The sequence below is a fragment of the Mesorhizobium muleiense genome (assembly GCF_900099905.1).
Classification (GTDB): domain Bacteria; phylum Pseudomonadota; class Alphaproteobacteria; order Rhizobiales; family Rhizobiaceae; genus Mesorhizobium; species Mesorhizobium muleiense.
The window spans coordinates 112667-225852 of the sequence record NZ_FNEE01000002.1 but is presented as its reverse complement, the minus strand read 5'-3'; the positions used below and the strand labels follow the sequence as shown (position 1 = coordinate 225852).

Sequence of the window (113186 nt, the reverse complement as noted above, 5' to 3'; positions counted from 1 at the left end):
GTGCCGGGAACGCGCGGTGCGGCGGTTGGCACGGGTGAGGGGGTGCAGGTGCATGCGCTTCGCCTGCCTTCCTACATCCTGTCCTGCGAAGCGCTGTTCGGCCTGCCCGACGAGCGGCTGACCATCCGGCACGATGCCGGCTCGTCCGCTGCCCCTTATGTGGCCGGGACGCTGCTCGCCATCCGGCGGGTACAGGAGATCACAGGGCTGGTGCGCGGTCTCGACGCGCTGATGGACTGATCCAGATTGGCAGGAATCGGGTGGGAAGCGCTGGCGCAGCGACGTAATTTCCGGTCGACGACATCGGAGATTGCACCATGACCATCCAGTTCAAGGCCTTGCCCACGGAAGGCGTCAGAGCTTTGCAGCGCGGCGGGCCGGACGCCTATGGCCTGATCCCAGAGCGGAAAATATCCGACGGTGACGGCGTGCCTTGCCGCCACTGCCTGAAGAACGTCGCCGCTGGAGAAGCGTACCTTGTCCTGGCTTATCGGCCATTCCCGCAATTGCAGCCTTATGCCGAGACGGGTCCGATCTTCCTGCATGCCGAGCCTTGCGAGCGCGCTGCCGAGGCCGAGGCGCTTCCCGAAATTCTCGAAGGCAGCGACTACATCGTGCGCGGTTACGGCAGCGACGATCGCATCGTCTACGGCAGCGGCGGCGTCATCCCGACGGGCGCTATCGCGGCGCGGGCCGAGAGTTTGTTCGAGCGCGACGATATCGCCTATGTGCATGTTCGCTCGGCACGCAACAACTGCTATCAGTGCCGGATCGAGCGCGCGTGACCGGATCTGTCGCAGCTGTCGTGCGCCTGTCGCAATGTCGCGTTATGGAATGATTGTCGATCGATTTGCCGACCGCGGATGAACCGGCGGGAGATCTCGATATCAGAGGAAGCGGGGCTTTGGCTCCGCTTTTTTGCTGCCTGCATTGTCCCGCCCCCGTATTTCTTCACCCGAAGTATTTCGTCACCCGAAGAAAAAGCCCGCCGGAATGACCGACGGGCTTTGACTGTTGTCTGGACGGCTCGAAAATTAGTTGAACTTGTACTTCGCACCGATGCGAACGGTGTGGAACGAAGGCGTGGAGGTGAGAGTGTCGTCCGGCAGCCCAAGTTCCGAGGAAAAATCCTCCTCCGAGAACTGCGAGTAGCGGTATTCGAGGCCGACGGTCACGTTGCTGGACATGGCCGTTTCCAGACCACCACCCACCGAGAAGCCGCTGGAGTCCCAATCGAGGATGTCGCCGATGGGCGAAGACGCATTCAGATCGAAATGCTGCCAGCTGTAACCGCCGAGCACATAGGCAAGTGTCGATTCGTTGACTTTCATACCGACGCGGGCAAGCACATCGAAGCCGTAATCGGTATCCAGATTGATCGATCCGCCTGGAACTTCCAACTCGGAAGTCATGCCGGAGTAGCGGGCATCCACCATGACACCTGCGACCCAGCTGCCGAAATCATGGTCATAGCCGACGTTCAATTCGCCGAACACACCTTCGCCGCCGAGCCCGTTGAACTCGAGCCCGCCAAGCGGCGGAACCTCGATCTGATGCACCGACGCACCCGCGCCGGCGGCGCCGCCGACGTAGAAGCCGGTCCAGTTGTAGGCAGGCGCTTCAAAAGAGGCGACGCCGCCATTCTGGGCGCCAAAGCGATAGTTGGCCCCGACCTGGAACGTATGCCGCGACGTGTCGATATTGAGGGCGCCATCCGGCAAACCGAACTCGGAAAGCAGATCATCATTGGTACCGAAGCGGGTATAGCGATATTCTGTCTTGATGGTCCAGTTGCTGTTGATGGCCGTTTCAACGCCGGCTCCGACGAAGTAACCGCTCTGGTCCCAATCCAGGTCAAAACCAGCGTTGGTGTCGAGTTCGTATTTCTGCCAGGAATAGCCGCCGAGCACATAGCCCAAAGTGTTCGGCGTGAACAGGTAACCGGCTCGCAAACCAGCGTCGAAGCCGTAGGTCTCTTGGACCGAAGCCTCTAGTCCAGCTACATCTAGCGTGGTTTCAATGTTGCCGATATGGGCGTCCAGGAGTCCGCCGATCAGGAAGCGCGGCGACACCATATAGTCGTATCCAACGGTCAGTTCACCGTATACGCCTTCACCACCAATGCCGTTCAACGAGAAGCCCGGAAGGAAGTCGCTGCTGAGCTCGTGGACATTGGCGCCGGCGCCAACGCCAAAGCCGACATAGATGCCACTCCAGTTGAAGGCCGACGTTTCGACCACCGACACAAGCGCGTCGGCGGCATGAGAAGCCGATCCAAGCGCCAGAACGGAAACTGCGCCAAGAAGAAGAGATTTTGCGAATCGTTTGCTGGTCATTGCCCCTGCCTTTTGAAAAACCCGTCAGCCGTCTAGCACCTGCCCACGCCGGCGGATGTAACAAAAAAGCCACAGGAATGACACATTGCAAGCAAAACGGGTAAAGCCGGTCTGCTGAACGCAAACCGTGAAATTTTCTTGTGGAAAAAAAGAGCCGCCGGGGGCGTCGGCGGCTCTTTCGGGAGAGAATCAGCGGCGGGTTCAGGCGGCGAGAACGGCCTTCGGCTCGACCAACTCATAGCCGAGTGATTCGGCCACCGCGCGGTTGGTGATCTTGCCCTTGTGGACATTGAGGCCGTTGCGCAAATGATGATCGTCGACCAGCGCCTTCAGGCCTTTGTCGGCAAGCTGCAGGCCGTAATGCAGCGTCGCGTTGTTCAACGCCTGGGCCGAGGTGACCGGCACCGCGCCCGGCATGTTGGCGACGCAATAGTGAACGACGCCGTCGACCTCATAGGTCGGGTCGGCATGAGTTGTGGCGTGCGAGGTCTCGAAGCAGCCGCCCTGGTCGATGGCAACATCGACCAGCACCGAGCCCTTCTTCATTCCCGACAGCATTTCGCGCGAAACGAGTTTTGGCGCGGCGGCACCCGGGATCAGCACGGCGCCGACGACGATGTCGGCCGAAAAACATTCCTCTTCCAGCGCCTCGACCGTCGAGTAGCGGGTGTGGACGCGGCCGCCGAAGATATCGTCGAGCTGGCGCAGCCGCGGGATCGAGCGGTCGATGATGGTGACGTCGGCGCCAAGGCCGGCCGCCATCCGTGCGGCATGCAGGCCGACAACGCCGCCGCCGAGCACAGTGACCTTGCCGGGCAGCACGCCGGGCACGCCGCCGAGCAGAACGCCGCGGCCGCCATTGGCCTTCTGCAGCGCGGTGGCGCCCGCCTGGATCGATAGGCGGCCCGCGACTTCCGACATCGGCGCCAGCAGCGGCAGGCCGCCGCGGTCGTCGGTGACCGTCTCGTAGGCGATGGCCGTCACGCCCGAGGCCAGCAGGCCCTTGGTCTGCTCCGGATCCGGAGCGAGATGGAGATAGGTGTAGAGAATCTGGCCGTCACGGAGCTGGACCCATTCGTTGGGCTGCGGCTCCTTGACCTTGACGATCATGTCGGACTTGGCAAACACGTCGGCGGCCGTCTTGGCGATGGTGGCGCCGGCGGCGCGATAGGCGTTGTCGTCGGCGCCGATGCCGGCGCCGGCGCCGGTCTCGACCAGCACTTCGTGGCCATGCGCGACATATTCGCGGACCGATCCCGGCGTCAGGCCGACGCGGTATTCGTGGTTCTTGATTTCCCGGGGGCAGCCGACGCGCATCTTCTTCTCCTCCTGATCCAGCCTTTTGGGGCATGTTCGCTGTTGAGAGACAGTGAACCACGAATCGTCGCGTAGGTGTTTGCGAATACGCTTGCGCAAGGCGGTGCGGTTCGATAATCGTTGCGTAAAACAGCTGGATTGTCGCAGGAATCCCGAAAAATGCCGCTCGACAGGATTGATATCGCCATCCTCGAAACGTTGCAACGGGATGGGCGGATACCCAACGCGGCGCTTGCCGAGAAGGTCGGCCTGTCACAGTCGGCCTGCTCGCGGCGGCTGGACAATCTGGAGAAATCCGGAACCATCCGCGGCTACCACGCCCGGCTGTCCAATGCCGCTCTTGGCCACCAGATGACGGCGATTGTGCATATATCGCTGTCGGGGCAATTCGAAAAGACACTGTCGGATTTCGAGGCGGCGATAAAGCGCTGCCCGAACGTGTTGTCCTGCCACCTGATGTCGGGTGAATACGATTATATCCTGCGCATCGCGGCAAAGGACCTCGTCGACTATGAGCGCATCCACAAGGAATGGCTGTCGGCAATGCCGCATGTGACGAAGATCAACTCGTCGTTCGCCTTGCGCGAGATCGTCGACCGGACGGCGGTCGGGATGAAGCCGGAACTTGCCTAGGCTTTGAAAGCCTCCGTTACCACCCGGTCCATCGGGATGTCATGCGGCTGCGGGTAGATGGTGGCGATGCGCTGCAGTTCGTAGCCGACACCGATGACCAGCGGCTTGAACGGCATCGCCGCCAGCGTGCGGTCGAAGAAGCCGCCGCCATAGCCCAGCCGATACTGTCTCGGATCGATGCCGACGACAGGCGAGATGACGATGTCGGGCAGCACCGGATCGCCTCCAGCCGGGATCGGGATGTTCCAGACACCCTTCTCAAGCCGGTCGCCCGGTGCGTAGGCGCGAAAGATGAGCGGGCGGGCTTTTTCGACGACAACAGGCAGCGCGGTACGGCCGCCGCGCTCATTGACGGAAGCCATCCAGGCCCGCAAATCCGGCTCGCCGCGGAACGGCCAGTAGAGGCTGACCATGCGGCCGGCAATGTCGCCGATCACCGCGTCGAGGTTTTTGCCGATGCGCTGCGACATTGCCGTCCGCGCGTCAGCCGGGACAGCGAGGCGCGCCGCAATCAGCCGCTCGCGCTCGGCCTTGCGCCATCGTTTCACGTCGTTCCAGTCGGATAGGAGCGGCCGGAATTCCGGGTCGAGCTCGTGCATGAAGCAAGGCGGCGAGGAATATTGCTCCGGACCGTCGTCATGATCGCTATCCAAGTTCCTCTCTCCTTTCGTCTGCCTCGATGAAATTATACTCGGCGGCAGGATGGGGGCATGTACAACAGCGACATCTCAGGGCGGGCAGTCGGCAAAGTCGGATGTTGTTGCGGTGCACAAAAGTCGCTACATCAGCCTTGGCGAAATTGCTGTCCAGTCTGCGCTCCCGCCCCACCTGCTCTCCTGGCCCAACCTGCTCCCGGAGTGAATGAGATGAACGAAACCAGACATCATGTCGTCGTCGTCGGGGCGGGCTTTGGGGGTCTCGAATTCACCCGCGCGCTTGACGGTGCGCCGGTGCGCATCACCATGATCGACAAGCGCAACCATCATCTTTTCCAGCCGCTGCTCTATCAGGTGGCGACCACGGCGCTGGCGACCTCGGAAGTCGCCTGGCCGATCCGCCATCTCCTGCGCAAGCGCAAGGATGTGACGACACTGCTGGCCACCGTCAGCGGCGTCGACCGCGCCGGCGGAAACGTGCTGCTCGATGATGGCGGCGCGGTTGGATACGACACGCTGCTGCTGGCCACCGGCGCCCGCCACGCCTATTTCGGCCATGACGAGTGGGAGCCTTTCGCACCGGGGCTGAAGACGTTGGAGGACGCCACCACCATTCGACGGCGCATCCTGCTCGCCTTCGAGCAGGCCGAGCGGGAGACCGATCCCGCCAAGCGCCAGGCGCTGCTGACATTGGCGATCGTCGGTGGCGGACCGACCGGCGTGGAACTGGCCGGCACCATTGTCGAACTGGCGCACGAGATGCTGCGCGGCGAGTTCCGCAACATCGATACGCGGCAGACGCGCGTGGTGCTGATCGAGGCCGGTGACCGTATCCTTCCCAATTTCGCGCCGGAACTCTCCGACTATGCCAGCAAGGCGCTCGAGCGGCTTGGCGTGACGGTCGAACTCGGTCGGCCGGTGACACGTTGCGACGCGGAGGGTGTCGTCTTCGGTGAAACGCATCTGCCGGCCAGGACTATCCTGTGGGCAGCAGGCGTCGCCGCTTCGCCGGCAGCCGAATGGCTGGGGGCGGCAGCGGACCGCGCCGGCAGGGTGCTGGTCGAGCCCGATCTGACCGTGCCGGGCAGCCCGGAGATTTTCGTCGTCGGTGACGCTGCGCACGTCCTGCGGCCGGATGGCCGCATGGTACCCGGCGTAGCACCCGCCGCCAAGCAGCAGGGCCGGCATGTCGCCGCGACGATCAAGGCCCGGCTTGCCGGCGACATGAACCCGCGGCCTTTCCGCTACAGGCATGACGGCGATCTGGCGACGATCGGCAAGCGCGCCGCCGCGATCGACTTCGGCTGGATCAAGCTCACCGGCCGGCTGGCCTGGTGGCTATGGGGCCTGGCGCACATCTATTTCCTGATCGGCTTCCGTAACCGGCTTGCGGTTTCGCTGAGCTGGCTATGGATCTACCTGACAGGGCAGCGCAGCGCGCGGCTGATCACCCAAGGCGACGACGACAGGAACTGACGTCTCCGCCCGCGCACATGCATCCGCACGTCATCTGTTCCCTTATGGACTCGACCGGATTCAGGCGCGAAGCTGTGCTTCGGTCAGGACTTGGCACGCTGTTGAAGGCTGGCACGCCGTTGAACAGCAGCCGGCTCGAACCGCATCATCGACTTGATGTTCGACGGAGAACCAATTGATCCCATGCGGAAATTAGTCGTCGCCGGCCTAAGCCCTGTAAACCACCTGGCGGACATCGATGTAGCTGGCGCGGAAGCCGGCTTCGCAATAATGCAGGTAAAACTCCCAGAGCTTCTTGAAGCGGTCGTCGAAACCGAGCGGGACGATCTTTTCCCATGACCCACAAAAACGGTGGCGCCATTCGGCGAGCGTGCGGGCATAGTCGTCCGGGAAAATGCGCTCGCGCAGATGAGCAAGGCCATGGTCTTTGCCGAGCGTTTTCAGGATCGACGGCGTCGGCAGCATGCCGCCCGGGAAGACGTAACGCTGGATGAAATCCGGCCGGGCGCGATAGGTATCGTAGGCTTTCTCGTTGATGGTGATGATCTGCAGGCCGGCGGTGCCGCCAGGCCGCAGGCAATCCTTCATCTTGCCGAAAAACACGGGCCAGTACTTTTCGCCGACCGCCTCGAACATCTCGATCGAGGCGATGCGGTCGTAGGAACCGGTTTCGTCGCGGTAGTCCTGCAGCTTGATGTCGATCTTGTCGGCAAATCCAGCCTTCTGGACGCGTGCTCTGGCGAAATCATGCTGCTCGCGGCTGATTGTCAGCCCGGTGACGCGGCAGCCGATCTCGCGCGCCGCGAATTCGGCAAAGCCGCCCCAGCCGCAACCGATTTCAAGCACGTGGTCGTTCGCGCCGATGCCCGTGTCCTTGGCCAGCGCGCGATATTTGGCGGCTTGCGCGCTTTCCAGATCGTTGGCACCAGCCGCATAGAGCGCCGACGAATAGGTCATGCTCGGATCCAGCCATTCCTTGTAAAAGGCGTTGCCGAGATCGTAATGCGCCGAAATGTTGCGCTTCGAGCCGGTGCGGGTGTTTTGGTTGAACCAGTGGCGGACACGCTGGACGGCGTTGATCAACCAGCTGGCGCCGCCGGCGATGCGCTCTCCGATTTCTGAATTGACGACGAACAGTTCCAGGAAACTGGTCACATCGGGACTGTCCCAATCGCCGTCGATGTAGGATTCGGCGATGCCGATGGTGCCGCCGGTGAAGGCGCGGCCGGGCAGGCGCCAGTTCTTGAGCACCAGTTCGGCGTCCGGACCCGGGCCCTTGCCGCCGACGAGGACGGCGCGGCCGTCCGGCATCCTCACCTTGAGCGAGCCACGCGGCAGGTTCATCGCCGCCGACAGCACCATGCGCGCCTTGGCCGGCAGGCCTTTGACGGTCTCGGCGAAATTGAATTCGTCCAATCTGACCGCGTCGCCCGACGCAACGCTGGTGTCTTCCTTGTGAGCCATGTCACGCCCCCGGGACTTCTGCGGCGCCGGCGCAAAATCGCCGGTTTGCAACTCTCTCGCAGTTCATCGGCAGGGCGCGAACGCCGCTTCCCGATGAATCCCCGCAGCAATCTTTCACGTCATCAAGGGGAACTTCAAGAGCCAAGGCAAGCGAGCACGGATCATGGAAAGATTTTGGGGGAGGGCGCTGATCAACGCCGGAATCACTATGGTTGCAGCCACCCGGATGCAGTAGTTTTAGCCATGCGTTATGTCATCGTCATCTGCGCCGTCACGTTCTTCCTGATCTGGGACGGGCTCTACAATCAGGGCAGCTATCTCGACACCACGGTCAGGGAGATTAACCGCATCGTGCGCTACATCACCAGCATGATGTAGGTTTCCTCGCCTTCGCCCCAACGCGTTGTTGCCGCGACATCGTTGCCGGTTGACGCAATCGTGTTGCCCACACAAAACATGGCTGCACATCGATCGAGGAGGCTGGGGTTGATCCGGCATATCGTTTTCTTCAGCGCACGGCACAAAGAGGACGTCGAGGCCGTACGCACGGGCTTGCTGGCGCTGGGCAACATCCCCCATTCCTGTCTGTTCGAGGTGACGCTCAACAGCAAGGTCGACCCGCTTTCGGACGAGATCGACGTGGTCGTTTATGCCGAGTTCGAGGATGACGCCGCTCTGGCCGCCTACAAGGCGCATCCGCTCTATGCCGAGACGACCAGCCAGGTCAAACCGCTGCGCGAACTGCGCTATTCGGCGGACATCGTGGCTGCGACTTGAAGGGAAACTGACCGAAGCAGGAGCGCACCCGTCTGCGGCGGTTGGTTCGGTCGGATCAGCGCCCGGCCGCTTCGGCGCGTCCCAGGCCAGCATGGCCAAGAACAGCCATCGCGACGACCGCTGCCGCCATGAAATCCCTGCGCATCAGGCGAGGGCCCTTGAACCAACTTCCGGAATGATGCACACCGCGCCGGCATGACCGAAACGATGCCAGCACGCCCTCATTCGCCCGGCGCTTACCCGCCCGGCGCTTGTCCCCTTGACCATCTTGTGCTGCCGACCGCCAGCCTCGACGTGGCGCGGGCGCGGCTGGTTTCGCTTGGCTTTGTTGTGGCGCCGACCGGCATCCATCCTTTCGGCACGGAAAACTGCTGCGTCTTCCTTGAGGACGGCACCTATCTCGAGTTGCTGGCAGTGGGCAATGCGCAAGCGGCGGCGAAAGCGATCGCCGACGGCAACGCCTTCGTCGCGCGCGATCGCGCCTATCGCGACAGCTGCGGCGATGAGGGATTTTCCGCCCTTGTCCTGGGCACCCAAAGTGCGGATGCCGACCACGCACGCTATGTCGAAGCCGGCCTGTCGGCTGGAGACATGCTGAGCTTTTCGCGCGCCTTCACCGACTCGGCGGGAAACAGCGACACGGCATCGTTCAAACTGGCCTTCGCCTCCGGCACCGGGGCGACGGATGCATTCCTGTTTGCCTGCGAGCGGATCAATGCGCCGAAAGTGGACCGCAGCGCGCTGCAGGTCCACGCCAATGGCGCAACCGGCATCATCGAAGTCGTGGCGGTCAGCACCGAGCCAGCCGAACAGCACCGATTGATTTCGATCGCGACGCGCAGTCCGGCGACCGGGCAGGGGAGCAGCACCGCGCTTGACCTGCCGAACGCGACCTTGACCCTGCTTGACCCCGCCGCCTTCGAAACGCGCTTCGGCATACCTGCCGGCGCGCCATCGAACCTCCGCTTCGCGGCGATCGTCTTTTTAGTTGGTTCCGCCGCCATGGTCGCCAAGCTGCTTGCAGCAAGGTCCGTCGAACATGACATACGCGGCGATGATATTGTCGTGCGGCCGGCATCCGGGCAGGGTGCGGCCTTCGTTTTCCAGGAGAAAGCATGAGCAAGCCCAATTCGTCCGTAACCGTCGGCAATGTCGTCTTTGGCAACAGCGCGCCGCTGTCGCTGATTGCCGGCCCGTGCCAGCTTGAATCGCGCCAGCACGCCTTCGACATGGCTGGCGCGCTGAAGGAACTGACCGAGAAGCTCGGGCTAGGCCTCGTCTACAAGACCAGTTACGACAAGGCCAACCGCACCTCGCTTGGCGGCACGCGCGGCGCCGGGCTCGATGCGGCGCTGCCCGTCTTCGACGATTTGCGCAAGGCGTTTTCGCTGCCGATCCTGACCGACATCCACACCGAGGAACAGTGCGCGCTCGTGGCGCCGCATGTCGATATCCTGCAGATTCCGGCTTTCCTCAGTCGCCAGACCGATCTGCTGATCGCGGCGGCAAGAACCGGCAAGGTCGTCAATGTGAAGAAGGGCCAGTTCCTCGCGCCGTGGGACATGAAGAACGTCGTCGCCAAGGTCACCGGTTCCGGCAACGCCAATGTGCTGGTCACCGAGCGCGGCGCGTCCTTCGGCTACAACACGCTAGTGTCCGATATGCGCGCCCTGCCGATCATGGCCGAGATCGGCGCGCCCGTGATTTTCGACGCCACGCATTCGGTGCAGCAGCCGGGCGGGCAGGGCGGCTCGTCAGGCGGCGATCGGCGCTTCGTCGAGACGCTGGCGCGCGCCGCGGTTGCGGTCGGTGTCGCCGGCGTCTTCATCGAGACGCATCAGGATCCCGACAACGCCCCCTCCGACGGTCCCAACATGGTGCCGCTGAAGGACCTTCGGGCGCTGCTTGAAAGGCTGATGGCATTCGATCGCGTCGCCAAGGGCTGAGCAAGTTCAGCGGCCCAGCCCTAAGTCCGACCAGAACTTGTGATCAACAGGCGCCGGTTGTACGCTGCCCAGGCAACCGAGTGCCTTGGAGGAGGAAGCCATGTCCGTCGCCCGCGTCACCGAAATCACATCATCGTCGAATAAGAGCTTTCAGGACGCCATCGAACAGGGGATTGCCCGCGCAGCAAAGACATTGAAGAACGTCGAAGGCGCCTGGATCCAGGACCAGAAGGTCGTCGTCGAGAACGGCACGATCTCCGCCTACCGCGTCAACATGAAGGTCACCTTCATCCTCGCTGAGTGATCAGCCCTGCACGTATGACCGCGTCCATAAAAGTCTGGAACCTTCGCAGCCCTCTCCTCATTGTCGAAGCTGAAGTGAACGACAAGAGGAGCACATCATGACAACCCAGACAGGACATACTGAAGCCATCGCTGCCTCGCGGGTGATCGGCACTTCCGTCTACAACACGGAAGGCACGCACATCGGCGACATCGAGGATGTCATGCTCGACAAATTGTCGAATGGAATCATGTTTGCCGTGATCGGCTTTGGCGGATTTCTCGGCATCGGCGAGAAATACCACGCCATTCCGTGGGCGAGCCTCGACTATGACGAGAACAAGGGCGGCTATGTCGTGCCGTTCACCAAGGAGCAACTGAAGGCAGCTCCCGCCTATTCGATCAACGAATTGACGGGCGCCGACGGCGAGGCCGCGCGTGATGCTTCATACAGTTACTACAGGGTCGAGCCTTATTGGCATTGATCTTGCTCTGCCGGAATCAAAAGGCCCCCGGTTGAACCGGGGGCCTTTTCTCTGGGATATCTACTCCGCTGCAATGGTCGACAACTCTACCGCGCCCTGTTGAGGCTGCTGAGTGTCACACGACGTCAAAAACGCCGCCGCGATCAGGAACAAACTCACAATACCGCTCAACTGAGACATGGCGAAACTCCTCCTGTTTCGCCCCGCGCAGCTGTGAGCATAAACCAGAAAGCCGCATGCCGCCAAGGCCTATGACTGACATGACTTATGATGACAGCAATTTGTGCTTCGTGATTCGATGTGGCGGAAGTGGCGGCACTATTTGCGGACGCCCCGATTGCGTTTTGCGGCACTTTGGCTAAGAGTTTTGAGCGCCTTTTGAAGTAGCTTTTTGGTGCTTATTAGTAGTCATTTTACTAGCGTCATTACGGTTCGAAGTGGTTGCTATGGTTGCATTTTCTGAATTCTTGCAGCTAAATATCTGTGGGCAATAGTTGCTCAGGTTCTTGGCAGAGAGAACGACACGGTTTCTCTCCCCAGCGCCTCCCCAGAAACAAACCCACGGAGAACCATTATGCCTCTACTCAAACTCAGCGACGCCGCCGTCGCCTCCTTCCGTCCGACAAGCGATGACGTGTGGCTGTGGGACACCCAGCTCAGCGGTTTCGCCTGCCGCATCCGTGACCTCAAGAAAGGCACCAGCCGGGCGTGGTATATCGCTTGGCAATTCGGCGGTAAGGGCCAGAAGATGTGGCTTGGCGATATCCCCGGCATGCCCTGCAAGACGGCCCGCGAGGAAGCCGGCCGCCATTTGAGCCGCGCCCGGCTGGGCGACAACCCGCTCGCCGCGAAACGGGAAGAGGCGGCGCGCATCAAGGCACAGGTCCGGTTCGGCGAACCCATCGAGCCGTTCTTGACCTATCAGAAAAATGAGAAGGGCAACCGGCCGGGCAGTCTGGCCAATCAGCGCCGGCATCTGACAAAATACTGCCGGGAGTGGCACAAGGTGCCGCTGGATGAGATCGACGGCGCAAAGGTCAAGGCGTTGCGCGACCGCATCCGTCAGGAAGTCGGCTTGCCGACCGCCATCGTGCTTGTCTCAAGCATCAGCGCCTTTTTCACGTGGTGCATGGAGGAAGGTCTGGCGAAGGCGAACCCGGTGATCGGCATACGCAAGATGCCGCTGCCGGAGTCGCGTGACCGGGTGCTGGACGCCGACGAGATCGTGGAAGTGTGGGACGCCGCATCGGTGGACGACAGCATCGGCAACAAGATCATCAAGCTGCTGCTCTTGCTCGGTCTGCGGCGGAACGAAGTCGCCAACGCCGACTGGTCGGAGTTCGATCTGGACAAGGCGCTTTGGGTCATCCCGGCAGAGCGCATGAAGGCGAAGATGGAACATCGCGTTCCACTCAGTGCGCAGGCGTTGGCGTTGTTGCCGGAGCGGCCAGAAAAGGGCGGCCCGGTGTTCGGCCTGTTCAGCAGTTTCAGCTTCACCAAGGCGGAGCTAGACCGGCAGATCGCCAAGGCGCGCAAGGCGGCCGGCGTCACCAAGCCGATGACGCCCTGGCGCATTCACGATTTGCGCCGGTCGATGGCGACTCACATGGGTGAGACGCTCGGAATCCTGCCGCATGTCATCGAGGAATGCCTGTCGCACCGGTCCTACCGGTCAGGCGTCGCATCGGTCTACAACAGGTCAACCTATGAGCCGCAGAAACGTCAGGCGCTGACTAAGTGGGGCGACTATATCGAGGCGCTGGCGGACGGCACCGTCGTTGAGATGAAGCGGTCGGCCTGATCAGTCTATACTGGGCCGACAGAGGCCCGCTGCGCGCTTCCCCGCCCAGTGGGCCTTCTGCTCTATCCCGGGCGGCACCTTGGCTCCGCGTCATCCCCGACGCCCGCCCCAGCTCAGCGAATGTTTGTCACGTTTGACCAACATTTCCCACCTTTTCCGGCGCTTTCGCTACGTAGCGAAGTCGGCCAGCAGCGCTTGTGAGTAGAGCGGAAATTTCTCGCCTCAAGGCGAAAAATTTGTCGTTTCGGCGCTTGAACTTAGGTCCGGTTATAACCGCAGCGGTTACGTAAGCCATTCATATTGCTACGTTTTCTTGGCCGCAGCCTGTTGCTTTTTATTGGCGATAGGGCTTAGCCTTCTTTCTGGCGACGCATTTCCCCGGAGGCATCAATGTCCGAGACAACCGAATCACCTTTCCGCGTCCGCTCGGTGCGCGAGCGCTGGCAGGAAGACCTCGAAGGCCGCATCTCATGGCGGATGTTCAAGGAACTACTGAACGCCGATGACGGCCCGGTATTGACCCGGCTGAGCGAAAGGAAGGTCGGCATCAGGACCGATCACTGGAAGACGTGGTTGGACGCCCGCAACGAGAAGGCTTCGGAGAAGCGGAAATGAGCTGGCGCGATCACATCCGCGTCCACCCGGCCGCCGACCTGTTTCCAATGATGAGCGAGGCGGAGCTGCGCGAGTTGGCAGCGGACATCAAGGCCAATGACCTTCGGCTACCGGTGATAATCTGGCACGACGATGACGGGACTGAATGGCTGCTCGACGGCCGCAACCGCCTCGATGCCTTAGAGCTGATCGGTGAGAAGCTGATCACTCCAGACGGCAAGTTGAGCGTCTACGATTATCACACTGACAAAGCTGATCGTGGTGACCCTTACGCCTACGTCATTTCGCTCAACATCAAGCGCCGGCATCTGACCGCTGAACAGAAGCGCGACCTGATCGCCAAATTGCTGAAGGCCGGGCCGGAGCGGTCGAACCGGCAGATCGCCGGAGTGGTGAAGGCGAGTCACGTCACGGTCGGCAAGGTCCGTGAGGAGATGGAAGCAACTGGACAGGTTGACCAGTTGACCAAGACGGTCGGCGCTGACGGCAAGGCGCGGACCCGTGATCGTCACAAACCCGGTCACGCCAAGCGTAACGCCGCCTCTATCCTATCCGTTCAGGACGTGTTGGCGAAATCGCTATACGGCAAGGCCCAGCTGCCCAGCAGGCCCACCGTGCTCATCACCGCGCCGGATGAACCGCCGCCGGAGCCGGCCAATGTCGTCCGTCTGGTGGATACGCTTCCTGAGCAACCGAAGCGGCCGCCCGTCAACCTGTCGCAATACACCACCCTCGCTGATGCGATGGCGATCTGGAATCGGCTGTCGAAAGAGGACGCCCGGCAGTTCATCCAGAACATCAGGCTGCACCCCAAATTTCCGGGCGACCTGTTCACCTCGCGGCCGATGCCGCCCGGCGGGAGGCTGCAATGAACGATGAATCGAACCGGCTTCCCGTCCTAGCCGCTGAAATCCGCCGCGCACATGCAGACGTGCAGGAGGCGGCCAAGACGGCGGCTCAATGCGCCATAGATGCAGGGCACGCCCTCATCGAGGCCAAGGCGCTCGTGAAGCATGGCGAATGGTTGCCTTGGCTGCGCGAGCAGTGCGCCTTAGCCGAGCGCACCGCGCAGCTCTACATGAAGATCGCGAAGTCGGGTAACCCGCCAGAAATTGTTGCAGCTCTTGGATTGCAGGCCGCTTCCGCTGAATTCGAGAAGATTTTTGATCCCGGCTACAAGCCGTTTTGCCACTGCACCGAGCAGGGCAAGCGGGAGTGGTATCTCTTCATCTTGTTCCTCGCACAAGAGTGGCATTGGTATCCTGACGGGGCCGCCCAACACGTCGAGTATCTGTCACAGAAGCAATTTTTGAGCCCGTGCGACTGGCTGACAGGCGATGGGCCGAAGTGGCGCAAGCCATGGGGCATGAGAGAACCGTCTGCCGAGTTCATTGCTTCTTGGCGGTCGTTCTTGGCAACGAGCCAGCACCTAATGACAATCGAGGAAATCGATCGCGAGATCGAGGCGATCCATAACCGCGTCGGCCCGACGCCGCCCACACCACGCAAACGACGCAGGCGCAAATCCGCAACGGTTGCGGATTTGAACAACCGCTCCGTACACAATAGCGATTGAGCGGGCGAATCGGGCGGCACTGCGCGGTCTGGCGGCGGCCACGGGAAATAGGGTCGGGATGGGGATGGAGGGACCGCCTCCTGCGGTGGGAGTTCAAGCCCGGCAGGAGACGGCGGGGGGTGAAGTCTTCCACGGAGCAAACACCCGCATGTGTGGTATCATTTTACCGTCACAAGTTCAAGTCAAAACTGGTTGCTTTAGCCGGTGACGGTAGTAGTATGTAGTTGAACTTACCACGGAAATCGGATGGGCCAGCGTCACGGGGGTTTTTCGCCGCCGGGGCGCTGGGCCGTTCAAAGGTTTTCGTAAGGGAGTTCTTTTTTTGTTCCACGCATCCGTTTACGGCCGGATTGGCCAAGACCCAGTTCAGCGAACCTCAGCCGCCGGGAATACTTGGGCCACTGCTTCCATCGCCTGCGACATCGCCAGTGAGGGCGGCCCGCCGCTCTGGTTGAGCATCGTCGCCTTCGGCAAGATCGCCGAACTGCTGCTCCGCCACGACAAGGGCGATCTGCTTTCGATATCCGGCAAGCTTCAGGTCAATCGCTGGCGAGACCGCGACGGCAACCAGCGCGAACAGCTTCAGATCATCGCCGACACCGTCATTTCGGCCCGCACCGTCAGGCCAGCCGGCGGCAGGAAACGCCAACAGCCGAGGGAGGAGCAGCAGCTCAACCTCGCATGATGGCCCGCCCCGCACATGCAAAAAAAAGCCGCCCCGAACCGATGCCCGGAAGCGGCTTCAGTAACGTGCCCGCTATCGAGCGGGGCAACGCTGACCCAAGCCGTACATATGCCGTTTCACATCACCGCACAAGTTACTTCACCCCGCAGCCCGGCGTCAGCACGGAGGTTCCCGGCCGGGTTGCACAAGCATGCCCTCGACCAATCGGCCGTCTATTTTCGGTTCTGCCCGTGCCGATCACCCTTTCGGGTGCTGATGAGAACCCTCCGGCCCGCCCGGTGCCGCTGACCAAGCCGGGAATCCAAATAGCGGGCAACGCTGACCCCTTGCGACCCGCAGCCTTGATGGTCCGGGCATCCCCCGGAAACGGTAAGAGGCACTGCGCCGTAACGACCAACGGCGTGGTGGGACGGCTGCCGAAAAAAAGCCGTCTGAGCTGAGCCCGGCCACCTTCTGCTTGCTGGGAAAGGCACTGAGTACGCGTAGGCCGAGAGGCTTATCCCCATGGTCCGGGGCTTGAGGTGGCGAAGTCCATATCAAGGCGGAAAAGGGGTAGCTATGCAAAAAAAAGGAGGAGAGCAACGATGACGAAGATGAACTGGCGGAAGGCCGATCTGGTCGGCAAGCGAACGCTCAACGTCCGGGATGAAGACGAGTATCGCGGTCAGGACAGCCATTTGTCGCACAGAAAGAGAAGAGTTTGGTCATGGCGTCTCAAAACCCCGTTTAATCCATCCATAAAGCCACCAACCAACGACCCACAGTGCGGCTGCAATCGCTAAGAGCGACACAAACCACACGGAGGCTTCAACATAGTCGATGCGGCAGTCGAGAAAGCCGAAGGCTCTTAAGCGACGCTCACCTTCGACTACTGGTTTCGGTGGGACATCGCATATACGGAAGGGGGAACGAGACGCGTGGGTGTTGGTGACTAAAATCCAAAATCCCGCAGCGCCGATACAAACAGCGAAAATGTAGACCCGCTTCAAACCCTCTTTGATGTTCATGCCGGACCGATCTCCCCTGAACTGTTTCAGTTATCACAAGCCGCTGGCTGGACGCTAGAGAACAGGGTCAAGAGACGCCAACTGAGTCCGCCAGCCGGCCGGCTACATGCTTCTGCGGCACGGTGAACGTCTGGGCCTTTGCTGCTGACGGTCGATCAGGTCGGACCTATTGCCCGAAGTGCGATCAGGTGCCGGTTTTCGAGGCGCTGAAGTTCACGCCACCGGAGACCGATCAGAAGGAACTTTTCAAGTGATCAACGGCGAATCTGACGTTTCTGCCGCTCCCGCGCGAATCAGTGCTTGGTGTCCTGCTCTTCGACCTCAGCCGGCCGCGTCATCCGGCTAGCGATCTGAAAGAGGCGTTCGGCAAGCACTTGCCGCGCATCTGCCGCATTGACATCGACCTCGACCGGGCCGTTGTTCGGGCCGCTGACCTCTTGGCGGAAAACGTAACCGCGATCCTTGCACTTGTGGGAGAGGTAGTAGGTGACGGCGCGCATGTCGCCCCGGCGGATGCCGTTGATCAACTGGCTTTCGGCCAAATCGCCAATCTCGGCATCGACGGCGCGGCGCACTTCCGCCAACTCCGGGTGCGCGGCGCAGAACTCGTAGAGGGTCGAACGGGCACACCGCAGGCGCTTTGCGGTCACGGTCATCAGCCCGGCGCTGCGCTGAAGCGCTTCGGTCACGCGGCGGACGGTGAGCTTGAGCTTGCGTTTCTGAGGCATGAGGCAAGGATATGGCGATGGTGTCGATCAGGCAACTCGGGCGGGCGGACACTCACGCGCGCGCGAGGGCGATCAGGCGTCACGTTCGGGCTAAATCGTTCGGCCATCTCGCTGTGTAACCCGTTCCGGCGTATGTTGGTTGCTCTGCGGCGGGAACCGCCCCAAGCCCCCCATCCCGCCGCTGAAGGAAGCTGGTCGCGAATGGCCGGCTTCCTTCGTTCTGGGCCAGCAGCTACTCTGCGAAAAGCGGCAGCGACACTGACCTATCACCCTAAGTGTTTGTAACCGTTGCGGTAATATAGCCAGACCTTTTGACGTGGGTTAGAATGGGGTATGGCCAAGCAATCGAGATGGCGGGAAGAGTTTCGGTTTGTCTACGTAGGCAAACCAGAGTCCCGCATCCGTCTGGCCGCCCTCGTGCTGCAAGCTGCTTTTCCCGGCCGCTGCGGCGTCACAGAGACGCGAACGGCACCTTTCCGGTCTAGGATACCGGCCGACAGCATCGCGCGTCCTGAGCGCCCGAATTCGGCGGTATATACGGCACAGGACCACGGCCCATGCTGAAGATCGGCGATGTCGTCAGCGCCGACGCCGGCCGGTTCAAAGGCGTCATCGTCGCCTCTCAGGGTGCACCGGGCGGCGGCCAATCCTACCGCGTCGCCACTTTTGCCATCCTGCCGCAATCGCGCCTGTTCTCTGCCGCTGAGTTGACGCCGGAACCGGAACCGCCGCCGGTCGAGGTCGGCCAGTCCGCCAAGCTGTATGGTCAGGATGGCGTGGTCGATGGCGTGAACCCGGACGGCACTCTCAGCTTCATGGCGATGATCACCTTGCCCGGCTCCGGCAAGGTCGTGGCGACACATCGATATCCGGCCGTTCTGAGGTCGGACTTCATGCGCTGGAATTTGTGACAGGAAGGAACCTCACGATGACGACGACACCAACGACCAACGGCAGCGGTCAGCCCAACGGACATGCACAGCCAACCGGCGGCCCGATCATCAGTAAGCGAATGGGCCACAAGCCGACACCCATTCAGCCGCCGGCCGCGCTCGACGGTCGGAACATTTTGCATTTCGGTGACGCCGCCGCACCGGACGTGGCGTTGACGCTGATGGCCGGAACGCTGGACGCCGCCCGGTCGGCCGTCGAAAAGGCGGTGACGGCCAGAAGCGCGTTACTGCAAGACGTGAACCTGACTGAACAGGCCCGCCATCTGAAAATCAAGCAGGCGGTCATCCAGACCATTGGCCCGCAGGTCGGGGCAATCGATAAGAGGATCGAGGCTGTGCAGGGTGAGATCGCCAAGATCAAACTCGACATCAGCGCGCCGAAGTTCAGCCCACTCGTGCAGGACAATTTCGTTCAACAGGCGATCATCAACAGGCTCGCCTCGATGAAGCCGGCCGAGAGAAGCGCGGTGCTCAGCGAAGCGCTGAGCAGCGGCGACGACAGAACGTTGGGCATCGTCTTGAGCAGCCCGGCTTGGCTTTCCGGCCTTTCACAGAACGAACATGATCATCTGAAGGCGCGCTTCGGCCTGAAGCGGCACGGTGAACAGGTCCGGCGCGTCCAAAGGCTTGAGAAAGCGTTGGAAGCGATGGAGAGGGCGCGTGCATCGGTCGAATCGTTTGCCGCCGGCTTGTTCAACCAGCAGCTCGCCAATGAGGCGGAAGCGGCTGCTGAGCGCACCGCGCGAGCGCTGGCCAAAGAGTAATACCGAAGAGGTAATACATGACCATCTTCACGGTCGTTGAACGCTCCGGCGAAAAGGTCGTGATCGAGGCCGAGTCGTCCCATGCGGACGGGCATCTGCTTCGCCTTTACGATGGCACTGGCCGGGTTGTCGCCAGCTTCAGTAGTCCTCGCTCATGCGTGCCGGAGGAGCTGGCGAATGAAAACGAATCGCGCCTGCCCGTGAGCCCTTGCCTGTAAGCGGGATTTGGCGCGATGGGGCCGTCCGGTTTCCTTCCGCTTTCGCCGGGCGGCTCCAACAATTCGGGCAAGGCTGTGCGCAGGCCGGCTACCCGATAGGCCGCCGTGGTTTCCGACAGTTTCCCCGGCGGCCAATTGCCAGCCCGAAACGTGTCGAGAGCGGCTGAGGTGACGAAAAAGGCCGGAAATGTATGACGATTCGGGACACATCGCTGATCCGGGAGCCACAAGGGTCTGAAGATGGGCGTTGCACGAGAATTCCACCGGCCGGTCCCTCACGCGAAAAGACGCCCGGCCGGTGGGATAGGGGCCGCCCGTTTTGGCCTAGGCGTGCGGCCCCACTTTGCAGGAGAAAGGCCATGTTCATTGCAACCGCCGGCAGCAGCTTCATCAACAGCGATCACATCGAAAGAATCACCTTGAGCGGAAAGCGTGACAATCCGCAGCGGTGCGTGCTCCACCTGTACAGTGGCGAGCAATTGACCGCCGTCATCGACCGCGCAGAGCTGGCCAAGCTAACAGGCGAACGCGAAGCGCCCGCCGTCTCGCATCTGCGGAAGGCGTCGGCGGCCTGAACTGCTTGGCCCCCAAGCCCGAAAAGCTTCCTATTGTGGCGAAAAAAGCGCTAGGGTCTGCCCGCTGGAACCGGGGGATCGATCCATGTCGAAATCTATCGAAGCTACTCAGCGGGAACTAGAATTGATCTTCAACGAGTTGAGCGCCGACCAAGCGGTCAACCGCGTTATCATGCAGACCCTTCTTCTGAATATGGTGAGCGCGAGAGGCCAAGGTCTTCTAGATGGGATAAAATATCAGGTGCTAGAGGGGTTGCGGTTATCAACGCCAAATGAGGGCGACCTGCAGGGCGGAGAGCGCAAGACGCAGTTAACAATAATGCGCGCAGAACGTTTCTTTCAGGAACTGGAACAAGCGTTAGGGGCAGGCAGTAAACAGCCGAGCGAAGGGGCACATTAGCCACCCGGTTTCCCGGCTCATTGGCCGCCAACTTCTATCCCGGTTTGCGTTCGATCAGCCTAGTATTGACCATATACACTAGGAACTCGCGTCCCGTTTCGGTGATGTCCATCTGACCATCCTTGATCTCGACAAGTTCGGCCGACGTAAGAAAGCTGAGCCACTTATCGAAGTCGTAATCCTTATAGAAATCGGGCGAGAGAATGGCGGCCTCATCGTAGTATGGACGTACGAGTTCCATCGACTTGGGCCCGGTCAGGTTAAGGCTCTTCAATAGGTCGATCTGGCTTCCGAAAATCAAGCGATGTACGCGTTCGAAAAGGGTAATCAAACGCGAAATTGCTAGTTCTCGAAGCAGGATCGGCTGCCTCTTTGCTTCTGGCTTAGTCTCAATCTGTTTGCGGAGCCTTTCTTCCAGTATGGCAAGGGCAGCAGTGGGTACCGGCAAATCTGGATCGTCTGGTATCCCACTGCTTGGAGGCTCAATCCGCTGCTGTTGTTCGGGCGCGTCAAGTTCTACGCCAGATGGCCCTGCCTTGCGGAGACGTGGGAGTATCGCTCGAATATCAGAGCTGAATAGCTGCGCGACGATGAGAATAGCTGCTGGCCAAGCAATGCCTTTCAGCAGATCAACAATGATCTCTAGCCACTGCATGTACGGTTTTCCCCAGCCCCGAATCAGTGTCTCGAAGGGTGTCTCGCTCAGCCGAGGACCGCATCCAGAACCGACCCCTTGCGTCAACTTGTCCACAACCTTTTTCCGGGGCTGTTCCCCGGCCGCGCCCAAGGCCAGAAACTTGGGAAGGCAAAAACCCGCAAACCCTTACGCAGCAAGGCGTTGAGCGTTTCGCTTGCTTTCCCACCCATTCTTTGGCTAAGACGTGCGCGACGCTTCGTCAGATCAATCGGGGACATCGCAATGACTGCCATCATCGACATTGTCGGGCGCGAAATCCTGGACAGCCGCGGCAACCCGACCGTCGAGGTCGACGTCGTGCTCGAAGACGGCTCGATGGGCCGCGCTGCGGTGCCTTCCGGCGCCTCGACCGGCGCGCATGAGGCGGTCGAACTGCGCGACGGCGGCGCCCGCTACCTCGGCAAGGGCGTCCTGCGGGCGGTAGAGGCCGTCAATGGCGAGCTGTTCGAAGCTATCGGCGGGATGGAAGCCGAGAACCAGATCCACATCGACCAGACCATGATCGAGCTCGACGGCACACCCAACAAGAGCCGCCTCGGCGCCAATGCGATCCTTGGCGTGTCGCTGGCGGTGGCCAAGGCTGCGGCGGAAGCGGCTGGCCTGCCGCTCTACCGCTATGTCGGTGGCACCAAGGCGCATGTGCTTCCGGTGCCGATGATGAACATCATCAACGGTGGCGCCCATGCCGACAACCCGATCGATTTCCAGGAATTCATGATCCTGCCGATCGGTGCGCTGACACTGCGTGACGGCGTGCGCTGGGGTTCGGAGATCTTCCATACGCTGAGGAAGCGGCTGAAGGACGCCGGCCACAACACCAATGTCGGCGACGAGGGTGGCTTCGCTCCTAACTTGAAAAGCGCGCCCGCAGCGCTCGATTTCATCATGGAATCGATCGAGAAGGCCGGCTTCAAGCCGGGCGAAGAGGTTGCGCTCGGCCTCGACTGCGCCGCGACCGAATTCTTCAAGGACGGCAACTACGTCTATGAAGGCGAGAAAAAGACCCGCGATCCGAAAACCCAGGCCAAGTATCTGGCCAAGCTCGCCGCGGACTATCCGATCATCACCATCGAGGATGGGCTGGCCGAAGACGACTGGGACGGCTGGAAAACGCTGACCGACCTCATCGGCAACAAGACCCAGCTGGTCGGCGACGATCTGTTCGTCACCAATACGGCCCGGCTGCGCGACGGCATCCGCATGGGCGTCGCAAATTCTATCCTGGTCAAGGTCAACCAGATCGGCTCACTTACCGAAACGCTCGACGCCGTCGAGACTGCGCACAAGGCCGGCTACACCGCGGTCATGTCGCACCGCTCGGGCGAAACCGAAGATTCGACCATCGCCGATCTCGCCGTCGCCACCAATTGCGGGCAGATCAAGACGGGTTCGCTGTCGCGGTCGGATCGCATGGCCAAGTACAATCAGCTCATCCGCATCGAGGAAGAGCTCGGCAAGCAGGCGCTCTACGCCGGCAAGTCGATCGTGAAGGGCTGAGCCGCAGAAAATCCTAAAACCCAGAAAATCCGAAAACGAAAGGGCGGGGCATTCTCGCCTTTTTTGTTTCAACACCGCCAGATCCGGTCGTCCGTAACCGTCCATTAAGCACAATCGGGCGAGAAAGGGCTAGGTCGCAGAGTGGTTAGAGCGCCCTTTGCGCGTCCAGGCGCGCGCGGCGCTCTAAGGGATTTGGGTCATGTGGACACGTCAGCACAAGCAGAGAAATACCGGTCGGCTGATCATCCCCTCGCTCTGCGTGGCGTTCCTCGCCTATTTCGGCTTTCATGCCTACCACGGCGAATTCGGCATCTATTCCAAATACCGGTTGCAAGCCGAAGCCGTCGACCTGCAAGGTAAGCTCGATGCCGTCAAGGCGCGCCGGCTCGATCTGCAGCGGCGTGTTCAGCTCATGCATCAGGGCACGCTGGAGAAGGACATGCTCGACGAGCAGGCGCGCAAGGCGCTCAATGTGTCCCACGCCGACGAAATCACCATCATGCTACCGGCCACGGCGAGATAACCAAATTCAAGTTAATCGCCGATATTTTCAACGATTTTAATCGCTTAGACGCATGTCAGCCATGCATTTTTCGGCATGGCGAAACGCTTTCTCGCGTGTTAGCCTTTTGCCAAATCGGTGGGGAGAACTGATCTCCCTCAGTGTCCGCAAGAGACGCCAACAGGGAGTGATGCATGGCCACCGCCGCCAGAAAAGCGCCTGCCAAAACCAAACCCAAATCCGACGGCAAATCGGCAGGGCTTTCAGCCCCCAAACCTGTCGACTTCACCAAGGATGAGGAGCTTGACGCCTACCGGCGCATGCTGCTCATTCGCCGCTTCGAGGAAAAGGCCGGCCAGCTCTACGGCATGGGCTTCATCGGCGGCTTCTGCCACCTCTATATCGGCCAGGAAGCAGTTGTCACCGGCATGAAGATGGCGCTGATCGACGGCGACCAGATGATCACCGCCTACCGCGACCATGGTCACATGCTGGCGATGGAACTGTCGCCGCGCGGCGTCATGGCCGAATTGACCGGGCGCCGCGGCGGCCTGTCCAGGGGCAAGGGCGGCTCCATGCACATGTTCTCCAAGGAGAAGCATTTTTACGGCGGCCACGGCATTGTCGGCGCGCAGGTCTCGCTCGGCACCGGCCTCGCCTTCGCCAATCGCTATCGTGGCAACAACAATGTGACACTGACCTATTTCGGCGACGGCGCCGCCAATCAGGGCCAGGTCTATGAAAGCTTCAACATGGCCTCGCTGTGGAAGCTGCCGGTGATTTTCATCATCGAGAACAACCGCTATGCCATGGGCACCTCGGTAACGCGTTCGTCGGCCGAGACGGATTTTTCGCACCGCGGCGCCTCCTTCAAGATCCCCGGCATCCAGGTCGATGGCATGGACGTCCGTGCAGTCAAGGCAGCCGGCGATCTCGCCACCGAATGGTGCCGTGACGGCAAGGGGCCGCTGATTCTCGAAATGCAGACCTATCGCTACCGCGGCCACTCGATGTCCGATCCGGCAAAATACCGCTCCAAGGAAGAAGTGCAGAAGATGCGCTCCGAGCGCGGCCCGATCGAGCAGGTCAAGGCGCGCCTGCTCGACAAGAAGTGGGCTGATGAGGACGAGCTCAAAGCCGTCGACAAGGAGGTCCGCGACATTGTCGCCGACGCCGCCGAATTTGCCCAGAACGACGCAGAGCCGGATCCGTCCGAGCTCTGGACCGATATCGTACTGTAACGAGAGGGCAAGGCCATGCCGATCGAAATTCTCATGCCCGCTCTCTCGCCGACTATGGAAGAGGGCAATGTTTCCAAATGGTTGAAGAAAGAGGGCGATAAGGTTGTCGCCGGTGACGTCATCGCCGAGATCGAAACCGATAAGGCGACGATGGAAGTCGAGGCCGTCGACGAAGGCACGCTAGCCAAGATCGTGGTTCCTGCCGGCACCGAAGGTGTCAAGGTCAACACGCTGATCGCCGTGCTCGCCGTTGATGGTGAAGACATCGACAAGGCAGGCGAAGGCATCGGCGAGGAACCTGCCAAGGCGGAAACTGCAGCGCCAGCGCCTGCTGCGGCCAAAAGCGAGGGCGCAGCACCTGTCGCCGCGGCGCCGAGAACCGAAATCGCCGCCGATCCCGACATCCCGGCCGGCACGGAGATGGTCTCGACCACGGTGCGCGAAGCGCTGCGTGACGCGATGGCCGAGGAAATGCGCCGTGACGCAGACGTCTTCGTGATGGGCGAGGAGGTCGCCGAATACCAGGGCGCTTACAAGATCACGCAAGGGCTGCTGCAGGAATTCGGGGCGCGTCGCGTCGTCGACACACCGATCACCGAGCACGGTTTTGCCGGCGTCGGTGTTGGCGCGGCGATGGCCGGCCTGAGGCCGATCGTCGAGTTCATGACCTTCAACTTCGCCATGCAGGCGATCGATCATATCATCAACTCCGCCGCCAAGACGCTCTACATGTCCGGCGGCCAGATGGGCGCGCCCATCGTCTTCCGCGGGCCAAACGGCGCGGCCGCCCGCGTCGCCGCCCAGCACTCACAGTGCTATGCCGCCTGGTACAGCCACATTCCCGGCCTCAAAGTGGTGATGCCCTACACCGCCGCCGACGCCAAGGGATTGCTGAAGGCCGCGATCCGCGACCCGAACCCGGTCATCTTCCTCGAGAACGAAATCCTCTACGGCCAGTCCTTCGATGTGCCGAAGATCGACGATTTCGTGCTGCCGATCGGCAAGGCGCGCATCCACAAGTCGGGCAAGGATGTCACCATCGTCTCTTTCGGCATCGGCATGAGCTACACGGTGAAGGCAGAGGCCGAATTGCGTGGCATGGGCATCGATGCCGAGATCATCGACCTCAGGACCATCCGCCCTCTCGATTTCGACACCATCATCGCCTCGGTCAAGAAGACCAATCGTCTTGTGGTGGTGGAGGAAGGATTTCCGCAGAGCTCGGTCGGCGACCACATCGCCAGCCAGGTGTCGCAGCGCGCCTTCGATTTCCTCGACGCGCCGGTCATCACCATTGCCGGCAAGGACGTGCCGATGCCCTATGCGGCAAACCTCGAAAAGCTGGCGCTGCCCAATGTCGGCGAGGTCGTCGAGGCGGTCAAAGCCGTCACATATCGCTGATGAATGGGGAGGATCCGGTGGCGACTGCGAGAGAGACACGACGGATTGCTTGGGCGATTTTTTGGCGCGCGGGCCTTACAGGCATTGTCCTCGGCTTTGTCTCTGGCTTTATATTCGGATTTGTCATCAATTTTGTTGGAACGATCGCCGGCGTTGATCGGCAACTTCTTTACCAAATAAGTGCGTGGGGTGGCGGTATTCTCGGACTGGTCGCTTCTTTCCTGGCATTCAACTATTTCCTCGCTTGGTCGATCGGCAGACCGATCGGTGAAAAGACTCTTTCGCTATCTGTATAGCGCTGCTGACACGGTGAACGCATTTCGCTTGGGAGAAGAATACCTATGCCGATCAACATCACCATGCCGGCCCTGTCGCCCACGATGGAAGAGGGCAATCTTGCCAAGTGGCTGGTCAAGGAGGGCGACAAGGTTTCGCCGGGCGACGTGATCGCCGAGATCGAGACCGACAAGGCGACGATGGAAGTCGAAGCCGTCGATGAGGGCACGGTGGCCAAGCTGGTGGTTCCAGCCGGCACCGAAGGCGTCAAGGTCAACGCGCTGATCGCCGTGCTCGCCGCCGAAGGTGAAGATGCGGCGGCTGCCGCGAAAAGCGGCGACGGCGCTGCCGCTCCGGCAAAAGCCGAGGCACCAAAAACAGAAGCCCCCAAAACTGAAGCACCAAAGGCGGAAACCCCAAAGCCGGAAGCGCCGAAACCTGCGGCCGCACCGGCGCCCCAGGCGGCTCCGATTGCCAATGGCCATGCAAGCGGCGAACGTATCTTCGCCTCGCCGCTGGCCCGTCGCATCGCCCGGGAAGCCGGTGTCGATGTGTCCGCGGTGACAGGCTCCGGCCCGCATGGCCGCGTGGTCAAGGCCGATGTCGACGCAGCGATTTCCAGCGGCGGCGCCAAGGCGGCACCCGCCGCGAAAGCGGCACCTGCCGGCGCTCCGGCTCCGGCGGCCGCAGCCAAGCCAATGTCGGACGACCAGGTGCTGAAACTGTTTGCCGACGGCTCTTACGAGCTTGTCCCGCATGACAACATGCGCAAGACCATTGCGCGCCGGCTGGTCGAGGCCACGACCACCATCCCGCATTTCTACCTGACGCTCGACTGCGAGCTTGATGCGCTCCTGGCCCTGCGCACGCAGCTCAATGCGGCCGCCCCGGTGAAGAAGACCGACAAGGGTGAGGCGCCGGCCTACAAGCTGTCGGTCAACGACATGGTCATCAAAGCGATGGCAATGGCGCTGATGGCGGTGCCGGATGCCAATGCGTCATGGACCGAGAGCGCCATGGTCAAGCACAAGCATGCCGACGTCGGTGTCGCCGTGTCGATCCCCGGCGGGCTGATCACCCCGATCATCCGGCGTGCCGACGAAAAGACGCTGTCGGTCATCTCCAACGAGATGAAGGATCTTGCCAGCCGCGCGCGCAGCCGCAAGCTGAAGCCGGAAGAATACCAGGGCGGCACCACTGCGGTGTCCAATCTCGGCATGTTCGGCATCAAGGACTTTGCCGCCGTCATCAACCCGCCGCATGCGACGATCCTGGCGGTCGGCGCCGGCGAGGCGCGCGCGGTGGTCAAGAACGGTGAGATCAAGATCGCTACAATCATGTCAGTCACTCTGTCGACCGATCACCGCGCCGTCGACGGCGCGCTCGGCGCCGAACTGCTCGGCGCCTTCAAGCGCATGATCGAAAACCCGATGGGCATGCTGGTCTAGAAAGGAAGGAGGGGGTGCGGGAAGGAGGGGGTGCGGAAAAACTCTTCACCAGCCTTTTTGCCTTCAGCCTTTCCAGCGTTGTAACGATCGTCGTGCATTGGCTGTTCGTGGGTTGGCGGGTGAGGGGCGCGCAGGCAGATTTCGACTGGAGTGGGGCAAACGCATGAAAACAGTCCTTTGCTACGGCGATTCGCTGACCTGGGGCTATGATGCGGCAAGTCTGGATCGCCACCCGCTCAAGGACCGCTGGCCGAGTGTGCTGCAGGCGACGTTGGGAGCCAGCGTCGAGGTCATCGCCGAAGGCTTGAACGGCCGCACAACGGCTTTCGACGACCATTTGGCCGGCGCCGACCGTAACGGCGCAAGAGTGCTGCCGACGATCTTGATGACGCATGCGCCGATCGACCTGGTCATCATCATGCTCGGCGCCAACGACATGAAGCCGTGGATTCACGGCAATCCGGTCGCCGCCAAGCAAGGCATGCAGCGCCTGATCGACATCGTGCGCGGTCACGACTACCCGTTCGATTGGCCGTCGCCGCAAATCCTGATCGTCGCGCCGCCCGCCGTCAGCCGCACGGAAAACGCCGAATTCAAAGAAATGTTCGCCGGCGGCGATGAAGCGTCGAAGCGGCTGGCACCACAATATTCCGTCCTTGCCGACGAGGTCGGCTGCGGCTTCTTCGATGCCGGCTCGGTGGCCGAGACCACGCCACTCGACGGCGTCCATCTCGACGCAGAGAACACGCGCAAAATCGGGCAGGCATTGGCGCCAATCGTGCGCGTGATGCTGGAACTCTAGAGAATCATGGGAGAAATCCGTGGCTGAGAACTACGACGTCATCATCATCGGCTCCGGCCCCGGCGGCTATGTCACGGCGGTGCGTTCCGCCCAACTCGGGTTCAAGACAGCGATCGTCGAGCGCGAGCATCTCGGCGGCATCTGCCTCAACTGGGGTTGCATCCCGACCAAGGCGCTGCTGCGTTCGGCCGAGATCATGCACTATTCGGATCATTTGAAGGACTACGGCTTGAAGATCGACGGCAAGGTCAGCGTTGATACCGCTGCCGTGGTCGACCGCTCGCGAAAGGTCTCGCTGCGGCTGAACGGCGGCGTCGCCTTCCTGATGAAGAAGAACAAGGTCGATGTCATCTGGGGCGAAGCCAAGCTGTCCATGGCGGCTTCCGGCGACAGGCCGGGCGAGATCGTCGTGTCGAAATCGTCGAAGAAGCCGATGGAGCCACAGCCGCCGGCGCCCAAGGGCGTCAAGGGCGAGGGCACATACACTGCCAAGCACATCATCCTGGCGACCGGGGCCAGGCCGCGGGCGTTGCCCGGCATCGAGCCCGACGGCAAGCTGATCTGGACCTATTTCGAAGCGATGGTGCCGAAGGAGATGCCGAAATCGCTGCTGGTGATGGGTTCGGGCGCAATCGGCATCGAATTCGCCTCATTCTACCGCACCATGGGCGCGGAGGTGACGGTGGTCGAGCTATTGCCGGCGGTGATGCCGGTCGAGGACGCAGAGGTCTCGAAATTCGCGCAAAAGCAGTTCGAGAAGCAAGGCATGAAGATCGTCCTCGATGCCAAGGTCACCAAGGTCGAAAAAGCTGCGAACTCGGTAACCGCGCATGTCGAGATGAAGGACGGCAAGGTCGAGAAGATCACCGCCGACCGGATGATCTCGGCCGTCGGCGTGCAGGGCAATATCGAGAATCTCGGCCTCGAGGCGCTCGGCGTGAACACCGAGCGCGGCTGCGTCGTCGTCGACGGCTACGGCAGCACCAATGTGCCCGGCATCTATGCCATCGGCGACGTTGCCGGCCCGCCTATGCTCGCCCACAAGGCCGAGCATGAAGGCGTGGTCTGCGTGGAAAAGATCGCCAACGTCCCCGGCGTGCACGCCACTGACAAACTGAAAATTCCGGGCTGCACCTATTGCAACCCGCAGGTTGCCTCCGTCGGGTTGACTGAAGCGAAAGCCAAGGCCGAAGGCAAGGACATCCGCGTCGGCCGCTTTCAGTTCGCCGCCAACGGCAAGGCCATTGCGCTCGGCGAGGACCAGGGGTTCGTCAAGACCATCTTCGACAGGAAGACCGGGCAGTTGCTCGGCGCACATATGGTCGGCGCCGAAGTGACCGAGCTGATCCAGGGCTTTGTCGTGGCGATGAACCTGGAGACCACCGAGGAAGAGCTGATGCACACGATCTTCCCGCACCCGACGCTGTCGGAGATGATGAAGGAAAGCGTGCTCGACGCCTATGGCCGCGCGCTCAACGCGTGATAAATTGACCGCGTGAGACTCAAAAGGTGAGAGCCAAGGAACTCAACCGTAAGGTAATTCGTTTCCGGATGCATTTATCACCAGAGGAGAGGGCATATGGACGTGAATGGCGTGGGCTGGATCGCAGCCATCATCATTGGCGGGCTGGCGGGCTGGCTTGCCGAGATGTTCATGAAAAGCAACATGGGCATCTTGATGAACATCGTTCTGGGCATCGTCGGCGCGATCGTGCTGAATGCCATCCTGCAGGCGCTCAACATCGGCGCCTTCGGCACCGGCTGGATCGCCTATCTGATCACCGGTTTCGTTGGCGCCTGCCTGCTGATCTTGGCGGGGCGCATGGTGCGCCGTTAGTTGCTGAACTCTTGCCATGCGAAAACGGCTGTGGCGGCATGCGTCGCCGCGGCCTTTTTCTTTGCAGCGAAAAGTCCTAGATGGAAAGCGAACGCCGGAAGCGATCGCGAATGAACTGGATTTCTGATGGTCACCGTCCTCGACACGATCGCCAATGCGCCGCGCCTGCGGCATCCTGAAAAGGCGCACAAGCCTGACCAGGATGTGCTGCGCAAGCCCGACTGGATCCGCGTCAAGGCGCCGATGTCGAAAGGCTATGCCGAGACGCGCGACATCGTGAAGTCGCACAGGCTGGTGACGGTGTGCGAAGAGGCCGGGTGCCCCAATATCGGTGAGTGCTGGGAGAAGAAGCACGCCACCTTCATGATCATGGGCGAGATCTGCACGCGTGCCTGCGCCTTCTGCAACGTCGCTACCGGCATTCCAACCGCGCTCGATCCCGATGAACCGGCGCGCATCGCCGACGCCGTCAAGCAAATGGGTCTGACCCATGTCGTCATCACCTCAGTCGACCGCGACGATCTCGCCGATGGCGGCGCTCAGCACTTTGCCGAGGTCATCGGCGCCATCAGGGCGGCAACGCCTTCGACGACGATCGAAATCCTGACGCCCGACTTCCTGCGCAAGGACGGCGCGCTGGAGATCGTGGTGGCAGCCAAGCCTGATGTGTTCAACCACAATCTGGAGACCGTTCCGTCGAACTATCTGACGGTCCGGCCGGGCGCCCGCTATTTCCATTCGATCAGACTGCTGCAGCGGGTCAAGGAACTCGATCCCTCGATCTTCACCAAATCCGGCATCATGGTTGGCCTTGGCGAGGAGCGGAACGAGATCCTGCAGTTGATGGACGATCTGCGTTCGGCCAATGTCGACTTCATGACCATCGGTCAGTATCTGCAGCCATCGAAAAAGCACCATCCGGTGATCCGTTTCGTCACGCCGGAGGAATTCAAGTCCTTCGAGACGATCGGCAAGACCAAGGGCTTCCTGCTGGTGGCATCGAGCCCGCTGACGCGTTCGTCGCATCACGCCGGCGACGATTTCGCCAAGCTGCGCGCGGCACGGGAAGCGTTTCTCAAGAAGTCCGCCTAACACACTGGTTTCATGCCACAATTCGAAGCCCATCGCCGCGTTGCGCATACGCCGGAACAGATGTTCGCACTGGTCGCCGATGTCGAATCCTATCCGCAATTCCTGCCGCTTTGCGAGGCGCTGACGGTTCGCTCGCGCAAGGAACGCGACGGACGCACCCTCCTCGTCGCCGACATGAGCATTGGCTACAAGGCGATCCGCGAGACTTTCACCACGCAGGTGCTGCTAAAGCCTGACGAGAAGGCCATCGACGTCAAATATATCGACGGTCCGTTCAAATATCTGAGCAATGCCTGGCGTTTCGAGCCGGCCGACGGCGGCTGCAATGTCTGCTTCTTCATCGACTACGAATTCAAGAGTCGTATTCTGGGTGCGGTGATGGGAGCGATGTTCGATCGCGCCTTCCGCATGTTTTCCGAGGCGTTCGAGAAGCGCGCCGACGTCATCTATGGCGCAGCGCCGGCAGCCTGATCCGCAGCGAGCGCGCGCAAGCCCAGTTCAAGCGCGTGTCTGACGGTCTCCCGGCGGATGAACTTGCGGCCTTTGTCGGCAAACAACTGGCATTCGCTGACGACCGGCCGGCCGGTCAAGGCGATACCGAACCAGACCAGGCCGACGGGCTTTTCCGTCGAGCCGCCGTCCGGACCGGCAATGCCGGTGACGGCAAGAGTTAGCCCGGCGCGCGAATGGTCCAAGGCGCCGGCCGCCATCTCGACCGCCGTTTCCCGTGAGACCGCGCCGTGCGCCTCGAGCGTGGCGGCGGAAACGCCGAGCATCTCAGTCTTGGCCTCGTTGGAATAGGTGATGAAACCCCGGTCGACCACTGTCGAAGAGCCGGCGATGTCGGTCAAGGCGGCGATGATCATGCCGCCGGTGCAGCTCTCGGCCGTCGCCAGCATGATGCCGCGCTGTTGGCAGGCTTGAAGCAGGGCATCTGCGAGATCGCTGTTGCTCATTCGGGGACATCACCTGGAAACACGACGCTGGCGGTGGCGATGGCGGCTATGCCTTCCTCGCGTCCGACAAAGCCGAGCTTTTCGTTGGTTGTCGCCTTGATCGAGATGCGGTCCCGGGAAATCGCCAGCATTGCCGAAAGGATTTCGGTCATCGCTTCGCGATGCGGGCCGACGCGCGGCGCCTCGCAGATCAGCGTGATGTCGGCATTGGCGATGCGCCCGCCGCGCGCGCGTACCAGTTCTGCCGCATGTTCGACGAAGATCCGCGAGGCCACGCCTTTCCACTGCGGGTCCGATGGCGGGAAATGCGTGCCGATGTCGCCGGCGCCGCAAGTGGCGAGCAGCGCGTCGGTCAAGGCGTGCAGGCCGACATCGGCGTCCGAATGGCCGGACAGTTTCTTGTCGTGCGGGATGGAGACGCCGCACAGGACGACATGGTCGCCGGGCTCGAAGGCATGGACGTCGTAGCCATTGCCGGTGCGGATGTCCGGAAAACGCGGCCGTTCGCCGGAAAGCCGCTGATCCGCCATCGAGATATCCCTTGCCCAGGTGAGTTTGACATTGTCCGGCGAGCCCGGGACGATTTTCACTGGAATATGTGCCCATTCGGCAATCGCGGCATCGTCGGTGAAGTCCGCCTTGCCCAGATGATGGGCCTTTTCATGGGCGGCCAGGATCGGCCAGAACGGGAAGCCCTGCGGCGTCTGCGCGGCATGAAGCCCGTTCCTGGAAACCGTCTCGCCGATCATGCCGGCGGCCGACTCGCGTTTCAGCGTATCGGCGACGGGCAGGGCAGGCAGCGCTGCCTGGCGCTCGCCGATGGCGGCGATCGTGCGGTCTATCAATTCCGCGTCGACGAACGGGCGGACGGCGTCATGGACCAGAACCCGGCGCGGCGCATGGCCTCTCAGCGCAAGCAATCCGAGCCGGACGGAGTCCTGTCTGGACTCGCCACCGGTCACCGTGACCACCCGGTCGGCGTTGGCGCCAGCGGCGCTGCGAAAAAGCCCGCCGTCGTCGGCATGAATGGCGACGACGACAGGACCGATTTTCGTATGCGCCAAAAACACGTCCAATGTGCGCGCGATGACGGCACGGCCGCCGATCCTTTGGTATTGCTTCGGCCCGTCGGCCTGACCGGCGCGCGCGCCGCGGCCGGCGGCGACGATAACGACGGCAACCTTGTCGTCCGCAGCCAAAGCCTGCTTTTCGCTTGCGTCTGTCATGCCGAGACGCTTAGCGCATCATCCCGAAAAGTGGAATCGCTTTTCGGAACAGATCATGCGCAGATGCAAAGTGGCCCCTGAATATTAAGGGGCATGGATATACGGTAGAAAGATCAAAGGGTGAACAATGGCCCAAGGCGATCTGCTGCGGCCTCGCAGGGAAGGGTTCGCAGAACAGCGCAGCCACCATGCAATCCGTTCGATATCACCGCCTAATGATTATCGGAAAATCTCTCGGGACAGCGGGAATGGACCGCGGCCATCAATTGCTCTGTGTTTGCCAAGCCTCGAACAACCTCAGTCGTGAAACCCGCTTGGGGAGGTCTTTTCTGAAGCATGGGCCAACGGCACCGACGGTATAGGTCGATTTGTCAAAGACCGTACGAGCGGCATCCTTTACAGCCACAGCGACAAGGCCCCCCTCCTTGCATGCCTCAACGCACTTCAGCAGCTCTACCTCATTCTTTACGCTCACGGCGATCTTTGCCTGCGCATGACTCATATACATCGATACAAGGTCCGGATCGCGATCGTTAGACAACCACAGGCACGTGCCGTAACCGTGTCCCGCTTGTGCCGCAAGCTTTCCCGGAGGCATCGGCAAATCTTTGCGGATGAAAAGCCACATGCGCAGCTCCGCCTCCGCAGTGCCGGCTTTGTTGCGCTGCTCCTTAGCGACACCGTTCATCCGTTATCCTGCTTCGACTGGCGAGGTGCCGCGGAACATCTACCGCATGCGTTCGCGGGTTCAGAGCATTTTATGCACCCACCATTTCCGCCGGCACATTGACAACTGTTTCTAGCCGGCGGCGATGCGTCGCCGCATGACAAGCTCCTAGGGTCTCGTTGCGGTCTGATCCTTCGACGGTCTGCGCAAGATGTGTGCCTTCCTGGCGAAGCGGGCGAGTTCTCGGTTGAAGCGCTCGGGTTCCTCTAGAAATGGAGCGTGGCCGACACCGTCGTACCAAGACGTCTGGGCTGTCTTGCAGTGCTCCCTGATCAAGTCGGCCATGGCCGGCAGCACGAGGGTGTCGGAACGGCCATGGGTGACAAGCACGGGAACCTCGATGCTTTCCAGGATCGGGACGAAGTCGAGCTCGCGCTGTATCAGGAAGGCGCGTACCTGCGGATGCACGACCATGTTGAAGCCCAGCGCCACTTCGAAGTCGTCCGCCGACATCGGCTCGGCGACTAACGCGCGCAGGAACCTGCGTATCGCCGCGATGTTGGTCGGCAAATCCGCCTCGCAGGCAGCGGGTACGTTCTCCTGGAAACCCGGACCGACAAAAGGCGAGGCCTTCTCGCCCAGGACCACCGCTGCACCGACGAAGTTGATGCCGGCGATCTTGTTCTGGCCGTGCTTGCGGACATAGTCCGATATGACGAATCCGCCATAGGACCAGCCGACCAGGATCGGCTTGTCGAATGTGAGCTGGTTGATGATCGCAGCGACATCGTCGGCCCATTTGTCGCCATCGACGTACTGTTCGGCTTCTAGCGGCGCCTCAGACATGCCGTGACCGCGCAGGTCGACCGCGACAACGCGGAACTGGTCCTGCAGCTCGCCCTCATGCTGTTTCGTCCAGCAGAGCAGGCTCTGCGACCAGCCATGGATCAGCAGAAGTGGAATACCGCCAGGCTGGCCCCATTCGCGCACATGAAGCTTGACGCCGCCGGCGCCTTGCACGCTATGAATCTTCATCGGATTTCCTCCCCGATTATTGGCAGGCGAGTTGAGAGCGAGAAACGCCGGGCTTCCGTTCGGTGACCTTGGTTACTTGGTGCCAATCCCGATATTGATCGGGTTGGAAAGCAGTGCGGGACCATTTCCGCCGGCACGCTCGCGAACCAGCGTCTCCATGGTCTGTTGGATGACGATCCGCTCGCTGTCTGTCAGACCTAATTGCTCAAGCACCGTCTCGGCGATCGGATTGCTCCACACCACCCACTCCCAGAGATCCGCGCCGGTCAGGAATTCGGTGGTTTCGGTGATCGTCTCCACCTTGATGTCCTTCAGACCCGCTGCCGCGAGTTCCTTGTGCAGACGCTGCGGATCCCGGAGTTGAAAAGGCAGCGGTGGTGGGTCCATCGGAGGGCCGGTGAAATCCGGGCGAACAGATTGAATCGCGCCCACGAAGAAGCTGAAGAAATCGATCTTGTGCGGGTCGCCGTAGACGATCATCAGCACGTGGCCGCCGGGCTTGACCACGCGGGCCATCTCACTGATACCCTTCGGCATGTCAGGAAACAGCATGACGCCGAACTGCGATCCGGCCATGTCGAAGCTGCCGTCTTCGAGCTCAAGGGCATGACCATCCATCACGCGGGTTTCGATGCCCAGACCTTCCTGACGTGCTCGCTCACCGAGCAGCTTGAGCATAACTGGAGACTGATCCGTCGCCATAACTTGCGCGCCGATGCGCGCCGCCGGGATGCTGAGCGCCCCGCTGCCAGCTGCAACGTCCACGAATCGCATCCCGGACCGAAGTCCGGCTCGATTCAAGCCCTCGTTACCCAGCCACATCTGCGTCGGCGTGTTGGTTTTGTCGTAGCCCCGCGCGATCTTGTCCCACCGCGCCCGCGTGTCTTCTTGTTCGGCAAGGTTCATTGGCTTGCTCCCTTCTGTGCCGGCGAGCGGCCCAACGCTGCGTCGAGCGATTTCAAGAATGCTTCGGGCTGCTCTATCGGTGGATCGTCGGCGGCATCCTCGATCACATGCAGCGGCCAGCCAAATCGTTTGCTGGCAGCCTCGGCGACCGAGAGTGGCGTCGCAAGGTCGTGCCGACCCCAGATCAAGGTCGTTGGTACGGCGATGCGATCGAGCTCGGCGCGCGGAATTGCGGGCATCGCGAACTGCTCCATGAGGCTCTGCTGCGTGGCGTGAAGGGACGCAGTGCAGGCCCGATCGAGGTTGTAGGCCTTGATCCGGTCCCAGCCGTCTCCCATCCGCCCGCGTAGGCGGCCCAGATCGAAGGCACAGTACCGCCAGAGGCCGTCATGCGTGTTGGCATTCGGGTCAGCCAGAAACTCATTCAGTGCGCGCCCGAACTCTGGCGCCGGGTGGAAGGGCACCAGGCCAAACGTGTCGACGAGTACGAGCCGGCTGAGCCGCTCACTGTGGCCTGCGGCAAAACGGGCTGCGATGGCGCCGCCGAGAATCTGCGCGACCACCACCGGCAGGCTTGGGCACGTCGCGTCGAGCAGCCCGCCCAGCCAATCGAGCACGCGATCCCGTCCGACGGCGCCGCCGGGCACGACCGAGGCGCCATGACCGGGAAGGTCAGGAACGACGATCCGGTTGGATCGTACGAGCTGCGGCACGATCGGGAACCATTTCGCAGCATATTCGCCCGGCCCGTGCAGGAGTACGAGAGGTGGCCCATCACCGCCTTCAAGCACGGCGGTCGGGATACCGGCCAGATCAAGACGACGCTCAGTGACCGGCATCATCGACAGCAGCCACGCCCGCGCGTCGTTGCCCGTGATCGTGCGATCGGCTTTCGCGTCGATTTGCATTGTCCGCTTCAGCACTTCGGCCATCGTCTCCTCCTTCGTTTCGTCGGGTTCGTCCCGGGTTGAGAGAAGTCACCCGTGTCTTCGTCGTCGGATGCACTGTCCGTGCCAGTGCTTCGCACGGGCATGAGGCTGTGCCGGTAGCTATACGCACCGACGCGCCGCCCCTGCTCGGCGGGTTCGTCCAGATCGACGCTACGATGGCGGAAGGGTCGGCGCTTCGGCGAAACTACCCAAATTGCGCCGGTGGCAGAATGGGTAGTTTCCGCCACTACGAAGGCAGGTTGATTTCAGATGAGCCTGTGCTTGTGGGCGTATGATGCTGCGGCCGCGCGGGACGAGACGTCGAGCTTGCCGAACAGATTGCTGACGTGCCGATCGACCGTCCGCTGGCTCACGAACAGTTCGGAAGCTATGACTTTGTTTGTTCTGCCGGCAGCCACCAACCGGAGAATCTGCAGCTCGCGTTTCGTCAGACCATGGCTGTACGCGAACTCCGTCCCGTGCGAATGCGAGGCAATTCGGTCGAGATCCGGGGCGCCGCCTAGCTGTTGGAATGTGGTTTTCGCGGCCTCCAACTCCAACCCCGCCGCTTCCTCGTCGCCGAGCGCGTGGCAGGCCAGTCCCACAAGCTCGCGAGCGCGAGCAGCCTGATAAGGAGCCCCGGCCTTGTGCCAGAATTCGAAGGCCTGACGCAGGGACCAAAGTGCCGCCGCGGCATCGCCTTCTGCCAACTCGACGGATCCGCGGGCATGTGCCGCCATTCCGCCCAGCACCGCCACCCCGATATCCTGGGCAATCTCCTCCAGTTCCCGGCAGGCGTCGCGCGCTCCTGCGACATCGCCCGCTGCCAGCATGATCTCAACGCAGGCCGGAAGCAGTTTTGCACGCTGAAGTCGATCGGATGTGCCGTTCACGGTACGACGAATTGCGATGGTCGCCGCGTCAAGGCGCCCTTGCGCCATCCGCAACAAGGCGAGCCCAGGCTGCGGTTCGAGCCCACGGGCGCTGGCGTCCCGATAGGCCTCCTCGGCGGCCGTGAATTCGCCCCGAAGGCGATGCAATTCTCCTCGCCGATAGAACGCCGCGGCTGGAGGCTGCTGCCCGACTTCTTCGGGAAATCCGGAGCAAGCGCGATGCGCTTCTTCGACCGCATCCGGCCATGCACCTTGCAGCTGCATGATCTCCGCCCGATGCACGAGGCAGGCGCCTGTAAAGCTGACGAGCTGCGACTGTCCTTCGCACCATCTCGATAGCGCGAAAGTCCATTCCCGAGCGCGGTCGAACGCATAGAATTGCATGCAGCTATCTATGACGCTGCAATAGATCAGACCGGTCATGCGCGGGGACAGCTCTCCGGCGACCACCGAGACCATGGCCTCGTCAAGCAGCGCGAGGCCTTGTTCGACCTGCCACTGTTGCAGGAGGGCCTGACCCTGAAGGTGACGGGTACAGGCGATCAAATCCGGTTCCCTGAAACGCTCTCCGACTTCGACCCCCTTTGCTGCGGCGTCGTATGCCCCTTGCGAATCCGACTCAGCAAGACACCGCGCCGCGCGGGACAGCAACACATATCCCTCCTCAGCGCACTCGCCTCCTTCTCGGGCAATGATGCGCTCGGCGCGGCCGAACCATCCGGTCGCTGGACCGGTCTCGCCCCGAAAGAGAAGGCACAACCCGATCCAGAACGCGCAGCGGGCCGCGCGCGCACACTCATCGGCATCGAGGAAAGCTCGATGGGCTCGATCGAGCGCTTTGAGATAATCCTGTTCGCGACCGATCAGATACGCCGACATCGCGAGCCGTTCGAGGTCGTCGGTCCCCAGAGGGCAAGTGCTGTCCGCAAGTACAAGCGCTTCGTAGGCGTCGGCCCAGGCCCGTTGCTCATAATGCCTTCGGCCACGTTCGAGGTGATCGACGCTTTTCGCGTTGTCGGGCTGCTTTTCGCCTTGAGAGGGTTGGCTCATTCGTTCCTCCGGGAAAGCGGAAAGGGCTCGTTTGGTTGTCGTTCACGATCACATCTCCTCGACAGCCTCTCGCCGCTCGGATGGGAACACGTCAACCTCACCGGCGATTATCTTTGGGAGGAAAAGCCACTGCTCGATGTCAATGGCTTCCAACCAATCCCGTTCACCCTTTGAACTTTCTACCGTATATCTGTCCCCTTTAATGTTCAGGGTCAAAGTGCCAATAGCGTCCCCAACTACGCACCGCACTTTGGCTAGTGCCAGCATTTTCCCAAATGCGCCTTAATGCGACGTCATTGCGCGTTGCACATTGCCGCCATTCTGGCTAGTGAATGTGCAGCTATTAAAAATGCTTGGTTTTTGTGCATGCTTGACCTGACCAAATTGGCATCTCCGCTGGATATGGGTCGTGTGAGAATCCGCAATCGCGCTTTTCTCGCGCCCATGTCGGGCATAACAGATGAGCCGTTCCGGCAGCGTGCCTATGCGCATGGCGCCGGGTTGGTGGTGTCGGAGATGGTGGCGAGCGGCGAACTTGCCAGGGGCAGACCCGGTTGCGGCCTGCGCATCCGCCATTCCGGGCTGCCGGTGCACATGGTCCAGCTTGCCGGCCGTGAGGCGGTGCATATGGCAGAGGGCGCCCGTATAGCCGCGGGCGAGGGCGCCGACATCATCGACATCAACATGGGCTGCCCGGCCAAGAAGGTGACGGGCGGCTATGCCGGTTCGGCGCTGATGCGCGATCTCGATCACGCTTTGTCGCTGATCGAGGCGGTGGTCGGCGCCGTCGAGGTGCCGGTCACGGTCAAGATGCGGCTCGGCTGGGACGAAAGCGCGCTCAATGCGCCTGTTCTGGCGCGCCGCGCCGAGCAGGCGGGGGTTCAGATGGTGACGGTGCATGGCCGCACGCGCTGCCAGTTCTACCAGGGCAAGGCCGACTGGCGCGCCATCGCACGCATAAAGCAGGCTGTTTCGATCCCGGTCGTTGCCAATGGCGATGTCGGCTCGCCGGCGGAGGCAGCAATGATCCTCGACCAGTCGGGAGCCGACGCGGTGATGATCGGCCGCGCGCACTACGGCGTGCCATGGACGGCAGGCAGCATCGCGGCAGGCGCTGCAAAAGAGGCGACGCCCGGTGTGCCGGAAAGCCCGCAAGCGCTGGCCGACTACGTCGTTGCCCACTACCAGGACATGCTGTCGCTCTACGGCATCGAAAGCGGCGTACGCCAGGCGCGCAAGCATCTTGGCTGGTATCTCGACCGCCACGCCGCTGGCGTCGTCGATGAGCAGCGAAAGGCCATCCTTACCTGCTTCGAGCCCGTCCGCGTCATTGCCGCGTTGCGCGAGGTGTTTTCAAGCGCTGCCGAACCGATGAACCTGCGGAGCGCAGCATGAATGCCACCGTTGCACAAAACATGGACATGGCGGACGCCGCACACATCGTGCTCAACACCATCCGCCGCCCGGTGATCATGCTCGATGCGGAAGGGTTCATCACCTTCGCCAACGCCGATGCCGAGGATTTCTTCCGCTCGAGCGCGACCATGCTCGCCCGCAACACATTACCCAAGCTCATTCCATTCGGCAGTCCGTTGCTGACGCTTGTCGACCAGGTGCGCGAGCGCCGGGCACCCGTCAACGAATACCGGGTCGACGTATCGTCGCCGCGCCTCGGCATCGAGAAGGTCGTCGACCTCTATGTCGCGCCGGTGTCGGAATTCCCGGGCTCCGTCGTGGTGATGTTCCAGGAACGGTCGATGGCCGACAAGATCGATCGTCAGATGACGCACCGCGGTGCGGCACGCTCGGTGACCGGCCTTGCCGCGATGCTCGCCCACGAGATCAAGAACCCGCTATCCGGCATCCGGGGCGCCGCCCAACTGCTCGAATTGTCGGCTTCCGACGAGGATCGCGCGCTGACCCGGCTGATCACCGACGAGACCGACCGCATCGTCTCGCTCGTCGATCGCATGGAGGTGTTTTCCGACGAGCGGCCCATCGATCGCTATCCGGTCAACATCCATGTCGTGCTCGACCATGTGAAAGCGATTGCCAAGAACGGTTTTGCCAAGCGGATCAAGATATTGGAGGATTATGATCCATCATTGCCTCCGGTTTTCGCTAACCGCGACCAGCTCATCCAGGTGTTCCTCAACCTGGTCAAGAATGCGGCCGAGGCCATTGGCGGCGATCCGCAAGGCGAGATCACCCTGTCGACCGCGTTCCGGCCGGGCATTCGTGTTTCCGTTCCAGGATCGCAGGGCCGCGTGTCGCTGCCGCTGGAATTTTGCGTGCGCGACAACGGTTCTGGCGTCTCCGAAGATATCCTGCCGATCCTGTTCGACCCCTTCATCACCACCAAGCCGAATGGGTCGGGACTTGGTCTGGCGCTGGTCGCGAAAATCGTCGGCGAGCATGGCGGCATCATCGAATGCGATTCGACGCCGCGCGCAACCACCTTCCGCATCCTGATGCCAGCCTGGAAAGAAACGCCGCTCGGCACTGACGACGATGGCGAAGGAGACCGCAAATGACGGTTCGCGGCAATATTCTCGTCGCCGACGACGATGCGGCCATCCGCACCGTCCTCAATCAGGCGCTTTCGCGCGTCGGCCATGAGGTGCGCGTGACGTCCAACGCCTCGACGCTGTGGCGCTGGGTGGCGGCGGGCGAGGGCGATCTCGTCATCACCGACGTGGTCATGCCGGACGAAAACGCCTTCGACATGCTGCCGCGCATCAAGAAGGCGCGACCGGAACTGCCCGTCATCGTCATGAGCGCCCAGAACACGTTCATGACCGCGATTCGCGCCTCCGAAACCGGCGCCTACGAATATCTGCCGAAACCGTTCGACCTGACCGAGCTTCTCAACATCGTCAACCGGGCGCTTTCCGAGCCCCGACGGCCGAAAATCGATGCGCGGGCGGACGAGCCGCCGGAAACGATGCCGCTGGTTGGCCGCTCGGCCGCCATGCAGGATATCTACCGCATGCTGGCGCGCATGATGCAGACCGACCTGACGGTGATGATTTCAGGCGAATCGGGCACCGGCAAGGAACTGGTCGCGCGCGCACTGCACGAGTATGGCCGCCGCCGCGGCGGCCCCTTCGTCGCGATCAACATGGCTGCGATCCCGCGCGACCTGATCGAATCGGAACTGTTCGGGCACGAGAAGGGCGCCTTCACCGGCGCGCAGAACCGCTCCACCGGCCGTTTCGAGCAGGCCGAAGGCGGCACGCTCTTCCTTGACGAGATCGGCGACATGCCGATGGAGGCGCAGACCCGCCTGCTGCGTGTCCTGCAGCAGGGCGAATACACCACCGTCGGCGGCCGCACGCCGATCAAGACCGACGTGCGCATCGTCGCCGCCACCAACAAGGATCTGCGCACGCTGATCAATCAAGGGCTTTTCCGCGAGGATCTGTTCTATCGCCTGAATGTCGTGCCGCTAAGGCTGCCGGCGCTGCGCGAGCGGTCCGAGGACGTTCCGGATCTCGTCCGGCACTTCTTCAAGCTTGGCGCCAGCGAAGGCCTGCAGACCAAGCGCATTTCCACGGGCGGCATCGAGCTGATGAAGCGCTATCCGTGGCCGGGCAACGTGCGCGAGCTCGAAAATCTTGTCCGCAGACTTGCCGCGCTCTATTCGCAGGACGAGATTTCTGCCGAAGTCATCGAGGCGGAACTGAAGACCGGCGAGAGGCCGGTCGTTCCCGGCGGCGGCAACCTCATTCCCGACGACCTGTCCATCGGCCAGGCGGTGGAGCATTTTCTGCAGCGCTATTTTGCTTCGTTCGCCGGCGACTTGCCACCCGCCGGCCTCTATCAGCGTATCCTTTCCGAGGTCGAATATCCGCTGGTGCTTGCTTCGATGACGGCAACCCGCGGCAACCAGATCAAGGCTGCGGAGCTCCTCGGGCTCAATCGCAACACGCTGCGCAAGAAGATTCGCGAACTCGGCGTCAACGTCTACAAATCGACCAGGCAAGCCTAGAGCGCCGTTTTCTTTCAACAAATCGATCCCGAATTTCGGGCCGGTGTGACAGAGCGAGCCTTTTCCGGGGGATCGAGCGCCGAAACAGTTCCGTCCAGGCCACACTTGTTGCATAATCGCCACAATGCGTTGCATACATCCGACGCAATCACTGGCTCTAGACGGCGACATGGCTCCACGGGCATCGAGACTGAGCGAAACGCTTTTCAGCGAACCCCGCACAAGTGACGGGCGCCGGCTGCTTGCGCTGCCGGGCGTGGTGGCAATTGCCGGTGCGCTGGTTACGGCGGCGATCTCCTTCGCCATCCTCGTCGGCGCCACGCCGATCACGCCGGACGAGAGCACAACGCTGGCGCTAATCGCCGTCAATGCGGCGTTCATCCTGTTCCTGATCGCGCTGGTTGGCCGCGAAGTACATCGTATCGTGATGGCGCGCCGGCGCGGCAAGGCGGCGTCGCGGCTGCATGTGCGGATCGTCGCGATGTTCGCGCTGGTCGCCGCGATTCCCGCCATCATGGTGGCGATCATCGCCTCGATCACGCTCGATATCGGTCTTGATCGCTGGTTCGAAATCCGCACCAAGACGATCGTCAATTCGTCGCTGTCGATAGCCGATGCCTATGTGCAGGAGAACGCGCGCAACCTCCAGGGAACGACCCTGTCGATGGCTTACGATCTCGACGCCTCCCGCACGCTCTACGGCCTCGATCGAACCGGCTTCCTCGATCTGATGAACAAGGAAGCCGTTGGACGCTCGCTGGCCCATGCCGCACTGATCAGGTCCGACGGTTCGTTCGTCATGAGCGCCAAGACCGACGCCGATTTTGCCATGCCGGAGCCGCCGGAAGGCGCCATGAGCGGTGCCGCTGACGGCAGGCCGGTGCTGATCGAGCCGAAGACGCGCAACATCATGGGCGCCATCGTCAAACTGCGCGAGATCGAAGGGCTCTATCTCTACACCATCCGGCTCGTCGATCCCGAGGTGATCAAGGCGCGGCAGATTGTCAGGTCCAACACCGACGAATATCGCGGCCTCGAAGACAGTCGCCGCACCTCGCAGGTGGCCTTTGCACTTCCCTATTTGTCGCTGACGCTGATCATCATCCTGTCCGCCATCTGGACCGGCATCGCCGTGGCCGACCGCCTGGTGCGGCCGATCCGCCAGCTCATCGGCGCGGCCGACGAGGTCGCGACCGGCAATCTCGACGTTGCCGTGCCGGTTCGGCCCTCCGACGGCGACGTCGCCTCGCTCGGCGACACCTTCAACAAGATGCTGCTGGAACTGAAATCGCAGCGTAACGAGATTCTGTCCGCCAAGGATTTGATCGACGAGCGGCGGCGTTTTTCGGAAGCCGTGCTTGCCGGTGTCACCGCCGGCGTTATCGGCGTCGATCCGTATGGCATCGTCACCATCGTCAACCGGTCGGCCGAAACGATGCTGGCCATATCCGCCACCGCCGCACTCGGGCAAAACCTCTCCGCCGTGCTGCCGCATGTCGGCCGCGTCTTCGAGATCGGCCGCAAGTCGGGCAAGCCTGTCCATCGCGAGCAGGTGACCTTCTATCGCGCCGGCGCGGAGCGCACCTTCAACGTGCAGATCACGGTCGAGGCCGGCGACGACGGTTCGGAAGAAAAATCCTATGTCGTGACGGTGGACGACATCACCGATCTGGTCCAGGCGCAGCGTTCTTCGGCCTGGGCGGATGTGGCGCGGCGCATCGCCCACGAGATCAAGAACCCGCTGACGCCGATCCAGCTTTCGGCCGAGCGCATCAAGCGCCGCTACGGCAAGGTCATCACCGAAGACCGCGAGGTTTTCGATCAGTGCACCGATACGATCATCAGGCAAGTGGAGGACATCGGCCGCATGGTCGACGAGTTCTCCGCTTTCGCACGCATGCCCAAGCCCGAAATGAAGGCCCTCGATTTGCGCGAATCGTTGCGCGAAGCCTCGTTCCTCGTCGAGGTGAGCCGCTCCGATATCACCTTCGAGCGCGTATTCGGCAACGAACCGCTCAAAGGCACGTTCGACAGCCGCCTGATGGCGCAGGCCTTTGGCAACGTCATCAAGAACGCAGCCGAGGCGATTGACGGACTTGATCAAAAGGACCGCTCGCACGGCATAATCCGGATTCAAGCCGGGCGCCAGAATGATACGATTCGCATCGATGTCATCGACAACGGCAAGGGCTTGCCGCGCGAGAACCGCCAGCGATTGCTCGAGCCTTACATGACGACACGCGAGAAGGGCACCGGGCTCGGCCTCGCTATCGTCAAGAAGATAGTGGAGGACCATGGCGGCCGGCTCGAATTGCATGACGCGCCGGCGGATTTCCACGACGGGCGAGGCGCGATGATCAGCATCATCCTGCCACTCGCCGCCACTGTGCCGTCGCGCGGCGAAGGCAGGACAGAACCCGAAAGAGAAACTGAAAAGGTCGGTAATGGCGTCTGACATTCTCATCGTCGATGACGAGGAAGACATCCGCGAGCTTGTCGCCGGTATCCTGAGCGACGAAGGTCACGAAACCCGCACGGCATTCGACGCCGACAGCGCCCTGGCGGCGATCGCCGACCGGGCGCCGAGGCTGATTTTCCTCGACATCTGGCTGCAAGGCTCACGCCTGGACGGACTGGCGCTGCTGGACGAGATCAAGACGATGCATCCGAGCCTGCCGGTGGTGATGATCTCGGGCCACGGCAACATCGAGACGGCGGTCTCGGCCATCCGCCGCGGCGCCTATGACTTCATCGAAAAACCGTTCAAGGCCGACAGGCTGATCCTCATCGCCGAACGTGCCATTGAAACCTCGAAGCTGAGACGCGAGGTTTCGGATCTCAAGCTGCGCAGCGGCGAAACCTTCGACCTGATCGGCATGTCGTCGGCGATGAGCCAGTTGCGCCAGACCATCGAGCGCGTCGCGCCGACCAACAGCCGCGTCATGATCATCGGCCCCTCCGGCTCGGGTAAGGAACTCGCGGCACGCGCCATCCACACGCTGTCGGCGCGCAAGGGCGCCCCGTTTGTCACGCTGAGCGCCGCCAACATCACGCCCGAACGCATGGAGGTCGAGCTGTTCGGTACCGAATCAAACGGTGTCGAACGCAAGGTCGGCGCGCTTGAGGAAGCCCATCGCGGCATTCTCTACATCGACGAAGTGGCCGACATGCCGCGCGAAACGCAAAACAAGATCTTGCGCGTGCTGGTCGAGCAGCAGTTCGAGCGGGTAGGGGGCACCAAACGGGTCAAGGTCGATGTCCGCATCATTTCGTCGACGTCGCAGAACCTGGAGGCGATGATCGCCGACGGTCGTTTCCGCGAGGATCTCTATCACCGCCTGGCGGTGGTTCCGGTCATGGTGCCGGGATTGGCCGAGCGGCGTGAGGACATCCCCTATCTTGTCGACAATTTCATGAAGCAGATCGCCCGCCAGGCCGGAATCCGGCCGCGGCGCATCGGCGACGACGCGCTGGCGGTGCTGCAGGCGCACAACTGGCCAGGCAACGTTCGCCAGTTGCGCAACAACGTCGAGCGGCTGATGATCCTGGCGCGCGGCGACGATATCGACGCACCGATCACCGCCGATCTCTTGCCTGCCGAGATCGGCGATGTCATGCCGCGCACGCCGAACCAATCCGATCAGCACATCATGGCGCTGCCGTTGCGTGAAGCGCGCGAACAGTTCGAGAAGGACTATCTGATCGCCCAGATCAACCGTTTTGGCGGCAACATCTCGAAAACGGCCGAGTTCATCGGCATGGAGCGCTCGGCGCTTCACCGAAAGCTGAAATCGCTGGGCGTCTGATAGCCAATCCGGTCGTGGCCTACGCAATTATCGATTACGGCGGCGGCGGAATCGCATAAGAAACGCTGCCGCGCGTCTTTTGGGACGCGCAACGACGCTGTAGCATTTTGTTTTTTGCGCATGGTCTTCCCCGAAAAATGGATTCCGATTTTCGGGGGCCATGCGCTGACTTCTTCAGGGGTGACCCATGCCGCGCATTGCCTATGTGAACGGGCGCTATGTCGCTCACGCCGACGCTTTCGTGCATATCGAGGACCGTGGCTATCAGTTCGCCGACGGTGTCTACGAGGTCTGCGAGGTGGCGCGCGGCTTCATCGTCGACATGCCTCGCCATCTCGGACGGCTGAACCGCTCGCTGACCGAATTGTCGATCGACTGGCCGGTCACGCCGGGCGTGTTGCCGATTATCCTGCGCGAGGTGGTCCGCCGCAACCATGTCGCCGATGGCCTGGTCTATCTTCAGGTGACGCGCGGCGTCGCCAGCCGTGATTTTGTTTTCCCGGCGGGCACGAAGCCGTCGCTGGTGGTTACCGCCAGGAAAGCCGACCCCGCTGCTGCCGCCAGGAGGGCCGAAAGCGGAATCAAGGTCATCACCGTGCCGGAGAACCGTTGGGACCGGGTCGACATCAAGTCGGTCGGCCTGCTGCCAAACGTGCTCGCCAAGCAGAAGGCCAAGGAAGCCGGCGCCCAGGAAGCCTGGTTCATCGATGCCGACGGCACCGTCAAGGAAGGTGGGTCGTCGAACGCCTGGATCATCACCAGGGACGGCGTGCTGGTGACGCGTCCGGCCGAGCACGGCATCCTGCGCGGCATCACCCGCACCACGCTGTTCGAAGTGGCCGCCAAGCTCGGCCTGAAGATCGAGGAGCGGGGCTTTTCGGTCGCCGAAGCCAAGGCCGCGCGCGAGGTTTTCATCAGCTCCGCGACCACAATCGCCATGCCGATCGTGGCGATCGACGGTGCTCCGGTCGCCAACGGCCATCCGGGCTCGATAACACTTTCCTTGCGGCACGCCTTTTTTGACGTTGCGGAAAAAAGTCCAGCCTGATAACCGCACAGGTGGAATGAACATCAATATATCTCGTTCTGCTTGTCGTTATTGACGGCAAGACGATGTTTGCGCGCTTGACATGTGCCGGTTAATTTGGCGCATTGGCCTGCAAACCGAAGGGGATCGGCGAAAGACAAGAACAATGGCGGAACGATCGCAAAATCTTCAGGACCTGTTCCTGAATTCAGTTCGCAAAAGCAAAAACCCACTCACCATCTTCCTCATCAACGGCGTGAAGCTGACCGGTGTGGTCACTTCCTTCGACAATTTCTGTGTTCTGCTGCGTCGAGACGGCCACTCCCAGCTCGTCTACAAGCACGCCATTTCCACGATCATGCCGAGCCAGCCGGTTCAGATGTTCGATGGCGAGGAAAGCCAGGGCGCCTGATTGGCACGTAAGAAAGACGCGGATCGCAGCGTTCGCGAAAAACCAGCATATCAGCCGGGGGCGGAGGCCGAAGGCCCGACCCGGGCCGTGGTCATCGTGCCGGTGCTTACCCGCCAGCCGCGCGGCGATGAAGACACCAATCGCCCGCGCCTGACGCGTTCTGCCGAGGCCCGCCACGACGAGGCGGTCGGCCTTGCCCAAGCCATAAACCTCGACCCGATCCATACCGCGGTTGTGACCGTCAACGATCCCCGGCCTGCCACCTTGCTCGGCAGCGGCAAGGTCGCGGAGTTCGCCGAGATCGTCAAAGAGGGCCGTGCCGAACTGGTCATTGTCGATCATCCGCTGACGCCGGTGCAGCAGCGCAATCTGGAAAAGGAATTGAACGCCAAGGTGCTGGATCGCACCGGCCTGATCCTGGAAATTTTCGGCGAGCGCGCGCGGACCAAGGAAGGCACGCTGCAGGTCGATCTGGCGCACCTCAACTATCAGAAGGGCCGGCTGGTGCGAAGCTGGACTCACCTCGAGCGCCAACGCGGCGGTGCCGGTTTCCTCGGCGGCCCTGGCGAAACGCAGATCGAGTCGGACCGCCGTGTCCTGCAGGACAAGATCAACAAGCTCAAGCACGAGCTGGAAACAGTGCGACGCACCCGTGACCTGCACCGCGCCAAGCGCAAGAAGGTGCCGTTCCCGGTCGTGGCCATTGTCGGCTATACCAACGCCGGCAAGTCGACGCTGTTCAACAGGCTGACTGGAGCTGGGGTGCTGGCCGAGGACATGCTGTTCGCCACGCTCGACCCGACACTGCGTCGGGTGCGGCTGCCGCACGGCACGCCGGTCATCCTTTCGGACACCGTCGGTTTCATTTCGGACCTGCCGACGCATCTGATCGCGGCCTTCCGGGCAACGCTCGAAGAGGTGGTCGAGGCCGATCTCGTCATCCATTTGCGCGATATTTCGGATCCCGACACGGCCGCCCAGGCCGAGGATGTCGAGCGCATCCTCGCCGATCTCGGCGTCGATGCCGGCGACGGCAGGCGCGTCATCGAAGTGTGGAACAAGATCGACCGGCTCGATGAGGGCAACCGGGAGCGGTTGCTCGCCGACGGGATCGACGGCAGCAAGGCACCGCCGATTGCCATATCGGCCGCCACCGGCGAGGGCATCGATGTGCTGAAGGCGATCATCGAGACGCGAGTTTCAGGTGAACTGGAAACGCAGACCGTCACGCTCAAGCCTGACCAGCTTGGGCTCGTCGACTGGCTCTACCGCAATGGCGACGTCGTCTCGCGCACCGACAATGAAGATGGCGGTATAACCGTGTCGCTCAAAGCGACGCGAAGCGCACACGAAGAGATAGAAACCAGATTACACCGTAAAAACAACGGGTAATTTCTGTTACTTCGCGCTTTTAGCTTGCTGCCAAAGCGCCTCCATCTCGTCGAGCGTCGCCTTTTCCAGGGTGTTTCCGGACCTTTCCAGCGCGTGCTCGACATAGTGGAACCGCGACCGGAATTTCTCGTTGGTGCCGCTGAGCGCCGCTTCGGAATCAACCTTGAGATGACGCCCGAGATTGACGACGGCAAACAGCATGTCGCCGAACTCGTCCTTGATCGAAGCCGTATCGCCCTTGGCAAGGGCGTGGCGCAACTCGCCGATCTCTTCCTCGATCTTGTCGAGGATCGGCGTGGCCTCGCTCCAGTCGAAGCCGACGCGGGCCGCCTTTTCCTGCAGCTTGAGCGCCCGCGTCAAAGCGGGCAGAGCGACCGGTACGCTGTCCAGAAAACCCTTGCCATGGTCCTCCGGATCGTGCCCGCGGGCGAGGCGGGCATTTCGCTTTTCGGCTTTTTCCTCGGCCTTGATCTTCTCCCACATGCCCTTGGCCATGCCGGCGCTGCGCGCCTCATCGTCGCCGAAGACATGCGGATGGCGGCGGATCATTTTTGTGGTGATGGCCTGGACCACGTCGCCAAAGGCGAATTCACCGGCCTCCTCGGCCATCTGCGCATGGTAGACGACCTGCAGCAGCAGGTCGCCGAGCTCGTCGCGCAGATCGTCCAGGTCGCCACGCGCGATGGCGTCCGCCACCTCGTAGGCTTCCTCGATCGTGTAGGGCGCGATGCTCGAGAAATCCTGCTCGACGTCCCACGGGCAGCCGGTTTCCGGCGCCCGCAGCGCCGCCATGATCTCGATCAGCCGGGAAATATCTTTCGAGGGTTTCATCGGTTGAATGCTAGCCTGCGTCCGACGGTGCAGCCAACGCCGTCGCAAGGCGAGGGGCGATTGTCCACAGCGCTGCTGCTCAAAACCTCAGTCGAGCACGGAGACGATCGCCTTGGCGAGCGCGTCCATGCCGTCCTCCGGCAGGCCGGCGACGTTGATGCGGCTGTCGCCGACCATGTAGACGCCGTGCTCGGCGCGCAGCCGCTCGACCTGCGCTTCGGACAGGCCAAGCCGGGAAAACATGCCGCGATGGCTGGCGACGAAATCGAAGCGATCGGAATTGGACTGCCGCCGCAGCGCTTCGGCGAACTGCACCCGAAGCCGCAGCATGCGCAGGCGCATCTCCTCGAGCTCCGCTTCCCAGTCGGCGCGCAGCGTGGCGTCTTCAAGCACGATGCGCACCGCGGCCGCGCCGTGATCCGGCGGCATCGAGTACATGGCGCGCGCCGCCGACAGCATCTGGCTCATTGCGACATCCGCCTGCGCGCTGTCTTTTGCCAGGATCATCGCCGCGCCGACGCGGTCGCGATACACGGCAAAATTCTTCGAGCAGCTCGAGGCAACCACTATTTCCGGGACTTTCGCTGCCAGCAGGCGCAAGCCGGCGGCGTCAGCGTCAAGGCCCTCGCCAAACCCCTGATAGGCAATGTCGACAAAGGGCAGCAGGCCGCGCTCGACGACGAGGTCTGCTATTTCGGCCCACTGCGCGATGTCCAGATTGGCGCCTGTCGGATTGTGGCAGCAACCATGCAGCAGCACCACGTCGCCGCTCCTGGCGGTCGCCAGCGCGCTCATCATGTCCGCGAAGCGAACAGCACCTGAGGCTGCGTCGAAATAGGGATATTCGCGTATCTGCAGGCCGGCGGCGCGCATCACCGGCATGTGGTTCGGCCAGGTCGGATCCGACAACCAGATCGTTGCGTCGGATCGCGTCCTCTTGAGCAGCTCGGCCACCAGCCGCAGCGCGCCCGAGCCGCCGGGCGCCTGCGCCGCACGGATGCGCGAAAACTCGGCCGCAGGGCCAAAAACCAGCCTCGCCATCGCCGTGTTGAAGCCGGTATCGCCGGCAAGGCCGAGATAGGTCTTGGTATCCTGGCTCTGCAGCAATCGCTTTTCGGCTTCGCGCACGGCGCGCATCACCTGCGTCTTGCCATCGCGATCCTTGTAGACGCCAACGCCGAGGTCGACCTTGCCGGGGCGGGGATCGGCACGATAGAGGCCGATCAAGGCGAGGATCTTGTCGGCTGGGGCAGGCTGGAGGTTTTCGAACATCGGCGCGGTTTCCGTTGGCGGCGGAGTGATACGCAAATCGGCTGTGCTGCGCCAGCGGTTTTCAGTTGCGCCAGGCTGAAAACCGCCCACCGGGAGACTGGACACAGAAATCCATGGCGTCGCCTGGCGGCGAGGCTCGCACCTGGCGAAAGGCCTTTATCGCACGGCGCGTCGCGCCGTTCGATCATGCCGGCTTGAGAGCAGCAGACGGCAAGGCGGCTCCAGATTGCCGCTTCTTGCCACCCCAACCGATGCGCGGCAACCATTCGAGGTAGTAGGCGAAGCCGAACTGCAGCGCGATGCCTGTCGAGATCAGGATCGCGTCGTAGAGGAGGCCGCCCGGGCTGACGACCTTCATGACCTGCGCGATCATGGCGAGGATCGTTCCGGCGACGAAGACCGGCAGCGAATGCTTGCCGAGAACCGCGAGCGGGTGTCCGGGCCTCGTCCTCGCCAGGTTGGAAAGCGCCGGGATTGCCACGATCAGATAGGCGATCGCCAGAATGTGCATGAGGCGTGACAGCGACAGGAATGTCTTGTCGAAGCCGGTCAGCACGGTAGGCAGGCCGGAGGCCGTCTCGACGCCCCACAGCGGCAACCGCACCCAGATCAGCGCGCCGATCAGATACAGGACGGCCGCGCTCGCCATCATCCAGTTGAAGCGGATTTCGCCGCCACGCTTGATATGCAGCATGCCGGCGATGCCGATGACGAAAAGGAACTGCCAGGAGAGCGGGTTCAGGAACCAGAAGCCGTCGCCGGGAAAATTCGAAGGCGCGATCTGGAAAATGCCGGCGATGAGCCAGAGGAGAGCGGACGCCGCGAGCATCAGGCGCAGGCTGAAAGTGCCGATCCACAGGAAAAGCGGCATCATCAGAAGTACGACGGCATACATGGAAAGAATGTTGTTATAGCCGATCTGATGCCCGAGCGCCGCGATGCCGAGCAGCGCTTCCGGCGTGTCCTCGATGATCATCTGGATGTTGATCAGCTTCAAAAGATCGGGCCGCGAGAAATGCAATGCAGCCGCCGAGAAGATCGCCAGCGTCGCGACAGTGGTCATGACGTGGGTGACATAGAGGACACCGGCACGCCGCCAGGCCTTCAGGGTGATGAGCAACCGATTCCCCGGCTGGAACTTCAGTCCGTAGGCGAGCCCGACGGCAATCCCCGAAATCAGCACGAAGGCTTCGGCCGAGTCGGAAAAGCCGAAATTCTTGTGCGTGACATACTCGAAGATCGTCCCCGGCACGTGGTTGACGAAGATCGTCAGCAGCGCTAGCGCGCGGAAGACATCGATGCGGGTATCCCGCTGGGCTGGCACATTGCCTGTCATGTCGGGGCTTGTCATGTCGGGTCGATAATTCGTTGAACAAAAGCGGGCCCAGAGGGCCGTCGGCGAAGGGAAGATTCGGCGGTGAATGTTTCCTGCCTATAACTCGCAAGTGCCCCGAAAAAGATGACACTTTCGCGATTTTTCGCGTCACAAATTAATTCAGGGATAAACATGGAATCCCCGGTGCGCTAAAACCGCGCGCCTACGCGCGCTGGTTGCGTTGTACCGGTGATGGCCCCTGAACATTAAAGGGGCATGGATATACGGTAGAAAGATCAAGGTTGAACAATGGCCCCAAGGCGATCTGCTGCGGCCATAAAGCGAGTGGCGTAGGTCCGCACCCCTCCCATGAAATGCTGAACCCGACACCTTGACCCTGTCAGGCTAGGCGGGTTCTATGGGGAACGGGGAGGGAACCCCAAAACGGCCGCATTTTCGAGCCTGCACGGCGCCGTTCGACGGGTTGGGTTGGACGTTCCAAAAACCGGAGATGGCAGTTCACATGCAGACAGTTACCATTTGGCGCCATGCGCCGGTCGCCGCATTCGTCGCGGCAGTCGCACTCGCTACCATCAACCCGGCCCCCGGCTTCGCGCAAGCCCAGGCGCTCGTCACCGGCGAGGCCGCTGACGGCACCGCGGCCGCCAGCGTGGAAGTCACCGGCGCCAACCGCAACGATGGCATCCTGACGGTTACACTGCGGATCGTATCGCTGCCGGACTCCAAGGGCGATATACCCTTCTACCCCAACGCCGAAAAGGGCTATGAGGCCGTATACGTGGTGGCCGGCGACAAGAAGTATTTCGCGCTGAAGGATGCGGAGGGCAAGCCGCTCATTCCCGAACGGGCGTATTTCGCCGCGCATGGCGCCGGGAAGCGTTACCTGTGGGCAGGGAAGTTCACCGCGCCGCCGACCGACGTGAAGGCATTCTCGCTGGTGCTGCCGTTCAGTTCGCCGCTGGACGAAATCCCGATCACTGACCGCTGAACGAACATGCGTGCGCACATGATCGGCGTCTTGTGGATCGCCTCCCTGACGGCCGCCGTGCAAGCGCAGGACATCGATCCGGTAGCCGCGCTGGGCGAGCCCGACATGGGCTCGGCTCGCGCCCTTGCCATCGACGGCAAAGTCCTCGCCATCGCCGGCATTGGCTCGGCAACGACGGGCGCGGCGCAGACACTGAAAGACGCGGCGGACGCGCTTGCACGGCAGAACGCCGCTCTGACGGTGCGCGTGGACGGGCTCGACCTCAGGGTGGCGATGCCGGGCGATGTCCTCTTCGCGTTCGACCGATCCGATATTCGGCCCGAAGCGGAGCCGACCCTTACCGCGCTGGCGCAGATGATCGCCGCGTCCCAACCTGCGGCCATCGTGGTCGAGGGCCACACCGATGCGAAGGGGCGTGACGCATACAACCAGGCGCTCTCGGAGCAGCGCGCAGGGGCCGTCATCGACTGGCTGGTGACGGAAGCCGGGCAACCGCGCGCGCTTTTCACCGCGCGCGGGCTAGGCGAGAAGGAACCGGTCGCGCCCAACCTCAAGGCTGACGGCAGCGACGACCCGGACGGACGCCAGATGAACCGCCGCGTCGAGTTCGTCTTCACAAACGCCGGTCGCTCGGGCGGCGGGTGACACGGGCGGCGAGGCGTCAGGGCGAGTACTGCTGGCCTCCGAACCGGCATCAATCTCGTCGTCACTGCCATCATCCACTGGAACACACTCTATATGGGCCGCATCGTTGATGCCTTTCGCGCCGGCGGTGAAGCCGTTCCTGCCCATCTCCTCGACAGGCTCTCGCCGCTCGTATGGGAGCACGTCAACCTCACCGGCGATTATCTGTGGGAGGAAAAGCCACGGCTCGATGTCAATGGCTTCCGACCAATCCCGTTCACCCTTTGAACTTTCTACCGTATATCTGTGCCCCTTTAATGTTCAGGGCCGTGATGCCTGACATCCCGGATCGCAAAAAACTTAAAGAGCGGGATTAAAAACCTGCCATGCTCCGTAAACAGGACGTGAGAGGGTCGATGCCACGCTTCGATATCGTAGGACAGCTTGGTTCTTTGCGCCGCTACGCGCGTTCGCTGACGCGCGACAGCGCGGAAGCAGAGGATCTTGTGCATGACGCGCTGGTGCGTGCCTATGAGCGGCGCGGCACCTTTCGATCCGGCGGAAACCTGCGCGCATGGCTGCTGTCGATCGTCCACAACGCTTTCATTGACGGCCTGCGGTCCCGCAAATCCGAAGCGGTGCGCGTCGAGCAGGCCGGATATCTTGCCGACGCCAGTATGCAGGCACCCCAGGAGCATTCCGTCCGCCTGGCACAGGTACGCGAAGCTTTTTTCAAATTGCCCGATGAGCAGCGTTCGGCGCTGCATCTCGTCGCCATCGAGGGACTTACCTACAGCCAGGCGGCCGAGGCCAGCGGCGTGCCGCTGGGAACGCTGATGTCGCGCATCGGCAGGGCGCGCGCAGCGCTTCGCGAGATGGAGGACAAATTGCCGGCACATGCGAAAAGCCACCTCAAGATCGTGGGAGGCCCGTGATGTCCATGATGAGCGAACTGCGCGACCCGGTGACCGATGCCGACCTCGACGCCTATGTCGACGACCAGCTGGACGTTGCCCGCCGCATTGAGGTCGAGGCGTTTCTGTCCGCCCGCCCCGAGGCTGCCGCCCGCGTGATGTCCGACCTCAGGACACGCGACGAACTGCGCGTGGCGCTTGCCGGATGCAAGGGCATGGCGCGGCCGGCAACGGCTGATGCGGCACGGCGGCTGGAACGGGGACTGGCTCGAGGGCGCGCCTTGCGCACGTTGCAGCGGGTTGCGGCGGTCGCAGTCCTGGTGGCTGCGGGCTGGTTGGCCAACGGCATCGTCGGGCCGATATCGGTGACGAAAGTCGTCGCCTCGACCCAGCCGCCCGTCTATCTGGAGGAGGCGATCCGGGCACACAGGACGACGATCCTGCGCGAGGCGATGTCATCCCAGCCCGAAGCGCCGGATTACGATGCGGACGAAATCCGCGCCGCCACGGCGATCGTCATGCCGTCGCTGCCGAAGGACTGGAAGGTCCGTGACGTCCAGATCTATCCATCGCAGTTCGGCCCGAGCGTCGAGATGGCTGTCGAAACAACAGACCTGGGACTGGTCTCGCTGTTCGCGATCCGGCCCGGAACGTTCGACGTGGTCCAGCCGACCGTCGCCCCGTCGGGCGAGATTTCCTCGGCCTATTTCCAGATCGGCGAAGTTGCTTACGCAGTCGTCGCCCGAAGCGGTGTCCGCGATCTCGATCGCACCGCAGAAACGCTCGCCAACACGCTTTACTGACCTTCACAAAGGAGAACCCGCATGAACACCCCCAATCTAGGATACCGCACCGGCGTCGGAGCCCAGACCGGCGCCGTCTATGACGAAGGCCTGCGCCAGCACATGCTGCGCGTCTACAACTACATGGGCGTTGGCCTCGTCGTTACCGGCGTGATCGCCTTCGTGGTGGCTTCCACGCCAGCCCTCTACGTGCCGATCTTTTCCACTCCGTTGAAGTGGGTGGTGATGCTGGCACCGCTCGCCTTCGTGCTGCTGTTCTCGTTCCGGATGCAGACGATGTCCGCGGCCGGCGCTCAGGCGATGTTCTGGGCATTCTGTGCGGTCATGGGCCTGTCGCTGGCTTCCGTGTTCCTGGTGTTCACCGGGACCAGCATCGCGCGCACCTTCTTCATCGCCGCCACCATGTTCGGCGCGACCAGCCTTTACGGCTACACGACCAAACGCGACCTGACCCAGTTCTCGTCCTTCCTGATCATGGGTCTGATCGGCGTGGTGATCGCCAGCATCGTCAACATCTTCCTCGGCTCGACCGCGCTTCAGTTCGCCATCTCGGTGATCGGCATCGCCGTGTTCATCGGCCTCACCGCCTGGGATACCCAGACGATCAAGGAGCAGTTTGCGGAAAACTTCGGCGCGGAATCGCAGCAGAAGCTCGCCGTCTTCGGTGCATTCTCGCTCTATCTGAATTTTATCAACATCTTCCAGCTGCTGTTGAACTTCACCGGTGAGCGCGAATAGCCGCGTCAAATCCATGCATGTCGCAGCAGCATTTTTGGAGCAGCGACATGCATGAACAGAGACTTGAGGCGCGTCGCGAAAATCTCTCGGAACGCGGCGCGCCTGGATATCGGAGTTGCTTCCCATGGACAGGAACGACCAGCAGGCGATCGGCACTCTTTTCGAGAAACTTGCCAACGTCGAGCGGCAGACGCCGCCGCGCGATGCCGAAGCGGAACGCTTCATCAACGACCAGATTGCCCGGCAGCCCGGCGCGCCATACTACATGGCGCCGGGGAGGGTAGGAGGCACGGCAATCGAGGAAAAGGTCGGCCTGATACGGGCCTGTCGCTGAGTGGCTGCATCGGGCGAAGCTGGCTGGTAGGAGACCGGGCATCCATGGTGGCGATACGCCTGCGATCCAGCCGACGAAGCAAGCCGCTGTGACCACTGTGTCTTCGAGGTGCCCAAGGCGAACTCTGCCAACCTGAGGAGCTGCACATCAGAGGTGCCCGCCGGCGCGAAGATATGGTGCGCATCCCGCAGCAATCTTTCGATGGGCCGGTCGGCGAACAATCCACAGGCGGCATGCACCTCCATGGCATTGCGGGCCGAATCCAAGGCGTACTCGACGTTGATCAGCTTGGCATTTATCAGTTCAGGGTCACACGGCACGGCGCGGTCCAGCATATGCACTGCGTGATAGGCGGCGAGCCGGGCGGTCATCAGCCGCGACTGCATCTGGCCGAGTTTCTGCTTAATGGTCGGAAATTCGCAAAGAGGGCTGCCGTAACGGTGCTGCTGTGCGGCAAATGCCACGGTCTCGTCGACAAGCGCATGGTGGATTCCGAGCGCGACGGCGGTCAGGTTGGGCCTCCCGTAGAGGATGCTGGAAGAATAGGCCACAGCCAAGCCGTCGCCCTCCTTGCCGAGCAGGTTTTCAGCGGGGACCCGGCAGTTGTCGAAGACAAGTTGCCCAAAACCGAAGCCGTGCAAGCCCATCGCCGGCTTCAGTGCGGCGCGTGAGAGGCCGGGGCGATCCGCCTCTACGAGGAACGCGGACAGACCCTTCGAGCCGCCTCCGGTTCGGACGATCACCCCATGCAGATCGCCGACATGGCTATTGCCGACATACGTCTTGTGGCCGTTGAGGATATAGCCGTCGCCGTCGCGCTCTGCGTTGGACGCCATGCCGAGCACGTGGCTGCCGGACTGGCGTTCGGTTACCGCAATGGTCGGCAGACATTCCCCCTTGGCGATAGCCGGAAGCCATTTCCGCTTTTGGCTTTCGTTGCCGAAATGGAGAATTTTCGCGACGCCTAGCTGCGAGGCCTGCACCATCGCTCCCATGGCGCCGCTGACGCGCGAGATTTCCTCGATGACGATGGTCTTGGCCAGATGCCCGAGACCCAGGCCGCCAAATTCTTTGCCGATGGTGATGCCGATCCAGCCGTGGCGGGCGATCAGCCGAGATAGGTCATTGTCAACAGACCGCGAGGCTTCCATGGCAGATATACGGGGCCGGATCTCGGCCTCCGCAAAGGCCCGTGCCTGATCCCGAATCTGATTGTGGCCTCGGCAGCGAAACAATTGTCGACGTCGTAACTGTTCATCCGATCCTCCTGACTTCGGGAGCGCGATGATCGGAGCAGCGGACTACCGGACAATTTCACGAGAAGGGGAATTCGGTTACATCCGAAACATGGAAGCGACTGTCCCGTGACTCGAGGCACGACCGTCTGACGGCAGGTTTGCGGCGCCTTTTAGATGTTCATTAGATTGCGCCGAGAGCTTTAACGATCTCAGAAACAGTCACTATTTTGGCTATCTTGCCGTTCATGTAATCCAGGGAGACGCGCGCGTGCTCTGCGTCGTAGGAGCCGACGCATTCCTCGGCCAGGACCACCCGGAAATCTCGTTGATAGGCGTCTACCGCAGCCATTCGGATGCAGGCGTGCGTATTCACGCCGCATAAGACCAGCTCATCGATGCCCATTTCCGCCAGTTGCTCGTCAAGCCCGGTCTTGAAGAACGCGCTGTAACGCTTCTTGATGATCGTCGCATCGCTTGGCTGCCAATCGAGCCCCGCGTGAAGCTGGGCACCTCTCGCTGAGATCCGAACGGAACTCCTGCCGCACCCAGATCACCGGGAGCTGTAGACTTCTGAAAGCGCCCACCAACCGGTTGGTATTCTGAACCAGTCGATCGGCCCTATCTGTGTCCCACAGGTCGAGATACTCATTCAGCAGGTCGATGATGATGAGGCAGCGTTTGACCATCGTCGAGCTGTATGAAGCGCTCAATGCAGTTTTGTGACGAGGTCGTATCACTGGTCGGTTGTCAAAGCGATTTAGAGACACGACACCGTTTGCCGAGGCCTGCGATCAGGTCGATCACCTGCGCAAGGTGAGGCCGCCCGGCGCCACGCCGGCATGATGCCGGGATCCACCCATCCGAAAGTCGCATGAGATAGGCCTCGGCCAGGACCGCCCGGAGCCGACAGGCCAAGATCGCTGTCAAACAGACGTTCCCAGCTTGACAGATGGCGATCGCATCAGAAAGTCGCATAAGATAGATTATGGAACTGATGTGCGTTGTGATTGCGTTGCTTTTCGGCCCAACCGCAGTTCCTTGTTCCCTTTGGAACCAGCGGAACTGCGGTTGATAGCGTTGCGTCTCCTGCGACGCACACAAGTTCCTACGCCGCCTGTGGCACGCAGGCCTCGCAGATCGCCGCGACGTGCCGGTGGTCGGTGCCGCAGCAGCCGCCTAGGATGCGCATCGTTGGAAACGAGGCTGTCAGCCTGCTGTAGCGCCGCCCGAGATCGTCCGGGTCGCCCGCGTCGAGCGTTTCCGATTCATCCAGTTCGGCATGGCTTTTGGTTGAAGCGTTCGCCTTCACGCCATAGACGCGATCGAGCCAGCGCTCGCCCTTGTTCAGCGCCTGCATGAAATGCGTCGGATGGGCGCAGTTAATCATATAGTAGGCCGGCGCACCGTCTGTCGCGTCGTCGACCCTGTCGATCGCCTCGCCGAGCGCCATGCCGGTCACCAGCTTGCCGTCCGTCTCCACGGTGAACGAGATCACGCACGGCATGGCATGCGCCTTGGCAGCCCGCGCCACGCCGATTGCCTCGTGGAAATTGGTGAGCGTATAGGCCGCAACCATGTCGGCCTCGGTCCGCGCGAAACTCTCGATCTGCGCCGCGTGATAGGCTTCCGCCTCGCTGGCGTCCATCTTGCCGGCTTTGTAGCCGTCGCCGCGCGGCCCGATCGCGCCGCTGATGACGCACAGCGTTTCGGCGGTCTCGAACGCATTGCGCAGGTCGAGAAGAAGCTCGATCGAGGCCTCGTTGACGGCCCGCAACGCTTCCGGCCCGTAGCCGAGCAAGGCTCCCCAATCGGGGTTGGCTCGCCACGTCGGCGAGTCGAGGATGAAGCCGGTCCCGCTTCTGCGCGCAATGGTCAGATAACGGACGAAATATTCCCTCAGCTTCTGCCTGCCTTCAGGCGTTGCCATCAGCGTGAATGAAGCAAAGTGCGGAAGGTCGAGGCCTTCGTGAAAGATGAGGGTCGTTTCCATGCCGCCATCGCTCAGGAATGTTCTGTTGGCGAGTTGCGGCAGATTCTGGCGGTACTTGGCCATGTTTGTCTCCAGTGGTAAGATGACACCGTGCCGCCCTGATGGCGGCCGGCTCGCAATAGCCAGGTTTTAGCAGTACGTGCCGCCGGTGCGGTAGAAGGCTTGTGGTCCGGTACTCCACCGAAGCGGAAACCGCAGCAATTACAGACGGATAGCCGCGCTGGGGCCGGTCATATTGCTATCGGTGCCGATGGTGGCGGGTGTGAAAACCATACCGCCGGTACAGTAGATCTAAGGGCATTCGGTCATGCGCAAAGGTGCGGAAACGCGCGAACGCATTCTGGAGATCGCCGAGGCCTCAGTGCTCGCCAAGGGGTTCGGCGCGACTTCCATCGAGGAGGTGATCGCCGAAGCCGGCATCACCAAGAGCGGCTTCTTCTATCATTTCAAGGACAAGAACGAACTCGCCCGCGCCTTGATGCTGCGCTACGTCGAGGAGAACGACCGCATCTTCGATGATGTGTTTCACCGCGGCCGGCAATTGTCCGATGATCCGTTGCAGTCGTTCCTGATCACGCTCAAACTGCTTGCCGAACTGATGGGTGATCTGCCGAACGGCCACCCCGGCTGCCTGATCGCGACGTTCACCTATCAGGAGCGCCTCTTCGACCGCACCGTTCGCGACATCGCCGCCGCCGCCGTCCGCTCCTGGAACGGGCGGTTTCGCGACGCGCTGAACGAGATCGCGGCCGTTTATCCTGCCCGCAAGGGCATGGACCTCGACGACGTCGCCATCATGTTCTCCTGTGTGATCGATGGCGGCATCATCATGTCGCGGGGGCTCGGCGACCCGCGTGTCCTCGAACGCCAGATCCTCGCCTTCCGCAACGTCGTAAAGATGTTGTTCGCGCCGGCGGCGCCCGAAATCATGCAGCCGCCCACCGCCGTCGCCGCCGAATAGAGTGCGCCGGGCGCTCGCCGCAGCCTTGAGACTGCGATAATCAGGCGCGTTCGATTCAAACTGCCAGCTTCGCCACGACAGCCTGCGCTGCCCTGATCATTGCCTGTGGCTCGGCGGCGAACACCGCGTCGTGCGCGCCGGCCGCTGCCCAAACACGATCGAAACCGAGCAGCGTTTCGTCGGCGAACGCCGGGATTGCAATCAGATGGCCGATCGGCGCCACGCCGCCGATTGCAAATCCAGTCTCGTCGCGGATCTGCCGCGGGTCGGCGCGCTTCAGCAGCTCGCCGGCCAGTGCTGCAGCCTTGGCTAGATCGAGCTGGTTGGAGCCGGAAACCAGGAAGAGAAACAGCTTTCCGCTGGTTTCTCCCTCGAACACCAGGGATTTGACGATCTGGGCGACTGTGCAGCCGCATTGCGCGGCGGCTTCCTCGGCGGTGCGCGTCGAGGCGCCCATGCGCCTGATTTCGATGTCGAGGCCGGCATCGGCCGCTGCCCTGGTCACACGATCAATGCTTCCAGCCATGAAGAACCGAACCTATCATGCAGATTCATAAGGGATTTCGATCGTCATGCCGTCATAGGCCGGGTCGACGTCGGCCGGCGTCTCGGCCATCACCGCAGCGTAGTCGAGCGGCACATGCATATGCGTCAGTACGGCCTTTTTCGGCGCCAGTTTTTCGATCCAGCCGAGTGCCTGGCCGAGCGACAGATGGCTTGGATGCGGCCTGTATTGCAGCGCATCGATGACCAGCACGTCGAGATCGCGCAGCCGTTCGGCGGTGGCGTCGGGGAAATCACTGACATCGGGGCAATAGGCGAGGCCGCCGATGCGAAACCCAAGCGATATGATGTCGCCATGGATCTGCGGCAGCGGCTCGAGGGTCAGGGCACCCCCCTCGCCTTCGATCACCACCGGCCTGGCATGGTCGATGATATGGGGCTCGACAATGGGCGGATAGGAACTGCCTAACGGTGTTTCGAAACAATAGCCGAATGCTTCCCGTAACCGCAGCATGGTCGGCTGGTCGGCGTGGATATCGATCCGATGACGCTGCTCGAGCACGAAGCCGCGCAAATCGTCGATGCCGTGGATGTGGTCGGCATGCGGATGCGTATAGACGACCGCATCTATGCGCCTGACTGAAGCCAGCAGCATCTGCGCGCGGAAATCCGGCCCGGTGTCGATGACGACTGTGGTCCTGTCGCCGTTTGCCGCGATCCGCTCGATGAGCGCTGCGGTGCGCATGCGCCGGTTCCTCGGATTGGCCGGATCGCAATTGCCCCAGTCGCCGGTGATGCGCGGCGTGCCCGGCGATGAGCCGCAGCCGAGAATGGTGAGGCGCAGCCGGTCGCTCATGCGTCAAGCGCTCGGCGCGGTCGGGCGCGGCATCTTGCTGAACAGCCGGAAGAAATTGTCGGTGGTGACAGCGGCGATGTCAGCCTCGCTGACGCCGATCGTTTCGGCCAGCACCTTGGCCGTGTGCGCGACATAGGCAGGCTCGTTGCGCTTGCCGCGAAACGGTACCGGCGCAAGGTACGGCGCGTCGGTTTCGACCAGCAGGCGGTCATGTGGCACATCGGCGGCGATGGCGCGCAGCTCGGCTGAATTCTTGAACGTCACGATGCCGGAAAAGGAAACATAGCCGCCGAGCGCCACGCCGATTTCGGCCAGCCTGCGCCCTGACGAAAAACAGTGCAGGATGAACGGGAAGGCGCCCTTCCCTGTTTCCTCCTTGAGGATATTAGCCATGTCGCTGTCGGCATCACGCGCGTGGATGACCAGAGGCAGGCCCGTCTCGCGCGCTGCGGCGATCTGCGTGCGAAAGCCCTGCGCCTGCGCATCGCGCGGCGCATGATCGTAGAAATAGTCGAGCCCGGCCTCGCCGATCGCCACCACTTTGCGATGAGCGGACAGCCGGACAAGCGCCTCGACAGTCACGTCCAGCTCCTCGGCGGCGTTGTGAGGATGGGTGCCGACAGAGCAATAGACTTCGTCGAAAGATTCAGCGATCTCAAGCACTTGTTGGAACCGCTTCACACGCGTCGAGATCGTCACCATGCGACCGATTCCAGCGGCCAAGGCGCGGGCGACGATGGCCGTCCGCTCCTCTGCGAAATCCGGAAAGTCGAGATGGCAGTGACTGTCGACCAACATCAGATGTTCGCGTCCGGCTGCTCGACGTAACGCGGAAACACGCCCTCCGGCGCGGGCAGAGTAACCCCCGATACCAGCGCATGGTCCGCGTGGACATGCACGAAATCGCGGCTGTCCGCCGGTACGGCCAGCAGGTCGAGCAGCTTGGCGGCCGACCCCGGAATGAAGGGCTGGCACAGCAGCGCCACGCGTCGGACGACTTCCGCGGTCGTCCACAGCACCGTTTCCATGCGCGCCGGATCGGTCTTTCTGAGCGCCCACGGTTCCTGCGAGGCGAAGTAGCGATCGGCCTCCGCCACGACGCCAAAAATCGCCGCCAGCGCCAGATGGATGCCCTGCTCCGCCATCATCTTGCGAGCAGTAGCAAGCGCCTCCACCGTCTGGTCGAGGATCGCCCTGTCGGCCTCCGCCAACTCGCTGCGTTTCGGCACTACGCCACCGCAGTTCTTGGCGATCATCGACAGCGAGCGCTGCGCCAGATTGCCAAGGCCGTTGGCGAGGTCGGCATTAGTGCGGTTGACGATGGCGTCGTGGCTGTAGCTGCCGTCCTGGCCGAACGGCACTTCGCGCATGAAGAAATAGCGCACCTGGTCGAGACCGTAGTGCTCGATCATCGCGAACGGATCGACGACGTTGCCGACCGACTTCGACATTTTCTCGCCGCGGTTGAACAGAAAGCCATGCGCGAATACGCGCTTCGGCAGGTCGATCCCTGCCGACAGCAGGAAGGCCGGCCAGTAGACGGCATGGAAGCGGACGATGTCCTTGCCGATGACGTGGACGTTCGCCGGCCAGAAGGACCATCGGTCATCGGCCGCATCCGGATAACCGGCAGCCGTGATGTAGTTGGTCAGTGCATCGACCCAGACGTACATCACATGCTTGTCGTCGCCCGGCACCGGCACGCCCCATTTGAACGTGGTGCGCGAGATCGACAGGTCCTTCAGCCCGGATTTGACGAAGCTGACGATTTCGTTGCGCCGCTCCGCCGGCCCGACAAATTCGGGGCTGCTCTCATAGAGCGCGAGCAACCTGTCCTGATAGGCGGAAAGGCGGAAGAAATAGCTCTCTTCCTCGGTCCATTCGACGGGCGAGCCGAGCGGTTCGCGACGCACGCCGTCGTCACCGACCTTGGTTTCGGCCTCGTCGAAATAGGCTTCCTGCCGCACCGAATACCAGCCGCTATAGCGGTCGAGGTAAATGTCGCCATTTTCCGCCATGCGTGTCCAGATCGCCTGGCAGGCCTTGTAGTGGCGCTCCTCGGTGGTGCGGATGAACACATTATTCGAACAGCCGGTCGCTTCAAGCATCGTGCGGAAGATCGCCGAATTGCGATCGGCAAGCGCTTTCGGTGTCAGGCCTTCGGCGTCCGCCGTCTGCTGCATCTTCAAACCGTGCTCGTCGGTTCCCGAGACGAAGAAGACGTCCTTGCCGTCGAGCCGCTGAAAGCGGGCCAGCGTGTCGCTGGCGATGACATTGTAGGCATGACCGATATGCGGCTTGCCGTTCGGATAGAAAATCGGCGTCGTGAGGTAGTATTTTTCGCGTGCCATGTGGATGAGCCGTCATGAATGTCTGAATGAAAGATGTCGGTGGATATCGCATCGAAACGGCGATTGCCATCCCGATGGGCCGTCACATTCGCATTGCAGAATTCAGGCGGTCGATCATGGTCAAGGCATGCTGCTTCTTGTCGAGATTGTAGGTGTCGGTCTCAGATATAGCGTTCAAAGCCTCGTGCCAAGTATCGGACAGCGTTTTGGCCCGCGCCAGATCGCCCGCCAGCGCGGCCTGGCTTGCGCCGGTCGAGAGCAGGTCGAGCGCACGGCGATTGAAAATATCGAACTGGATCGCCCGGTCGCGCCCGGCGACCGCCTCCGCGAGGCGATAGGCGCCGGCAACATCGCTCTTTGCCGCTGTCGCCAGGGCGTCGAGCGTCTCGGCGATTTCCAGCCCGCCATACTGCGTCAACAGTATTGCGGTGCGCGCGCTGCCCCCTGCCCGCTTGGCCAGTGCCGCGCGCGCCGCGGGATCGTCCGGAGGCGTTGGTTCGACGCTTTCCAAAACCGTCATCAGGCTCTCGGCATCGAGCGGCGTCAGCCGCACCATCTGGCAGCGTGAGCGGATGGTCGGCAGCAGGCTGCCCGGCGCATGGACGATGAGGATGAACAAGGTGCGTGCAGGTGGTTCTTCAAGATTCTTCAGCAAGGCGTTGGCCGCATTGGTATTCATGTCGTCGGCCGGGTCGACGATCACCACCCGGTAGCTGCCGTCATGCGAGGTCAGCGACAGGAAACGGCTGACCTTGCGGATCTCGTCGACGGTGACGACCGTCTTGAAGCTTTTCGTCTTGTCGTTCGGTGGGCGGGTCAGATGCAGCACCGAAGGATGCGCGCCGGTGGCGATCTGGCGAAACAGCGATGACGCCGGATCGGGAACGGCAAGCACATCCGGCGCCTGTTCGAACGCCGGATGCTTCAACAGATGATGCGCCAGATGAAAGGCGAGCGTCGCCTTACCGATGCCGACCGGCCCGACAAAGATCAGCGCATGCGGCAGCTTCCCGGAGCGATAGGCTGATGCCAGCATGTTCGCTGCCTGGTCATGTCCGACCAGGCGCGGCGTCTCGGATGGCTCCGGTACGCCATCAAGCGTGTCGTGCTGTTCTGGTGCGATCCGTTCGAAAATCATCCCGGCGCCTGCTTCCTGTGTCTCGGCGTCATCGTCTCCAGCGCCGCGAACACGGCGCCGGCGACGACATTCTCCACCGTGTCGGGGTCGGCGGAGGCGTCGACGACGATGCAGCGCTCGGGTTCTGCCGCGGCGATCGCCAGAAACGCTTCGCGGCGGCGCTGATGGATATCAAGCGTTTCCTTTTCGAAACGGTCGGCGCCGGCATCGGTGCCCCGCCGTACCGTGGCGCGCCGCAGTCCTTCGGCCGGGTCGAGATCAAAGATCAGCGTCATGTCGGGCACCATGCCGTTGATGGCGACCGTTTCCAGCGCGTCCATGAAGGCTGGATCGAGGCCGCCGGTGACGCCCTGGTAGACGCGCGAGGAGTCCATGAAGCGATCACAAAGCACGATCGAGCCGCGCTCGACCGCCGGCCGGATGACCTGCTCGACATGGTCGGAACGCGCGGCGGCAAACAGCAGCGCCTCCATTTTGGGGCCGAATGGCTCGGCAGCGCCGGAAAGCAGGACATGCCGGACCGCCTCTGCGCCTGGCGAGCCACCCGGCTCGCGCGTGACAATGACATCGTATTGCTTGGCGCGCATCTTGCCGGCCAGCCGCTCGATCTGCGTCGACTTGCCTGCCCCTTCTCCGCCTTCGAAGGTGATGAAGAATCCGCTCACCAAAGCCTTTGTCCATGCTGCGGGACCGTAATAGTCCCGACTTGAGAAAAGGTCCACGCCGCGGCTGCTAACGCAGCCAGCCGACCGCCAGTTCCTTGGCGGCATCGAGTGCGCGTTGCGGCAGCGAGCCGACGCCAACCGTTTCGGCCGCGAAAAGCGGCGTTTCCTGGCTCAGCGTGTCACCGATCCAGACCCGCAGCGCGCCCACCGGTTGCCCCTCCTCCACGGGGGCTGCAACCGGTCCCTCATAGACGATCCTGGCAGTCAGCTTGTCGCGGTTGGCGATCGGCAGGAAGATGACCACGGGCGCTTTTGCCTTCAGCGCCACGCCGGATTTCGCACCGCCGAACACCTGGGCCTCGCCGACCACTTCGTCCTTGGCGAAAATCTCGGTTTTCTCAAAGGAACGAAGGCCCCAGTCGAGCAGCTTTCGCGCTTCCTCGGCGCGCTCGCGGTCGCTTGCCAGGCCGCTCATTGCCGCAATGACCCGCCTGCCGCCTTGGCTGACCGAGCCGACGATGCCGAAGCCGGATGCATCGCTCCTGCCGATCGCCAGGCCGTCGGCGCCGATATCCATCGCCAGCAGCGGGTTGCGGTTCCTCTGGGTGATCTTGTTCCAGGTGAAATCCTTCTGGCCGTAATAGCGATAGAGGTCTGGGTACTCGCGCCAGATATGCAGGGCCAGGAGCGCAAGCTCTCGAACCGTTGTCTGCTGGCCGTCGGCCGGCAGGCCGGTTGCATTGACGAATGTCGATTTTTTGAGGCCAATCTGCCTTGCGCGCTCGGTCATCCCAGTCGCGAAATTCGCCTCCGATCCGGCAAAACCTTCGGCGATGATGATGCAGCCGTCATTGGCGGCCTGGACCGTCACGCCCTGGATCAGGTCTTCAAGCCGGATCGTCGACTTGAGCTGGGCAAACATCGTCGATGTCCCGGATGGCGCGCCGCCGGTGCGCCATGCGTTCTCACTCACCACGTATGTATCGTTAAGCGTCACGCGCCTCGATTTGATGGCGTTGAACACCACCTCCATCGTCATCAGCTTGGCCAGTGACGCCGGCTGAATCGGCCTGTCGGCATCCTTGGAAAACAGCACCGTTCCGGTTTCGGCATCGATCATGAAGGCCTGTGCGGCCTTGGTTTCGAAAAGCTGCGCCGCGGCCGGAGCCAGCGAAAGCAGCAGGAGGCCAAAACCCAGAAGCCCGGCGAGAGGCGCGGCGAAGCGAAATTTCATGAGAAGTTCGACCTGTCAGCCGGCATTTTTGGGGCAAGCTCTAGGCTATCAGGCTTTGTCCCGGCCGAGCAACCGCGCGATGGACAACCGGCCAAAACTTCAAGTTTTGCCGGTCAATTCCGAACCACGAGCGCGTCCGGCGCGCCATGCGACCATGCCGCCTGCAGCATGTCGTCCAGGCTGCCATGGCCGTCCGGATAGAGATTGACCGAATACCAGTCCTTGCCCTCGAATTCCGAGCGCTGGATTTCGGTGTTGCCGAAGCCGGAAAGCTGGGTTGCCACCTGCTGCGCCTCGGCGGCATCCTCGAACGAGCCCGCCGCGATATAGTCGGTGGGCGAAGCGGCCGAAGGAACTTGCCGCTTCCACGATTGCAGGATTTCGGCGGGCCCGGCGCCATCCAGCGCGGCAAAGACAGTGGAGGCGCGCTGCACGCGTTCGCTCGCATAAGACAGCGTCGCTACCCTGAACGGCGATTGCGGCAGATTGATCTGCGGCCGTTCCGGCACGATCGGCCCGAAATCGGGCAGCGTCACGCTGCCGGCGGCCGGCGTCTGCGCCGCCACGACCGGCTGTGCCGATGCGGAATTCGTCAACTTACCGGGAAAGGCAGCGGCGGGGGCCAACGCCGTGCTCGGCGATGGTCCGTTCATGGCGATCATGACGCCGGTGGGCAGGCCGTCCGACGGATCCGGCGCCCTGTTGCCGGGATGGTAAGAGGCCATCAGATAGTGTTCGTCTTTGCCGTGAAGCGGCGCCCGTCCGACATATTCAACCTTCACCTTGGCCGTGCCGATATTGGCATAGTCGAGCATTTCGGCGGCGCGCTTCGACACATCGATGATGCGCCCCTCATGGTAAGGACCGCGATCGTTGACGCGCACGATGACCGAGCTGCCGGTCTTCAGATTGGTGACCCGCGCATAGCTCGGCAGCGGCATTGTCGGATGCGCGCCGGTCAGATGTGTCATGTCGTAGACTTCGCCGTTGGCGGTCAGCCTGCCGTGGAAGGCTTCGCCATACCAGGAGGCGAGACCCTTCTTGGCGTAGCGCTTGTCTTCCTTCGGATAATACCACTTGCCGCGCACTTGATAGGGCTTGCCGAGCTGATCGCGTCCGCCGCCACGCTGCAGGCCCGACATCTTGAAGCTAACGCGCGGGCTGGCTTTTACGCCATATTCGGATTCGGCAAAATATTCCTTGGAGCGAGGCTTCTTGTTGACCATTGCCTTTGGCTGTGGCGGCGCCGCGCAAGCCGCCAGCAAGGCAGCCGACAGGGCACACAACGCGAAAGCGGAAGCGCGACGAAGACGCGGGCGCGTCGTGCTTGGCATTTTTCGATTGTCCCCTCTCAACAAAGGCGCCGCAACTTGACCGTCGGCAGGGCCAAAACCTACTCGACAATGCCAGCGACACCTTGATTCGCAATCCCTTGTGCACAGGAATTGTTTATCACCGTATTAACCGATTATGGTCGGAACCGGGCGAGATTGTGGCACAAGCCGTCCCGGCGATCGCTGTGAGAAATCACGGCGTTTCGAGCTTCGGCGCAGCGCTGCTCGTCCTGCTCAAGCCCCGCCGTCAAGCACCCGTGCCCTGCCCCTGGCAGGAACCGGCAACAGCCGGTTGACAGGACTTCGTTGGGCGCACTAGAGCAATGAAGAGCGAACGATCTCCGAGGCGTGCCCACAGGGTACGCGTTGAGATCAGGACGAGCATCCAGGTGGTTGAAAAATCACGATGGAGGGATGGCCGAGCGGTTTAAGGCACCGGTCTTGAAAACCGGCGTGGGTGCAAGCCCACCGTGGGTTCGAATCCCACTCCCTCCGCCATCTGCCGTTGAATTATCTAAGTGGGGTAGCTTACGCGATCAGGCTTGACGCTCTGCCCTGCCGCGCGATGCTGAGTACGGCTTGGGGGGATCATTTGCTTACCCGCGGTGGGGGGAACATGACTCCTGAGTTCTTTGGGAGTTGGCTGCTCCAAGTAGCCGTGATGCTTTGCGTCGTTGCGGGATTGGCAATGACCATCGTTGCGGTTCGCACTGGATGGAGCTCCATTGGTTTCGTGATGATCGGCTTTGCCAAGGCGAGGCCGACACGAGTACATGCTGTCATCGATGGTCGAGAAGATCCTGACCACGTATCTGCGGGAAAAGGGCTACCTGCCGAAGGGCGCAGCAGAATAGCTATGCTCGTCACCGTCAGCCGGGAGGAGTGTAGAGCGGCTCTCTGCATCGATGAACCAAGCACTGGCCATCGAGCGTCGGCACAAACCCTACCGCTGGGATTTCCGACCAGTCGCACGCATTGCTGTACCGGCGGACGTAGAGGGCATAGGTGTTCGGGCCGGTGGTCAGCACCGCCGAGCCATGGCTCTGGATTAGCGCCTGCGTCTGTTGGCAGGTCATGGCGCGGGTGTCCGGCCTGGCCTGGGCGAGGGTTGTGAAGGCAAGCGTGACCGCTGCCGAGGTCAACGCAATCCGGCGAATGGACATGACGAGACTCCCATGATGAGCCATTTGGTTGACAAACTCGCATGTCGCAGGGCAGCTGTGCAATGGCGGCCTCCAAATCGGAATTTCCGGACTGGAGCAAACCGCCCGCCCCGTGCGAACCGACGGCGTGCCGCTGGAGCCCGCAACCGAGGACGCTCTCAACTCCATCGCGGCTGAAGTGAAAATTGGCCGGGCGGCCGCACACCGCCGGCATCGATGATGATCTGGGAGCGGTAGCCGTCGAATTTGGCTTCATGCATCCACTCATCGCCTTGGGGCGGCTTGGCGACCAAGGTAGGCATCATTGGCGGGAGAAACTTCAAATGCATGCATTGACTCGCAAAACCGCGATTTCAATTAGCATGCGCTTAATTAGTTCCAATTTTAACGAATCGTTGACCGCGCTGTCCCAGAATAGGACGGCGCGGTCAAACCCCAACCCGGGATTGCGCAGGCGGCTCCGCCGATCTAGCTCCCCCGCCTCACTGTCGGAGCCGCTTCCACACTCCTCTAGCATTACCAGCAAAGGTTGCATCTACTGTTACGTTATCGGAACTCCTTCGATTAGGCGGAGACGGCCACTCCCTCCGCCAAATGCACCCTGCCCCAACATTCTCCGGGTCGGTCTAAACGGCCCGCGAATCCCTTAGTTGGGAACTGCGGGCTTTCAAGGAAAGCTTGAAACCGCGGAGCCTAGCCCTTTGCCGTGGCGTCATTCGCAGCAGGATCTAAATTCGGCCGCTCCATCCCTTGCGTCTCAACATTGTAGACGCGAACGTGCCCTTCGAGGCCTTTGAACTGGCGAGTACCGAGGTCAACGATCGGCATGTTGCCAGGCAAATGGCGCGTCACGGAATAATCGACAAGGATTTGTCGATCTTCAGCGGACGAACACAGCCTCGATGCCAAGTTCACGACATTGCCAATTGCGGTGTAGTCAGCGCGGGCCTCATAGCCAATTCGACCCACCGTTGCCCACCCCATAGCGAGCCCCATGCCGAAGCCAATCTCATAACCACGCTGCCGCCACGCAGATTTGAGCTCTTGTGTGGAATCCTGCATGTCGACAGCCATTTTTACGGCATGAAGCGCCGGCTCTTCACATGGAACCGGGGCGTTGACGAGAATCATCAATCCATCCGCCGAAAAACTGGTCAGCGTCACCTCATACCGAGTGATGATCGCGCCGAGCGCCTCGTAGTACTCACGCAAGAGCTGCATGATGTCCTCAGGCTCAGCGTGCGCCGAAAATGCGGTGAAGCCACGCAAATCGCAAAAAACAGCGGCCACTTCCGCGCGCTGTCCGGCGAGCATTCTCTCGTCGCCAGCCTTTTCTACGAGCTCCGCCACCTGTGGTGCCAGGAAGCGCTTCAAACGCATCATTCGCTCATCGCGGTCCCGCGACATGGCGAGCTCCTCCGCCATTTGGTTGAACCGCGCAGCCAGCCGCTCAAGTTCGTCTCCAGTGACAATGTCGATCCGGTGATCGAACTGTCCGGCACTGATCTTGAGGGCGCCTTCTTTCAGCAATCGGATAGGCCCGCTCATCCGTCTGGCAAGCCAACAGGCGAGTACCGCCGCAAGGACTGTGGCGGCGAGGAACAACCCGCCGGTTCGCCACAATGAAGCGTACAGGGGTGCAAAAGCCTCTGCCTGCGACTGCTCGACAAATACCATCCAACCGGCCGCGGCAACGGGCGCGCCAGCGGTCACAACGCGTTCATTCTCGGCGTTGCGGCTTGCAATCGCAGTGCCGCCCGCGGCGGCGATCGCATCCCGCAATCCGCGCAGGGCCAAACCTGCTTTCTCGTCGGCGCCTTGCATCACTTTGCTGATCGCGGGGTGAGCGATGAGGTGGCCGGTCTCGTCGACGACAAGTGCCTGGCCGCTGCGGCCTACGCGGACTTCGGAAACGATGAGCCAGATAGCCTTCAGACTGATTTCGGCGATGATCGTGTTTTCTAGGACTGTATCGTCGTAATTCGCCATCGCGATGGTTGCCGACGGTTCGGAACCCTGGCGGTAGGCGACCGGGCCATACCAGACCTTCGCGGTCTTGGCGCCCACGACAGCGGGATCGCCCGAGCGGTCCGCCCCGCCTTCCGTCCTGTTTGAGCCAATGCGCGAGACGTGCAGCCGTTCTGCGCCGTCGCCGTCGACGAAACTGATGCTGAGAATTCCCGGGACCTGGTGCATCACACGCAGGAAAAGAAGCCGAAGCTGTTTCACGCTGGCATTGGCCGACACGTCCTCGGGGATCGTGGAGCCGAGCGGAATCTTGATGCCGTCAAGAAAGCTCTCAATTTGTCGGCCGCCGATGTTCCCTCGGACCGCAGCAGGGCACTGAGGATCGCACGCTGGTCGACATAGCTGAACCACCAGTTGCTGATGCCACCGGCAGCCATCGGAAAAATGGCCGCCGCGAACAAGACTAGAAAATACTTCTGAAATAGCGATCGACGCATGGAAGCGGCTTTGAGATTGGAGAAAGGTCTCCCACATGATGCGACCCGACCATAAGTCGCGACAGCTCAGTCCCAGAAAGGTAACCTAAATTCTTACGTCTTGGTATGGGCTGAGCCGTTCCCACTCATGGTCGAGTCTCGTGCCTTCCATGGGGCTTGGATGGACGTTTCCCTGATCGGGGAGAGTCGCGTATTCACCAGCCACGTGAGCACGCCCCCGAAGGCTCGCTAGGCCCAGCGACCTCCCCCCGCAACCAAAGCCGCTGGGCCGCCCCGCTCCGCTAGTCCAGTCTAGAGCTTCCCTTTGAACCGATCTCCATCCATGGGGCTGGGCAGCTACATCACAGGCGAACGAGTCCTATAAGCGTTAGATGATCGGAGGCGACCCCCGAAAGCGGCGTGTCATGGGCTTCGACGGATGAGATCATTCCGTGCCGATTTGCCATGATCCGGTCGAGCGACAGCAGCGGCAGACTCGATGGAAAGGTGGGGACCGCCGGTGGGGCGGGACCGAAAGTCGGCAGCAAGAGGCTGCACCCGATGACCTCACCGCAGCAGGCTTCGTCATGCTGCTTGTTGAAGTCAAGCGCTTGTCGAGCTTTCCGCTTCGCCGGCGTTTGATGTCTTTCGCGGGGTCATGCTTCTCTACGGGATCGGTTCTCGGGGACCTCGCCTTGATGGGAAATCAGAAGAATGAGGCGGAACAATCTATCGGGCGTCCTGATCGTCGCGATACGACCGGTACTGCGGATATTGCGAACTCACTGTACAAGCACGTTGACCGCTTTCGGTGGGCTGATCGAAACTTGCACGACATCGCCGGGATAGAGTTCAGTATCCTCGTCAGCGGAGAAACCGGCCTTTTCGCCCTTTCTGATGATCGTGATCTGAGGTGTCCGTTCGAGGTCCGCAGGCGTTCCAATCCCGTTCAGGACGTGCTGCCGTGCTCGCATCACGCCTTCGATCTTTGCCCAGAGCCCGGCGACCCTGCCCGTTGCCTCTCGAAGATCACGGAGGAGTTGCACCCTTTGCTCGCTGTCGAGCCGCTCCAGCTGAGACTGAAGATCGACCTGAGTCCTCCTGACCTGCGCCAGGCGAGACGTCGTTTCGAGCCGCCGGGAGGATGACAGAAGCAGCGCGCGGCGTGCATCCGTGACCCTCTGGCTGAGGATCTGGCCCTTATCGAACAGGGTTAACGCCCGTTCCAATTCGGCAGCATCGTCAGCCACGCTACGCTCCTCCACTTGCTGTAATTCGGAAAGCACGCGAATTTCCCCGTTGCATTCTTTCAGGGCTCGGGCGCGGGCGTCCTTCCGGCCTTGCTGGTCCGTTTCAATAGCTACGACGAGATCGGATTCCTGAGCGAGTATCTCCTTCGCATCATTCCGCGTTATGGGGCCGCCTGCCAGTATTGAAAAATCAAAGGGCGTACCATCGCGTAACAACTTGCGCGTCCCCCAAGCTTGCGCTTTAGCGCGCACAAACTCGGCCCATAGCGAGTTGAACTCGGCTTCCAGTCTCGTGGCTTCAACGAAGGGGTCAGCCGTGTTGCCGCGCACGGGAGAATAGCCGCCGGCAGCGATCACAGCTTGGCGAACAATCAAGGAGGGGCGATAGACATATTCGCCCGGCTTCATCACCTCGCCGTTGACGTAGACCGGCCGAAACTCGACCACGTCGGCGGTGACTTCGTCAACGCCGATGATGATGTCGACCTGCCCCCCGTCCGGCGTTTTCCGCTGGAAGATTTTTCCCGCCAGCGCAATCTGAATCCGATCGTGAAGCTCGGATGTCGACAATCGAACAACTTTCAGACTGCCCACCAGAGGAAATGAGATAGTTCCGTCCATTCGCACGACAACACGGCGCTGCAGTTCGGGCACGCCCGTCACAAAGATTTCGACCACGTCCCCAACATCAACCCGGTAGTCGGCCTGCGACGGCGTGCAGACGAAAACTAGGGCAGCGACCAGAAAGGCCTTCAACCACCATCTTCGCAAACCAAACGTGTTCATTGTTGCGGCCATTGCATCCGCCGACGAATTCGCTCGGCACACCACTTGCCTAGAGGAGGAGAACTCGTCTTGCCCATTGTCGACGCGCTGATGGTCTTTTGCCAACTGGCTTGGTGCTCCGAGATGTCACTCCCGATGTGCCGTGGCCCGACCTCAAAGGGTTTGCTCATCATTGGACTGAAATCAGATACGACTGGTGATTGAGCGCCCAGATCGCTGCCTGCGTGCGGTTGTGCACCTTCGTCTTCCTTAACAGCACCTTTATGTGGCATTTTACGGTGCCCTCGCTAACCGCGATTTTGCGCGCGATGTGTTTATTCGAGTCACCCTGGACAAGGCATTGAAGGATGAAACGCTGGCGAGGCGATAGCATTGGAAGAAAATCAGGCGATAAAGGCGGTTCATCCTCCTGTATGCAACTTACGCCATTTGTATAGTTTACATTCTCAACGCCTGTTGCAATGGCAATTCTGTCACCTTCGTGATCACCGATTTCGATGATACTAACGGATCGCGGATCAAGCCGGGGCGACCCTGCAACCTCGTCGTCATTTTCGTCAGCGATTGGCTCGCCTTCCAGTTTAAGCGCCCAGAGCACGGGCTGGACCACCGATTCTCCAAGCATCACCAACTCGAGAGCCTTGAGAAGGGTATCGCAGGTAGAGACGTGCGCAAAGCAAGCATTTACACCTGCTCTAAGCGCCGTCACTACATCAGTCCGCCGCATGTGCTCGCCGAAGATCGCAATTCGCGCGGTCGAATTCGCGAGTCTCAAAGCCTCTATCTGTTGAAGCTTCACTTGGAACTCTGAACCGACGTCAACCAGAAACAAAATGCCATTCGTCGACGTAAGCGTCTCACAATTCAGTTTATCCAAATCTGGAATGGCCACTATCGGAGAAAATTTAGCCCTTTTTAGAACACTAACCAAGCCTTCGAGAAATAAGACGTTAGAGGACACAGCAATTGCCTGGGCAGGGCTTGACATGACTGCCAACAATAAAATTAACAGCGAGTAGTGTCAATGCTCGCTGCGTACTCCCTTTGGATGAACCGTGCCACACAGGGGGAGAGCGAAGAGCTTGTGACCGAACCCATCGTCCGCAAAATCCGTCTGCCAGGGTCAGTTCAACTTACGTCGCGCACGCGCAGATTTGTCTGGAACGGACCCGATGCTCAGCATCAGCACGATATCGCGCACGGCCTCAGCTTCCAGCACGCCGTAGCATCTCTCTCAACTCTTCGGTACGAATTTGCGAATGCACAGTATGCCCGGCAGCAGGTTCAGGCGCCGCCATATCCAATAACCCATCGCAGCGTTCCACGCGAGCAGTATTCCTGCTGTGCCTACCGCCGCTCCCAATAGACCAAAACAATAGACCAAAACAATACTAGTAATCATATTCATCCCTGCAGCGCAAACCAATAGGGCGGCGGCGCTCGGCTCGTGCCCCGTCATAGTCATCAGGTACAACTGCGAACCTGCCCCCATGGCAATCACTTGGGCGATGAGCAGAACGCGCAGAGGCAAAACGCCGTCGCCGTATTCCGGCCCGAAAGAGGTCATGAGCGGAGTTGCGAGCGCAAACATTATGGCGGCGATGCAGCCCCCCCCGCAGAGCGTCCACGTCGCAGTACGTGCCACCAACGCTTGCATTGTTTGAAGGTCACCGACCGAATGGAGGCCGGAAACGGTCGGCGCAAAAAGCGCATTTGCAGCAATTCTTGGCAAGGTCACGATCAAAGCGATGTTGAACGCCAAACTATAGACACCGGCGGCCGTAGTGTCGCCCAACCATCCCAATATGATTACCCCGGTCCTGTTCAAAAGCACCTCTGCCACGCCGGCGATCATCAGTGGCAGTGTGGCACTGCGCCAGGCCGCAACATCGTACTCCGGCTCGATGTCATCGCGGGGCAAGAGGCGGTAGTTCCTCCCTGCATAATAAGCCAGCAAGAGGCCAACTAGGGCCCCGCTCAGAGCTGCCGCCAGCGCCCCGGCAGCCGTGATGTTGTAACCCAGAATCATGGTCCCGATCGCAACGAGGACGATCAGGCTGCCCTCCCGGACAATCCGATCAGGCACAAGCGACGCCACGACCGCGCCCTCGGCACGCAGGACCGCGCACTGCACCCGCAGCAAGGCAACAACGGGCACCGCGGCCAAGCCGATAAAGAATGCAAGGACCAGATTGTCAGCAGGCGCCCAATACAGCACGATGACCACAGCGCCAATCACAAGCACCGTCCCTACCACGGCGACGCGCCGGCGAGCATAGCCGATAACGCCCTGGAGCAGAGACCAAGCTCGCCTGGCCCGGTAGACCGGCACGAATCTTAACAGCGCCACATCGAACCCCAATGTCGACGCATAGATCAACACCATAGCCCACGCTGACACGTAGGCGAAAATTCCGTAGTCGCTGGCCCCAATAGTTCGGGCAACAAAAAGCTGCGACAAGTAGGTCACTGCATATCCGGTGCCATAAACAAAAAAAGCGATCAGACCGCCCCGTTTGACCCGGTTGAAAGCAGCAGACGCAGAGAGCAGGTGCGCATCGGGTTCTTTGCCATCGACAAGAGGCTCATCGTACTCAAGGACGGCGAGTATCGTTTCCCTATTTGGCTTCGTCATGCTGGGCGCCCCGTAACTGTCTGCGTCCATATTGACGCACAACCTCGCGCTCCATTTGGTCAAGACTCCTTTCAGTCGATTGATGATCCACCAGCGAAGCACATAGCACGACATGGCCCCGCTCAAGCAGGAGTCGATGGAGTTGACCGGTGGCGCCAATGAAATCCAGATTGGCTCCGCCCTCGAAATAGCGCTCGATGACGTGGAGGCTCGACAGCCGCTCCATGGAGCGCGCCTCCAGCAGGGCTGGCGATGCGTTCACAAGCACCAATAGATGCGCGGGCGGGATGATTTCGAGTGCGGTGATGAGCGTTGCCTCGTCGGCACTCCGGGATCGAAGCATGAGCGAACAGAGTTCCTGGACGAAGCCCTGATCGAATACAGTGATCCTATGCCGACGCGAGGCCACGTCCCACGCGCGCGCCATTCGACAGATGTATTGCGCCTCCCTAACCCGCGTAAACACGCCCCGCGGAGGAAGTATCCGGAGCAAATGGCTCGCGATGGCGATTTCCCCGGAATCCTTGCTCGGACGGCTCAATATTTTGAAGGCCTCGGCAAAGAAACGCCGCATTCGGTTGATCGGAGCCAGGTGCCGTGTGAGTCCGCCAGTTTTTCCGAGCGGGATCAGTTCAGTCGGTCTGAGGCTGTTCCAAAGGTCGGCGTCATAGCCGGACTTATCCAGTCTAGCAGTAAGCATGCGGGCCAGTGTCGTCTTGCCTGCGCAGGGCGGGCCGAAGAATTCGACGATCATCGCACCTGTCTTTCTAGAGGCACTGCCAGATTGCCCTTTTCACACTACGAATTACCTCGTCCAATGGCCGATCGACATCAATACACACCACCTCCGCATTGCCGAAGGCAAGGCCGGCCAGGGCGTCTAGCCGCCGACTTATCACTGTGATGTCCATTGCAGGCTCTCGCGCGGCCAAGGTTTCGGATGGCGCCATCAGCTTTAGAACGAGGTCGGGAGGAAGCCGGTGGGCGAGCTGATAGACTCCAAGTTCGCGGTGGCGAAGCCACTCGGGAACCGCGGGCACGCGCTCCAGCAATGGACCGTCGTTGAAATTCTTCGACTCATTTTGCGGATAGCGATCGGCGAGAACGACGAGTCCCCGATTGGCCGCACGCCAAGTAGCAGTCAGCTTGACGCGCTTGTCGGCGGCCACTGCGATCGCCCAGACCGCGAGTAGAATGCTGTAGGCGAGGCTCGGAGGACCGGCTGACGCTTTGCCATGAGAGGCAACTCTGGGCTTGCGGCCCAGCATCCACGTCGCGAGCGGCATCAGCCACTTGAGCGGCCTTAGGTAAAGAGAGGGCCGACCATCACCGGTGCCGAAGTAGATGGGCAGAACGTCTACCTTGATGCCGAGCCAGTCCTTCAGAGCGGCAATAAGCGTAGACTTGCCGCTGCCATCGACTCCCACAAATGCCACCACGATTCCACCGCCGGCCGGACGTCGATGCCACGGCCTGGGAGCGTGCACAATGGCTTTATTCAACCGCCCGGCGACCCAGACGATCGACCGCCCGACGCTGCGCAAGCGCGCCTCGGGTCCATTGTATGAACTGCCGCCAGTCGAGAGATGGCGTCGGATAGCCCGAGCCAGCGGCGCGCGCCAAGCCGCCGATTGGTCACTAAATAGGCTATCGACGACCATGTCTGCAACATCGTCCGACAGAAATCCTGCTGCCAGCCGACGCAGATCGCCGCATTCGACCCGAGACGCCAACTCCAGGCGCGCGTCATCAAACTCCTTTCTCTTTGCTGCGCCTCGGCGGATGGAAACAGGATCCCATCCGCCGAGTTCGAGACAATTGCGGGTCAGGAGAAGCAAGGCCTCACAGGCAGAGTCGACTTGTCTGACCGGCAGGTAGGCGTGCGGCGCAGCCCGCGAGAGGACTGTGTCCTCCCACGGCAAGTGCCAGTTCTTGGCAAGAGGTCCTCCGACCACCAGACGGAGATGCAGGTGGATATGCAGGAGTCTGCCGCTTGGCTCGTCGTAGCAGAGATACGTGAAGACCGCAGGCGCCTCGCGGTCACCAACTGACGGGAAGAACTTAAAATCTCTCGACAACAGTATCGCTTGAGCCCTGTTCTGGTCGGTGCGGGCAACCAGGATGTCGATATCACCATCGCCACAAAGGGCGCTCTCGAGCTTGGTCGCGCTCTTCCAGTAGCAATACGAAATCTTCTGCCGCCCGAACTCAGCCAAAGCCTCCACAACGCCGGCTGCCATTTGAATCTTGGCTCGAACCGACATCGGTCTGGCGAGGCAATCCGCCTTGGATAACTGGGTCATCAGCCGTTCGTGCCTTCCGAGATCGGCGGCTCTGGCACCGCATCCTGGCTTGCTCCGCGGTCGATCTGCTGCAAGCGGCGGAGGCGGCCGGTGTAGACACCGTTGAACTTGAATATAATCTCGCCGGTGTCGCCAAGCGCAAAGCGGGCGTGCTGCTTCAGTTGCACTTGGGTCAAGACGGCGCGGATCGGACCCGGGGCGAGATCATCCGGTGCCTGGGAACGGTGCAGGAAGCTCAGGGCGTGTTCCGCTACCTCCTGCCTCGTCGATGCCCAGCGCACGACGAAGAGCACCGAGTCTGCGATCGCCGGAAGCAGCCGTGCCTCCGAAGCGCCAAGCACCGGAGGTCCGCTCAGGATAATAACGTCGTAGGACTTGCGCAATATCTTGATAAGACTTGGCAGCCCACCCGGCTCGAAGAATAGCAGCGGGTCGATCCCTAACTGCGAGAGACCGAGATAATCGGCATCGATCTCCGGTAAGCGCTTGATCAATTCTCCCATCTGTCTTGCCGAGGGCGCCTGCCGGACGCACAGCAGGTCTCGAGCGCGGGAAGAGTGTTTCGCCGGAACGATGTCCAGATCGATCAACAACACCCGGCGATCCAGCGTGGCGAAGTATGCCGACAGTCCTTTCGCCAGTACCGACTTGCCCTCACCGGGCATGCTCGACGTAATCAGCGCAACGAGCCCGCCACGGCCCGTGTGATGGACCTGAAGTGCCGCTGCAATGTTGCGCATGGACTCGGTATAAAGGGAACTCGGCTGACGGAGGATAGCGGCCTTGGGTGACTTGATCGTCCTGCGTCTGACACGCGGAACCAGCCCAAGACATGAAAGTCCCAATTTACACTCAATCTCTTTCTCGCTACGCAGCCCCCTGTCGGCCCCCTCGAGCATCAATGCAAGCCAGGACGCAGCAATGACGGAGAGAAATGCGGTCGGGATGATAAAGAGCAGCGGATTGTGCGAACTCGGCCGCGTCGGGACGGAGGCGCTCGAACGGACGCTAATCCCCGGCCCGATCGCCATCTGTGCTTCCCGTAGCTTGGTCGATCGCCGCAGAAGATCATTATAATATTCTGCTGCATCCTGGCTGTCTTGGCGTAGCTCGCGGATATCCTGATCCATTTCGGTCAACTTGGCGGCGTCGGAGGGCGATAAACTGACTCGTTGCCGCATGGCGGATTGTAATGCCAATTGTGCCTTGGTCAGTTGATCCCCCGCAGAGGCCACCTGCCGACCGAGATCGAAGTGTTGCTTTGCGGCGTCGGCCTTCACTTGCTGAAAGAGGCCGGTGACGTAGAGGTCTGCGATCCGATTGGCGTAAGCGGCCGCCCTCGAGGGATCGGTCGAGGTGAACGACACCGAGATTAGGCGCGAGCGCCGTTCCTGAAGGACTTTTGTCTTGCTGAAGAGTTCCTCTGCGAGGCGATCGGCTTCGCTTCGGTTCGACAACCGAGGGATCCATATGGCAAGCCGCTCCAGCATCTGGTCGACCATCGAGCGAACGGCCGGAAAAGCAGGGGAATCATACCACCTTTTAGTGGCTCCTTTGGCGGCAGACAGACCAGGCTCGGGCTTTGGCGCAGCCTCCACAGGTAACAGGCTTGCAGCCACTCGGCTGGAATGGGCCTGGGAACTGATCAGCGCGAGATGTGTGTCGATAATCTCATCCAGAATGCCGGGAGGGGGCGGCACGCCTTCGCTGCTCGGCGGCCGGTGGACCGTGAGTTGGACCACGGCCGTGTACTGCGGAGGAACCAGCAGCGCGACAAACATCGCCAGCATCGTTCCCACGATCGCTATGGCGACAATAAGCCGGCGTCGACGGAGAAGGATCCGAATGAGGTGCAGGAACGGAGGAGGTGCCATCGGGCCCTGGAACGAAACTTGTCCCGTGTCCTGCACCACATTCTTGCCCCCGCGTGCGTCGGCCAACCGCAAGACTTTGTTCATTGCTGCCATGGCTTCCGGTCCTCAGTTCGGTGCGCCGCGGAGGTTTCCGCGCCTGACGAGTTGCTCGCCCACGTCAGCCGTCGCCACAATGCAAAAGACGAGGGCAAACCAGAGCACGGGCTGACGCAGAATGAAGTGGAACAGACCATATGCGCCAATGCCGCAGATCATCGCGATGATCGTGTCCTGCCTCGCGTTCCAAGCGGCCGAAATTGCCCCGGCGACAAACCAGATACATCCGACGAGGGCCAGGAGCCCACCTTGAAGGAAAAGGTCGAGCACGATGTTATGCGCTTCGAAATTGGGGGCGAGCTTCGCCTCCGGGTGCACGACCTCCTTCGGTCCGCCGTTTGGAAGGCGGCGCTCCTGAACAATCACGTCGGGAATTTCCAGGTGGGGGCCAGGACCAAGGCCCATCATCATGGCCCCGAGCCCTCGCTGAAGGGCGTCATGCCAGACAACCAAGCGCAAGCCCGCAGCCTCCTCCGCGGCCGCGCCCCCCCTTGTGGCTTCCACTGCGATCACCTGCGCATGCTTAGCCAGGGAGGCACCAAACGGAACTGCTGCCACGAGAACCAACGGCAAGATAAGTGCCAAGCTCCACGCAGCAGCAGAACGAAAACGGAGTGGATACTGCTCGGCCAGCATCCAGGTCCTGAATTTCAGGGCGACGTAGCAAAGTCCGGCGACGATGACGGCCAAGAGAAAGGCGTTGCTCTCTGTCAGTCCGCCGACCACGACGGCGACAACGAGACACAAGATCGCGCCTACTTTCGGCAGGAGCCGCACCGCCGTGTCCGCCAGATGAAGCGACAGGAGGCCGACAATCGCAGACGAAAATGCAAGCTGGTTGGAGTTCTGAGTCAGGCCACGCAGCCTATCCCACTCCCAGAGCTCAAAGCCGGCAATGCCGGGGTTGAGCCAACCCAAAGCCGCCTGAATGGCAAGCAGTGCGGTGCCTAGGGAGACAAACTGCCAGGCCAGGCGCTGCATCCCTCCGTCCCTCTGGAGACGGACAACACTGAAGCAGCTCACCAGACCGACCAGCATGTAGGCGCCAATGTCGTGGTTGAACCACTTCGGATCGTGCAGGTCGCCAAGGGCGTAGCCCATCATCGCTCCCAGACAGAGCGACACGGCGATAATCGACCAGAACGTCAACAATCGAACGAAAGCCGGTGTCAACGGCGGACCAAGGCGAGCCACCTCTCGCGTCATCATGATCATGAGCCAGAGGAACAAGAGCAGATCGCCAGGGCCGATAGGACCGTTCCACCTCAATTGGGTCATTGCCGACAGGAGAAGCCCGGATGTGAGCAAGAGATCAAGCAGCATATGTCAACCTGACGAAAACGATGTTGGATCCAGCCTGGTATTCCCGCCCGATCTCGGCCCAGGTGTCTGATGGGCAAGGCGCTCCCAACTTTCCGGCCGTCCGCGGGTTCGGGCAAGCACCTCCTGGTAAACCGCCGCATACCGATCGGCAGTGATGTCTAGGTTGAATTCCTTGCGCACATGGGCCGAAGCGCGAGCGCCGTATTGCAGCGCCGTATCGCGGTCTCGAAGTAACTGCAGGATTGCCTCGGCGAGTGTTCGGGGCGATCTGACGGGAATAACAAGCCCGCTCCAGCGATCGCGGACTACGTCGGTGCAACCCGGCATGTCGGTCGTGATCACCGGCCGCCCCGCCGCACATGCCTCCATCAGGGAACGCGGGACCCCTTCTCGCAACTCCGTGGCGAGTGCGAAAACATCGGCAATCTGCAGCAGCGCCGGTACGTCTGATCGTTCTCCAATTGCCCTGACGTACGGAGCGTGACGATCGATCTCGTCCTGCCTGATCGCCAGCGCACCTTCCCTTTCGCGCGGCCCAACCAGCAGAAAGCGAACCTCAGGCGCCTGACGATGAACGAGAGCCGCCGCCTCAAGCAGCGTCGGCACGCCCTTTTCCCGGGTTAGGCGGGTGACGGTCATCACGACCGGCGCATCTCCCAAAGAGAGTTCGTGGCGCAATTCGGCGGGAGATGGTCCCCTCCCCGCCAGACGGTCGAACCGATCGACGTCGATTCCTGATCCTGGAATAACCCGGTGATCGGCCTTGCCTATCAACCGCCGGTACGCGAAAAACGCCTGATCGGCGCAATTCTGGAACACGATGGCAGCCGTTAGGCGATCCGCTCTGCTCTGAACAAGCTCGAATACAGGCCGGAGGCCTACAGCTAGCGGGGAGCGTGACGAGTATAGCCAGCCCAGACCATTGATCGTGCTGACGACCGGCACCTTGCCCGCCCAGTACGCAGCAAACGGCACAAGAATATCCGGCTTGGTATCGAAGCACTGGATGAGAGTCGGTCGTATCTCTCCGATCAACCGCGAGAGCGACCGCAGCGACGCCCAATCGGCGCGCGGAGCAATGAAGCGGTTCATGTTGAAGAGGTAGAAGTCGTAACCAGCCTCAGCGAACGCCTCAGCACCTCCGGTGCCCGCCGCCGAAACTCGCATCCCCCTATCCCGGAGGGCCTGGAAAAAGGGGATTCGCAAAAAATGGTCATCGCCGCCGATGCAGAGGAGGTGGGGCTTCAATCCGCACATCTCGGCCTCCCTGAGGCCGCGACCGGTCGCGGTGGCCGAGCCGTAAGTCCGAGATCGATCTGCGGTCGCGCCATCGTGGCGAGGTCGTCAATGGCTTCCGTGATAGGGCACCAAGGAAACGCTCCCAATAGCGCGGCTAAACGCGCTTCGCATCGGGTTAGGTTGACCCGCTGCCTCAGGGCCCGAAGACCCTTGAGCCCTGGGACTTGCGGCGGATCCGGATCTATCTCCCAAGGGTGGATGTAGAAAACATAGGGCACGCCGGAGCGGAGAATCCGACGCACGCCCCCCAGCCACAGTCCGTATGGAAAGAGCCGGAAATATCCCCCGCCGCCCCACGGCACAGCAAAACGCGCCGTGTGCAGGCAGGAGATACAAACCTCGAAAAACCCGTCATGAACTTCGACGAGACCCGATCCGACATTGATCCCTTCCAGGCGGCCGTAACGGTCATGTGTTGTGGTCGGGAAGAACGAAGAATCGTAAGTGAATCCCAATTCTCGCAGGATCGGCAGTGCCCAATTGGTAATCGAGAAGCAGGGCGCGCGATAGCCTTCGATCGGCCGACCGACAATATCCTCCAGCACGTCTTTCGACCGCCGAACATCGGAGCGAAACTGATCAGGAGTGAGAGAATAGACCGGGTCGTGGCCGTAACCGTGCGACGCCACTTCGTGACCGGCATTGGCGATCCGACGGACTAGGCCCGAATAGTGCTCGGCCACCCAGCCCAGAATGAAAAACGTACCTCGAACGCCACTCCGGTCGAGTACTTCAAGAATCCTCAGCGTGTTTTGTTCCACATGACCTTCATAATCACGCCAGTGCTCCTTTGAAACCAGGTTCCCATAGTTATAGCTGTGAAACCAGTCCTCGACATCGATGGTCAGAAGACACCTCGGCGGCTTTTCATCCATCGTATTTATCTCGCAAACCTAGTCATTTTGGGCACACCGACAATCTGACCTTTTCACCGCACGGATCGACCATTACTCGTTGATTTCTGTCGACTGCGAGCCTGCCTTGAGGCACTACCATGTCAGGTTACCACACGAGCAACAGCCGCTATCGCCTCTGACGGGGTATATCCCTAAAGTGCGAGGTGCTGCGTCGACTCCGCCGAACCGGATCAACGTTGCGGCTTGCCCTCGCAGTCGGGCCACCATTGCACCCAACCATTACCGTAGATTTGTAGCCGGTCGGGAGCACGGAAGAGAAAGCGGTCCCACTATGTCCCATCTTGGATAGAAGACTGACATCCAGGATCGATATAGACTTGCGGATTGCAGCACGGGCTTTATCGGGAGAATGTTCCCAGTGGCATCCGTTGAGATTGTGGACACAGCGCGCGCTGGGCTCGACCATGAGTGGGATGCCTATGTCAACGCGTCGCCGAACCGGTCATGTTATCATTTCACGCTTTGGCGGGACATCCTGCAGCGGAGCTTCGGACATCGGCCCTACTATCTCATGGCTCGAAGCGGGGGCGCCACCTGTGGCGTTCTGCCGCTTTTCGAGATGAAGAGCCGGCTATTCGGACACTCCTTCGTGTCGCTTCCCTTTGTGAACTACGGCGGCATCCTGGCAGACGGTCTTGAAATCGAGGAAGCCCTCGCGAAGGCTGCCATCGGCTTGGCCCAAGGCCGGGGCGCTGGACACATCGAACTTCGGCAGACCTTCGCAACCAGTCAGAGCGTCGGAGCATCGTGGCAGGTCCGCCAGCACAAGGCGGCGTTGATCGTGTCGATCGAAGCCGATCCCCAAATTCACTGGTCCGGACTGAGTTCTCGCCTAAGGGGAAAAGTGCGCAAGGCGCAGAGAGCGGGTGTCGAATTCTCGCGCGCCGGACACGAGGCACTCGATGACTTCTATCGTGTATTCAGCAAAAATATGCGCGATCTCGGCACACCGGTGCATAGTCCAGTCTTCTTTAGAAGTATACTGGAAAGCACCGCGGATTCGCAGATCCTGCTCGTTCGGCTGGGAGGCAAGCCGGTGGCTGCAGCCCTGGCCATGCGCACCGGTGATGTGATCGAGTTGCCATGGGTCTGTTCCGACTACGACGCGGCGTTCAATCACGTGAATGAGTATCTCTACTGGAAGGCAATAGAATTGGCCTGCGAATCCGGGGCATCCGATCTGGATTTGGGGCGCTCGACAATTGGGGCCGGCACTTACACGTTCAAGATTCAATGGAAGCCCCAAGTGAAGCCCTTGTTCTGGTGTTACTGGCTCGCTGCGGGCAAGGCGTTTCCGGAGCTTGCGCCGAGCAATCCCAAGTATGCATTCGCCATAACGTGCTGGAAGAAATTGCCTATCTCCATCGCGAATGGGCTGGGGCCGCACATCGTGCGCAATATTCCGTGAAGATTAACCGGGGCGGCAACAGTGCTCGACCTCTCAAGGCCAGGTGATCGTAGCGACGTAGGCCGCGACCGGGCTGCCTGGGCGCCCCCAGTTGCTCGACCAGATCACCTGCGAACCGTCGGGTGATGGGGAGGCATGGCTTTCGCTGTAATAATCGGATCGGCTGTTGTACGTATGCACGATGCGCCGGACCTTTCCGCTTCCATCCGTCCTTAAGGCCACGATCTCCTGATAAAACGGGGCCCAGCCTGGGTTGTCCGCTACTTGCGCGAGGCTGCCCTCGTAACTGAGGAATACCCATCCGGGACGCGCCACATTGCGAACCGACGCATGGGTTGCATAGCCGGGCGGCGTCAAATCAGTGACCTTGCCATCGTCGAGGCGCCTCTTGATAACGTGCCATTTGTCCGGGTTCGCCTTGCTGATGCCGATGTATACATCGCGGCCGTCTTCATCGACGATCATGTCGCCGTGCCCGGGCCGGTGGTGCTCCTCCCAGACCTGGACCTCTCGGCCGCCTTCCGTGAAGACGTGTACCGTTTCAGTGCCGGTCGGAAGGGTCTGGAAACAGACAACGAAGCGGCCGGAGGCTGAAATGCCGCAATAGCCATTCTTGCCCGGTAGAGATCCAAGGAAAAGGTCAGGGAATTTGGAGCGCTTCTCGATGTCGTATGGGAAGGCGACAAGTTCGCCGGAGGCGTTGCGGGCGCGCAGAACTAGGCGCCGTCCATCGTTGGACAGGTTGCCTTTGTAGGGGCCGAATTGCAGGTCGGTGTAATTGGTCGGCCGGTATACGACGCTATGCACATCGTCCCTCGGTGACCACAGGGTCACCCGGTCAGCGTACACGCAAATCATGACTGCCGCGTTGGTCGGGTGCCATTTGCAATCTTCATCCATCGGTCGGTGGAACAGGGGCTGGTATGTGCGACCGTCGAGGAAACACATCCCCGAACACCCATTCGCAATCAGCAGAAAGCTCTGGTCTGCATTCCAAGCGTGGGTGCTGGAGTAGCGATGCCTGCAATACTCTTTCGAGCAGGCCATGCCCTCGCCCATGTCATAGCCAGGGTCCGTTACACGCGTAAAAGCAGTCCCGAATACAGGATCCGTCACAGTCTGGAGGTAACCCGGTTGCGCCATAGACGGCATCGGGACCACGGCCGCTTGCAAATCAAACACGGAGTGTTCAGCGAACCATCGCGCCTCGATTGGACGAACGGCGTCGCCGGCCAGCAGGAGAAGCATGGTCAAGCATAGGCGACCGGACGAATACATCGACCCGGGCCCTAGTCCAGGGCCCTTGCGACCTGCGGGTGACCGAGCGAGGTTACTCATGCCACTCAACTTTATCCAACCGCGACGCCATAGTGAAGCCGCTCACGAAGAACCGGATCAATCGCGAATGTGGGGTAGCTCGTTCGAGCTCGGCATGGGCATGCAGCGGTTCGGCATGGTCATGCAGCGGTTCGGCATGGTCATGCAGCGGTTGTGACCATCCGCCGAGTCTTACCTTTCGGGATAGGCCACGAAGTCTCCTTCGGGATAGCGCGCAACGGCTTCTAGCACTCTCTCCCATTGGAGTCCCTGCCCTTCTGCGCCCTGTACACCTACACAAAATCTATTTACTTATGTTCGCTCGCTCGGTGGAGAATGCAGTTGAAATGAGTTTTTGGGAGGATCAAATGAAAGTCGTTATCCAGTGTGGAGGCCAAGGAACGAGATTACGCCCCTATACCACCGTGCTTCCAAAGCCACTCATGCCGGTTAACTCCAAGCCCGTTCTTGAACTTCTTCTACGATGGCTGCGGCGTAACGACTTCTGTGATGTCTTCATCACAACTGGCTACCTGGCACATCTCATCAGTAGTTTCTGTGGCGACGGCCACCAGTGGGGTATGCGGATCAGTTATACGAGCGAAAGAGAACCCCTCGGCACGATCGGGCCGCTTACGCTGCTGCGCGAGAAACTGGACTCGACCTTCATAGTCATCAACGGTGATGTCCTGACCGACTTGAGCCTTGGCGCCTTTGTAGCGGCCCATCGCAAGAATGGTGGACTGGTCACCATCGCCGCCGCGTCGCGGAAGACCAAACTTGACTTCGGGGTGATCGAGCAGACAGACAACCGCGTTTACGGTTTCAAGGAGAAACCCCTCCTGGTCAACATGATGAGCATGGGCGTCTACTGCATGGAACCCAGTGTCCTGGACTACATCCCGGAAGGCGTGCCATTCGGATTCGACAATCTGATTCATAGCCTCTTGGGACGCGGACTACCAGCTTTCACCTTCCCGCATGACGGCCTTTGGCTCGACATCGGGCGGATCGAAGACTTCCAGGCAGCTCAGGAACTCGCCTGGGATGACGAACTGCCGGCTTTCCAAGTCGTTGCGGCCGCCTGAACCAGCCCGCGCGTGCTCAGCGCCGGCGATCTTGATGGATCGAGGGTCAATGATGCTGCTCGTATCGGAACCCGTCCTTGGTGCTGAGGAAAAGACAGCACTGTCCGAGGTGATCGACAGCGGCTGGATCACCATGGGGCCGCGTGTGCGCGCCTTTGAGGAGGCGTTCGCCGCGGCCCACGGCCTGCCCGACTGCGTGGCCGTGAATTCCTGTACTGCGGCGCTGCATCTGATCCTGATGGCAGCGGGCATCGGGGCGGGCGACGAGGTATTGGTGCCATCACTCACCTTCACGGCGACGGCAAACAGCGTGCTGTATGTAGGGGCCACTCCGGTATTCGTCGACATAGAGTCCCTGGAAGTCCCAGTGATCTGTGCCGCGCGCGCCGAAGAGCTGTGCACGCCGAGAACTAGAGCGGCCATCCTGGTTCACTACGCCGGTGCTCTCGTCGACCGCGCCGCTTGGCGCGAACTCGCCGAACGCCGGGGTTTGCTGCTCGTCGAGGATTCTGCTCACGCTGTGGGCGTGGAAGGTCCGGGATCCGTTGGCGACGCCGTAGCGTTCAGCTTTTACGGCAACAAGAACATGACCACGGCTGAAGGGGGAGTCGTGGCCGTGCGAGACCCTGTCTTGCTCGAGCGCGTCCGCTTGATGCGCGGCCACGGAATGACAAGCAGCACTTTCGCGCGCCTGAACAGCCGTACACCGCACTACGACGTGGTGCTGCTTGGCTTTAACTATCGCATGGACGAACTTCGAGCGGCTATCGGTCTCGTGCAACTCGGCCGGCTCCCGGCTTGGAATGCGACGCGGCGCGGACTGAGCCGGCACTACCGCGAGAGGCTCGCCCACTCATGCCCCGACGTGCTTGTACCATTTTCTGGCGAGCGGGCTTGTGCCCACCATATCATGCCGGCGGTTCTGCCGCGAAATGTCGATCGCGATGCCGTAATCGACCAACTCCGGAACGCCGGGATACAGACCACCATCCACTATCCGCCGGTGCACCGTCTCAGCCTATACCAAGAGCGGTGCGCCAGCGGTTTGCTTCCGATAACCGATGCGTTCGCCAGTCGCGAGCTCACCCTGCCGCTGCATCCCAAAATGACGACGGCCGATGTCGAGTATGTCGTCGAAATGCTCGCGGCCGCCATCGGGAATCAAACGGAAATGCGGAAGGGCACTGAGGCGCACAATGAGTTCAACCCAGAGCCGGTCTAACAATGAGAGACTGGCACGCCTATTCGATATCGGCTTTGCCGCACTCGGCCTGATTGTACTCAGCCCAGTGATCGCGATCGCCAGTATCGCCATTCTGGTCGAGACAGGCCGCCCGATTCTGTTCTCGCAATCTCGGCTCGGCCGAAATGGCCGGCCGTTCGCCATGCTCAAGCTCCGGAAGTTCCGCCCCGACGCAAGCGACTGCCATCTGCCACTTACGATGATGGCTGACGAGCGAATGTCGCGCTTCGGGCGTGTGCTCGCGATCACCAAGCTCGACGAGCTTCCGCAGTTAATCAACATCCTGCGGGGTGAAATGGCAGTGGTCGGGCCCCGGCCCGAAAGCCTCGAACTCGCCTATTGCTTCACGAACTCGAGTCTCCCTTTGCTCGCCTACAAGCCAGGGATCTTCGGTCCCAGTCAGTGGGTTTTCCGCAACGAAAGTGCTCTTTTCCCTCTGAATGTAGATCCGGTCGAATTCTACCGGCAAATTCTGTTTCCGCTGAAGGCGCGGATCGATCTTTCTTATTATGCCGAGCGAACGCTTACGACCGACATGAAGTGGGTTGTCCTGTGCAGCCTCGCCGTTGCGGGTTTGCGGATCGATACGAAACTTGCGGCAACACATCTATAGCGATTGGACAATGTTTTGCCTTCACTTCCGCTAACGCATGGGCCTTTAGAGAAACGAGATGGAACACGTTCTGGGCAGTCCGCAGCAGTCTAACGGATCCGGCTACAGCGGAACGAAGGTTTTGGTGACCGGAGCCGACGGCTTCATCGGTTCGCACCTCACCGAGCACCTTGTTGCACTGCGCGCCGACGTGACGGCGCTGGCGCAGTACAACTCTTTCGACGCTCATGGCTGGCTCGATGAACTTCCTATTGAGGTGACATCGAAGCTAAAGATCGTCCGCGGCGACGTGCGGGACGCCGCCTTTGTGAGCCGGCTGCTAGCGGAGCAGGATATCGTTTTCCATCTTGCCGCACTTATCTCAATTCCGCATTCCTACATAGCTGCGCAATCCTACGTGGACACGAACATCATTGGGTCGCTTAATGTCCTGGAGGCAGCCCGTGAGCACCAGGTCAGACGCGTGGTGCAGACGTCGACGAGCGAGGTGTACGGCACAGCCATGTCGGTACCCATCAGCGAGGCCCATCCCCTGCAGGGGCAGTCTCCGTATTCTGCCTCCAAGATCGGGGCGGATATGATGGCGGAAGCATACGCCAGGAGCTTCGATGTGCCCGTCGTCGTACTACGGCCCTTCAACACGTTCGGGCCGCGCCAGAGTGAGCGTGCGGTGATCCCGACCATCGTCCGTCAGGTTCTGGATCCAGATGTCAGCACTGTGCGGCTAGGCGATACTTCGACGAGCCGCGATTTCACTTACGTCGCGGATACTGTCGCGGCGTTCCTCGCCATCGGCGCATCACCTGCAATCGAGTTTGGACGTCCTTACAACGCAGGTAGCGGCAAGGCCATCACGATTGGCGAGTTGATCGAGCTTGTCATGACGCTCGCTGATCGCCGCAAACCCATTGAACAGGATGCTGGACGCCTGCGCCCTGCCAATTCCGAAGTTCGCGCTCTGCTGGCGGACAGTGCACGATTCATAAACGCCACCGGTTGGCGCCCCCACGTGGATTTGAGTGAAGGACTCGTTAGCACGATCGCTTACTGGCGCGAACGTTTTGCTGAAAAATCAGTTCGACGAGAGAATACCCATATCGCTTAGCACACAGGGGCCGGACGCGAGTCGCCAGGCGTTTCAATTTTCATCTGGCGAGCGGTGGTCATATTGTTCTGGATGAACGTGGCATCGAGCGTTCGAACCTAGAGCGCGGAATTCGCCGTCTTAAGGATGAAAATTTGTTAGCTTTTCCCCCGCTCCGTCCCATCCTCGTCCGATACAATCGACTGCATCATCGAGTATCAGCCCGAGAACCATATCGAGCGGTTGCGCGGTCAGGCGGTCATTGATCCCAGCGCAGCCGCTTTAGCCTTGACGCTTCCCTTTGATTCCGATGAGATAACCGACAACAACGTAACTCAGACCCGCTGGGCCGCCCCGCTCCGCCAGTCCGGCTAGAACTTCCCTTTGAACCGATCTCCATTCATGGGGCTGGGCAGCACCATCACAGGCGAACGAATCCTATAAGCGGTAGATGATCGGAGGCGACCCGCGAAAGCGGCGTGTCATGGGCTTCGACGGATGAGATCATTCCGTGTCGATTTGCCATGATCCGGTCGAGCGACAGCAGCGGCAGACTCGATGGAAAGGTGGGGACCGCCGGTGGCGCGGGACCGAAAGTCGTGTGCAGCGTATTCAGCGCGGAACGGTTTCCGAGTCGCCATTCGTTCAAATCGCCGAGCAGCAGTGTTGGCTTTTCGTCCGGTCTGTTCATGATTTCGAGCACGACACGGGCCTGTTCGGAGCGCGATCGGCGCAGCAAGCCGAGATGGGCTGCGATAATGCGCAGAGTTCGTTTCTCGTCCAGATCGATTTCGGCAACCAGGGCTCCGCGCGGCTCCAGCCCCGGGAGCTTTATCTGATGGACATTGCGAACGATGCCCCGTTTGAAAAGCAGAACGTTGCCGTGCCAGCCGTGTCCTTTGCCGTTTCCGGACACCGGCACGGGCACCAGGCCTGTTTCCAATTCGAGACGCAGCAGATCCAGAAGGCCGGCACGATCTCCAAAGCGATTGTCCGCTTCCTGCAACGCAATGACATCCGGGCCGATTTCCCGGATGACGCGACCGATTCGTTCGGGATCGAACTTTCTGTCGACGCCCACGCATTTGTGAACGTTGTAAGATGCGACCAGAGTCCCCGCGGGGCGTGCCCCTTCGGACGGCGCAGCCTTCGCCTTCTGCTTTTTTCTGTCGCGAATGGATTTGAGCACACTTGCAGGAAAGCTATGTCCAGTTCTTTGCATGAGTCTGCTGCTCGTCCTCACCACCTTCAAGACTTAGCTTTGTCTCACTCAAACAGGATGTGCAATCGCTGCTTCCTGCCCTGACGAGATGCGGCGCTCGAAAGGAGCGATGGCTGCGTCGCCCGAATTGCCGCGGGCAGAACGAGAAAGCCTCTAAAGGTAGGGCGATCCCAGCCACAACACTCGGTCGAACAGGCGGACGATGAATGGCCGGGCTCTCAAGGTTTCGATCGTTACAGACGTGGCGGAGGCGATTGCCGATCCGATCCGCGCTTCAATCTCCGCGGCAAAGCCTGCATCAAGAACCTCTACATCAATCTCAAAATTCAGCCGCAGGGACCGGGCGTCAAGATTGGAGGATCCTATAAAAGCCCAAACCCCATCGACCGACAGCAGCTTCGAATGATCGAACGAGCCCTGCGTGCGCCATACGCGGCAATAGTGCTTCAGGACCTGATCGAATTGCGCCGTCATCGCCCGGTCAATAAGGAAAAGATTGTTCGTCGCCGGTACCACGATGTCGATCTCGACGCCTCGCCTGGCTGCGGTCGTCAGCGCGCTGATCAGTTCCCGATCCGGCAGGAAATAGGGCGACATGATGCGGATCGATTTGCGGGCGACGGAAAATGCCCCGATCAGCAAGTTGTGGTTCGTTTCGATGCTGGCATCCGGCCCGGATGCAACCGCCCGCGCCAGCATTGGTTGACCGGGAGCCGCGGGAAGCGCGGCCACTTGCCAGGTGTCGCCTTTCAGGAGCTCGCCGCTCACGAAGCGCCAATCTTCGGCGGCAACCGAAAAAAGGTCGGCAACGACCGGCCCGGTGACCTGAAAATGCGTGTCCCTCGCGCTGGAGGAGCCGGCGAACTCGGCTGAGAATCCCTTTCGGATGTTCATCCCTCCGGTGAACGCAATCGTGCCGTCGACGACCAGGATCTTCCGGTGCGTTCTGAGGTTGGCGTAGGGAAGACGCAGGCCCATGACAATGTTGCCGTTGAAGAGGTCTGCTGTGATTCCTGCCTCTCGCAGGCGCCCAAGAATGCTGGGGACGGAGTAACGCGCCCCGACGGCATCGATCAGCACGCGAACGCTGACACCGCGCTGGACGGCTCCGGCGAGAGATTCCACGAAAAGCCGCCCGACATCGTCATTGTCGAAGATGTAGGTCTCGAGCAGGATAGCGCGTTGAGCGCCATCAATCGCTCGGCACATTGCGGCATAGGCCTCGTCACCTGTCTCCAATATCGCAATCGCGTTTCCCGAGGTCAGGGCACGCCGGGCCACCCTGTCGCCCAATGTCTTCAGGCCGGTGAAGCGTTGGCCGTACCGCTCGGCAATCAATTCCTCGGCGGCAAAGTTGCGCTCATGTTTTGCGGAAGCCGCCTCGCTGGAAGGGGGCCGCATGGCGCTGATCGTTGCACGACGAATGCGGTTTATGCCGGCAACGGCGTAGATGATCGCGCCGAGGAATGGCGACAGGAACATCACGCCGACCCAACCTGTGGCGGCGCGGACGTCTTCCTTCGTCATTATGGCGTGGACGATGCCGATGGCCGCCATCACCACCGAAATGATCGCGAGGACCTGGGGCCAATGAGTCATCAAGGTCTGCAACATCGCCAGGACTATCCAGCGAGCGGTTGCAGAACGCAATGCAACTCATCCCCGGGGTCAGACCACGGTAACAAACTGGACAGAGCCGCTGTCGGGTTCGATGGAACGGCCCCGTCGCCGGAGGCCAACAGCCACGAGCGGGCACTACAGGCCTAACTTCTCCCGGAGTGCATCGATGCGTTTAGAGGCTTCCGCCTTGCTGAGGCCGTCAGCATAGGCGTCAGGGTCGTCGGCCTGTTCGGCCAAAGTTTTCAAATAGGAGGCTTGTGCGGGGGTCATGGGATCATCTCCGCTGATCCAATCTTCCGGGTCCTTTTCGACATTTGCCGGTGCCTCGATTTTTGGGTTGTGCCGGTCACCCATGATCAATCTCCCTTGATGATCACCACAATGAGAATGATCATGATTTGTTCCGCCAGATTGGTATGCGCGTCGCGTCCGCCCGCGTAGGCCTCAAATCGGTGAGGACGCCCGTGAGCAGCGATCAGGGCATTGGAGCCGTGCCTGGCTCATAAACGACCCCCAACTCGGGAGTCGGCTTCTTCAAATTTTTTGGCCTTCAGCCATGTGCTCGACAGTCCGCTCCTGTAGCGGCTGTCGGCGCGCTTCGAGATGATTCCATAGAGCCCGATCTTCTCGACGGTGCGGACGAGCGCCAGCGCGCTGCCCTCGAAGTGCTCACTGTATTGGATCTTCCCGAGGCCAGGCTCAACCAGTTGCCATAGCGCCTGCTTGCGCTGCAGCAGCGGCAAGGAGTCTAGATCGCGGCCGTCGAGATGGAGGATATCGAACGCGACGAACACCAGCCGGCTTGGCTCGTTCCAGATCGCGGCTTCCAGCGCAGGGCAATCGGAAGCGCCCTGCTCGCCGGGAACAATGACTTCGCCGTCGAGAATGGCAGTCCGGCATGGCAGATCGACGGCTAATGCAATGGGCCAGTATTTCGGGGTCCAGTCACGGCCGTTCTTGCTGTAAAGACGCAGGCCGGCATTATCGATGATGATCTGGGTTCGATAGCCGTCGAGATTGGCCTCGTGGACCCAGCCCTCATCTTCAGGCGGCCGCTCGACCCGAGTCGGGATTTGCGGCGGAAGAAACTCCAGCCGGCCGCCATTGACCTTGGCACGCTTACTCAATGACGCCACCTTTGACCGCGCAGCGGCGGCTAATCGGCACAGGCAGCACGACATCACCCCAACATGATGCCTGCCACCTGTGCCGAGCCCCCGCCAAGCCGCCGAGCCCCCGCCAAGCATTGCAAGCATCTACGCACGAGGCCGATCTGTCGTTAGCTTTGCATCCTAATACTTATCCTGGCGTACATATCTTGCTCGGCGAGGCGCTCTTGCACCGTTCCCGACCGGCTAATTGCTGTCCGAGATCGTCGCCAGCCTACGCAGCCCTTTGCTGGTGAGATAATCCGGGATAGAGCGGTTCGTCATTTCAAGGAACCGCAGAACCGCTATATCTCTTTGTTTCTTGACTTGGCAAACATACGACTCGCGGTCTCAACAAGTGTCTTATGCTGCGTAGTTGCAATGTATGCTCCGCTGTGATGCGCGGCGACATCGATGAACAGTCGGTTGATAAATCGGGGATCGGCTATAACGAAAATATTCTGGTCCATGAGGCGGCGGTTCCCCGCCCTGTTTTAAGCTCGCCCCACTTCAACCATTCCCGATCCTGTACTCAGCTTCCGAGCGCTTTGAGCCAATGTTCAAAGGAAGAGGCCTCCTCGTGTCCGGCATGCGAAACAGAGTGGGCGGGGCGCGGTAACACCACGGAGCTTCGGACTTCGCGGGGGCTGTAGCCGAATTCCTTGCTAAAAGCTCGGCTGAAATTAGCCGCTGAACTAAACCCGACGGCTTCGGCAATATTAACAATGCGCCGGCTGTCCGCCGGATCGCTAAGCGCAACATGGGCTGCCAGAAGTCGGCGGCTTTGTATGTAGTGGAGAACACCACCGCTCGGTTCGAACAACTGATAAAGACGAGAGCGCGAGACGCCGAGCGCCCGGCACATTGAATCCGGCGTCAGATGAGCCGCATCCAGATTGTTGTGGACGTATCGACGGGCTCGCTCCATCAGCGCGACACTCACCAATTGTTCGGTGGCCGCGGCATGTTCCGCCGGGGGCGAGAGGCAGGCAATGATCATGCTGCGTGTTGCGTGCACGATGCGAGGCAGATCGTCAGCCGTGAGACTGCCCAGTCTTGCTTCGATGTTCTTGAGGTAGTCGAGCAAAAGGTTGGCAAAGTTGCCGGACAGAATTGAATTATTCTTTGCGTCCAGGGTTGCCGCCGCATCGGCGAACAAATCACGCGGCAAATAGAGAAAGAGACTTTGGGATTCCGTTGCCCTCCCCCGAAACGGGTAGCCAAGCGATCTAATCTCCAATTTGCCCGGCTGGTTTTCCGCTACGCGGCGATCGACCTCCGTCCACGACCGGCCAGTATGCGGCAAAGCGATATACCAGTGATCGATCGAGCTGGACCGAAGCTTCGCAGCAGAACGCATATAACTATGTGCCGGTGCGCGCTGTTGAACGATCAGCATGCCACCGAGGTTCCAAGCCGTGTGGTCGGCGGGAAAGCCATCGTCGAGCGATTTGTCATCCGGCAACTTGATCTCGACAAGCGGAGCCATATGCGCCTGCCAGGCGACGAATTGATCCTCTGGCGCCAGTTCGAGCGTCGAAAAGGGCAAAGGTTCGAGCGCCGGCGCAAGTGACGGGGCAGCCTCATTGTCAGGTTGAGCTTCGCGCGGCCAACGACGTCGATCGCGCTCAAGCGCCTGCCTCGCAAGCGCCTTGTCCTGCCTCTTAGCGTCCATCGCGTGGTGCCGTATCCGATTCCGCTATGCCCATCGCCACCGCAATCATGTGGTGTATCACAGCCATCTGGCAATAGCAGCGGAACGCGAGTCCACAGAGAGCCATCACGCTTGGTTACAGCAAGAAAATGCATTCCGAGATAAGTTTCTGGATGCGACGATAACGACACTCTTCAACGTGGTGCGTATAGAGTCTGGCACGGTGAAAGCGTAGTTGAGGAGGCAACGAAATGAACGCAAACCTCAAAACAGAAGCTCGTCGCAAGATAATTCTTGATGGATATTTTAATAACGAACCGTTGAAAGATATTGCAGCCAAGGTCGAATGCTCACTGGCGAGTTTGAAAGTCACCGCCAGTAAACTCGGTTGCACACGAACTCCGAAAGAGGCGGCGGAATTTCGGCGAGGATTTCATGTCCAAGAACAAAAACTGCGGGATTACCGCCAACTTATGATTGCTGGACAGTATAGAGCTCGCGAGTGCGCGCTGATTTTGGGACTATTGAAAGACCAATTATCGGTCAGCGAGTAAACTTACTCCAATCACGCCTCAGCGGTTCAACGGCAAAAAAGTCCGCCGCAAACACTGGCAACAGGCCCTGAAAGGTTCGCACAGATGCTGCGTCGGCGTTTCAATCGCACCTGCCTCAGCCCTCATGATCTGGCTATTTGCGAACGCGTGTTCGATCAGGTTTGCGCAGATGAACACATGGACTCTTCAAGCCGGGATGCCGAGGCCTTAGCGGTGGCGATTGTCGCAATCTTCCGAAACATTACGACCAAGGAGCGCGAACTGCTGGATGAATTGAGGTCTCTTCGTCTCTCAAAGGGCGCAGAGAAGGCGCACTAGCTTGGCGGCTTTCCCTGACGAGTTGTTCTAGTCCCGCGTTGGCACAGCCGGATTCGCATCTGCATTGCCCCATTGAGTCCCGCCAGAGTGTAGCCACAGCGCTTGCGAAGGAGATGGAAATGGGTTTAGCCCAAGACTTGTCTGATGTTGCGCTCACATTCGATTGTCCGAATTGCTCGCATCCGGCGGTAAGGAAGGGCTCTGCGCTAAGAACGATCGCGCACTTCAGATGCGACGGGTGCAACGCCAAGGTACGGATCACCTATCCGCAGAAGCTAGCGATCTTCGAAAAGTACAGGCTACTAGCCGCCCGAGGGACATTGCGATAAGGCGATCCGGAAACGCGTCGCCAATGGCGGTGACGCGGACCAGATGCAAAAGGTCGATGCCCTAGTGGGTCTCGCTAAAGAAATGGCCCACCGGCAACTGGCCGGGTTAGAAAGCCCGGCAGATAAAGCGTGGTCGTGGTTGTGGTCGTGGAGGTCTCGCCCGAAGTTCCGCTCGTCGTCTGGGCAAAGGAAAGGCCGGCGGAAAGCGCCAACACGGCCGAGGTCAAAACGATTCGTTTCGTATTCCTTTCTCCTGTCTTAAGCGCACGACGCGCTCACAAACCAGCATGCGGACAGAAGGAATGTTCCACTGATGGGGCTCACCCTCGGAATCGTTCCGCGTGCCAGTGGATCTTGCCGTCAGGCCGGCGTGATCGTGAGATCCTCGTTTACTCGAACATGATCCGAGAGGTTCCTCTTTCTGCGATCGACATTCTCCGAGCTTCTTGGATCCGCTCGGCCTGTTGTTTGGTATAGGGACCCATCGGCCGGGTCTTTTCATGGCCGCGGCGAACCCGACAGTACCAGTGGCCGCTGTCAGAGAAGATCTCAACCGAGGTCGGTGCATCGTTGGCCGCCGCCTTGGCGACCTCGCTGATGAATTTCACGACCTTTGAATGGTGCCGGGCGGGTGCAACCGTGCGCAAACCACTGGTGACGCTAAGTTCCTGCTGCACTGGGGACATGGTCGAACTCCTGTCGGTCATTTGCTTGCGCTCCCTCCCACCGGCGCTGCGCAGCATTCAGCGCAGAGCTGGGTGGATAATCTCGAAGCCTATTGCTCTGACTAGCTATCTAGCAAACGAAATTGATTGACATTTAAACGCAATTTTTATGCTATATGTTTTATGGACATTGAACTCGCCCGGACTTTCATCGAGATCGTTTCGACAGGGAGTTTCATTCGGGCATCGGAGCGCTTGAATGTCGCCCAGACGACCGTAAGCGCACGGATTCGCAACCTCGAGCAGCAATTGGGCCGCGCGCTTTTTGTTCGCCACAAAGGCGGAGCTTCTCTCACCCCGGCCGGTGAGCAATTTCTGCGCCACGCGCCGATGTTCGTCCAACTATGGCAACGCACCCTTCACCAGGTTGCCGTGCCCCCGGGACGTCGAGCTGTTCTGACGGTCGGCAGTGAAGTCAGCCTAGCGCAACCTCTTCTGCTCGATTGGGTCCGATGGATGCGCGGGTCGCTTCAGGATATTGCACTTCGAGTACACGTCGATGTGCCGAAGGATTTGATCAATCAGGTCGCGTCAGGAATGGTCGACTTGGCTATCATGTACGCGCCCCCCCACAGACCGGGTTTGAAGATCGATCTGCTTCTGGAGGAAAAACTCGTCCTCGTGACGACCAATTCCGACGCGCGCCTCCTGGACGAATCCGATTATGTTTATATGGATTGGGGGCCGGATTTTGAACTTCACCATGGGATGAATTTCCCGAGTGCTGCGCCGGATCTTTCTTTCGATCTCGGTCCGCTCGCACTGAGCTATGTTCTTGCGACTGGCGGCTCCGGATATTTCAGGATGAGTTCTGTGCGGCCTCACATGGAGGCCGGCCGGCTGCACCTTGTGCCTGAAATGCCGCAGTTCTCCTATCCGGTTTACGCGGTGCAATCCGCAAGTGCGGACGAGAGCGTGGTAGGTCCTGCCCTGGCAGGATTGCATTCCGTCGCGAGCGCCGACATCAAATTGTAGGAGTTGTTGGGCGTCTAAAGGTCCGCTTGGATTGACGGGAACAGAAGGTCGACCGTTGTTCCAATCCCTCGCTCACTCTTTATCCGGATCCGACCACCAACCATTTGCGCCAATGCCTGCACTTGCAACATCCCTATCCCGGTGCCCTTCTCACCCTTCGTCGTGAAGAAAGGATCAAATACCTTTCGCAAGACTTCCGGAGCCATGCCGCAACCATCGTCCTTGACGCGAACGCATGCGTAGGTTTCGGGCCCGGGCAGGTCAGGCGTCGGGGCCGTCTGCACCAATCGCTCAGTGGTGACGCGGATCTCCCCGCCACTTGGCATCGCATCTCGTGCGTTCATTACGAGATTAAGCACTGCAGAGTCGAACAGCGCCGGGTCGATCAAGCAGTTCGGGATATCGGAACCAAGCTCCAGCTTGACGCGGACATCGGGGCCTGCGCCATATCTCAGGAAAGGCTCAAAAGACCTGAGGAATTCATTCAAATTGCCAGCGTGGATTTCGAGTTCCTGATGTTTTGCGAAGGCCAGTACCAGTGACGTCAGTTCGATACCTCGATCGAGTCCCTGCCGCGCTGCAGCAATGTAGGTCCTCACGCTTTCGGGCTCCTCGGCTCTTATTTCGGCAAGCCTCAGGCCGGATCCGATGGCTGCCAGGAGGTTTCTGAAATCATGGGCAATACCGCCAGTCATCTCGCCTAAGACGGCAAGCCGATGTGTGGCACGCTCACGTTGTTGGGCTGCGGCCCGAGCACCGAGAGGCATATCTACCTGACGCTCGTTGCGCTTCGCTCGTGTTTCATTATCGTATGGAAACGCGCTGCCGGTCATGATGGTCGCCCCTATCAATCATTGACGACAAACGGGAAACTCGGGCTCCCATTCGCATCGTCGTTTGGGTTCTCCTGTTGCTGGTGTCATGCATCCTGCACGCATGCCTAGGCGCGCCGCACGATCCCTTTCGTCATGATGTCTTCGACCATCGGAAAGGCCTTGACGGCCTCTTCCGGTAGGTCTCCCTTCGCTCCGGTTAGCTCCGTCCAGTCATGCGCCTCGGGCTCGCCGACGACGATACGACCGACCATTCCAGCATGCTCATGCGGAATGCAGTAATAATCATAGACCCCTTGCTCGGTGAAAGTAACCGAAAAGCTTTCGTTGGGCAGTAGATAGTCAGAATCCCAAGATTTTGCCGCTTTGGGCATGCGGAGCGGCCGCTCGAAGTTTGTGGGATTGTATGCCGTCGTCGTGTGCGAATTGCCGGGATTGAGATTGGTCCAGCGGATCGTCTGTCCTGGTTTGATCAGAATGCCTATCGGGTCGAACCAGACGTGTGAACCGTCGTCGCGCCCTTGCATCTTGACTTCGATCATCTCGCCACCCAACACGGCCAGAGAAGAGAGGGAAAGGGCGGCGGCGAGCCCGCCGCCAGCGCCCAGTATCTCACGACGCGTCAGTGTCATTTGGCGACCTGTGCCTCGTCAGCCGCCGAAACATGCCACAGCACGACATGGACATGCGGCTCTTCTACCCCCGGATGGCCGGCATTGTAGTAGACGTCCACATGGTCGACATTGCCGCCGGGTGAAGCGAGGTCGTCAAAACGCTTGTCCGGATTGAGGTCTTTGATCGGCAGCATGTAAATCGTGCTGACAAGCTCGCCATCGTGGTCATAGGCAAGGAATGGTCCGGCAGGCAATGTCGTCGGATCGACGAAAAGTTGGCCCATGCCCGGCAGGAAGTCGGGCAGTTTCACAAGCTTGCTGACCTGTTCGTAAGGAGCGGCTGGCGGAGCTTTGGTGACCTCATTCGCCGCCATGGCGCAAAGCGAACTGCCCACTGTCAAGGCAACTGCGAGGACGAGTTTTTTCATCACGGCATCTCCTGGTTGAAATAAAAATTGCAACGGCTGAAGATCTGGAAGTCCGTCTAAAAATTCGATTTTCACTTTCTGACACGGCATGTTCGCGCCCAGCTAGCAAGCAGGAGACTGTTCTGTTCGTCAAACGAAAATAACTGGCATTTAAAAGCATTATTTCTGCTAGTCAGGCCCGTACCTGTTTTGCTTGATTTCAAAAAATCTTCCACTACCTCTGAATTGCTATGAATACTTTCAGCCTCAATTTCCGGCGGGAGCCTAAACGCCTCAAAACGGGCCATCAGCCCGGACGCGAGAGAGTTCGCGTCCGGGACAGCCAGCCTCATCTCCACTCCTCAGTCCACTGAGAATTCTGTCCTGCTTGACCAGTGCGGCTGAACGCTCATTTGCGATCGCGTCTGGATCGACACGGAGGTTGACCCTGATGATCTCCCCCATCCTGTCAGAAGAAGACATTTCGCTTGATCTTGTGACGAAGGGAAAGCAATCGGCCTTGTCAAAAATTGCGATCAGGATTGCTCGGAGAAATGGGCTTGACGAGCAGATGGTTATCCGTGGTCTTTTCGACCGTGAGTGTCTCGGCTCGACGGGCATGGGTCGTGGCGTCGCCATCCCCCACGCTCTGCTCGGTATGATCTCTTCGCCTGCCGCGTCTTTGACACGTTTGGCTCAGCCCATCGATTTCGACGGCCCGGACGACGATCCCGTCGACCTCATTTACACTATACTTTGGCCGGCCTCTGCCACGTCCGCCTTCCTCCCTGCCCTTTCCCAAATATGCCGGCTGCTTCGGGCATCTCAGGTTCGGGCGCGACTCCGACAGGCACGGACATCCGATGAGGCGTTGGCGATTCTCGAAGCTAAGCCGGTTCCGGCAATTTCCACCAATTTGCATACTTGCTGCTTCGAGCCTGGCGTTCTGGTGTCCAGGTACTTGAGCCATGCCTAGATCCCATTTGCCAGCGTGCGCGAACCAGTGCGAGTTGGAGAAGGTTGGATCTCAGTTGCTCTCCCTCCGCCACTGCACCCTGCCCCAACATTCTCTGCCTCGGTTCGATGGCGCACGAACCGCGCAGAACCGCGGGGCTTTCAATCTAAGCTGCCAACTGCGCTGCCGGCCTCCCGGGCTGAATGGGCGTGCTCTGGCTCAACATTCTCCGAAGCTCTCAACTTCGCGCTTTTGGTTCTTTCAATTCGAACAATTTCAATTTTTGCGGTGCGCCAGCAGCCTGATGGTTGGGTGAACTCCCGCTAGCGAATGCATCTGAAAAAAACTTCTTCGCGACCGCAGCTGAATGACCGTTTCGCCGCCCAAGAGCGGTCGTCGCCGAACCACTACTCAGACGTCGCGTTTGGGTTCACGACAGCGGACTGGCAGCTTCCAGCTGCCGATCTTCAAGAGCGGACATTCAGTCCGGTGTCAGCATTGTCGTGACCTGTGAAGGGTTGCGGACGCCGGCCATCCACGTGGTGCTTGGCTCCGGGGCCGGCGTCCGGAAGCCGGAATTGAGCGAAGGCGCTGTGCTCATTCAGACCGTCGTGACCGCCGAAGAACTGCAGGCGCCCAGCAGCATGGGCGTCGGCGAGCTTCGACAGGAAGAGCCGTCGGAACAACTTCGACAGCACGCGCACGGGCAGGAAGAAGCCCGGCCTGCAATGCACCCAGCGCTCGCCGTCGAGCGAGATACCGCCACCGGGCACGATCATGTGCACATGCGGGTGATGGGTCATCGCCGAGCCCCAGCTGTGGAGCACGGCGGTGATGCCGATGCGCGCGCCGAGGTGCTTTGGATCGGCCGCGATCGTGAGCAGCGCCTCGGAGGCGGCGCGGAACAAAGGTCGTAGATCACGGCCTTGTTGTAGTAGGCGATGTCGGCAATCTCGGCCGGCAGCGTGAACACGACGTGGAAGTAGCCGACCGGCAAGAGATCGGCCTGGCGCGCGGCGAGCCAGTCCCGTGCCGCCGCGCTCTGGCATTTGGGGCAGTGCCGGTTCCGGCAGCTGTTATAGGCGATGCGGCTGTGGCCGCAGTCCTCGCAAGCCTCGACATGGCCGCCGAGGGCAGCGGTACGGCAGCTCTCGATCGCCGACATCTGGCCGAGGCTGAGATGACCGGCATGCGCCGCGCGCCAGGCGGCGCCATTGGCGATGGAAGATGTCGGCGACCTCCAGTGACGGGCGGCTCACCGCCGCGGCGTCATCTGTCCGGTCGCGTCTCGTCCTCCGTCAGCAGCTTGATCCGGTCGAGTGGGCTCATCACGGTGCGGATCGTGTTGGTGGCGACGCGGGCATAGAGCGCCGTGGTGTCGAGCTTGGCGTGCCCGAGCAGGACCTGGATGATGCGGATATCGATGTCCTGCTCCAGGAGATGGGTGGCGAAGCTGTGGCGCAACGTGTGCGGCGCCACCCGTTTCCTGATCTCGGCCGCCTCCGCAGCGGCATGAACAGCGCGGTTCAGCTGGCGGCTGGAGAGCGGTATGACCGGATTGCGTCCTGGGAACAGCCAGCCCCGCGGCACATCACGCCGCGGCGCTTGCCCTCCCGCCACCAGGCGCGCAGCAGTTTGAGCAGATGCGGCGACAGCATGGCGTGGCGATCCTTGCGGCCCTTGCCTTGTTCGACGCGGATCAGCATGCGTGCCAAGTCGATGTCGGTCACCTTGAGCGCCGCCACCTCGGAAAACCCGCGGCCCGGCGCCATAGGCCGTGCCGAGCGCCGCATTGTATTTCGGCCCCGGCGCCGCTTCGAGCAGCCGCGCTACCTCCTCGGCGCTCAGCACCAGCGGCAGCTTGCGTGGCTGGTGGTCTATCGCGAGACGACGAGAGAGATCGGGTCGATCGAGCGTGACGGTGAAGAAGAAGCGCAGCGCCGAAACCGAGCTGTTGATGCCCGGCGGCCGCATGCCGCTCTCGGTCTGGTGCACTTGGAAACGGCGGAGATCCTCAGCCGTTGCCGCGTCGGGCGAGCGGCCGATGAACGCCGCAAATCTCTTCACGCAGCGGATGTAGTTACGGCGCGTGTCCTCGGTGAAGCCACGCACGTTCATGTCTTCGATCATGCGCTCGCGAAGCGCGCTGCCGGACGGATGCGAAGGGATGGTCATCGGATTCTCCTCTCAAGCTGAAGGTTGACCCTTCATGCTCGGAGGCCGATGCCTGTCCGTCACCCCTCGTCGATTACAACCTCACCGGCGCTGCCGATAAACCAGCAAGCCTCGAACCCGCGCCCTCCCGCGCGAGCGGGTTCGTTGTGTGACCCCTAATGGTCATTCCGGAGGCGAGATTGCAGGTCCGAATCGGATTGAGAAAACGGACGTTCGGCCACGCTATCTGCGCCGACCGTCGCGCCACCCCGCTGGCGAGGCGTCGTGAGCCTCTTGGAACCCCGACTGAAGGCCGCCTCCGCCGGCCTACAACGTAAGCATACGGTGAAGGCCGCCTTGTCGCCTTAGGAAGAACATTGCAAGTCCGGGGAATATCCTGGGAGGTGTCCTATGACGATTGCGCGTGGAAGTGATCACCTCGGGGCAGCGCCGGCGGCGCTCGTCGCGGGCGGAGAAGGAGCGGCTGGTTGGCGGCGACGTTCGAGCCCGACGTGACGGTATCGGAGGATTCGCAGTACCGTGTGCCGGCTACGTCAACCGATTTGCGACATCTCCAAGATTTCTCGTAAAGCGTTGGGGATAACCGCACTGACCCCATTTGCAGCGGAATCGGTGTCCATTATCCTTCCGTTAACAAATGGACGATTTGATCTTGGTGGGGGGTCAACCGCGAAAATGTTGCGAGAACGAGGAGCCCATCAATGGCTGCGATTGCTCTTCCTGGCGATTGGACCGAACAGTACAAGGGATCGAAGCTGAACCTCTCCGGGTTCAAGCTCTCCTTTTCTGACGAGTTCAACACGCTTGATGTCGTGCCGAACAACGGCACCGGCAAGTGGTTCGCGCCTGTGCATGCCCCCTATGGGGCCGCCACGTTCATGTCGCCGGTGGGGGCAACGAATCCGTTCTCCGTCTCTGACGGGAAGCTGACCATTACCATGAAGCAGGTGGACGGCGCCTGGCAGTCGGGAACGATGCAAACGGTTAACAGCGCCGGCCAGGGTTTCGCGCAAGAGTACGGGTACTTCGAGATGCGCGCAGCCTTTCACGGCGGGGCGGGAGCCTGGCCGGCTTTCTGGATGCTGTCGCCCGATCAGACTGTGCCACGCGTCGAGGTCGACATCGTTGAAGCGTATGGGGGCGATCCCGATGGTCATCACCAGGCGGTGCATTTGCGCAATAAGGAAAGCCACGCTTGGGAAAGCAACTATACGGGCCTCCCCGGTTCGATGTTCGACGGGGCGTTTCACACCTACGGCGCGAGGATCACGACGGACTGGATCACCGTGTACTATGACGGCAAGGAGCTGAGCCGCTTTCCAATGAGCGAGTCCTTCCGCACGCCGCTCTATATGCTGGCCTCGCTTGCCATGAATCCCCTTGAGGTCGAGCGGGCGTCCGGCACCTACAAGATGGTCATCGACTACGTGCGCGCCTATGCCGCGCCGGGCGTGATGGAGCAGCACCTGACCGGGACGGATGCGGCGGATATCCTGAACGGCGGCAGCTTTGATGACGTTCTGAACGGCGGAGCCGGTGCTGACAAAATGTCCGGCGGTTTCGGCAACGATACCTACCGCGTCGACAACGCATTCGACGTAGTCATCGAGGCTGACGGCGCCGGCATCGATGTGGTCATCACGTCGATGACGTATTCGCTGTCCGGCCAGCAAATAGAGCAGCTCACACTCACCGGCGTTGCCGACATCGACGCGATGGGTAACGAACTCGACAACACGCTGGTCGGCAACGCTGGCAGCAACCTGCTCGACGGCGGAGTCGGAATCGACAAGATGGAGGGCGGCGCAGGCAACGATACCTACTATGTCGACAATGCGCTCGACCGCGTGGTCGAGGGCGATGCGGCGGGCAAAGATTGGGTGTTCAGCTCGAGCACCTATTCACTACCATCCTATGTCGAAAATCTGACTCTCATCGGCCTTGCCGCTATCGATGGTCGCGGCAATTCTTCCGACAATGAGCTGACCGGGAACAATGGGAACAACACGCTGGTCGGCCTTGCCGGCAACGACACCATAAGGGGCGGGGCGGGTAGCGACCGGTTAGCGGGCTATGATGGCGCCGACCTTCTCGATGGCGGGACCGGGGCCGACCAGATGAATGGCGGAGCCGGCAACGATACCTATTATGTGGACAATGCACTGGACAACGTCATCGACGAAGCGGGCCTCGACCAGATTTTCAGCTTGGTCACGTACTCACTGGCGGTCGATCGCCGGCCGGTAGAAAATCTGCGTCTGACCGGAAACGCCAACGTCGGAGCCACGGGAAATTCCCTCGACAACGTCCTCGACGGCAACGACAGCGACAACAAACTGGACGGCGGCCGAGGCAATGATACCGTGCTTGGGCGGGGTGGCAACGATGCACTAATGGGCGGCCTGGGCATTGACCGGCTTACTGGTGGCGCCGGCAACGATTTCTTCGTTTTCAGCGCGCCGCTCTCAGTGGCCAACCGCGACATCATCACGGATTTCAACCATACGGCCGATGCATTCAGGCTCCAGAATTCGGTAATGCAGGGGCTTGGAGCCACCACGGGAGCCCTCGAGCCGAGCTACTTCTTCGCTGGGACTAGCGCGCACGACGCCGACGACCACATCATCTATGACAAGGTTACGGGTGCGTTGTTTTACGATTCCAACGGAAACGTCGCAGGCGGCGTGACACAGCTCGCGACGCTGACGAACAGGCCGACGCTGCTGGCCGACGATTTTTTCGTGATCTGATCCGACACCTACAGCGGTGCGCGTGAAAAAGCGATCAAGCGCACCGTTGTAACTTCTTGTTTGCGCATCGCTTTGTTCGAAAAACCGGTGACTTCTTTTTCGAGGGATGCTCTAAATTAGTTCTACTGCGTCATAAACTGTGTTGGGTGTCACCCCGGCATTCGTCACAGTCCGCAGTTGGCCGGGCGCCGAAGGATACGCTTCACGGGACACTTTCTTTTCCGACGCGCTCTCCGGCCGCAGAAGTCTCAACTTTGCCAATGGTGAACCTCTGACCCTGAGCGGTTATCGCGGAGCGCATTCCGGGCCACAACCGGGCCGGACGGATAGCGGCAAGCTTGAAGCTGGCGATGTTCTTTCGCCCCGCCCCAGCTATACGGTCGGCGGCGAATAGGCTGGCTTTGGCGAAACTCGGTGGTTATTATCCTTGCGCTTTGTGAGTTGTGGCCAAACTCCGTTTCTAACCTCCACAAACGATGAAGCTCGGCCATCGTGCCGCGCTGCTCAGTCTCCTTTGACACGCGCGGTGAACGGCGAGCGACCGCACCCCTAAAGTTTGGAAAGACTGCTCCAGAACAAAGACTGCTCCAGATTGGTATCGAGTTCGTGGCGTCGCCCGCGCAAGCGGGTTGCGCCGACGTATCTTGCACGGCAAGCTGCCTCGAAGCACTCCAGCGATCGCACGTGGCTGCTCCAATGAGGCTATTCTGGATCTTCAGGTTCTGGCGTTCCTTCTCAGCCGCTGGCCTGCTGATCGGAACACTCTTCTTTGCGGCCTCGCTCACCCCTACCCTGCTTCCACGCACGTTTGTGACGCAAGGCGTTCTATCCGGATGCTCTTTCGCGGCCGGATATGGGCTTGGCGTGTTCGGGCGCTGGCTGGCCGACTATCTGGAGTTGCCCAAGCCCACCGGCCGCATCTTGCAGGCCATCAAACTCGTCGCTGCGGCCACCTGCATTCTGGTTGCCGTCGCGTTTCTCTGCCAGGCTTCGGAATGGCAAAATTCGATCCGGCAGCTCATGAGGCTCGAGCCGGTAGACACTGCGCACCCCCTGAAGATCGGTCTGATCGCGTTGCTGACCTTCGTGCTCTTGATCCTCTTGGCGCGATTGTTTCAGGTCACGTTCCTGTTCACCTCGCGAATGCTTGGCCGGATCGTGCCGAAACGCGTGTCATACGTGATCGGCATTGCCGCTGCGGCTGCGTTATTCTGGACAGTGGTCAACGGCGTTTTCTTCAGGGTTGCGCTCCATGCCGCGGATTCGTCCTTCCAGGCATTCGATGAGCTGATCGAGCCCGAGACCCAACAGCCTGCCGACCCCAGCAAGACCGGAAGCGATACCTCGCTGATCGAGTGGGATGAGCTAGGAAGGGCGGGACGGGAGTTCATCGCGACCGGGCCGACGAGCAAGGATTTAAGCTCGTTCCTGGGCATGGATGCGCGTGAGCCGATCCGCGTCTATGTCGGATTGCGGTCTGCGGAGACGGCCGAGGAGCGCGCAAAGCTCGCCCTCGAGGAGCTCAAGCGCGTCGGCGGATTCGATCGCTCGGTGCTGATCGTGGTGATGCCGACAGGCACCGGTTGGATAGACCCTGCTGCAATGGACACCGTCGAATATCTCCACGGCGGCGACGTCGCGAGCGTCGCCATGCAGTATCCGTATCTCACAAGCTGGCTGTCTCTCCTGGTCGAGCCCGGCTATGGCGCCGAGGCCGCTCGTAACCTTTTTTGCGGAAATCTACAGCCATTGGGCCAAGCTCCCGAAGGAAAGTCGCCCCAGGCTCTATTTGCATGGGCTGAGCCTTGGCGCCTTGAGCTCCAAGCAATCCGCCGAGTTGTTCGAAGTGATCGGCGACCCGTATCAGGGGACTTTGGAGCGGCCCGCCATTTCCGAGCAGGATCTGGCGTTCCGTCACCGACGACCGCGAGCGAGGATCGCCAGCCTGGCTGCCACGCTTCAGGGACGGGTCGTATGTGCGGTTCACGAGCCAGGAGAACGGCCTGGCGATCCCGGACGCACATTGGGGACCGATGCGGATCGTCTATCTTCAATATGCGAGCGACCCGGTGACGTTCTTCGACTACCGGTCCCTGTACCGACAGCCGGAATGGATGGCGGGGCCGCGCGGTTCCGACGTGTCTCCCGAGCTCAAATGGTATCCGGTCGTGACGCTTCTCCAGCTCACCGTCGACATGGCGATGGCCACAACGGCCCCGATGGGCTACGGGCATGTCTATGCGCCGGAGCATTACATCGATGCCTGGATCGAAGTGACTGATGTTCGGGGATGGACCGCGGAGCAGATCAACCGGCTGAAGCTGGAATTTTCGCGACGGCGGTGAAGGGGCGCGGCTGGCGAAGGCCAAGTTCGCGGTGCGATCGGGCTGGTCTATCTCTTCTCCGGTATCAAGGTCGATTTCGACCTGACGGCGCGCGACATCCTGCTCGTCTACTTCTTCACCGTGATCGGCCTCAACGCCCACGTCGGCGATCTCGCAAGGGTCGGCAGGCCGCTGCCGACGTGGTTCTCAGTGCCCGGAGAGGACAAGCGTCTGTACCGGAAGGAGCAGCGCCTGAATTCGAAGGATGACGGCGTGCACGACCCCGACCGTGTCTATGACGTGGAAAAACAGCCATTTCGAGGTGCTCAGTCCTTCTTCGGACAGCCGGTCGTGATTGTTGGTATACGCATTGGCAATACAGCTGCTTCCCGGCGGAACGCCTTCGAACCCACCCTGGAAAAGCGGTTCCAGAAAGACGGTGATCGTCCCGGGCCTGATCACTTGCTGAGCGTCGATCAGTTGATCCGACGCGCGCACCTGGCCGGTTGCGATAAGATCCTGCACCTCGGTCACAACCATCGGGATGATGGTCATCGGCATGGAGATGCAGGTGGCCTCGGCAACCATGCCTACCTTCATGACCTGCGCCTCCAACTGGCCGAAGCCCGCCACAAGCGCCCGCCTGCCTGCCTCCGCGGGAACCAGCACTCCCGCGGGCCGCATGATAGGATTGACTATATCTCCCTTGCGCAGCGTGAACTGCTCGAGCGTTCCGTCCACTCCCGCATAGACGACCGTCTTGTCCAGTTCGACCTGCGCCTGGGCAAGTGCTGCCTCGGCGCTGGCTTTCTGCGCCGGCAGTACCGAAGCGATCTGGGCTTCGACGGACTGCTTGCTGGCCAGGACGGCAGACACCGCGGCCAGGCGACCATCGACGATATTCTGAAGTTTCTCGATCTCCCGTTGCGCAACCGTACCGGAGTTTCGCCTCTGAAGTTCGGTTCTGGTCGCGAGTTCGTCCACGGCCTGCTGATAGGCGCTCCGCGCTTCCTGGATCCGGGCATCGGCCGTCACCAACTCGGTCTTCGCCAACTCCAGCGCCGCATCTATCTCCGACACACGCAGCCGCGCAGTTTCAAGCGCGGCTTTCTGGGTCGAACTGTCGAGCTTGAAGAGCTGCTGTCCCGATTTCACCTTTTCCCCGAGACCCACATAGACCTCTTCAACGCGGCCGGAGCCTTCGGGAAGAATGGGCACCGTGCGAAAGAAAGAAACGGCGCTGGTTGTCGATGGATGGTAATAAAGGATCAGCGTCAGCAGCACGATGGTGAGTCCCAGGCAGGCGGTTATGCCATAACGGAGTTCATACCACACCGAATAGAGCGTGATCTCACGTCCGATCCTCTTTCCCTGGACAAAACGCCGGACGAGAAAATCGGGCAGGATCGTCACGACTGAGCATAGCAGTAACTCGATCATGGCCGGCGCTCCTCGTTTGCTGGAACACGGTGTTGGTCGTCGGGCGGCGTGGATGGAGCCTCGAGCTCCACAACCCGCACCTGGGAAAATGGCGCGTCGTTCACCGACAGCGGCGATCCCGCAGCAATTGCTTCCGGCGCAGATGCTGCAGGTGCGGGCGCCTGGCGCCTGTCGGCGGCCATCCTGGAAAGCGATTCAGCCATGGTGGACAACGGCGTCCAGAAGTCGGGAATGGGAACGATCGCAAGCAGCAATGCCGCAACCCAGAACACATTGATGTGAGTGAACAGCGCGAGCAACGCCAGAACCGCCACCAACTGAAACTGGACCTGGCTGGCCCCATGCGCGATGCGCTCAGGCAGCGAATGGAGCCAGAAATACAGGCTGCCAAGCATCATGAGCAGTGCGATGA

108 protein-coding genes, 1 tRNA gene and 7 pseudogenes (2 of these 116 running past the window's edge) are annotated in these 113186 nt (G+C 60.9%); 61 read left to right on the top strand and 55 right to left on the bottom strand.

The genetic code is table 11. The annotated features are described in order from the left end of the window. A protein-coding gene (gene dapB, locus BLT09_RS04980; protein ID WP_091591156.1) for a 4-hydroxy-tetrahydrodipicolinate reductase crosses the window boundary here: on the top strand, positions 1 to 240 show its end. 567 nt of this gene lie to the left of the window's left edge; only the last 240 of its 807 coding nucleotides appear in the window; its start codon lies beyond the left edge, outside the window; the stop codon is at positions 238 to 240. Positions 241 to 317: 77 nt separating this feature from the next. After that, positions 318 to 785: a DUF1203 domain-containing protein gene (locus BLT09_RS04975; RefSeq protein WP_091591155.1), complete on the top strand. Its 468-nt coding sequence runs from the start codon at positions 318 to 320 to the stop codon at positions 783 to 785. Between the two features lie 249 nt (positions 786 to 1034). Here the strand turns inward: BLT09_RS04975 and BLT09_RS04970 are convergent, their stop codons facing one another. Together BLT09_RS04970 and ald are read right to left on the bottom strand one after the other, a co-directional pair. Further along, positions 1035 to 2336 (bottom strand): outer membrane protein, encoded by a 1302-nt coding sequence (locus BLT09_RS04970; RefSeq protein WP_091591153.1) that lies wholly within the window; start codon positions 2334 to 2336, stop codon positions 1035 to 1037. Between the two features lie 201 nt (positions 2337 to 2537). Further along, positions 2538 to 3653, bottom strand: coding sequence for an alanine dehydrogenase (gene ald / locus BLT09_RS04965; protein WP_091591151.1), 1116 nt, complete (start codon positions 3651 to 3653; stop codon positions 2538 to 2540). A 159-nt stretch (positions 3654 to 3812) separates the two neighbouring features. Here ald and BLT09_RS04960 point away from each other — a divergent pair, with 159 nt between their 5' ends. Further along, positions 3813 to 4286 (top strand): Lrp/AsnC family transcriptional regulator, encoded by a 474-nt coding sequence (locus BLT09_RS04960; RefSeq protein ID WP_023799250.1) that lies wholly within the window; start codon positions 3813 to 3815, stop codon positions 4284 to 4286. On the opposite strand, the gene BLT09_RS04955 is transcribed toward BLT09_RS04960, so the two are convergent. Beyond that, positions 4283 to 4885, bottom strand: coding sequence for a 5-formyltetrahydrofolate cyclo-ligase (locus BLT09_RS04955; protein ID WP_167366358.1), 603 nt, complete (start codon positions 4883 to 4885; stop codon positions 4283 to 4285). The genes BLT09_RS04960 and BLT09_RS04955 overlap by 4 nt on opposite strands. A gap of 267 nt (positions 4886 to 5152) precedes the next feature. Between BLT09_RS04955 and BLT09_RS04950 the strand changes: the two genes are divergently transcribed. After that, the gene (locus tag BLT09_RS04950; protein ID WP_091591147.1) at positions 5153 to 6418 is read left to right on the top strand and encodes an NAD(P)/FAD-dependent oxidoreductase; all 1266 of its coding nucleotides are present in this window, start codon (positions 5153 to 5155) and stop codon (positions 6416 to 6418) included. Between the two features lie 207 nt (positions 6419 to 6625). On the opposite strand, the gene BLT09_RS04945 is transcribed toward BLT09_RS04950, so the two are convergent. Beyond that, positions 6626 to 7882 (bottom strand): SAM-dependent methyltransferase, encoded by a 1257-nt coding sequence (locus tag BLT09_RS04945; RefSeq protein WP_091591145.1) that lies wholly within the window; start codon positions 7880 to 7882, stop codon positions 6626 to 6628. Positions 7883 to 8125: 243 nt separating this feature from the next. Here BLT09_RS04945 and BLT09_RS35455 point away from each other — a divergent pair, with 243 nt between their 5' ends. The 11 genes from BLT09_RS35455 (at position 8126) to BLT09_RS04890 (ending at position 16049) form a co-directional block, all read left to right on the top strand. Next, entirely contained in the window at positions 8126 to 8260 is a 135-nt protein-coding gene (locus tag BLT09_RS35455; RefSeq protein ID WP_023799246.1) for a hypothetical protein, read from the top strand. Between the two features lie 108 nt (positions 8261 to 8368). Continuing rightward, on the top strand, positions 8369 to 8659 hold the full coding sequence (locus BLT09_RS04940) for a Dabb family protein (RefSeq protein WP_091591144.1): 291 nt from the start codon (positions 8369 to 8371) through the stop codon (positions 8657 to 8659). 207 nt (positions 8660 to 8866) lie between these two features. Further along, on the top strand, positions 8867 to 9778 hold the full coding sequence (locus tag BLT09_RS04935) for a VOC family protein (protein WP_236473403.1): 912 nt from the start codon (positions 8867 to 8869) through the stop codon (positions 9776 to 9778). Further along, complete coding sequence (kdsA, locus tag BLT09_RS04930) at positions 9775 to 10605, top strand: 3-deoxy-8-phosphooctulonate synthase (protein WP_023799243.1); 831 nt, start codon at positions 9775 to 9777, stop codon at positions 10603 to 10605. Before BLT09_RS04935 ends, kdsA begins: the two co-directional genes overlap by 4 nt. 100 nt (positions 10606 to 10705) lie before the next feature. Next, positions 10706 to 10909, top strand: a complete 204-nt coding sequence (locus tag BLT09_RS04925) for a dodecin family protein (protein ID WP_023799242.1) — start codon at positions 10706 to 10708, stop codon at positions 10907 to 10909. Between the two features lie 97 nt (positions 10910 to 11006). Continuing rightward, the gene (locus BLT09_RS04920; RefSeq protein ID WP_023799241.1) at positions 11007 to 11372 is read left to right on the top strand and encodes a PRC-barrel domain-containing protein; all 366 of its coding nucleotides are present in this window, start codon (positions 11007 to 11009) and stop codon (positions 11370 to 11372) included. Positions 11373 to 11946: 574 nt separating this feature from the next. After that, the gene (locus BLT09_RS04910; protein WP_091591139.1) at positions 11947 to 13173 is read left to right on the top strand and encodes a tyrosine-type recombinase/integrase; all 1227 of its coding nucleotides are present in this window, start codon (positions 11947 to 11949) and stop codon (positions 13171 to 13173) included. 390 nt (positions 13174 to 13563) lie between these two features. Further along, positions 13564 to 13788 (top strand): hypothetical protein, encoded by a 225-nt coding sequence (locus tag BLT09_RS04905; protein WP_091591137.1) that lies wholly within the window; start codon positions 13564 to 13566, stop codon positions 13786 to 13788. Next, complete coding sequence (locus BLT09_RS04900; protein WP_091591135.1) at positions 13785 to 14660, top strand: ParB/Srx family N-terminal domain-containing protein; 876 nt, start codon at positions 13785 to 13787, stop codon at positions 14658 to 14660. Before BLT09_RS04905 ends, BLT09_RS04900 begins: the two co-directional genes overlap by 4 nt. Beyond that, complete coding sequence (locus BLT09_RS04895) at positions 14657 to 15364, top strand: DUF3102 domain-containing protein (protein ID WP_091591134.1); 708 nt, start codon at positions 14657 to 14659, stop codon at positions 15362 to 15364. The genes BLT09_RS04900 and BLT09_RS04895 overlap by 4 nt, the downstream gene beginning before the upstream one ends. A gap of 322 nt (positions 15365 to 15686) precedes the next feature. Beyond that, positions 15687 to 16049 (top strand): single-stranded DNA-binding protein, encoded by a 363-nt coding sequence (locus BLT09_RS04890; protein WP_167366342.1) that lies wholly within the window; start codon positions 15687 to 15689, stop codon positions 16047 to 16049. A 704-nt stretch (positions 16050 to 16753) separates the two neighbouring features. On the opposite strand, the gene BLT09_RS33485 is transcribed toward BLT09_RS04890, so the two are convergent. Both BLT09_RS33485 and BLT09_RS04885 read right to left on the bottom strand, forming a co-directional pair. Further along, a complete protein-coding gene (locus BLT09_RS33485; protein ID WP_139172518.1) occupies positions 16754 to 17056 on the bottom strand; it encodes a hypothetical protein in 303 nt (100 codons plus the stop codon). 293 nt (positions 17057 to 17349) lie between these two features. Further along, positions 17350 to 17784 (bottom strand): hypothetical protein, encoded by a 435-nt coding sequence (locus BLT09_RS04885; protein ID WP_091591131.1) that lies wholly within the window; start codon positions 17782 to 17784, stop codon positions 17350 to 17352. Positions 17785 to 18341: 557 nt separating this feature from the next. Between BLT09_RS04885 and BLT09_RS04880 the strand changes: the two genes are divergently transcribed. The 5 genes from BLT09_RS04880 to BLT09_RS04860 all read left to right on the top strand — a co-directional run bounded on the left by BLT09_RS04880 (position 18342) and on the right by BLT09_RS04860 (position 20694). Then, positions 18342 to 18695, top strand: coding sequence for a hypothetical protein (locus BLT09_RS04880; RefSeq protein ID WP_091591129.1), 354 nt, complete (start codon positions 18342 to 18344; stop codon positions 18693 to 18695). A 17-nt stretch (positions 18696 to 18712) separates the two neighbouring features. Beyond that, positions 18713 to 19501: a hypothetical protein gene (locus tag BLT09_RS04875; protein WP_091591128.1), complete on the top strand. Its 789-nt coding sequence runs from the start codon at positions 18713 to 18715 to the stop codon at positions 19499 to 19501. Between the two features lie 17 nt (positions 19502 to 19518). Continuing rightward, positions 19519 to 19719, top strand: a complete 201-nt coding sequence (locus BLT09_RS04870) for a hypothetical protein (RefSeq protein ID WP_091591126.1) — start codon at positions 19519 to 19521, stop codon at positions 19717 to 19719. Positions 19720 to 20078: 359 nt separating this feature from the next. Next, positions 20079 to 20294 carry a hypothetical protein gene (locus BLT09_RS04865; protein ID WP_091591124.1) on the top strand — a complete coding sequence of 72 codons (216 nt, stop codon included), beginning with the start codon at positions 20079 to 20081 and terminating at the stop codon, positions 20292 to 20294. 85 nt (positions 20295 to 20379) lie between these two features. Continuing rightward, complete coding sequence (locus BLT09_RS04860; RefSeq protein ID WP_091591122.1) at positions 20380 to 20694, top strand: hypothetical protein; 315 nt, start codon at positions 20380 to 20382, stop codon at positions 20692 to 20694. A 34-nt stretch (positions 20695 to 20728) separates the two neighbouring features. Here the strand turns inward: BLT09_RS04860 and BLT09_RS04855 are convergent, their stop codons facing one another. Continuing rightward, positions 20729 to 21349: a hypothetical protein gene (locus BLT09_RS04855; protein WP_139172516.1), complete on the bottom strand. Its 621-nt coding sequence runs from the start codon at positions 21347 to 21349 to the stop codon at positions 20729 to 20731. 264 nt (positions 21350 to 21613) lie between these two features. Here BLT09_RS04855 and eno point away from each other — a divergent pair, with 264 nt between their 5' ends. The 11 genes from eno to BLT09_RS04800 all read left to right on the top strand — a co-directional run bounded on the left by eno (position 21614) and on the right by BLT09_RS04800 (position 31958). Then, positions 21614 to 22888, top strand: a complete 1275-nt coding sequence (eno, locus tag BLT09_RS04850) for a phosphopyruvate hydratase (protein WP_091591118.1) — start codon at positions 21614 to 21616, stop codon at positions 22886 to 22888. Between the two features lie 199 nt (positions 22889 to 23087). Then, entirely contained in the window at positions 23088 to 23411 is a 324-nt protein-coding gene (locus BLT09_RS04845; protein ID WP_023799238.1) for an FtsB family cell division protein, read from the top strand. Positions 23412 to 23584: 173 nt separating this feature from the next. Beyond that, positions 23585 to 24631: a pyruvate dehydrogenase (acetyl-transferring) E1 component subunit alpha gene (pdhA, locus tag BLT09_RS04840; protein ID WP_091591117.1), complete on the top strand. Its 1047-nt coding sequence runs from the start codon at positions 23585 to 23587 to the stop codon at positions 24629 to 24631. Positions 24632 to 24646: 15 nt separating this feature from the next. Then, entirely contained in the window at positions 24647 to 26032 is a 1386-nt protein-coding gene (locus BLT09_RS04835; protein WP_023799236.1) for a pyruvate dehydrogenase complex E1 component subunit beta, read from the top strand. Positions 26033 to 26049: 17 nt separating this feature from the next. Next, positions 26050 to 26328: a hypothetical protein gene (locus tag BLT09_RS04830; RefSeq protein ID WP_139172514.1), complete on the top strand. Its 279-nt coding sequence runs from the start codon at positions 26050 to 26052 to the stop codon at positions 26326 to 26328. A gap of 45 nt (positions 26329 to 26373) precedes the next feature. Then, a complete protein-coding gene (locus tag BLT09_RS04825; RefSeq protein ID WP_091591113.1) occupies positions 26374 to 27756 on the top strand; it encodes a pyruvate dehydrogenase complex dihydrolipoamide acetyltransferase in 1383 nt (460 codons plus the stop codon). Positions 27757 to 27919: 163 nt separating this feature from the next. After that, positions 27920 to 28558, top strand: coding sequence for an SGNH/GDSL hydrolase family protein (locus BLT09_RS04820; protein WP_091591112.1), 639 nt, complete (start codon positions 27920 to 27922; stop codon positions 28556 to 28558). 19 nt (positions 28559 to 28577) lie between these two features. Next, a complete protein-coding gene (gene lpdA, locus BLT09_RS04815; protein WP_091591109.1) occupies positions 28578 to 30041 on the top strand; it encodes a dihydrolipoyl dehydrogenase in 1464 nt (487 codons plus the stop codon). Between the two features lie 96 nt (positions 30042 to 30137). Further along, positions 30138 to 30395: a GlsB/YeaQ/YmgE family stress response membrane protein gene (locus BLT09_RS04810; protein WP_023799232.1), complete on the top strand. Its 258-nt coding sequence runs from the start codon at positions 30138 to 30140 to the stop codon at positions 30393 to 30395. A 126-nt stretch (positions 30396 to 30521) separates the two neighbouring features. Next, positions 30522 to 31487 (top strand): lipoyl synthase, encoded by a 966-nt coding sequence (gene lipA, locus BLT09_RS04805; protein WP_091591107.1) that lies wholly within the window; start codon positions 30522 to 30524, stop codon positions 31485 to 31487. 12 nt (positions 31488 to 31499) lie between these two features. Beyond that, positions 31500 to 31958, top strand: coding sequence for a type II toxin-antitoxin system RatA family toxin (locus tag BLT09_RS04800; RefSeq protein WP_023799229.1), 459 nt, complete (start codon positions 31500 to 31502; stop codon positions 31956 to 31958). On the opposite strand, the gene BLT09_RS04795 is transcribed toward BLT09_RS04800, so the two are convergent. The 7 genes from BLT09_RS04795 to BLT09_RS34825 form a co-directional block, all read right to left on the bottom strand. Then, entirely contained in the window at positions 31934 to 32443 is a 510-nt protein-coding gene (locus BLT09_RS04795) for a CinA family protein (RefSeq protein WP_091591105.1), read from the bottom strand. The two genes, BLT09_RS04800 and BLT09_RS04795, sit on opposite strands and share 25 nt — an antisense overlap. Continuing rightward, positions 32440 to 33669 carry a bifunctional 2-C-methyl-D-erythritol 4-phosphate cytidylyltransferase/2-C-methyl-D-erythritol 2,4-cyclodiphosphate synthase gene (locus BLT09_RS04790; protein ID WP_091591104.1) on the bottom strand — a complete coding sequence of 410 codons (1230 nt, stop codon included), beginning with the start codon at positions 33667 to 33669 and terminating at the stop codon, positions 32440 to 32442. The genes BLT09_RS04795 and BLT09_RS04790 overlap by 4 nt, the downstream gene beginning before the upstream one ends. Positions 33670 to 33931: 262 nt before the next feature. Next, complete coding sequence (locus BLT09_RS04785) at positions 33932 to 34357, bottom strand: aminoacyl-tRNA hydrolase (RefSeq protein ID WP_139172512.1); 426 nt, start codon at positions 34355 to 34357, stop codon at positions 33932 to 33934. A 147-nt stretch (positions 34358 to 34504) separates the two neighbouring features. Continuing rightward, positions 34505 to 35371 (bottom strand): alpha/beta fold hydrolase, encoded by an 867-nt coding sequence (locus BLT09_RS04780; RefSeq protein ID WP_091591102.1) that lies wholly within the window; start codon positions 35369 to 35371, stop codon positions 34505 to 34507. Positions 35372 to 35443: 72 nt separating this feature from the next. Next, positions 35444 to 36277 (bottom strand): class I SAM-dependent methyltransferase, encoded by an 834-nt coding sequence (locus BLT09_RS04775; RefSeq protein ID WP_091591100.1) that lies wholly within the window; start codon positions 36275 to 36277, stop codon positions 35444 to 35446. Continuing rightward, on the bottom strand, positions 36274 to 37209 hold the full coding sequence (locus tag BLT09_RS04770; RefSeq protein ID WP_208602478.1) for an alpha/beta fold hydrolase: 936 nt from the start codon (positions 37207 to 37209) through the stop codon (positions 36274 to 36276). Before BLT09_RS04770 ends, BLT09_RS04775 begins: the two co-directional genes overlap by 4 nt. A 263-nt stretch (positions 37210 to 37472) precedes the next feature. Beyond that, on the bottom strand, positions 37473 to 38522 hold the full coding sequence (locus tag BLT09_RS34825) for a LuxR family transcriptional regulator (protein WP_236473404.1): 1050 nt from the start codon (positions 38520 to 38522) through the stop codon (positions 37473 to 37475). A 60-nt stretch (positions 38523 to 38582) separates the two neighbouring features. On the opposite strand from BLT09_RS34825, the gene BLT09_RS34820 reads away from it, so the two are divergent. The 9 genes from BLT09_RS34820 to hflX all read left to right on the top strand — a co-directional run bounded on the left by BLT09_RS34820 (position 38583) and on the right by hflX (position 49777). Next, entirely contained in the window at positions 38583 to 39323 is a 741-nt protein-coding gene (locus tag BLT09_RS34820; RefSeq protein WP_236473405.1) for a hypothetical protein, read from the top strand. Positions 39324 to 39515: 192 nt separating this feature from the next. Continuing rightward, complete coding sequence (gene dusB, locus BLT09_RS04755; RefSeq protein WP_091591094.1) at positions 39516 to 40544, top strand: tRNA dihydrouridine synthase DusB; 1029 nt, start codon at positions 39516 to 39518, stop codon at positions 40542 to 40544. Further along, positions 40541 to 41683 carry a two-component system sensor histidine kinase NtrB gene (locus BLT09_RS04750; RefSeq protein ID WP_091591092.1) on the top strand — a complete coding sequence of 381 codons (1143 nt, stop codon included), beginning with the start codon at positions 40541 to 40543 and terminating at the stop codon, positions 41681 to 41683. Before dusB ends, BLT09_RS04750 begins: the two co-directional genes overlap by 4 nt. Continuing rightward, a complete protein-coding gene (ntrC, locus tag BLT09_RS04745) occupies positions 41680 to 43140 on the top strand; it encodes a nitrogen regulation protein NR(I) (protein WP_023799224.1) in 1461 nt (486 codons plus the stop codon). The genes BLT09_RS04750 and ntrC overlap by 4 nt, the downstream gene beginning before the upstream one ends. A gap of 169 nt (positions 43141 to 43309) precedes the next feature. Beyond that, complete coding sequence (locus tag BLT09_RS04740) at positions 43310 to 45595, top strand: sensor histidine kinase NtrY-like (RefSeq protein ID WP_167366341.1); 2286 nt, start codon at positions 43310 to 43312, stop codon at positions 45593 to 45595. After that, complete coding sequence (gene ntrX, locus BLT09_RS04735) at positions 45585 to 46946, top strand: nitrogen assimilation response regulator NtrX (protein WP_027153990.1); 1362 nt, start codon at positions 45585 to 45587, stop codon at positions 46944 to 46946. Before BLT09_RS04740 ends, ntrX begins: the two co-directional genes overlap by 11 nt. Before the next feature lie 187 nt (positions 46947 to 47133). Further along, a complete protein-coding gene (locus BLT09_RS04730; RefSeq protein WP_091591090.1) occupies positions 47134 to 47994 on the top strand; it encodes a D-amino-acid transaminase in 861 nt (286 codons plus the stop codon). Between the two features lie 145 nt (positions 47995 to 48139). Continuing rightward, positions 48140 to 48385: an RNA chaperone Hfq gene (hfq, locus tag BLT09_RS04725; protein WP_006202172.1), complete on the top strand. Its 246-nt coding sequence runs from the start codon at positions 48140 to 48142 to the stop codon at positions 48383 to 48385. Further along, on the top strand, positions 48386 to 49777 hold the full coding sequence (hflX, locus tag BLT09_RS04720; protein WP_091591088.1) for a GTPase HflX: 1392 nt from the start codon (positions 48386 to 48388) through the stop codon (positions 49775 to 49777). It abuts the gene before it with no gap. Between the two features lie 6 nt (positions 49778 to 49783). On the opposite strand, the gene mazG is transcribed toward hflX, so the two are convergent. The 3 genes from mazG to BLT09_RS04705 form a co-directional block, all read right to left on the bottom strand. Next, positions 49784 to 50608: a nucleoside triphosphate pyrophosphohydrolase gene (gene mazG / locus BLT09_RS04715; RefSeq protein WP_091591086.1), complete on the bottom strand. Its 825-nt coding sequence runs from the start codon at positions 50606 to 50608 to the stop codon at positions 49784 to 49786. An 87-nt stretch (positions 50609 to 50695) separates the two neighbouring features. Beyond that, entirely contained in the window at positions 50696 to 51880 is a 1185-nt protein-coding gene (locus BLT09_RS04710; protein WP_091591765.1) for an amino acid aminotransferase, read from the bottom strand. 184 nt (positions 51881 to 52064) lie between these two features. Further along, positions 52065 to 53231, bottom strand: coding sequence for an OpgC family protein (locus tag BLT09_RS04705; RefSeq protein WP_091591085.1), 1167 nt, complete (start codon positions 53229 to 53231; stop codon positions 52065 to 52067). Between the two features lie 487 nt (positions 53232 to 53718). On the opposite strand from BLT09_RS04705, the gene BLT09_RS04700 reads away from it, so the two are divergent. From BLT09_RS04700 to BLT09_RS04670, 7 genes and pseudogenes are all read left to right on the top strand, one after another. Then, complete coding sequence (locus tag BLT09_RS04700) at positions 53719 to 54204, top strand: hypothetical protein (protein WP_139172508.1); 486 nt, start codon at positions 53719 to 53721, stop codon at positions 54202 to 54204. Between the two features lie 18 nt (positions 54205 to 54222). After that, positions 54223 to 54849: an OmpA family protein gene (locus BLT09_RS04695; RefSeq protein ID WP_167366340.1), complete on the top strand. Its 627-nt coding sequence runs from the start codon at positions 54223 to 54225 to the stop codon at positions 54847 to 54849. Between the two features lie 42 nt (positions 54850 to 54891). Continuing rightward, positions 54892 to 55116: pseudogene (locus BLT09_RS04690) on the top strand (Tn3 family transposase); the annotation flags it as partial. Positions 55117 to 55244: 128 nt separating this feature from the next. After that, a complete protein-coding gene (locus BLT09_RS04685; protein ID WP_027153985.1) occupies positions 55245 to 55763 on the top strand; it encodes a sigma-70 family RNA polymerase sigma factor in 519 nt (172 codons plus the stop codon). Positions 55764 to 55771: 8 nt separating this feature from the next. Continuing rightward, positions 55772 to 56545 carry an anti-sigma factor family protein gene (locus tag BLT09_RS04680; protein ID WP_091591763.1) on the top strand — a complete coding sequence of 258 codons (774 nt, stop codon included), beginning with the start codon at positions 55772 to 55774 and terminating at the stop codon, positions 56543 to 56545. A gap of 21 nt (positions 56546 to 56566) precedes the next feature. Then, positions 56567 to 57283 (top strand): Bax inhibitor-1/YccA family protein, encoded by a 717-nt coding sequence (locus tag BLT09_RS04675; RefSeq protein ID WP_091591079.1) that lies wholly within the window; start codon positions 56567 to 56569, stop codon positions 57281 to 57283. Positions 57284 to 57407: 124 nt separating this feature from the next. Continuing rightward, a complete protein-coding gene (locus BLT09_RS04670; RefSeq protein ID WP_091591077.1) occupies positions 57408 to 57617 on the top strand; it encodes a DUF2076 domain-containing protein in 210 nt (69 codons plus the stop codon). On the opposite strand, the gene BLT09_RS04665 is transcribed toward BLT09_RS04670, so the two are convergent. From BLT09_RS04665 to BLT09_RS04655, 3 genes and pseudogenes are all read right to left on the bottom strand, one after another. After that, positions 57545 to 58852, bottom strand: coding sequence for an acyl-CoA dehydrogenase family protein (locus tag BLT09_RS04665; RefSeq protein ID WP_208602477.1), 1308 nt, complete (start codon positions 58850 to 58852; stop codon positions 57545 to 57547). The genes BLT09_RS04670 and BLT09_RS04665 overlap by 73 nt on opposite strands. Positions 58853 to 59036: 184 nt before the next feature. Next, positions 59037 to 59541 (bottom strand): annotated as a pseudogene (locus tag BLT09_RS04660) (cysteine hydrolase family protein). A 419-nt stretch (positions 59542 to 59960) separates the two neighbouring features. Continuing rightward, positions 59961 to 60908 carry a homocysteine S-methyltransferase family protein gene (locus tag BLT09_RS04655; protein ID WP_091591076.1) on the bottom strand — a complete coding sequence of 316 codons (948 nt, stop codon included), beginning with the start codon at positions 60906 to 60908 and terminating at the stop codon, positions 59961 to 59963. 244 nt (positions 60909 to 61152) lie between these two features. On the opposite strand from BLT09_RS04655, the gene BLT09_RS04650 reads away from it, so the two are divergent. Beyond that, on the top strand, positions 61153 to 61806 hold the full coding sequence (locus BLT09_RS04650; protein WP_091591074.1) for a TetR/AcrR family transcriptional regulator: 654 nt from the start codon (positions 61153 to 61155) through the stop codon (positions 61804 to 61806). A 55-nt stretch (positions 61807 to 61861) separates the two neighbouring features. Here the strand turns inward: BLT09_RS04650 and BLT09_RS04645 are convergent, their stop codons facing one another. The 8 genes from BLT09_RS04645 to BLT09_RS04610 all read right to left on the bottom strand — a co-directional run bounded on the left by BLT09_RS04645 (position 61862) and on the right by BLT09_RS04610 (position 69888). Then, the gene (locus BLT09_RS04645) at positions 61862 to 62332 is read right to left on the bottom strand and encodes a YbaK/EbsC family protein (RefSeq protein ID WP_091591073.1); all 471 of its coding nucleotides are present in this window, start codon (positions 62330 to 62332) and stop codon (positions 61862 to 61864) included. A 15-nt stretch (positions 62333 to 62347) separates the two neighbouring features. Continuing rightward, positions 62348 to 63166, bottom strand: a complete 819-nt coding sequence (locus tag BLT09_RS04640) for an MBL fold metallo-hydrolase (RefSeq protein WP_023799206.1) — start codon at positions 63164 to 63166, stop codon at positions 62348 to 62350. Positions 63167 to 63169: 3 nt separating this feature from the next. Then, positions 63170 to 63964: a TatD family hydrolase gene (locus BLT09_RS04635; protein WP_091591072.1), complete on the bottom strand. Its 795-nt coding sequence runs from the start codon at positions 63962 to 63964 to the stop codon at positions 63170 to 63172. Beyond that, positions 63964 to 65517, bottom strand: coding sequence for a methionine--tRNA ligase (gene metG / locus BLT09_RS04630; RefSeq protein ID WP_091591069.1), 1554 nt, complete (start codon positions 65515 to 65517; stop codon positions 63964 to 63966). The genes BLT09_RS04635 and metG overlap by 1 nt, the downstream gene beginning before the upstream one ends. Positions 65518 to 65599: 82 nt before the next feature. Next, on the bottom strand, positions 65600 to 66655 hold the full coding sequence (locus BLT09_RS04625) for a DNA polymerase III subunit delta' (protein ID WP_091591067.1): 1056 nt from the start codon (positions 66653 to 66655) through the stop codon (positions 65600 to 65602). Beyond that, complete coding sequence (tmk, locus tag BLT09_RS04620) at positions 66652 to 67323, bottom strand: dTMP kinase (RefSeq protein WP_091591065.1); 672 nt, start codon at positions 67321 to 67323, stop codon at positions 66652 to 66654. Before tmk ends, BLT09_RS04625 begins: the two co-directional genes overlap by 4 nt. Before the next feature lie 64 nt (positions 67324 to 67387). Further along, a complete protein-coding gene (locus tag BLT09_RS04615) occupies positions 67388 to 68554 on the bottom strand; it encodes a D-alanyl-D-alanine carboxypeptidase family protein (RefSeq protein ID WP_091591063.1) in 1167 nt (388 codons plus the stop codon). A gap of 113 nt (positions 68555 to 68667) precedes the next feature. Next, positions 68668 to 69888: a septal ring lytic transglycosylase RlpA family protein gene (locus BLT09_RS04610; RefSeq protein ID WP_091591061.1), complete on the bottom strand. Its 1221-nt coding sequence runs from the start codon at positions 69886 to 69888 to the stop codon at positions 68668 to 68670. On the opposite strand from BLT09_RS04610, the gene BLT09_RS33475 reads away from it, so the two are divergent. Next, positions 69882 to 70184, top strand: coding sequence for a hypothetical protein (locus BLT09_RS33475; RefSeq protein WP_139172506.1), 303 nt, complete (start codon positions 69882 to 69884; stop codon positions 70182 to 70184). The genes BLT09_RS04610 and BLT09_RS33475 overlap by 7 nt on opposite strands. 112 nt (positions 70185 to 70296) lie before the next feature. Next, a tRNA-Ser gene (locus BLT09_RS04605) sits at positions 70297 to 70386 on the top strand. Positions 70387 to 70757: 371 nt separating this feature from the next. Here the strand turns inward: BLT09_RS04605 and BLT09_RS04600 are convergent. From BLT09_RS04600 to BLT09_RS04545, 13 genes and pseudogenes are all read right to left on the bottom strand, one after another. Further along, positions 70758 to 71051 (bottom strand): hypothetical protein, encoded by a 294-nt coding sequence (locus tag BLT09_RS04600; RefSeq protein ID WP_091591761.1) that lies wholly within the window; start codon positions 71049 to 71051, stop codon positions 70758 to 70760. Between the two features lie 158 nt (positions 71052 to 71209). Further along, positions 71210 to 71380, bottom strand: coding sequence for a DNA ligase-like domain-containing protein (locus tag BLT09_RS33465; RefSeq protein WP_023801790.1), 171 nt, complete (start codon positions 71378 to 71380; stop codon positions 71210 to 71212). 364 nt (positions 71381 to 71744) lie between these two features. Next, positions 71745 to 73516, bottom strand: a pseudogene (locus BLT09_RS04590) (adenylate/guanylate cyclase domain-containing protein). A 341-nt stretch (positions 73517 to 73857) separates the two neighbouring features. Further along, positions 73858 to 74034: pseudogene (locus BLT09_RS34815) on the bottom strand (endonuclease/exonuclease/phosphatase family protein); the annotation flags it as partial. A gap of 243 nt (positions 74035 to 74277) precedes the next feature. Beyond that, complete coding sequence (locus BLT09_RS04580; protein ID WP_091591058.1) at positions 74278 to 75543, bottom strand: polysaccharide biosynthesis/export family protein; 1266 nt, start codon at positions 75541 to 75543, stop codon at positions 74278 to 74280. Positions 75544 to 75700: 157 nt separating this feature from the next. Beyond that, the gene (locus BLT09_RS04575) at positions 75701 to 76519 is read right to left on the bottom strand and encodes a LuxR C-terminal-related transcriptional regulator (protein WP_236473406.1); all 819 of its coding nucleotides are present in this window, start codon (positions 76517 to 76519) and stop codon (positions 75701 to 75703) included. Positions 76520 to 76765: 246 nt separating this feature from the next. Further along, entirely contained in the window at positions 76766 to 78166 is a 1401-nt protein-coding gene (locus tag BLT09_RS04570; RefSeq protein ID WP_167366339.1) for a lipopolysaccharide biosynthesis protein, read from the bottom strand. Continuing rightward, complete coding sequence (locus BLT09_RS34200) at positions 78150 to 78920, bottom strand: ATP-binding protein (RefSeq protein ID WP_167366338.1); 771 nt, start codon at positions 78918 to 78920, stop codon at positions 78150 to 78152. The genes BLT09_RS04570 and BLT09_RS34200 overlap by 17 nt, the downstream gene beginning before the upstream one ends. Before the next feature lie 13 nt (positions 78921 to 78933). Continuing rightward, on the bottom strand, positions 78934 to 80469 hold the full coding sequence (locus BLT09_RS04565; protein ID WP_091591055.1) for a nucleoside/nucleotide kinase family protein: 1536 nt from the start codon (positions 80467 to 80469) through the stop codon (positions 78934 to 78936). Continuing rightward, complete coding sequence (locus BLT09_RS04560) at positions 80469 to 82436, bottom strand: Wzz/FepE/Etk N-terminal domain-containing protein (protein ID WP_091591053.1); 1968 nt, start codon at positions 82434 to 82436, stop codon at positions 80469 to 80471. Before BLT09_RS04560 ends, BLT09_RS04565 begins: the two co-directional genes overlap by 1 nt. A gap of 12 nt (positions 82437 to 82448) precedes the next feature. After that, positions 82449 to 83762, bottom strand: a complete 1314-nt coding sequence (locus tag BLT09_RS04555) for an O-antigen ligase family protein (protein ID WP_091591051.1) — start codon at positions 83760 to 83762, stop codon at positions 82449 to 82451. A gap of 3 nt (positions 83763 to 83765) precedes the next feature. After that, positions 83766 to 85019, bottom strand: coding sequence for a glycosyltransferase family 4 protein (locus tag BLT09_RS04550; protein ID WP_236473407.1), 1254 nt, complete (start codon positions 85017 to 85019; stop codon positions 83766 to 83768). After that, positions 85007 to 85936 (bottom strand): XrtA system polysaccharide deacetylase, encoded by a 930-nt coding sequence (locus tag BLT09_RS04545; RefSeq protein WP_091591050.1) that lies wholly within the window; start codon positions 85934 to 85936, stop codon positions 85007 to 85009. Before BLT09_RS04545 ends, BLT09_RS04550 begins: the two co-directional genes overlap by 13 nt. Before the next feature lie 400 nt (positions 85937 to 86336). Here BLT09_RS04545 and BLT09_RS04540 point away from each other — a divergent pair, with 400 nt between their 5' ends. Beyond that, positions 86337 to 87386 (top strand): FemAB family XrtA/PEP-CTERM system-associated protein, encoded by a 1050-nt coding sequence (locus BLT09_RS04540; protein ID WP_167366337.1) that lies wholly within the window; start codon positions 86337 to 86339, stop codon positions 87384 to 87386. Positions 87387 to 87419: 33 nt separating this feature from the next. Here the strand turns inward: BLT09_RS04540 and BLT09_RS04535 are convergent, their stop codons facing one another. Continuing rightward, positions 87420 to 88634, bottom strand: a complete 1215-nt coding sequence (locus BLT09_RS04535; RefSeq protein ID WP_091591047.1) for a hypothetical protein — start codon at positions 88632 to 88634, stop codon at positions 87420 to 87422. Positions 88635 to 89071: 437 nt separating this feature from the next. Between BLT09_RS04535 and BLT09_RS04530 the strand changes: the two genes are divergently transcribed. Genes BLT09_RS04530 through BLT09_RS04515 form a run of 4 tightly spaced genes read left to right on the top strand, consistent with a single transcriptional unit; the run spans position 89072 to position 92752 of the window. Beyond that, positions 89072 to 89791 (top strand): sugar phosphate nucleotidyltransferase, encoded by a 720-nt coding sequence (locus BLT09_RS04530; protein ID WP_091591756.1) that lies wholly within the window; start codon positions 89072 to 89074, stop codon positions 89789 to 89791. 52 nt (positions 89792 to 89843) lie between these two features. Continuing rightward, positions 89844 to 91013 (top strand): DegT/DnrJ/EryC1/StrS family aminotransferase, encoded by a 1170-nt coding sequence (locus BLT09_RS04525; protein WP_091591754.1) that lies wholly within the window; start codon positions 89844 to 89846, stop codon positions 91011 to 91013. Next, positions 90988 to 91647, top strand: coding sequence for a sugar transferase (locus BLT09_RS04520; RefSeq protein ID WP_091591046.1), 660 nt, complete (start codon positions 90988 to 90990; stop codon positions 91645 to 91647). The genes BLT09_RS04525 and BLT09_RS04520 overlap by 26 nt, the downstream gene beginning before the upstream one ends. Before the next feature lie 58 nt (positions 91648 to 91705). Next, a complete protein-coding gene (locus BLT09_RS04515) occupies positions 91706 to 92752 on the top strand; it encodes an SDR family NAD(P)-dependent oxidoreductase (RefSeq protein WP_091591044.1) in 1047 nt (348 codons plus the stop codon). 400 nt (positions 92753 to 93152) lie between these two features. Here the strand turns inward: BLT09_RS04515 and BLT09_RS04510 are convergent, their stop codons facing one another. The 5 genes from BLT09_RS04510 to BLT09_RS04490 form a co-directional block, all read right to left on the bottom strand. After that, a complete protein-coding gene (locus tag BLT09_RS04510; protein WP_027153963.1) occupies positions 93153 to 93953 on the bottom strand; it encodes an endonuclease/exonuclease/phosphatase family protein in 801 nt (266 codons plus the stop codon). Between the two features lie 153 nt (positions 93954 to 94106). Beyond that, positions 94107 to 95567, bottom strand: a complete 1461-nt coding sequence (locus tag BLT09_RS04505) for a phospholipase D-like domain-containing protein (protein ID WP_091591043.1) — start codon at positions 95565 to 95567, stop codon at positions 94107 to 94109. Positions 95568 to 95708: 141 nt separating this feature from the next. Continuing rightward, positions 95709 to 95927: a DUF3072 domain-containing protein gene (locus BLT09_RS04500; RefSeq protein WP_091591041.1), complete on the bottom strand. Its 219-nt coding sequence runs from the start codon at positions 95925 to 95927 to the stop codon at positions 95709 to 95711. A 146-nt stretch (positions 95928 to 96073) separates the two neighbouring features. After that, positions 96074 to 96709, bottom strand: a complete 636-nt coding sequence (locus BLT09_RS04495) for an ATP-dependent DNA ligase (protein WP_244529053.1) — start codon at positions 96707 to 96709, stop codon at positions 96074 to 96076. Between the two features lie 544 nt (positions 96710 to 97253). Beyond that, a complete protein-coding gene (locus BLT09_RS04490) occupies positions 97254 to 98396 on the bottom strand; it encodes a helix-turn-helix domain-containing protein (protein ID WP_091591037.1) in 1143 nt (380 codons plus the stop codon). 230 nt (positions 98397 to 98626) lie between these two features. On the opposite strand from BLT09_RS04490, the gene BLT09_RS33460 reads away from it, so the two are divergent. Next, positions 98627 to 98929: a hypothetical protein gene (locus tag BLT09_RS33460; protein WP_139172502.1), complete on the top strand. Its 303-nt coding sequence runs from the start codon at positions 98627 to 98629 to the stop codon at positions 98927 to 98929. Between the two features lie 84 nt (positions 98930 to 99013). Beyond that, on the top strand, positions 99014 to 99247 hold the full coding sequence (locus tag BLT09_RS33455; RefSeq protein WP_023801795.1) for a hypothetical protein: 234 nt from the start codon (positions 99014 to 99016) through the stop codon (positions 99245 to 99247). A gap of 718 nt (positions 99248 to 99965) precedes the next feature. Here the strand turns inward: BLT09_RS33455 and BLT09_RS04480 are convergent. After that, positions 99966 to 100283 carry a hypothetical protein gene (locus BLT09_RS04480; RefSeq protein WP_139172500.1) on the bottom strand — a complete coding sequence of 106 codons (318 nt, stop codon included), beginning with the start codon at positions 100281 to 100283 and terminating at the stop codon, positions 99966 to 99968. Between the two features lie 141 nt (positions 100284 to 100424). Here BLT09_RS04480 and BLT09_RS04475 point away from each other — a divergent pair, with 141 nt between their 5' ends. After that, positions 100425 to 101276, top strand: a complete 852-nt coding sequence (locus BLT09_RS04475; protein ID WP_091591033.1) for a LysR family transcriptional regulator — start codon at positions 100425 to 100427, stop codon at positions 101274 to 101276. A 14-nt stretch (positions 101277 to 101290) separates the two neighbouring features. Here the strand turns inward: BLT09_RS04475 and BLT09_RS04470 are convergent, their stop codons facing one another. The 3 genes from BLT09_RS04470 to BLT09_RS04460 form a co-directional block, all read right to left on the bottom strand. Next, positions 101291 to 102109, bottom strand: coding sequence for an ATP-binding protein (locus BLT09_RS04470; protein ID WP_091591032.1), 819 nt, complete (start codon positions 102107 to 102109; stop codon positions 101291 to 101293). Between the two features lie 107 nt (positions 102110 to 102216). Continuing rightward, complete coding sequence (locus BLT09_RS04465) at positions 102217 to 102741, bottom strand: plastocyanin/azurin family copper-binding protein (protein WP_167366336.1); 525 nt, start codon at positions 102739 to 102741, stop codon at positions 102217 to 102219. Beyond that, positions 102738 to 103151: a DUF5602 domain-containing protein gene (locus BLT09_RS04460; protein WP_027153955.1), complete on the bottom strand. Its 414-nt coding sequence runs from the start codon at positions 103149 to 103151 to the stop codon at positions 102738 to 102740. Before BLT09_RS04460 ends, BLT09_RS04465 begins: the two co-directional genes overlap by 4 nt. A 430-nt stretch (positions 103152 to 103581) precedes the next feature. Between BLT09_RS04460 and BLT09_RS04455 the strand changes: the two genes are divergently transcribed. Continuing rightward, the gene (locus BLT09_RS04455) at positions 103582 to 104106 is read left to right on the top strand and encodes a PTS sugar transporter subunit IIA (RefSeq protein ID WP_091591030.1); all 525 of its coding nucleotides are present in this window, start codon (positions 103582 to 103584) and stop codon (positions 104104 to 104106) included. 545 nt (positions 104107 to 104651) lie between these two features. Here the strand turns inward: BLT09_RS04455 and BLT09_RS04450 are convergent. Further along, positions 104652 to 105344: pseudogene (locus tag BLT09_RS04450) on the bottom strand (IS91 family transposase); the annotation flags it as partial. A 10-nt stretch (positions 105345 to 105354) separates the two neighbouring features. Then, a pseudogene (locus tag BLT09_RS04445) lies at positions 105355 to 106260 on the bottom strand (tyrosine-type recombinase/integrase). A 701-nt stretch (positions 106261 to 106961) separates the two neighbouring features. Between BLT09_RS04445 and BLT09_RS04440 the strand changes: the two are divergent. Together BLT09_RS04440 and BLT09_RS04435 are read left to right on the top strand one after the other, a co-directional pair. Then, entirely contained in the window at positions 106962 to 109010 is a 2049-nt protein-coding gene (locus tag BLT09_RS04440; protein WP_091591029.1) for a family 16 glycosylhydrolase, read from the top strand. 696 nt (positions 109011 to 109706) lie between these two features. After that, positions 109707 to 111355: pseudogene (locus tag BLT09_RS04435) on the top strand (alpha/beta hydrolase). Positions 111356 to 111541: 186 nt separating this feature from the next. On the opposite strand, the gene BLT09_RS04430 reads toward BLT09_RS04435, so the two are convergent. Together BLT09_RS04430 and BLT09_RS04425 are read right to left on the bottom strand one after the other, a co-directional pair. Then, positions 111542 to 112774 (bottom strand): HlyD family secretion protein, encoded by a 1233-nt coding sequence (locus BLT09_RS04430; RefSeq protein WP_091591027.1) that lies wholly within the window; start codon positions 112772 to 112774, stop codon positions 111542 to 111544. Next, positions 112771 to 113186 carry the 3' portion of a hypothetical protein gene (locus tag BLT09_RS04425; RefSeq protein ID WP_208602475.1) on the bottom strand. The gene runs 100 nt beyond the window's last position, so the window shows 416 of its 516 coding nt (coding positions 101-516); its start codon lies off the right edge, out of view — the gene reads right to left on this strand; it ends in the stop codon at positions 112771 to 112773. The genes BLT09_RS04430 and BLT09_RS04425 overlap by 4 nt, the downstream gene beginning before the upstream one ends.

Excerpts from the sequence above, each read along its gene's own strand:
- BLT09_RS04835 (WP_023799236.1), top strand. The coding sequence starts at position 24,647 with ATGCCGATCGAAATTCTCATGCCCGCTCTCTCGCCGACTATGGAAGAG.
- BLT09_RS04705 (WP_091591085.1), bottom strand. The coding sequence starts at position 53,231 with ATGACAAGCCCCGACATGACAGGCAATGTGCCAGCCCAGCGGGATACC.
- kdsA (WP_023799243.1), top strand. The coding sequence starts at position 9,775 with ATGAGCAAGCCCAATTCGTCCGTAACCGTCGGCAATGTCGTCTTTGGC.
- dusB (WP_091591094.1), top strand. The coding sequence starts at position 39,516 with ATGCTTGACCTGACCAAATTGGCATCTCCGCTGGATATGGGTCGTGTG.
- BLT09_RS04770 (WP_208602478.1), bottom strand. The coding sequence starts at position 37,209 with ATGGCCGAAGTGCTGAAGCGGACAATGCAAATCGACGCGAAAGCCGAT.
- BLT09_RS04710 (WP_091591765.1), bottom strand. The coding sequence starts at position 51,880 with ATGTTCGAAAACCTCCAGCCTGCCCCAGCCGACAAGATCCTCGCCTTG.
- BLT09_RS04535 (WP_091591047.1), bottom strand. The coding sequence starts at position 88,634 with ATGCTTCTCCTGCTGGCCGGCGACGCCGTTCGTCCAATCGAGGCGCGA.
- BLT09_RS04775 (WP_091591100.1), bottom strand. The coding sequence starts at position 36,277 with ATGAACCTTGCCGAACAAGAAGACACGCGGGCGCGGTGGGACAAGATC.
- BLT09_RS04880 (WP_091591129.1), top strand. The coding sequence starts at position 18,342 with ATGCTGAAGATCGGCGATGTCGTCAGCGCCGACGCCGGCCGGTTCAAA.
- BLT09_RS33485 (WP_139172518.1), bottom strand. The coding sequence starts at position 17,056 with ATGAACATCAAAGAGGGTTTGAAGCGGGTCTACATTTTCGCTGTTTGT.
- BLT09_RS04480 (WP_139172500.1), bottom strand. The coding sequence starts at position 100,283 with ATGACCGACAGGAGTTCGACCATGTCCCCAGTGCAGCAGGAACTTAGC.
- BLT09_RS04910 (WP_091591139.1), top strand. The coding sequence starts at position 11,947 with ATGCCTCTACTCAAACTCAGCGACGCCGCCGTCGCCTCCTTCCGTCCG.
- BLT09_RS04975 (WP_091591155.1), top strand. The coding sequence starts at position 318 with ATGACCATCCAGTTCAAGGCCTTGCCCACGGAAGGCGTCAGAGCTTTG.
- BLT09_RS04950 (WP_091591147.1), top strand. The coding sequence starts at position 5,153 with ATGAACGAAACCAGACATCATGTCGTCGTCGTCGGGGCGGGCTTTGGG.
- BLT09_RS04730 (WP_091591090.1), top strand. The coding sequence starts at position 47,134 with ATGCCGCGCATTGCCTATGTGAACGGGCGCTATGTCGCTCACGCCGAC.
- BLT09_RS04580 (WP_091591058.1), bottom strand. The coding sequence starts at position 75,543 with ATGGCCGCAACAATGAACACGTTTGGTTTGCGAAGATGGTGGTTGAAG.
- BLT09_RS04490 (WP_091591037.1), bottom strand. The coding sequence starts at position 98,396 with ATGGACGCTAAGAGGCAGGACAAGGCGCTTGCGAGGCAGGCGCTTGAG.
- BLT09_RS04935 (WP_236473403.1), top strand. The coding sequence starts at position 8,867 with ATGCCAGCACGCCCTCATTCGCCCGGCGCTTACCCGCCCGGCGCTTGT.
- BLT09_RS04695 (WP_167366340.1), top strand. The coding sequence starts at position 54,223 with ATGATCGGCGTCTTGTGGATCGCCTCCCTGACGGCCGCCGTGCAAGCG.
- BLT09_RS04895 (WP_091591134.1), top strand. The coding sequence starts at position 14,657 with ATGAACGATGAATCGAACCGGCTTCCCGTCCTAGCCGCTGAAATCCGC.
- BLT09_RS04625 (WP_091591067.1), bottom strand. The coding sequence starts at position 66,655 with ATGATTTTCGAACGGATCGCACCAGAACAGCACGACACGCTTGATGGC.
- BLT09_RS04545 (WP_091591050.1), bottom strand. The coding sequence starts at position 85,936 with ATGGATGAAAAGCCGCCGAGGTGTCTTCTGACCATCGATGTCGAGGAC.
- BLT09_RS04925 (WP_023799242.1), top strand. The coding sequence starts at position 10,706 with ATGTCCGTCGCCCGCGTCACCGAAATCACATCATCGTCGAATAAGAGC.
- BLT09_RS04790 (WP_091591104.1), bottom strand. The coding sequence starts at position 33,669 with ATGACAGACGCAAGCGAAAAGCAGGCTTTGGCTGCGGACGACAAGGTT.
- BLT09_RS04455 (WP_091591030.1), top strand. The coding sequence starts at position 103,582 with ATGATCTCCCCCATCCTGTCAGAAGAAGACATTTCGCTTGATCTTGTG.
- lipA (WP_091591107.1), top strand. The coding sequence starts at position 30,522 with ATGGTCACCGTCCTCGACACGATCGCCAATGCGCCGCGCCTGCGGCAT.
- BLT09_RS04740 (WP_167366341.1), top strand. The coding sequence starts at position 43,310 with ATGGCTCCACGGGCATCGAGACTGAGCGAAACGCTTTTCAGCGAACCC.
- BLT09_RS04600 (WP_091591761.1), bottom strand. The coding sequence starts at position 71,051 with ATGTCCATTCGCCGGATTGCGTTGACCTCGGCAGCGGTCACGCTTGCC.
- BLT09_RS04810 (WP_023799232.1), top strand. The coding sequence starts at position 30,138 with ATGGACGTGAATGGCGTGGGCTGGATCGCAGCCATCATCATTGGCGGG.
- BLT09_RS33460 (WP_139172502.1), top strand. The coding sequence starts at position 98,627 with ATGAACGCAAACCTCAAAACAGAAGCTCGTCGCAAGATAATTCTTGAT.
- BLT09_RS04530 (WP_091591756.1), top strand. The coding sequence starts at position 89,072 with ATGAAAGTCGTTATCCAGTGTGGAGGCCAAGGAACGAGATTACGCCCC.
- BLT09_RS04440 (WP_091591029.1), top strand. The coding sequence starts at position 106,962 with ATGGCTGCGATTGCTCTTCCTGGCGATTGGACCGAACAGTACAAGGGA.
- BLT09_RS35455 (WP_023799246.1), top strand. The coding sequence starts at position 8,126 with ATGCGTTATGTCATCGTCATCTGCGCCGTCACGTTCTTCCTGATCTGG.
- BLT09_RS04800 (WP_023799229.1), top strand. The coding sequence starts at position 31,500 with ATGCCACAATTCGAAGCCCATCGCCGCGTTGCGCATACGCCGGAACAG.
- BLT09_RS04700 (WP_139172508.1), top strand. The coding sequence starts at position 53,719 with ATGCAGACAGTTACCATTTGGCGCCATGCGCCGGTCGCCGCATTCGTC.
- pdhA (WP_091591117.1), top strand. The coding sequence starts at position 23,585 with ATGGCCACCGCCGCCAGAAAAGCGCCTGCCAAAACCAAACCCAAATCC.
- BLT09_RS04550 (WP_236473407.1), bottom strand. The coding sequence starts at position 85,019 with ATGTGCGGATTGAAGCCCCACCTCCTCTGCATCGGCGGCGATGACCAT.
- BLT09_RS04960 (WP_023799250.1), top strand. The coding sequence starts at position 3,813 with ATGCCGCTCGACAGGATTGATATCGCCATCCTCGAAACGTTGCAACGG.
- BLT09_RS04565 (WP_091591055.1), bottom strand. The coding sequence starts at position 80,469 with ATGACCCAGTTATCCAAGGCGGATTGCCTCGCCAGACCGATGTCGGTT.
- BLT09_RS04510 (WP_027153963.1), bottom strand. The coding sequence starts at position 93,953 with ATGCAAAGAACTGGACATAGCTTTCCTGCAAGTGTGCTCAAATCCATT.
- BLT09_RS04475 (WP_091591033.1), top strand. The coding sequence starts at position 100,425 with ATGGACATTGAACTCGCCCGGACTTTCATCGAGATCGTTTCGACAGGG.
- ntrC (WP_023799224.1), top strand. The coding sequence starts at position 41,680 with ATGACGGTTCGCGGCAATATTCTCGTCGCCGACGACGATGCGGCCATC.
- BLT09_RS04670 (WP_091591077.1), top strand. The coding sequence starts at position 57,408 with ATGGACAGGAACGACCAGCAGGCGATCGGCACTCTTTTCGAGAAACTT.
- BLT09_RS33455 (WP_023801795.1), top strand. The coding sequence starts at position 99,014 with ATGCTGCGTCGGCGTTTCAATCGCACCTGCCTCAGCCCTCATGATCTG.
- BLT09_RS04750 (WP_091591092.1), top strand. The coding sequence starts at position 40,541 with ATGAATGCCACCGTTGCACAAAACATGGACATGGCGGACGCCGCACAC.
- BLT09_RS04655 (WP_091591076.1), bottom strand. The coding sequence starts at position 60,908 with ATGGCCAAGTACCGCCAGAATCTGCCGCAACTCGCCAACAGAACATTC.
- BLT09_RS04570 (WP_167366339.1), bottom strand. The coding sequence starts at position 78,166 with ATGACGAAGCCAAATAGGGAAACGATACTCGCCGTCCTTGAGTACGAT.
- BLT09_RS04855 (WP_139172516.1), bottom strand. The coding sequence starts at position 21,349 with ATGCAGTGGCTAGAGATCATTGTTGATCTGCTGAAAGGCATTGCTTGG.
- BLT09_RS04640 (WP_023799206.1), bottom strand. The coding sequence starts at position 63,166 with ATGAGCGACCGGCTGCGCCTCACCATTCTCGGCTGCGGCTCATCGCCG.
- BLT09_RS04575 (WP_236473406.1), bottom strand. The coding sequence starts at position 76,519 with ATGTCAAGCCCTGCCCAGGCAATTGCTGTGTCCTCTAACGTCTTATTT.
- BLT09_RS04650 (WP_091591074.1), top strand. The coding sequence starts at position 61,153 with ATGCGCAAAGGTGCGGAAACGCGCGAACGCATTCTGGAGATCGCCGAG.
- BLT09_RS04430 (WP_091591027.1), bottom strand. The coding sequence starts at position 112,774 with ATGATCGAGTTACTGCTATGCTCAGTCGTGACGATCCTGCCCGATTTT.
- BLT09_RS04825 (WP_091591113.1), top strand. The coding sequence starts at position 26,374 with ATGCCGATCAACATCACCATGCCGGCCCTGTCGCCCACGATGGAAGAG.
- BLT09_RS04645 (WP_091591073.1), bottom strand. The coding sequence starts at position 62,332 with ATGGCTGGAAGCATTGATCGTGTGACCAGGGCAGCGGCCGATGCCGGC.
- BLT09_RS04780 (WP_091591102.1), bottom strand. The coding sequence starts at position 35,371 with ATGAAGATTCATAGCGTGCAAGGCGCCGGCGGCGTCAAGCTTCATGTG.
- BLT09_RS04820 (WP_091591112.1), top strand. The coding sequence starts at position 27,920 with ATGAAAACAGTCCTTTGCTACGGCGATTCGCTGACCTGGGGCTATGAT.
- BLT09_RS04515 (WP_091591044.1), top strand. The coding sequence starts at position 91,706 with ATGGAACACGTTCTGGGCAGTCCGCAGCAGTCTAACGGATCCGGCTAC.
- eno (WP_091591118.1), top strand. The coding sequence starts at position 21,614 with ATGACTGCCATCATCGACATTGTCGGGCGCGAAATCCTGGACAGCCGC.
- BLT09_RS04560 (WP_091591053.1), bottom strand. The coding sequence starts at position 82,436 with ATGGCAGCAATGAACAAAGTCTTGCGGTTGGCCGACGCACGCGGGGGC.
- BLT09_RS04615 (WP_091591063.1), bottom strand. The coding sequence starts at position 68,554 with ATGAAATTTCGCTTCGCCGCGCCTCTCGCCGGGCTTCTGGGTTTTGGC.
- BLT09_RS04465 (WP_167366336.1), bottom strand. The coding sequence starts at position 102,741 with ATGACACTGACGCGTCGTGAGATACTGGGCGCTGGCGGCGGGCTCGCC.
- BLT09_RS04920 (WP_023799241.1), top strand. The coding sequence starts at position 11,007 with ATGACAACCCAGACAGGACATACTGAAGCCATCGCTGCCTCGCGGGTG.
- BLT09_RS04610 (WP_091591061.1), bottom strand. The coding sequence starts at position 69,888 with ATGCCAAGCACGACGCGCCCGCGTCTTCGTCGCGCTTCCGCTTTCGCG.
- BLT09_RS04680 (WP_091591763.1), top strand. The coding sequence starts at position 55,772 with ATGAGCGAACTGCGCGACCCGGTGACCGATGCCGACCTCGACGCCTAT.
- BLT09_RS04520 (WP_091591046.1), top strand. The coding sequence starts at position 90,988 with ATGAGTTCAACCCAGAGCCGGTCTAACAATGAGAGACTGGCACGCCTA.
- BLT09_RS04870 (WP_091591126.1), top strand. The coding sequence starts at position 19,519 with ATGACCATCTTCACGGTCGTTGAACGCTCCGGCGAAAAGGTCGTGATC.
- BLT09_RS04505 (WP_091591043.1), bottom strand. The coding sequence starts at position 95,567 with ATGTTGCAGACCTTGATGACTCATTGGCCCCAGGTCCTCGCGATCATT.
- BLT09_RS04885 (WP_091591131.1), bottom strand. The coding sequence starts at position 17,784 with ATGCCTCAGAAACGCAAGCTCAAGCTCACCGTCCGCCGCGTGACCGAA.
- BLT09_RS33465 (WP_023801790.1), bottom strand. The coding sequence starts at position 71,380 with ATGCATTTGAAGTTTCTCCCGCCAATGATGCCTACCTTGGTCGCCAAG.
- BLT09_RS04685 (WP_027153985.1), top strand. The coding sequence starts at position 55,245 with ATGCCACGCTTCGATATCGTAGGACAGCTTGGTTCTTTGCGCCGCTAC.
- BLT09_RS04905 (WP_091591137.1), top strand. The coding sequence starts at position 13,564 with ATGTCCGAGACAACCGAATCACCTTTCCGCGTCCGCTCGGTGCGCGAG.
- BLT09_RS04945 (WP_091591145.1), bottom strand. The coding sequence starts at position 7,882 with ATGGCTCACAAGGAAGACACCAGCGTTGCGTCGGGCGACGCGGTCAGA.
- ntrX (WP_027153990.1), top strand. The coding sequence starts at position 45,585 with ATGGCGTCTGACATTCTCATCGTCGATGACGAGGAAGACATCCGCGAG.
- BLT09_RS04865 (WP_091591124.1), top strand. The coding sequence starts at position 20,079 with ATGTTCATTGCAACCGCCGGCAGCAGCTTCATCAACAGCGATCACATC.
- BLT09_RS04525 (WP_091591754.1), top strand. The coding sequence starts at position 89,844 with ATGCTGCTCGTATCGGAACCCGTCCTTGGTGCTGAGGAAAAGACAGCA.
- BLT09_RS34200 (WP_167366338.1), bottom strand. The coding sequence starts at position 78,920 with ATGATCGTCGAATTCTTCGGCCCGCCCTGCGCAGGCAAGACGACACTG.
- BLT09_RS04795 (WP_091591105.1), bottom strand. The coding sequence starts at position 32,443 with ATGAGCAACAGCGATCTCGCAGATGCCCTGCTTCAAGCCTGCCAACAG.
- BLT09_RS04900 (WP_091591135.1), top strand. The coding sequence starts at position 13,785 with ATGAGCTGGCGCGATCACATCCGCGTCCACCCGGCCGCCGACCTGTTT.
- BLT09_RS04460 (WP_027153955.1), bottom strand. The coding sequence starts at position 103,151 with ATGAAAAAACTCGTCCTCGCAGTTGCCTTGACAGTGGGCAGTTCGCTT.
- BLT09_RS04635 (WP_091591072.1), bottom strand. The coding sequence starts at position 63,964 with ATGTTGGTCGACAGTCACTGCCATCTCGACTTTCCGGATTTCGCAGAG.
- metG (WP_091591069.1), bottom strand. The coding sequence starts at position 65,517 with ATGGCACGCGAAAAATACTACCTCACGACGCCGATTTTCTATCCGAAC.
- BLT09_RS04845 (WP_023799238.1), top strand. The coding sequence starts at position 23,088 with ATGTGGACACGTCAGCACAAGCAGAGAAATACCGGTCGGCTGATCATC.
- BLT09_RS04785 (WP_139172512.1), bottom strand. The coding sequence starts at position 34,357 with ATGAACGGTGTCGCTAAGGAGCAGCGCAACAAAGCCGGCACTGCGGAG.
- hfq (WP_006202172.1), top strand. The coding sequence starts at position 48,140 with ATGGCGGAACGATCGCAAAATCTTCAGGACCTGTTCCTGAATTCAGTT.
- mazG (WP_091591086.1), bottom strand. The coding sequence starts at position 50,608 with ATGAAACCCTCGAAAGATATTTCCCGGCTGATCGAGATCATGGCGGCG.
- BLT09_RS04675 (WP_091591079.1), top strand. The coding sequence starts at position 56,567 with ATGAACACCCCCAATCTAGGATACCGCACCGGCGTCGGAGCCCAGACC.
- BLT09_RS04970 (WP_091591153.1), bottom strand. The coding sequence starts at position 2,336 with ATGACCAGCAAACGATTCGCAAAATCTCTTCTTCTTGGCGCAGTTTCC.
- BLT09_RS04470 (WP_091591032.1), bottom strand. The coding sequence starts at position 102,109 with ATGACCGGCAGCGCGTTTCCATACGATAATGAAACACGAGCGAAGCGC.
- BLT09_RS34825 (WP_236473404.1), bottom strand. The coding sequence starts at position 38,522 with ATGACCGGTCTGATCTATTGCAGCGTCATAGATAGCTGCATGCAATTC.
- BLT09_RS04955 (WP_167366358.1), bottom strand. The coding sequence starts at position 4,885 with ATGCACGAGCTCGACCCGGAATTCCGGCCGCTCCTATCCGACTGGAAC.
- BLT09_RS04555 (WP_091591051.1), bottom strand. The coding sequence starts at position 83,762 with ATGCTGCTTGATCTCTTGCTCACATCCGGGCTTCTCCTGTCGGCAATG.
- BLT09_RS04875 (WP_091591128.1), top strand. The coding sequence starts at position 18,713 with ATGACGACGACACCAACGACCAACGGCAGCGGTCAGCCCAACGGACAT.
- BLT09_RS04860 (WP_091591122.1), top strand. The coding sequence starts at position 20,380 with ATGTCGAAATCTATCGAAGCTACTCAGCGGGAACTAGAATTGATCTTC.
- BLT09_RS04500 (WP_091591041.1), bottom strand. The coding sequence starts at position 95,927 with ATGGGTGACCGGCACAACCCAAAAATCGAGGCACCGGCAAATGTCGAA.
- ald (WP_091591151.1), bottom strand. The coding sequence starts at position 3,653 with ATGCGCGTCGGCTGCCCCCGGGAAATCAAGAACCACGAATACCGCGTC.